At 66.3% G+C, this 115,343-nt stretch carries 105 protein-coding genes and 2 pseudogenes (2 of these 107 only partly in view); 58 read left to right on the top strand and 49 right to left on the bottom strand.

Features of this window, described 5'->3' with window-relative positions; translation table 11 throughout:
• Window positions 1-668: the 3' portion of an ACP S-malonyltransferase gene (locus tag KV110_RS22535; protein WP_218469263.1), read on the top strand. 241 nt of this gene lie to the left of the window's left edge; the window shows 668 of its 909 coding nt (coding positions 242-909); its start codon lies beyond the left edge, outside the window; it ends in the stop codon at window positions 666-668.
• Window positions 669-670: 2 nt separating this feature from the next.
• A complete protein-coding gene (locus tag KV110_RS22530; RefSeq protein ID WP_218469262.1) occupies window positions 671-1,120 on the top strand; it encodes an acyl-CoA thioesterase in 450 nt (149 codons plus the stop codon).
• Here the strand turns inward: KV110_RS22530 and KV110_RS22525 are convergent.
• From KV110_RS22525 to KV110_RS22515, 3 genes are read right to left on the bottom strand one after another with little or no spacing between them, the layout of a single operon-like run.
• On the bottom strand, window positions 1,089-1,871 hold the full coding sequence (locus tag KV110_RS22525) for a MaoC family dehydratase (protein WP_218469261.1): 783 nt from the start codon (window positions 1,869-1,871) through the stop codon (window positions 1,089-1,091). The two genes, KV110_RS22530 and KV110_RS22525, sit on opposite strands and share 32 nt — an antisense overlap.
• On the bottom strand, window positions 1,868-3,034 hold the full coding sequence (locus tag KV110_RS22520; protein WP_218469260.1) for an FAD-dependent oxidoreductase: 1,167 nt from the start codon (window positions 3,032-3,034) through the stop codon (window positions 1,868-1,870). The genes KV110_RS22525 and KV110_RS22520 overlap by 4 nt, the downstream gene beginning before the upstream one ends.
• 22 nt (window positions 3,035-3,056) lie before the next feature.
• Window positions 3,057-4,343 carry a DegT/DnrJ/EryC1/StrS aminotransferase family protein gene (locus KV110_RS22515; RefSeq protein WP_218469259.1) on the bottom strand — a complete coding sequence of 429 codons (1,287 nt, stop codon included), beginning with the start codon at window positions 4,341-4,343 and terminating at the stop codon, window positions 3,057-3,059.
• Between the two features lie 251 nt (window positions 4,344-4,594).
• On the opposite strand from KV110_RS22515, the gene KV110_RS22510 reads away from it, so the two are divergent.
• From KV110_RS22510 to KV110_RS22495, 4 genes are read left to right on the top strand one after another with little or no spacing between them, the layout of a single operon-like run.
• A complete protein-coding gene (locus tag KV110_RS22510; protein WP_218469258.1) occupies window positions 4,595-4,831 on the top strand; it encodes a phosphopantetheine-binding protein in 237 nt (78 codons plus the stop codon).
• Window positions 4,832-4,834: 3 nt separating this feature from the next.
• The gene (locus KV110_RS22505) at window positions 4,835-6,481 is read left to right on the top strand and encodes an AMP-binding protein (protein ID WP_218469257.1); all 1,647 of its coding nucleotides are present in this window, start codon (window positions 4,835-4,837) and stop codon (window positions 6,479-6,481) included.
• A 17-nt stretch (window positions 6,482-6,498) separates the two neighbouring features.
• Window positions 6,499-7,686: a beta-ketoacyl-[acyl-carrier-protein] synthase family protein gene (locus KV110_RS22500; RefSeq protein ID WP_218469256.1), complete on the top strand. Its 1,188-nt coding sequence runs from the start codon at window positions 6,499-6,501 to the stop codon at window positions 7,684-7,686.
• A 43-nt stretch (window positions 7,687-7,729) separates the two neighbouring features.
• Window positions 7,730-8,818: a beta-ketoacyl synthase N-terminal-like domain-containing protein gene (locus tag KV110_RS22495; protein ID WP_218469255.1), complete on the top strand. Its 1,089-nt coding sequence runs from the start codon at window positions 7,730-7,732 to the stop codon at window positions 8,816-8,818.
• A 48-nt stretch (window positions 8,819-8,866) separates the two neighbouring features.
• Here the strand turns inward: KV110_RS22495 and KV110_RS22490 are convergent, their stop codons facing one another.
• Window positions 8,867-10,012: a serine hydrolase domain-containing protein gene (locus KV110_RS22490; RefSeq protein WP_246633917.1), complete on the bottom strand. Its 1,146-nt coding sequence runs from the start codon at window positions 10,010-10,012 to the stop codon at window positions 8,867-8,869.
• A 134-nt stretch (window positions 10,013-10,146) separates the two neighbouring features.
• A complete protein-coding gene (locus tag KV110_RS22485) occupies window positions 10,147-10,698 on the bottom strand; it encodes a TetR/AcrR family transcriptional regulator (protein WP_218469254.1) in 552 nt (183 codons plus the stop codon).
• 94 nt (window positions 10,699-10,792) lie between these two features.
• Between KV110_RS22485 and KV110_RS22480 the strand changes: the two genes are divergently transcribed.
• The 8 genes from KV110_RS22480 to KV110_RS22445 all read left to right on the top strand — a co-directional run bounded on the left by KV110_RS22480 (window position 10,793) and on the right by KV110_RS22445 (window position 19,811).
• A complete protein-coding gene (locus KV110_RS22480) occupies window positions 10,793-11,977 on the top strand; it encodes a cytochrome P450 (RefSeq protein WP_218469253.1) in 1,185 nt (394 codons plus the stop codon).
• 87 nt (window positions 11,978-12,064) lie between these two features.
• Entirely contained in the window at window positions 12,065-12,928 is an 864-nt protein-coding gene (locus KV110_RS22475) for a class I SAM-dependent methyltransferase (RefSeq protein ID WP_218469252.1), read from the top strand.
• A 227-nt stretch (window positions 12,929-13,155) separates the two neighbouring features.
• Window positions 13,156-14,040, top strand: a complete 885-nt coding sequence (locus KV110_RS22470) for a ParB/RepB/Spo0J family partition protein (RefSeq protein ID WP_218469251.1) — start codon at window positions 13,156-13,158, stop codon at window positions 14,038-14,040.
• Between the two features lie 105 nt (window positions 14,041-14,145).
• Window positions 14,146-15,300, top strand: coding sequence for an acyl-CoA dehydrogenase family protein (locus tag KV110_RS22465; RefSeq protein WP_218469250.1), 1,155 nt, complete (start codon window positions 14,146-14,148; stop codon window positions 15,298-15,300).
• Window positions 15,301-15,306: 6 nt separating this feature from the next.
• On the top strand, window positions 15,307-16,305 hold the full coding sequence (locus tag KV110_RS22460) for an SDR family oxidoreductase (RefSeq protein WP_218469249.1): 999 nt from the start codon (window positions 15,307-15,309) through the stop codon (window positions 16,303-16,305).
• A gap of 11 nt (window positions 16,306-16,316) precedes the next feature.
• Window positions 16,317-17,582 carry an aspartate aminotransferase family protein gene (locus KV110_RS22455; protein ID WP_218469248.1) on the top strand — a complete coding sequence of 422 codons (1,266 nt, stop codon included), beginning with the start codon at window positions 16,317-16,319 and terminating at the stop codon, window positions 17,580-17,582.
• Window positions 17,583-17,608: 26 nt separating this feature from the next.
• The gene (locus KV110_RS22450; RefSeq protein WP_218469247.1) at window positions 17,609-18,088 is read left to right on the top strand and encodes a type II toxin-antitoxin system RatA family toxin; all 480 of its coding nucleotides are present in this window, start codon (window positions 17,609-17,611) and stop codon (window positions 18,086-18,088) included.
• Window positions 18,089-18,134: 46 nt separating this feature from the next.
• Entirely contained in the window at window positions 18,135-19,811 is a 1,677-nt protein-coding gene (locus KV110_RS22445) for an AMP-binding protein (RefSeq protein WP_246633916.1), read from the top strand.
• 9 nt (window positions 19,812-19,820) lie between these two features.
• On the opposite strand, the gene KV110_RS22440 is transcribed toward KV110_RS22445, so the two are convergent.
• Window positions 19,821-20,381, bottom strand: a complete 561-nt coding sequence (locus KV110_RS22440) for a chorismate--pyruvate lyase family protein (protein ID WP_218469245.1) — start codon at window positions 20,379-20,381, stop codon at window positions 19,821-19,823.
• 319 nt (window positions 20,382-20,700) lie between these two features.
• On the opposite strand from KV110_RS22440, the gene KV110_RS22435 reads away from it, so the two are divergent.
• Entirely contained in the window at window positions 20,701-22,782 is a 2,082-nt protein-coding gene (locus KV110_RS22435) for a LuxR family transcriptional regulator (RefSeq protein WP_218469244.1), read from the top strand.
• Window positions 22,783-22,856: 74 nt separating this feature from the next.
• Window positions 22,857-24,203, top strand: a complete 1,347-nt coding sequence (locus tag KV110_RS22430) for a protoporphyrinogen/coproporphyrinogen oxidase (RefSeq protein ID WP_218469243.1) — start codon at window positions 22,857-22,859, stop codon at window positions 24,201-24,203.
• Here the strand turns inward: KV110_RS22430 and KV110_RS22425 are convergent.
• Window positions 24,156-25,709 (bottom strand): succinic semialdehyde dehydrogenase, encoded by a 1,554-nt coding sequence (locus tag KV110_RS22425; protein WP_218469242.1) that lies wholly within the window; start codon window positions 25,707-25,709, stop codon window positions 24,156-24,158. The two genes, KV110_RS22430 and KV110_RS22425, sit on opposite strands and share 48 nt — an antisense overlap.
• A gap of 192 nt (window positions 25,710-25,901) precedes the next feature.
• On the opposite strand from KV110_RS22425, the gene KV110_RS22420 reads away from it, so the two are divergent.
• The 5 genes and pseudogenes from KV110_RS22420 to KV110_RS22405 all read left to right on the top strand — a co-directional run bounded on the left by KV110_RS22420 (window position 25,902) and on the right by KV110_RS22405 (window position 38,198).
• The gene (locus KV110_RS22420; protein WP_246633915.1) at window positions 25,902-32,681 is read left to right on the top strand and encodes a type I polyketide synthase; all 6,780 of its coding nucleotides are present in this window, start codon (window positions 25,902-25,904) and stop codon (window positions 32,679-32,681) included.
• A 138-nt stretch (window positions 32,682-32,819) separates the two neighbouring features.
• A pseudogene (locus tag KV110_RS22415) lies at window positions 32,820-35,300 on the top strand (type I polyketide synthase); the annotation flags it as partial.
• Window positions 35,292-35,918 carry a phosphopantetheine-binding protein gene (locus KV110_RS42100; protein ID WP_425518169.1) on the top strand — a complete coding sequence of 209 codons (627 nt, stop codon included), beginning with the start codon at window positions 35,292-35,294 and terminating at the stop codon, window positions 35,916-35,918. The pseudogene KV110_RS22415 and the gene KV110_RS42100, both read left to right, overlap by 9 nt.
• Window positions 35,915-36,874 carry an AfsA-related hotdog domain-containing protein gene (locus KV110_RS22410; RefSeq protein WP_218469240.1) on the top strand — a complete coding sequence of 320 codons (960 nt, stop codon included), beginning with the start codon at window positions 35,915-35,917 and terminating at the stop codon, window positions 36,872-36,874. The genes KV110_RS42100 and KV110_RS22410 overlap by 4 nt, the downstream gene beginning before the upstream one ends.
• Window positions 36,875-36,890: 16 nt before the next feature.
• Window positions 36,891-38,198, top strand: a complete 1,308-nt coding sequence (locus KV110_RS22405; protein WP_218469239.1) for a protoporphyrinogen/coproporphyrinogen oxidase — start codon at window positions 36,891-36,893, stop codon at window positions 38,196-38,198.
• 10 nt (window positions 38,199-38,208) lie between these two features.
• Here the strand turns inward: KV110_RS22405 and KV110_RS22400 are convergent, their stop codons facing one another.
• From KV110_RS22400 to KV110_RS22390, 3 genes are all read right to left on the bottom strand, one after another.
• Window positions 38,209-38,994 carry an AfsR/SARP family transcriptional regulator gene (locus KV110_RS22400; RefSeq protein ID WP_218469238.1) on the bottom strand — a complete coding sequence of 262 codons (786 nt, stop codon included), beginning with the start codon at window positions 38,992-38,994 and terminating at the stop codon, window positions 38,209-38,211.
• An 84-nt stretch (window positions 38,995-39,078) separates the two neighbouring features.
• Window positions 39,079-40,671 (bottom strand): long-chain-fatty-acid--CoA ligase, encoded by a 1,593-nt coding sequence (locus KV110_RS22395; protein ID WP_218469237.1) that lies wholly within the window; start codon window positions 40,669-40,671, stop codon window positions 39,079-39,081.
• Between the two features lie 82 nt (window positions 40,672-40,753).
• On the bottom strand, window positions 40,754-41,188 hold the full coding sequence (locus tag KV110_RS22390; RefSeq protein WP_218469236.1) for a hypothetical protein: 435 nt from the start codon (window positions 41,186-41,188) through the stop codon (window positions 40,754-40,756).
• Window positions 41,189-41,362: 174 nt separating this feature from the next.
• Between KV110_RS22390 and KV110_RS22385 the strand changes: the two genes are divergently transcribed.
• From KV110_RS22385 to KV110_RS22370, 4 genes are read left to right on the top strand one after another with little or no spacing between them, the layout of a single operon-like run.
• On the top strand, window positions 41,363-42,751 hold the full coding sequence (locus tag KV110_RS22385) for an extracellular solute-binding protein (RefSeq protein ID WP_246633914.1): 1,389 nt from the start codon (window positions 41,363-41,365) through the stop codon (window positions 42,749-42,751).
• Complete coding sequence (locus KV110_RS22380; protein ID WP_246633913.1) at window positions 42,744-43,676, top strand: carbohydrate ABC transporter permease; 933 nt, start codon at window positions 42,744-42,746, stop codon at window positions 43,674-43,676. Before KV110_RS22385 ends, KV110_RS22380 begins: the two co-directional genes overlap by 8 nt.
• Window positions 43,673-44,497: a carbohydrate ABC transporter permease gene (locus tag KV110_RS22375; RefSeq protein WP_218469235.1), complete on the top strand. Its 825-nt coding sequence runs from the start codon at window positions 43,673-43,675 to the stop codon at window positions 44,495-44,497. The genes KV110_RS22380 and KV110_RS22375 overlap by 4 nt, the downstream gene beginning before the upstream one ends.
• The gene (locus KV110_RS22370; protein ID WP_218469234.1) at window positions 44,498-45,508 is read left to right on the top strand and encodes an ABC transporter ATP-binding protein; all 1,011 of its coding nucleotides are present in this window, start codon (window positions 44,498-44,500) and stop codon (window positions 45,506-45,508) included.
• Between the two features lie 60 nt (window positions 45,509-45,568).
• On the opposite strand, the gene KV110_RS22365 is transcribed toward KV110_RS22370, so the two are convergent.
• From KV110_RS22365 to KV110_RS22350, 4 genes are all read right to left on the bottom strand, one after another.
• A complete protein-coding gene (locus tag KV110_RS22365; RefSeq protein WP_218469233.1) occupies window positions 45,569-46,399 on the bottom strand; it encodes a class I SAM-dependent methyltransferase in 831 nt (276 codons plus the stop codon).
• Between the two features lie 141 nt (window positions 46,400-46,540).
• On the bottom strand, window positions 46,541-46,690 hold the full coding sequence (locus tag KV110_RS22360; protein ID WP_218469232.1) for a hypothetical protein: 150 nt from the start codon (window positions 46,688-46,690) through the stop codon (window positions 46,541-46,543).
• Window positions 46,691-47,007: 317 nt separating this feature from the next.
• Window positions 47,008-48,039: a helix-turn-helix transcriptional regulator gene (locus KV110_RS22355; protein WP_218469231.1), complete on the bottom strand. Its 1,032-nt coding sequence runs from the start codon at window positions 48,037-48,039 to the stop codon at window positions 47,008-47,010.
• A gap of 380 nt (window positions 48,040-48,419) precedes the next feature.
• Entirely contained in the window at window positions 48,420-49,460 is a 1,041-nt protein-coding gene (locus KV110_RS22350; protein WP_246633912.1) for a PQQ-dependent sugar dehydrogenase, read from the bottom strand.
• Between the two features lie 170 nt (window positions 49,461-49,630).
• Here KV110_RS22350 and pqqA point away from each other — a divergent pair, with 170 nt between their 5' ends.
• The 5 genes from pqqA to pqqB are packed head-to-tail and all read left to right on the top strand — an operon-like array spanning window position 49,631 to window position 52,739.
• Window positions 49,631-49,747, top strand: a complete 117-nt coding sequence (gene pqqA / locus KV110_RS22345; protein ID WP_218469229.1) for a pyrroloquinoline quinone precursor peptide PqqA — start codon at window positions 49,631-49,633, stop codon at window positions 49,745-49,747.
• A 41-nt stretch (window positions 49,748-49,788) separates the two neighbouring features.
• Window positions 49,789-50,502, top strand: a complete 714-nt coding sequence (gene pqqC, locus KV110_RS22340; RefSeq protein ID WP_218469228.1) for a pyrroloquinoline-quinone synthase PqqC — start codon at window positions 49,789-49,791, stop codon at window positions 50,500-50,502.
• Entirely contained in the window at window positions 50,502-50,762 is a 261-nt protein-coding gene (gene pqqD / locus KV110_RS22335) for a pyrroloquinoline quinone biosynthesis peptide chaperone PqqD (RefSeq protein ID WP_218469227.1), read from the top strand. The genes pqqC and pqqD overlap by 1 nt, the downstream gene beginning before the upstream one ends.
• A complete protein-coding gene (gene pqqE / locus KV110_RS22330; RefSeq protein ID WP_218469226.1) occupies window positions 50,755-51,840 on the top strand; it encodes a pyrroloquinoline quinone biosynthesis protein PqqE in 1,086 nt (361 codons plus the stop codon). Before pqqD ends, pqqE begins: the two co-directional genes overlap by 8 nt.
• Window positions 51,837-52,739 (top strand): pyrroloquinoline quinone biosynthesis protein PqqB, encoded by a 903-nt coding sequence (pqqB, locus tag KV110_RS22325; RefSeq protein ID WP_218469225.1) that lies wholly within the window; start codon window positions 51,837-51,839, stop codon window positions 52,737-52,739. Before pqqE ends, pqqB begins: the two co-directional genes overlap by 4 nt.
• A gap of 24 nt (window positions 52,740-52,763) precedes the next feature.
• On the opposite strand, the gene KV110_RS22320 is transcribed toward pqqB, so the two are convergent.
• From KV110_RS22320 to KV110_RS22295, 6 genes are all read right to left on the bottom strand, one after another.
• On the bottom strand, window positions 52,764-54,884 hold the full coding sequence (locus KV110_RS22320; RefSeq protein ID WP_218469224.1) for an acyltransferase family protein: 2,121 nt from the start codon (window positions 54,882-54,884) through the stop codon (window positions 52,764-52,766).
• Between the two features lie 49 nt (window positions 54,885-54,933).
• Window positions 54,934-56,223 carry an ArsB/NhaD family transporter gene (locus KV110_RS22315; RefSeq protein WP_218469223.1) on the bottom strand — a complete coding sequence of 430 codons (1,290 nt, stop codon included), beginning with the start codon at window positions 56,221-56,223 and terminating at the stop codon, window positions 54,934-54,936.
• Window positions 56,224-56,251: 28 nt separating this feature from the next.
• Window positions 56,252-56,710, bottom strand: a complete 459-nt coding sequence (locus tag KV110_RS22310; protein WP_218469222.1) for a CBS domain-containing protein — start codon at window positions 56,708-56,710, stop codon at window positions 56,252-56,254.
• A gap of 241 nt (window positions 56,711-56,951) precedes the next feature.
• Window positions 56,952-57,545, bottom strand: a complete 594-nt coding sequence (locus tag KV110_RS22305) for a PepSY domain-containing protein (protein WP_218469221.1) — start codon at window positions 57,543-57,545, stop codon at window positions 56,952-56,954.
• 312 nt (window positions 57,546-57,857) lie between these two features.
• Window positions 57,858-58,286, bottom strand: coding sequence for an acyl-CoA thioesterase (locus KV110_RS22300; RefSeq protein WP_218469220.1), 429 nt, complete (start codon window positions 58,284-58,286; stop codon window positions 57,858-57,860).
• Window positions 58,287-58,352: 66 nt separating this feature from the next.
• A complete protein-coding gene (locus KV110_RS22295; protein WP_218469219.1) occupies window positions 58,353-60,152 on the bottom strand; it encodes an AMP-dependent synthetase/ligase in 1,800 nt (599 codons plus the stop codon).
• A 142-nt stretch (window positions 60,153-60,294) separates the two neighbouring features.
• Between KV110_RS22295 and KV110_RS22290 the strand changes: the two genes are divergently transcribed.
• Window positions 60,295-61,155, top strand: coding sequence for a helix-turn-helix transcriptional regulator (locus tag KV110_RS22290; protein ID WP_218469218.1), 861 nt, complete (start codon window positions 60,295-60,297; stop codon window positions 61,153-61,155).
• 99 nt (window positions 61,156-61,254) lie between these two features.
• On the opposite strand, the gene KV110_RS22285 is transcribed toward KV110_RS22290, so the two are convergent.
• Window positions 61,255-62,298, bottom strand: a complete 1,044-nt coding sequence (locus KV110_RS22285; RefSeq protein ID WP_218469217.1) for a S66 peptidase family protein — start codon at window positions 62,296-62,298, stop codon at window positions 61,255-61,257.
• Window positions 62,299-62,435: 137 nt separating this feature from the next.
• Here KV110_RS22285 and KV110_RS22280 point away from each other — a divergent pair, with 137 nt between their 5' ends.
• The 3 genes from KV110_RS22280 (at window position 62,436) to KV110_RS22270 (ending at window position 65,559) form a co-directional block, all read left to right on the top strand.
• Window positions 62,436-63,581, top strand: a complete 1,146-nt coding sequence (locus tag KV110_RS22280) for a serine hydrolase domain-containing protein (protein ID WP_218469216.1) — start codon at window positions 62,436-62,438, stop codon at window positions 63,579-63,581.
• Between the two features lie 113 nt (window positions 63,582-63,694).
• Window positions 63,695-64,108, top strand: coding sequence for a hypothetical protein (locus KV110_RS22275; RefSeq protein WP_218469215.1), 414 nt, complete (start codon window positions 63,695-63,697; stop codon window positions 64,106-64,108).
• Window positions 64,109-64,197: 89 nt separating this feature from the next.
• Window positions 64,198-65,559: an alpha-hydroxy-acid oxidizing protein gene (locus KV110_RS22270; RefSeq protein ID WP_246633911.1), complete on the top strand. Its 1,362-nt coding sequence runs from the start codon at window positions 64,198-64,200 to the stop codon at window positions 65,557-65,559.
• Window positions 65,560-65,610: 51 nt separating this feature from the next.
• On the opposite strand, the gene KV110_RS22265 is transcribed toward KV110_RS22270, so the two are convergent.
• Window positions 65,611-66,657 carry a DUF3558 domain-containing protein gene (locus KV110_RS22265; RefSeq protein ID WP_218469214.1) on the bottom strand — a complete coding sequence of 349 codons (1,047 nt, stop codon included), beginning with the start codon at window positions 66,655-66,657 and terminating at the stop codon, window positions 65,611-65,613.
• A gap of 624 nt (window positions 66,658-67,281) precedes the next feature.
• Window positions 67,282-67,818: pseudogene (locus KV110_RS22255) on the bottom strand (YbhB/YbcL family Raf kinase inhibitor-like protein); the annotation flags it as partial.
• A 132-nt stretch (window positions 67,819-67,950) separates the two neighbouring features.
• Here KV110_RS22255 and KV110_RS22250 point away from each other — a divergent pair.
• Window positions 67,951-68,655, top strand: a complete 705-nt coding sequence (locus KV110_RS22250) for a GntR family transcriptional regulator (protein WP_218469213.1) — start codon at window positions 67,951-67,953, stop codon at window positions 68,653-68,655.
• Window positions 68,656-68,722: 67 nt separating this feature from the next.
• Here the strand turns inward: KV110_RS22250 and KV110_RS22245 are convergent, their stop codons facing one another.
• Window positions 68,723-69,286 carry a putative immunity protein gene (locus KV110_RS22245; protein WP_218469212.1) on the bottom strand — a complete coding sequence of 188 codons (564 nt, stop codon included), beginning with the start codon at window positions 69,284-69,286 and terminating at the stop codon, window positions 68,723-68,725.
• A 129-nt stretch (window positions 69,287-69,415) separates the two neighbouring features.
• On the opposite strand from KV110_RS22245, the gene KV110_RS22240 reads away from it, so the two are divergent.
• A complete protein-coding gene (locus KV110_RS22240; protein ID WP_218469211.1) occupies window positions 69,416-70,285 on the top strand; it encodes an AraC family transcriptional regulator in 870 nt (289 codons plus the stop codon).
• A 77-nt stretch (window positions 70,286-70,362) separates the two neighbouring features.
• On the top strand, window positions 70,363-71,475 hold the full coding sequence (locus KV110_RS22235; RefSeq protein ID WP_246633910.1) for a serine hydrolase domain-containing protein: 1,113 nt from the start codon (window positions 70,363-70,365) through the stop codon (window positions 71,473-71,475).
• Between the two features lie 56 nt (window positions 71,476-71,531).
• Here the strand turns inward: KV110_RS22235 and KV110_RS22230 are convergent, their stop codons facing one another.
• Complete coding sequence (locus KV110_RS22230; RefSeq protein WP_218469209.1) at window positions 71,532-71,900, bottom strand: VOC family protein; 369 nt, start codon at window positions 71,898-71,900, stop codon at window positions 71,532-71,534.
• Window positions 71,900-72,298 carry a VOC family protein gene (locus KV110_RS22225; protein ID WP_218469208.1) on the bottom strand — a complete coding sequence of 133 codons (399 nt, stop codon included), beginning with the start codon at window positions 72,296-72,298 and terminating at the stop codon, window positions 71,900-71,902. The genes KV110_RS22230 and KV110_RS22225 overlap by 1 nt, the downstream gene beginning before the upstream one ends.
• A gap of 129 nt (window positions 72,299-72,427) precedes the next feature.
• Here KV110_RS22225 and KV110_RS22220 point away from each other — a divergent pair, with 129 nt between their 5' ends.
• From KV110_RS22220 to KV110_RS22200, 5 genes are all read left to right on the top strand, one after another.
• Window positions 72,428-73,117, top strand: coding sequence for a DUF1361 domain-containing protein (locus KV110_RS22220; RefSeq protein WP_218469207.1), 690 nt, complete (start codon window positions 72,428-72,430; stop codon window positions 73,115-73,117).
• An 84-nt stretch (window positions 73,118-73,201) separates the two neighbouring features.
• Entirely contained in the window at window positions 73,202-74,416 is a 1,215-nt protein-coding gene (gene thrS, locus KV110_RS22215; protein ID WP_218469206.1) for a threonine--tRNA ligase, read from the top strand.
• 92 nt (window positions 74,417-74,508) lie between these two features.
• A complete protein-coding gene (locus KV110_RS22210; RefSeq protein ID WP_218469205.1) occupies window positions 74,509-75,096 on the top strand; it encodes a TetR/AcrR family transcriptional regulator in 588 nt (195 codons plus the stop codon).
• A gap of 48 nt (window positions 75,097-75,144) precedes the next feature.
• The gene (locus tag KV110_RS22205; RefSeq protein WP_218469204.1) at window positions 75,145-76,386 is read left to right on the top strand and encodes an FAD-dependent oxidoreductase; all 1,242 of its coding nucleotides are present in this window, start codon (window positions 75,145-75,147) and stop codon (window positions 76,384-76,386) included.
• Between the two features lie 84 nt (window positions 76,387-76,470).
• A complete protein-coding gene (locus KV110_RS22200; protein ID WP_218469203.1) occupies window positions 76,471-77,652 on the top strand; it encodes a CaiB/BaiF CoA transferase family protein in 1,182 nt (393 codons plus the stop codon).
• 23 nt (window positions 77,653-77,675) lie between these two features.
• Here the strand turns inward: KV110_RS22200 and KV110_RS22195 are convergent, their stop codons facing one another.
• The gene (locus KV110_RS22195) at window positions 77,676-78,332 is read right to left on the bottom strand and encodes a hypothetical protein (protein WP_218469202.1); all 657 of its coding nucleotides are present in this window, start codon (window positions 78,330-78,332) and stop codon (window positions 77,676-77,678) included.
• 19 nt (window positions 78,333-78,351) lie between these two features.
• Entirely contained in the window at window positions 78,352-79,050 is a 699-nt protein-coding gene (locus KV110_RS22190; RefSeq protein ID WP_218469201.1) for a hypothetical protein, read from the bottom strand.
• A 253-nt stretch (window positions 79,051-79,303) separates the two neighbouring features.
• Here KV110_RS22190 and KV110_RS22185 point away from each other — a divergent pair, with 253 nt between their 5' ends.
• Together KV110_RS22185 and KV110_RS22180 are read left to right on the top strand one after the other, a co-directional pair.
• The gene (locus KV110_RS22185; RefSeq protein WP_218469200.1) at window positions 79,304-80,800 is read left to right on the top strand and encodes an endoglycoceramidase I; all 1,497 of its coding nucleotides are present in this window, start codon (window positions 79,304-79,306) and stop codon (window positions 80,798-80,800) included.
• Between the two features lie 228 nt (window positions 80,801-81,028).
• The gene (locus KV110_RS22180; RefSeq protein WP_218469199.1) at window positions 81,029-83,455 is read left to right on the top strand and encodes a tetratricopeptide repeat protein; all 2,427 of its coding nucleotides are present in this window, start codon (window positions 81,029-81,031) and stop codon (window positions 83,453-83,455) included.
• 6 nt (window positions 83,456-83,461) lie between these two features.
• Here KV110_RS22180 and KV110_RS22175 read toward each other — a convergent pair whose 3' ends face one another.
• The 12 genes from KV110_RS22175 to KV110_RS22120 all read right to left on the bottom strand — a co-directional run bounded on the left by KV110_RS22175 (window position 83,462) and on the right by KV110_RS22120 (window position 95,964).
• Window positions 83,462-84,301, bottom strand: coding sequence for a radical SAM protein (locus tag KV110_RS22175; RefSeq protein ID WP_218469198.1), 840 nt, complete (start codon window positions 84,299-84,301; stop codon window positions 83,462-83,464).
• 61 nt (window positions 84,302-84,362) lie between these two features.
• Window positions 84,363-85,643, bottom strand: a complete 1,281-nt coding sequence (locus tag KV110_RS22170; protein WP_218469197.1) for an MFS transporter — start codon at window positions 85,641-85,643, stop codon at window positions 84,363-84,365.
• Window positions 85,644-86,615 carry a TIGR03621 family F420-dependent LLM class oxidoreductase gene (locus tag KV110_RS22165; protein WP_218469196.1) on the bottom strand — a complete coding sequence of 324 codons (972 nt, stop codon included), beginning with the start codon at window positions 86,613-86,615 and terminating at the stop codon, window positions 85,644-85,646. It abuts the gene before it with no gap.
• Complete coding sequence (locus KV110_RS22160) at window positions 86,612-88,081, bottom strand: amidase (protein ID WP_218469195.1); 1,470 nt, start codon at window positions 88,079-88,081, stop codon at window positions 86,612-86,614. Before KV110_RS22160 ends, KV110_RS22165 begins: the two co-directional genes overlap by 4 nt.
• Window positions 88,074-88,346: a hypothetical protein gene (locus KV110_RS22155; RefSeq protein WP_218469194.1), complete on the bottom strand. Its 273-nt coding sequence runs from the start codon at window positions 88,344-88,346 to the stop codon at window positions 88,074-88,076. The genes KV110_RS22160 and KV110_RS22155 overlap by 8 nt, the downstream gene beginning before the upstream one ends.
• A 14-nt stretch (window positions 88,347-88,360) precedes the next feature.
• Window positions 88,361-89,272, bottom strand: coding sequence for an ornithine cyclodeaminase family protein (locus KV110_RS22150; protein WP_218469193.1), 912 nt, complete (start codon window positions 89,270-89,272; stop codon window positions 88,361-88,363).
• Between the two features lie 20 nt (window positions 89,273-89,292).
• On the bottom strand, window positions 89,293-90,504 hold the full coding sequence (locus KV110_RS22145) for an aminotransferase class I/II-fold pyridoxal phosphate-dependent enzyme (protein WP_218469192.1): 1,212 nt from the start codon (window positions 90,502-90,504) through the stop codon (window positions 89,293-89,295).
• Between the two features lie 158 nt (window positions 90,505-90,662).
• Window positions 90,663-91,574: a hypothetical protein gene (locus KV110_RS22140; RefSeq protein WP_218469191.1), complete on the bottom strand. Its 912-nt coding sequence runs from the start codon at window positions 91,572-91,574 to the stop codon at window positions 90,663-90,665.
• A gap of 58 nt (window positions 91,575-91,632) precedes the next feature.
• Window positions 91,633-92,481, bottom strand: a complete 849-nt coding sequence (locus tag KV110_RS22135; RefSeq protein WP_218469190.1) for an HpcH/HpaI aldolase/citrate lyase family protein — start codon at window positions 92,479-92,481, stop codon at window positions 91,633-91,635.
• Window positions 92,478-93,038 carry a MaoC family dehydratase gene (locus KV110_RS22130; protein ID WP_218469189.1) on the bottom strand — a complete coding sequence of 187 codons (561 nt, stop codon included), beginning with the start codon at window positions 93,036-93,038 and terminating at the stop codon, window positions 92,478-92,480. The genes KV110_RS22135 and KV110_RS22130 overlap by 4 nt, the downstream gene beginning before the upstream one ends.
• A gap of 628 nt (window positions 93,039-93,666) precedes the next feature.
• Window positions 93,667-93,978 (bottom strand): hypothetical protein, encoded by a 312-nt coding sequence (locus tag KV110_RS22125; RefSeq protein ID WP_218469188.1) that lies wholly within the window; start codon window positions 93,976-93,978, stop codon window positions 93,667-93,669.
• A gap of 426 nt (window positions 93,979-94,404) precedes the next feature.
• Window positions 94,405-95,964, bottom strand: coding sequence for a sugar porter family MFS transporter (locus KV110_RS22120; RefSeq protein WP_218469187.1), 1,560 nt, complete (start codon window positions 95,962-95,964; stop codon window positions 94,405-94,407).
• Between the two features lie 212 nt (window positions 95,965-96,176).
• On the opposite strand from KV110_RS22120, the gene msrB reads away from it, so the two are divergent.
• Complete coding sequence (msrB, locus tag KV110_RS22115; RefSeq protein ID WP_218469186.1) at window positions 96,177-96,632, top strand: peptide-methionine (R)-S-oxide reductase MsrB; 456 nt, start codon at window positions 96,177-96,179, stop codon at window positions 96,630-96,632.
• A complete protein-coding gene (gene msrA / locus KV110_RS22110; protein ID WP_218469185.1) occupies window positions 96,629-97,141 on the top strand; it encodes a peptide-methionine (S)-S-oxide reductase MsrA in 513 nt (170 codons plus the stop codon). The genes msrB and msrA overlap by 4 nt, the downstream gene beginning before the upstream one ends.
• Before the next feature lie 44 nt (window positions 97,142-97,185).
• Here the strand turns inward: msrA and KV110_RS22105 are convergent, their stop codons facing one another.
• The 5 genes from KV110_RS22105 to speD all read right to left on the bottom strand — a co-directional run bounded on the left by KV110_RS22105 (window position 97,186) and on the right by speD (window position 100,583).
• Entirely contained in the window at window positions 97,186-97,491 is a 306-nt protein-coding gene (locus tag KV110_RS22105; RefSeq protein ID WP_218469184.1) for a hypothetical protein, read from the bottom strand.
• Window positions 97,492-97,627: 136 nt separating this feature from the next.
• Window positions 97,628-98,305, bottom strand: a complete 678-nt coding sequence (locus tag KV110_RS22100) for a hypothetical protein (RefSeq protein WP_218469183.1) — start codon at window positions 98,303-98,305, stop codon at window positions 97,628-97,630.
• A gap of 12 nt (window positions 98,306-98,317) precedes the next feature.
• The gene (locus KV110_RS22095) at window positions 98,318-99,046 is read right to left on the bottom strand and encodes a class I SAM-dependent methyltransferase (protein ID WP_218469182.1); all 729 of its coding nucleotides are present in this window, start codon (window positions 99,044-99,046) and stop codon (window positions 98,318-98,320) included.
• Complete coding sequence (locus KV110_RS22090; RefSeq protein WP_218469181.1) at window positions 99,043-100,167, bottom strand: NAD(P)-dependent oxidoreductase; 1,125 nt, start codon at window positions 100,165-100,167, stop codon at window positions 99,043-99,045. Before KV110_RS22090 ends, KV110_RS22095 begins: the two co-directional genes overlap by 4 nt.
• The gene (gene speD, locus KV110_RS22085) at window positions 100,164-100,583 is read right to left on the bottom strand and encodes an adenosylmethionine decarboxylase (protein WP_218469180.1); all 420 of its coding nucleotides are present in this window, start codon (window positions 100,581-100,583) and stop codon (window positions 100,164-100,166) included. The genes KV110_RS22090 and speD overlap by 4 nt, the downstream gene beginning before the upstream one ends.
• Window positions 100,584-101,159: 576 nt before the next feature.
• Here speD and KV110_RS22080 point away from each other — a divergent pair.
• From KV110_RS22080 to KV110_RS22065, 4 genes are all read left to right on the top strand, one after another.
• Complete coding sequence (locus tag KV110_RS22080) at window positions 101,160-102,452, top strand: MFS transporter (protein WP_218469179.1); 1,293 nt, start codon at window positions 101,160-101,162, stop codon at window positions 102,450-102,452.
• Complete coding sequence (locus KV110_RS22075; RefSeq protein WP_218469178.1) at window positions 102,449-103,087, top strand: CGNR zinc finger domain-containing protein; 639 nt, start codon at window positions 102,449-102,451, stop codon at window positions 103,085-103,087. The genes KV110_RS22080 and KV110_RS22075 overlap by 4 nt, the downstream gene beginning before the upstream one ends.
• 57 nt (window positions 103,088-103,144) lie before the next feature.
• On the top strand, window positions 103,145-104,632 hold the full coding sequence (asnB, locus tag KV110_RS22070; protein WP_218469177.1) for an asparagine synthase B: 1,488 nt from the start codon (window positions 103,145-103,147) through the stop codon (window positions 104,630-104,632).
• Window positions 104,633-104,735: 103 nt separating this feature from the next.
• A complete protein-coding gene (locus KV110_RS22065) occupies window positions 104,736-104,891 on the top strand; it encodes a hypothetical protein (protein ID WP_218469176.1) in 156 nt (51 codons plus the stop codon).
• A gap of 23 nt (window positions 104,892-104,914) precedes the next feature.
• On the opposite strand, the gene KV110_RS22060 is transcribed toward KV110_RS22065, so the two are convergent.
• From KV110_RS22060 to KV110_RS22045, 4 genes are all read right to left on the bottom strand, one after another.
• Window positions 104,915-105,745, bottom strand: coding sequence for an endo alpha-1,4 polygalactosaminidase (locus KV110_RS22060; protein WP_218469175.1), 831 nt, complete (start codon window positions 105,743-105,745; stop codon window positions 104,915-104,917).
• Between the two features lie 188 nt (window positions 105,746-105,933).
• Complete coding sequence (locus tag KV110_RS22055) at window positions 105,934-106,551, bottom strand: DUF4360 domain-containing protein (RefSeq protein WP_246633909.1); 618 nt, start codon at window positions 106,549-106,551, stop codon at window positions 105,934-105,936.
• Between the two features lie 150 nt (window positions 106,552-106,701).
• Entirely contained in the window at window positions 106,702-107,202 is a 501-nt protein-coding gene (locus tag KV110_RS22050; protein WP_218469173.1) for a DUF1203 domain-containing protein, read from the bottom strand.
• A 76-nt stretch (window positions 107,203-107,278) separates the two neighbouring features.
• Window positions 107,279-107,821: a YaeQ family protein gene (locus tag KV110_RS22045; RefSeq protein ID WP_218469172.1), complete on the bottom strand. Its 543-nt coding sequence runs from the start codon at window positions 107,819-107,821 to the stop codon at window positions 107,279-107,281.
• Between the two features lie 267 nt (window positions 107,822-108,088).
• Here KV110_RS22045 and KV110_RS22040 point away from each other — a divergent pair, with 267 nt between their 5' ends.
• The 8 genes in view from KV110_RS22040 to KV110_RS22005 are tightly spaced (at most 49 nt apart) and all read left to right on the top strand, a layout consistent with a single transcriptional unit that may run on beyond the window.
• Complete coding sequence (locus KV110_RS22040; protein ID WP_218469171.1) at window positions 108,089-108,907, top strand: hypothetical protein; 819 nt, start codon at window positions 108,089-108,091, stop codon at window positions 108,905-108,907.
• Window positions 108,908-108,939: 32 nt separating this feature from the next.
• Window positions 108,940-109,089 carry a hypothetical protein gene (locus KV110_RS22035; RefSeq protein ID WP_218469170.1) on the top strand — a complete coding sequence of 50 codons (150 nt, stop codon included), beginning with the start codon at window positions 108,940-108,942 and terminating at the stop codon, window positions 109,087-109,089.
• Between the two features lie 49 nt (window positions 109,090-109,138).
• Window positions 109,139-110,272: a hypothetical protein gene (locus KV110_RS22030; RefSeq protein ID WP_218469169.1), complete on the top strand. Its 1,134-nt coding sequence runs from the start codon at window positions 109,139-109,141 to the stop codon at window positions 110,270-110,272.
• A gap of 31 nt (window positions 110,273-110,303) precedes the next feature.
• Window positions 110,304-110,693: a hypothetical protein gene (locus KV110_RS22025; RefSeq protein ID WP_218469168.1), complete on the top strand. Its 390-nt coding sequence runs from the start codon at window positions 110,304-110,306 to the stop codon at window positions 110,691-110,693.
• A 3-nt stretch (window positions 110,694-110,696) separates the two neighbouring features.
• Window positions 110,697-110,867 (top strand): hypothetical protein, encoded by a 171-nt coding sequence (locus tag KV110_RS22020; protein ID WP_218469167.1) that lies wholly within the window; start codon window positions 110,697-110,699, stop codon window positions 110,865-110,867.
• 45 nt (window positions 110,868-110,912) lie between these two features.
• Window positions 110,913-112,172, top strand: coding sequence for a hypothetical protein (locus KV110_RS22015; RefSeq protein ID WP_218469166.1), 1,260 nt, complete (start codon window positions 110,913-110,915; stop codon window positions 112,170-112,172).
• Window positions 112,169-115,066, top strand: a complete 2,898-nt coding sequence (locus KV110_RS22010) for a polymorphic toxin type 5 domain-containing protein (RefSeq protein ID WP_218469165.1) — start codon at window positions 112,169-112,171, stop codon at window positions 115,064-115,066. Before KV110_RS22015 ends, KV110_RS22010 begins: the two co-directional genes overlap by 4 nt.
• Window positions 115,063-115,343: the 5' portion of a hypothetical protein gene (locus tag KV110_RS22005; protein ID WP_218469164.1), read on the top strand. 220 nt of this gene lie beyond the right edge of the window; the window shows 281 of its 501 coding nt (coding positions 1-281); its start codon is at window positions 115,063-115,065; the stop codon falls past the right edge of the window. The genes KV110_RS22010 and KV110_RS22005 overlap by 4 nt, the downstream gene beginning before the upstream one ends.

Here is a 115,343-nt window from a genome sequence, read left to right as displayed (position 1 = left end):
GGCACAGTTTCGGCGAAATCACCGCACTGGCCTTCGCGGGGGCGATCTCGGAGGACGACGCTGTTCGGCTCGCTCGTACGCGCGGCGAGCTGTGCCAGCGAACGAGCGCGGAACGGCCGGGTGCGATGGTCGCCGTGATGGGGTTGGACGCGACCGAGGTCGAATGGATGCGGCGACGGATCTCGTTCACCCAGCCGTCCGCACACCTGGAGGTCGCGGCGATCAATGGGCCCAAACAGATTGTGCTGTCCGGTGATCCGGACGCGGTGCGGCAAGTGGCCGAGGACGCGGCGGCGGTCGACGCGGAAGCACAGGTCCTCCCGATCGGTGGCGCGTTCCACTGTCAGCACATGGCCGGTGCGCTGCCGGAATGGACCGCTGCCCTGGACGCGATCGAGATTCGGCCGCCGAACTGCACGTTCGTCTCGTCGACCGAGGCGCGGCCGTTGACCACCGCGCGAGGTGTCCGGCGCGCCCTCGCCAGGGCGCTGGTGCTGCCGGTGCGGTGGGTCGAAACCCTGTCGGTGGCGCACGAACTCGGCGTGCGCCGGATGGTTGACGCCGGGCCGGGGCAGGTGCTGCACAAACTCGGTAAGCGCTTGGGACGACTGGATTTCGTCGAATACCACACAGTGATCGAGCAGACCGCGACGAGCAAGGGAGCATGATCATGCATGACATCACCAGGGAGATCTTGGACATGCCGCTGCGGGTGCGGTATCACGAATGCGACCCGCAGGGCGTGGTGTTCAACGCGCATTACCTCGCCTACGCCGACATGGCCTGCCTGGAGTCGATGAAGCGGCTGTTCGGCTCCTACGACCAGGTGGCCGAGCACGGCGTCGAACTCGTCCTGGCCGAATCACAGGTGCGATACCTGCAGCCGTGTCGGTTCGACGAAGAACTCACCGTGACCGTAGGTGTGGGCAAAGTCGGCCGGACTTCGCTGACCTTGATCTATCTGATGCGCCGCGCCGAGGCGACGGTAACGGTGGTGTCGAACCGGTACGTGTGGGTCGACGCCACCGATTTCCGGCCGGTGCCGCCGCCGACGAGTGTGCGCAACGCCTTCACCGGGGACGAGATGCTCACTCCCGCAAGCGGAACCAGCACCGTTTGAGTGCGGGCCCGGCGGCGGTGTCTGCCGCGATACGGAAGGTTCGCGCGTCCGCGGTGCGCTGCACCCGATATGACACATCCGTGGGCAACACCACGGGGTGGCCGAACCGAGTGCGGATCTCCGCCAGCTGTTGATACGGGCAGACATCGAGTTCGCGTGCCACCGATACCCCTGCCGCGAGGACGTGCAGCCCGTGCGCGATCGGGCCGGGGAAACCCGCGTCCTGGGCGGCCTTGGCGTGCCGATGGATCGGGTTGGCATCACGGGAGACCCGGGCGTAATCCCGCGCGCTGCCCAGATCGAAATGCCGCCGTCGCAGGCCGATGGTGTCGGTGCCCGCCGCCGCGCGATGCGCTCGCCACGGCGGTAACTCGGCCGCCTCATCAGGTTGCCCGTCGATCAGCAGCGCCACGTCGAACTGGGCAACCCGCGCACCGGTCGGCTCGGTGAACGAGACCCGCAACGTATAGACGGCGTCATCGCCAAGACTTTGCACCGCGTGCACATCGCACCGGCCGATGAGCTGTTCGGTGGGGCGCACCGCCCGTGCGAAGAGCGCCGACTGGGCAAGGTGGATCACCGGACGCTGCCGGTGCGCGGACCGGATCTCGGTCACCGTTGGCTCCCAGAGCGGCGCCGCGGCGCGCACCAGGGCCAGTGGGTGGACCCGCCCGGACGGGTCGGCGCTGTCGACCAGTTGGGTATAGCGGTGGATGTCGTCGGCGCCGAGCGTGCAGTGCGTTTTCGTCACGAGACCGAAAGGCGTTGCACATCAACGTCTGTCTTGCCGGTGCAGGCCCAGTCGGCGAGCACTCGGCCGAGGATAGGGACGAACTTGAATCCCCAACCCGCGGCGAAGGTGGCGATCCGCGCTGTGCCCGCCCCGGGTGCGGTCACCGGTCCGAAATAGAACTGCCGCGCGGGGTCTCGGGGCAGCACGGCCAAACAGGTAGTGGCGGAAACGGCGCGGGCTTCGAGCATGGGCATATGGGTACGCACCCAGTCGTGGACGCGGTCGACGTCATATGCCTTGGGGCGCAGCGTCGGCACGGTCTCCGCGGTTATCTCGTCGATCTCGAACATCGGGGCCACCCGGCAGGCACTGTCGGTGGCCCACGGCCGAGGGCCGAAACCGTAGAACAGATTCGTATCGCGCTCGGTGGGCTGCTGGAACGCGAACCAGAACGGCAGTTCGACCCGGCCGTTGCTGGGTACGAACGAGAGGTTGGCCATTTCGAAGACGCGGTAGTCCATGTCGACGCCGAACGGCCGGAGCAGGCGCGCGGTCGCCGGACCGGCCGCGACCACCAGCGACGAGGTGCGGTAGGTGCCCGAATCGGTGACGACGCGAACAGTGTCCGTTTCCGGCTCGATCGACCGCACCGGCGCGTTGGGCGTGACATGGACTCCCGACCGGATCGAGAGCTCGTACAGTGCCAGCAGGGTGGCCTTTACGTCGACGATGCCGCCGTCGGGTTGTAGGAAGCCCGCGTAGTCGGCGGGGAGGTCGCGGAAGCCGAAACGGTCGGTGATTTCGCGCGCGGTCAACCACTCGTAGGGGATGTCGAGTTTGTCCATAACCCGTGCGGCGGAGGTGATCTGGCCTTCATTGGTGTCGACGTCGACGTCGCCGAACCACAAACTACCGACGCGATGCCGCAGCCTGCGTCCGGACTCGCTCTCCAGGCGATCCCACTCGGCGGCGGTTTCCAAGGCGAGCCGGGACAGGTCTTCCTGCGAATACTGGACCCGGGAATGCCGTTCGGTACCAGCGGAACTGGCGTGGTCGTGGAACAGCGGTCCCGCCTCGAGCACCAGCGTATGGATGCCGCGTCGGCCCAGTTCCCGTGCGGCACTGAGCCCGACGGCACCGCCACCGACGACGATCGCGGCGTAGGTCTGGATTTCGGTCATGACAGTCGATGCTCCTTGCGGTTTACAAATGGACGGCGGCGCGAGGTCTCGTGATGAGCACGTCGGACAGGGCGTTCACCAAATGGTCGACCTGGCGATCGGTCAGGCGGGGATGGCATGGCAGGTTGACCTGGGTGTGGAACCATTGCTGCTCGGTATTCGGGCAGTCGCCCGCTCGAGACCCGCGCATCCGCCATTCGGGGCGCAGATGCAGGGGGAAGTATCGCAACTGAACCTCGACGCCGGCCCGATCGAGCGCCTCGATGATCTCATCGCGGTGCCGCCCCACCGACTTGTCGGCAAAGAAGGTGTAGAAGTGGTACGCGTGGCCGATATTGGGATTGTCGCTGCGCTGCACCGTGATTCCGGCGGCGTCAGCGAGGACCTCGTCCAGTCGTGCGGCAATGGCACGGCGGCGGGCAACCATGCGGTCGAGCTTGCGTAGCTGAACCAGGCCGACCGCGGCGGCCACCTCGCTCATCGCGGCATTGGTGCCCGATCGGCGGATATCGTGGCAGTCCATGGTGTAGGCATCGCCGACATCGCGCATCCATGCCAGGCTGCGTGGCGGCGTGGCCAGCCGGTCGGCGCCGCGTTGCCGCGGCGCGAAGATCGCGTCGACTTCGTTGGAGCGCAGGCGATCCAGCCGCTGCCACCAGTCGTCGCGGTCGAAGGTGATCATCCCGCCTTCGCCGAGTGTGGTGATGTTCTTCGCCGAGTGGAAGCTGAAGCAGCCGAGATCGGCAAGGCTGCCGGGGCGTTTGCCGAAGTAGTCACCGCCGAGCGCATGTGCGGCGTCCTCGATGACGAGGATGTCGTTGCGGCGGGCGAGGTCTCGGATCCGCCGCATATCGGCGGTCAGTCCGCCGTAGTGCACCAGAACGATGGCCCGGGTCTTCGGGCCGATGAGCCGTTCGACCGCCGCGGGATCGGCATTGAGGGTGATCGGGTCCACATCACAGAATTTCACCTCGACGTCGTAGTCGAGCAGCGGTTGAATCGAGGCCTGGTAGGTCTGCGGCGTGGCGATGACCTCGTCGCCCGGCCGCAGGTCGAGCAGGTGGATGGCCAGCGCCAGCGCGACGGTCCCGCTGGTGACGGTGACGGCGTATCGCACACCGATATAGTCCGCGAGCGCGGCCTCGAATCGGGCTCGCCACTCGCCCTGGGTCAGGGTCGTGCCGTTGTCGAGCACCGCGGCGATCGCCTCGTGTTCGTCCGCTCCGAGCACCGATCCGATGCGGGCGTAGGGCACGGCATACTGTCGGGGAGCTGTCTGCTGTCCTTCATCTACTGCGTGCGAAGCCATGAATGGATCCTCCACCCGGCGGCCGAATGAGTAAATACGGCCGTTGGTTCCAAGTGGTACTAATTCTATGGGGCGATGGTATCGGTGTGATACCCCCATTCGGGCGATATCTCCGGTGCTGCTCCGCTGTTACGCTCGGTTGTCAAAGGTATGTTCGGCAAGTTGTTTCATCCTGTGAGACAAGCTGTTTCGCGGTCAGGTCGGCGGGCTGGTCGCGGGGACAAGATTACTCCGACAGCATGGGAGATGTTGTGACAACCGAGGGAATCATCGAAATTCTGACCGACATGGGCGTTGATACCGACGATATCGATGACAGCTCATCTATGCGCGAAACACTCGGCCTCGACTCGACCGAGATGGTCGAATTGCGGCTGGAAATCAAAGAAAAGTACGGTGTGGTGCTCGATTTCGCCGCGCAGCCGGATTTCACCGTCGGTGAGCTGGCCGCCCTGGTCAGCGGTGGACATACCGTACGGGCGGAGTAGGTCGTGACGGCGGACCTGAGCAGTTCGGTCGAAGCCGCACCGAACAGCTACCGGCGGCTGCCCCTGGACCGGATCGCGCACTACCGCTCCCAGGGGTGGTGGATGGACGGCAGGCTGGAGGAACACATCGCCCGGGTGGCCGCGCAGGCAGGCACGAAAACCGCTGTGGTCGCACCGAATCAGCGGCTGACCTACCGTCAGCTGTGGCATGCGGTGGAACGCCTGGCCGCCGAACTGGCCGCCGCCGCGATCGTGCCGGGCGACCGAATCGCGGTGCAGATGAACAACTGCGCCGAACTCGCCGTCGCGCTGCTCGGTGTGCTGCGGGTGGGCGCGATCCCGGTTCCGGTCATGCCGAGCCTCGGCGTCCGGGAGACCAGCCACGTCGTGGCCACCGCGCAAGCCGCGCTGATGATCATCGCGCCCGCTCGCGATCTCGGCGCGCGCCGGGCGCTACGGCGGCTCGGTGATGTGGCCGAGCGGATCGCCGCGCCGGTCGCCGTACTGGGGCTACCCGAGGCTTCCGACAGTGCCGCGCCGGTGCTGACCCCGATGACCGAGGGTCGTAGCCGGGCAATCGGCGCACCGGCGCGCGATCTCGACAAGGTCGCGGTGATGCTGCTGTCCAGCGGTACCACCGGCCTGCCGAAGTTGATCCCGCGGGAGCACGGGCCATTCGGGTACATGATCACGCGGGCTGCCGCGGCATCCGAATTCGATGCGGAATCGGTGTATCTGGCGGTGCTGCCCGCGACCCACGGCTTCACCCTCGATTGCCCAGGGGTGCTCGGCACTCTGCTGGTCGGGGGCACCGTCGTGTTCGGTGACCATCGCAATCCGGCCGCCGCGCTCGCCATGGCGGCTGGGGAAGGGGTCACCCATACCACCGTCGTGCCCGCTGTCGCGCGGCAATGGCTCGCCGAAGCGGAAGGGTTGGCACGGTGCGCGGCGACGATGCGGGTTATCCAGATCGGCGGCGCCCGGCCGTCGGAAGTGCTCATGCGGTCGCTCGAGGAAGGGTCCGGCGCGTTCGTGCAGCAGTGCTATGGGATGAGCGAGGGCTTGCTGTGCTTCACCGACCGGTCCGACCCGGACTCGGTGCGTTACCGCACCCAGGGCAGGCCCGCCTCGCCGGGCGATGAGCTGCGACTGGTTGCCGACAATGGCGAAATGGCGTACGGCACAGGTGAACTGTGGACCCGTGGCCCCTACACCGTGGCCGGATACTTCGACGACGCCGCGGCCGATCGGCGCGGGTTCGCCGCGGACGGTTTCTATCGGACCGGGGATGTGGCCAGGATCGCCGCGGACGGTTCGGTGACGATCCTCGGGCGGACCGGGGACGTGATCAGTCGGGGCGGGGAGAACATTTCCCCGGACGAGATCGAGGACGCGCTGCGCGGTCATCCAGAGATCGAGGATGTCGCGGTGGTCGGCCGTCCCGACGAGATCTACGGCGAGCTGATCTCGGTGTTCGTCGTGACACCCGACTGGGCTGGACCGCCGCTGGCGGCTCTGCGAGATCACCTGCGCACGCAGGGATTCGCCGAATTCAAGTTGCCGGACGACGTGAAATACGTGGGGGAGATCCCGAAGATCGGCATCGGCAAGGTCGACCGCAAACGGCTGCGCGCACTGCTGGTCGAATAGCTGGAGGTGATCGAAGCATGGCTGATTCATCACGGGTCGCAATCACCGGACGGGGCGTGGTGTCGCCGCTCGGACCGGATCTCACGTCGTTCTGGGCTGGGCTGGTCGCTGGCCATTCGAAGCTCCAGGTGGACCCGTGGATGCGCGAATCCGGTTTCCGGAGCACGGTTTCCGGTCGGATCAGCGATTTCCGGGACCAGGCCTGGGTACCGAGGGTTACCGCGTTGGCGCTCGATGCCGCCGAGCAGTGCATGAAAGACGGGCTGCCCGCCGCCATCGCGCCCGAGCGTCTCGGTGTCGTCTTCACCTCGGTCAATGGCGGCATGAGTGAGATCACCGCTGCGCAGGCGGAATCGGGCGACCTACGGACCGCATTGCCGGACTACACGACGGGGCTGCTGCGTGAGCTGGTCGGCGCGGGCGCGGGCGCGCTCACGCTGTCCAATGGTTGCTCCTCCGGCCTCGACGCCGTGACAGTTGGGACCGACTGGCTGCGTGCGGGGGAACTGGATGCCGTCTTGGTGGTCGGTGCCGAATCGCCCTTCAACACGCTGAGCGTCGGAATGCTCGACAACATCGGTGCGCTCGCGCGACCGACCGCTGAGCTCGACCCGGCCCAGTGCTGCCCGTTCGATCGGCGGCGCAACGGAATGGTGCTGGCCGAGGCCGCTGCGGCGGTTCTGCTGGAGCGCCTCGACCATGCCCGAGCGCGTGGCTGTCCGATTTATGGTGAGATCACCGGCACGGCAAGTGGTAACAATGCCTGGCACATGAGCGATCTGCCGCCGGACGGCGTCGCCCTGTCCCGAGTGATCCGGCGAGCCATGCGCGCGGCAGCCGTCGAACCTACGGCCATCGACCTGATCTGCGCCCACGGCTCCGGCACGCCACAGAACGATCTGTTCGAAACCAATGCCGTCAAAGACGCTTTCGGCCCGCATGCCGCCCACGTTCCGATCACCGCGGGAAAGGCGGTGCACGGCCATGCCCTAGGTGCTGCCGGTCTGCTCGGTACGCTCGCGGCGCTCGGCGCGCTCGAGCACGCCACCATCCCGCCCACCGCGAATTACGCGGTGCCGGACCCGGAATGCGACCTCGACTACGTCACCACGGGGCCGCGTGCCGCACCCGTCCGGACCGCCCTGGTTCTCGCGACCGGACTCGGCGGCGTGCATACCGCCGTGACGATCAGCGGCGCTCGGTGACTGTCCGCACTGAAATCGACATGTTGAGGAAGAGAGGTGGGAGATGGACCTCGGGGTGGCCGGTACAGGAATCCTCACTGGAGTCGGAACCGGAGTCGAGGAAGTATGGACTCGGCTGGCCAGCCCGGCAGACGACGGTGCGGAGCCGCGCCATCGGGTGTCCGCCGAGCTAGCGGTGCCACGGCGGATCGCGAAGAAAACTGATCGCTTCGCCCACTTGGCTTTCGCCTCGGTGCGCGAGGCGATGGGTGTCGCGGGCCGTCTCGGTGCGGAAGCCGCTGACGCGGGTGTGTGGTGGGGAACTTCGGGCGGGGGTACCGCCACCCTCGCGCGGGCGTTCGAATCGTCCACGGCCGCAGGGCCTGAGGCGATGAGTCCCTGGGTGGCGACCGCCTGGTTCCCCGCGTCGGCGCAAGGGTGGCTGAGCATCGAACACCAATTGCTGGGCGCGAGTCGCACATTCGCGGCGGGGCGGGTCAGCGGCGCGATCGCTTGTCATATGGGGGCGCTGGCCGTTCGTGCCGAGCGCAACGACTGGGCGCTGGTCGGGGGAGCGGACGCGGCGCCACCAGCGGCGCACCCGAATCCCTTCCGCCCCTTCGATATCGAGCGTGCTGGACATCAGGTCGGCGAGGGTGCGGCCGCGCTGGTGCTGGAACGGCCGGGCGGCCGTGCACTCGGTTACCTGCTCAGCAGTGCGGTGGTCGCTGGTCCGCCGGCGGATCCCCAGCCGGTGGAGCGGGCCATCCGCACCGCACTGCGCAGCGCGGACCTGGTCCCGGACGACATCGCTTTCGTTGTTGCCGAAGGCGCCGGAACCCGGGCGGGGGACCGAGCCGAAGCGGTCGGCATAGCGCGCGTCCTCGGCCGCGAAACCCCGGTCACCTCAACGAAAGCCGCTTATGGACATCTCTACGGCGCATCGTTTCCTGCGGAAGTCGTGCTCGCCGTCGAGTCGATGCGCCGGGGCTTCCTGCCCCCGCTACAGGGAGTTCGCCGCCCCGACCGCGATGGCTGTCCCGTGAACGTGACAGTGGCAGGTTTCGACGCGGATCTGCCGTATGCCGTCGTCCTCTCTACTGGCGACAACGGAACCGCGGTTGCCGCGGTCCTGGCACGGGATCCGCGCTGATCCACGCCCGGTCGGTCGGAGTGGGTCGGCCGGTGCCGAGCGGGCGGGTCAGGTGGTTGCGCAGAGGGCGGCGTCGACGACCTTCATGACGTCGGCGGTCGCTTCCGCTGCTTCGGGAATCTGGTTGACGCTCACGGTGACCGCGCGGCCGTCCCCGGTGACGCCGCCGCGGGTTTCGAAACCGTCGATATCGCCGCCGTGGCCCCAGAACTCCTTGCCGCAAGACAGCGGGCGTTGCATCAGACCCAACCCGTAGCTGAGCGGCGGCCCCGGAACTTCCATCGGAACAGTACGTTTCATCTCGGCCAGCTGCGCGGGTGGCAGTAGTTGACCGGCCAGCAAGGCCGTGAAGAACCGATTCAGATCCGCGCCGGTGCCAACCATCGCACCGGCCGCTCCGCCCGCGGAGGGGTCCAGTTTCGTGATGTCGACGCGCTTACCGTCGATAATGGCGTAGCCGCTCGGATGCGGATCGCGAAGGACGGCATCGCCATCCGCCGGATAGTAGGTGTCGCGGAGGCCCAGTGGCTCGATGATCCTGCGGGTGATCTCGGCCTCGACCGAACTGCCCGTTATCCGCTCGATCACCGCACCGGCCACCAAGTAGTTGGTATTGCAGTAGTTCCACTTCGCGCCGGGCTGGAATTGGGCGGGCAGCGTCAAGGCTCGACGCACGAGTTCGTCCGCTCCGTAATGGGTCAGGGGGTTCGCCGTGAACTCCGGTATCAGGTCCGCGTAGTCGGGCAGACCGCTGGTGTGCTGCAACAGATTTCGAATGGTGATGCGTTCGGCATCGATGCCGTCACCGCGCACGACGCCGGGCAGGTAGCGCTCCACCGGAGCATCGAGTTCCACCTTCCCCTCGGCTACCAGCTGCAACATGACAGTCGCGGTAAAAGTCTTGGTGTTGCTACCGATCCGTACTCGGGCGGCCTCCGGGAACGGCGTGCGGTGCTCGAGGTCGCCGACTCCCGCGGCGGCGGTCCAGTTCCGCCCCCGATCGGTCACCACGGCTTGGGCCCCTGGCAATCCGATCTCGATCAAACGGTCCAAGGCACGGGTGACCTCCGGACGGCCCACGTCGACCGGGGCAGGCTCGGTGGTACCGGCACCTTCGGAAGTGCATGCCGCCGTCGCCATGATGGACACCAACGCCACGCCGGTCAGTAATCGACGGAATTCCCTTGTCCGCAAGGCGGTTCCCCCTTCTGCTCCGACCGCGGCAAGCGCGCCGCGGTCCGGTAAACCACTCTAGAAGCGCCGAATCACCACTCCAATGCAGCGGCCACCTCTGTTGGTGGTAGCGCCAGCACCACTGCGGTCCCGCGTCAGGAGCGTGGCCGCGCGGCCTGGATGACACCGGCGACCGCATCGCCGATACGGGTGGCGGCTTGGTCGGGGTCCGGTCTACCGGCGTCCAGCCACGCCATGATCGCCTCGATGGCCGTGGTTGTGCCGAGCTGTGCCGCCCAGTCCGCCCATGCTCTGTCGGGGATCAGTTCGGTCAAGTTGCGGCGGACGGCGATCACCATCTCCGCTCGCAGCTGATCTGCCTCGGCGCGGAAATCGGGTTCCCGGGCCGCATGGTGGAACAACAGCCGGAAACCTGCGGGGTTCGCCTCCGCCCAGCGGAGCAGCTCGGTGACGGCGGGCCCGCCGAACTCGCTTTCGCTTGCGGTGGCGAGTTGTTCGGCTGCCCGGGCCAGCGCCGTGCGGTACAGGTCGGCCTTGGACTCGAAGTGGCGGTACAGGATTACCCGGCTCACGCCCGCCTCGGTAGCGACGTCGTCGAGGCTGGTCGCGGCGAAGCCGGAACGAGCGAACGCCCGGGTGGCGGCGTCGAGCAGCTGCTCGCGTCGCTCGGATCGCGCCAGTCGCATCGCGCACACCTCATTCCGCTTGTTTACACGGGAGTATACAAACTGAGCTATATTTACTTTGGAATGTACACTTGAGAGTAAACAAGGAGTGGTCATGAGCCTTCCGACCCTTCCGTTCGATCAACCGGACCCCTTCGCCCCGGCCCCGCTGCTGCGCCGCTTGCAGGCCGAGCGGCCAATTGCTCAAGTACGCACCGCTGTTGGCAACCCGGCTTGGTTGGTGACCAGGCACGCCGAGGTGAAACGCCTGTTCCTGGACGACCGGCTGGGCCGTTCGCACCCCGATCCGGACAACGCGCCGCGGGTCGGCGCGGCCCCGTTGCTCGGACCGACGCAGGACTACGCGACCGAGCCGACCGACCATGCCAAGCTGCGCGCCTTGTTCACGCCGTTCTTCTCCGCCAGGCGGATGCGGGCCATCCGCCCGCGAGTGACCGAACACGTGGACCGGGCGCTTGCCGCGATGGCCGCCGCCACGCGACCGGCGGATCTGCGCCAGGCACTGTCGGTCCCGATTCCGTCGGCGGTGCTCTGCGAACTGCTCGGCATTCCCACCGGCCAGCGCGCACGATTCCAGGCAGCGGTCGATACGATCATGGGCTTCGATGGGCGGCAGGCCGCCGATGCCGGTCTCGCCGAACTGATTTCGCTCACCCGGGAGTTGATCGGCGGCAAGCGCGCCGATCCGCGCGATGACGTGCTCTCGTCGCTCTGCGCACCGGAACACGAACTGTCCGATGACGACATCGCCCACCTGGCTGCCTTTCTGCTCACCGCAGGTCTCGCCAGTACGTCCTCGGAAATCGACGTCGGCGTCGTGCTGCTGCTGAGCCGACCAGGTCAATGGCAGGTCCTTCGGAACAACCCCGATCTGGTGCCGTCGGCGGTGGAAGAGATCTTGCGCGTAGCGATCAGTGCGGGCGGTGGCGATGCGCCGATGCTGCCCCGGTACGCACGGGCCGACATCGAACTCGGCGATGTCACCATCCGCGCGGGCGAGCTGGTGTTGCTCGACATCACCGCGGCCAACATCGATCCGCGAGCCTTCACCGAGCCGGACCACTTCGACCTGACGCGGGCGCCCAACCACCATCTCGCTTTCGGACACGGCCCGTGGCACTGCCTCGGCGCGCCGCTGGCGCGAATGCAATTACAGGTGGTGTTCGCCGGGCTCGTCACTCGCTTTCCCACGCTGCGGCTGGCTGTCCCGGTCTCGCGAATTCCGGTCACCGCCAGCGTGCTCGACCGCGGTATCGCCGAGCTACCCGTCACCTGGTGAACGCCGCCTTCGAGCCGGGAAATACCGGTCCCGATGTGCAAGATGGACGGTAGCCGGTCGCGCGGTGGCGGTGCGAAACTCCACCCTATGGATGAGCACGAAACATTGGTTGCCCATGTTTCCGACACCGCACGGTGGGCTGCCGCGTGTAGAGCGCTCGAATCCGCCCGGCAGGACCCGGTTTTCACCGACCCGCTGGCGGATCGGCTGGCCGGCGAGCGCGGGTACGCGATTGTCGCCGGCGGTCCGCGGTTCGGCCGCACCGGGTGGTGGCACTCGGTGCGCGCGAAGCTGTTCGACGAGCTGATCATGATGGCGTTGCGCAGCGGTTGTGACATGGTGCTGAATCTCGGTGCCGGCTTCGACACCCGGCCGTATCGGCTCGACCTACCCGCTGATCTGGTGTGGGTGGAGGCCGATCTCCCGGAATTGCTCGCCGAAAAGGAACTGTTGCTCGGTGGCGAGACGGCCCGCTGCCTGCTGACCCGACGACCGGTCGATCTGGCCGACCCGGACGCGCGGTCGGCGTTCCTCGACGCGGAGTTGGCCGACGCGTCGAAGGCGCTGGTGCTGACCGAGGGATTTGTGTACTTCCTGTCCGACACTGCCGTGCGAGCACTGGCGCTCGACCTGAAACGTCCGGAAATCGCCTGGTGGGGAGTCGATTTCTGGAACGCGGCGATGCACCGGATCATGGCGGCCTCGACCAACGACCTGTTGCGGTCGGCACCCATTGTCTTCGCGCCGCGGGCGGGGATCGCGCACTTCGAGGCGCTCGGCTGGACCCCGCTCGAGATCCACTCCATCTTCGAAAGTGCCCATCGACTCCGGCGGCTGCCACCCGCGCTGCGGCCCATTGCCTATCTCCCGCAACCGAATCCGCGTAAACCCAGTACGCGGCCGCTGTCGGTGGTTGCCCGGCTGGCATGCACCGACACCACCCGGCGGTGAGGGTGTGCAACCGGGGAAATTCCGCTGTCGCACAGCACATTTCCTGACCATCGGTCGGTAATTCGGGAACCATTCGGCGCGAATTCAGCACGAGGGCAGCTGGATCGAGTTGATAGCATCGGCCCACCGAATTGCGGCATGAAGGGATGGTCATGTCGAGGGCCGTGGAACTGTTACCCCGCACTGGCGCAGGCGATTCCGTCGCTGTACCGATTGCCTCGCTCGTCGTGCCGGAGCATTCGCTGCGGCGCGACGGTGAGAATTTCGACCACACCCTGCTCTTGGCCGAGACCGAAACGCCATTACCCCCGATTGTCGTGCACCGCACCACCAGGTGTGTCATCGACGGAATTCATCGGCTACGCGCGGCGATATCGCGCGGGGCGACCGTTATCGAGGTGGTGTATTTCGACGGCTCCGCGGACGAGGCGTTCGTGTTCGCGGTACGGGCCAATATCGAACACGGTCTGCCGTTGTCGATCACCGATCGGCGGGCCGCCGCGGCACGCATCCTCGCGAGTCACCCGCACTGGTCCGATCGGATGATCGCGGGCACGACCGGGCTCGCGGCGAAGACGGTCGCCGCGCTGCGCGCGGGCGCGCCGCCGAATTCGCACCCGCGTCATCGACTCGGCAGCGATGGCCGGGTCCGGCCGTTGACCACCGCTACCGGACGCCTGATGGCGGCCGAAATCATCAGCACGCGGCCAAGCGCGTCGCTGCGCGAGATAGCCAAGGCGGCGGGCATCTCACCGGGAACTGTGCGCGATGTCCGGGATCGGATGCGGCGTGGCGAGGATCCGGTGGCCAAGCGCTGCGGTACCACCGGCCGCGGACAGCTGGACGTGCGGTGTCCGGAACAGCGCGCGAACCTGGACGTCGCAGCGGTACTGCAACGGCTGGGCCGGGATCCATCGTTGCGTCACAACGAGATCGGTCGCCGACTCTTGCGCTGGCTGTACCTGCACACCATCGACTCGCAGGACTGTGCGCGCGTCGTCGAATCCGTGCCTGCCCACAACGCGCGATTGATAGCCGAGCTGGCCGCGGAATGCGCCGAGCAATGGTCGAGAATTTCCGTAACGCTCCGGAATCAGGGTTCGGATCGATAGTCGCGGAAGAGGTTTCGTCCATCGGTCGGCGTGCAAATCTGCACGCTATACGTTTCCCGGTCGACCCGGCCACCATGGTGTCGAATCGAGCGACCGGGAGTGACCATGAGATTCCTGCAAACCGAGCGCCGCGTCGTCGACGAGGTATTTCCCGGCCTGGCCAAGAATATCGATGAGATCCCCTGGGCGGAGCGGGAGAAAGTCGGAAATCCATGCCTAGGGCTGTTTCGTGACGCGGGCGGTCCCGGTTTGCTCATTCCGGAACAGTACGGTGGCCGCGGGGTGGATCCGGTGGATGCGGTACGCGCCCACCGGGCCGTCGGCATGCTGTCGCCATCGCTCGGTATCGCCACCACGATGCATCATTTCTCGCTGGTGCCGGTGCTCGCCGTCGCGGCCATCGGCGACGGCGCGGAATTGGCGTTCATCTCGGAGGTCGCACGCAACGGACTGCTGGTGGCGTCGGGGTTCGCGGAGGGCCGCTCCGGGCAGGGCATCATGCATCCCACGCTCGTCGCGAAGCCGTGCGATGGCGGGTTCCTCGTGTCGGGCCACAAGCGGCCGTGCAGCCTGGCCTCCTCGATGGATTTTCTGACCGCCAGCGCGATCATTCCCGGTCAGGATGCGGACGAACTGGCCTTTGTGCTCGTCCCGGCGGGCTGCCCGGGTGTGATCGTCGAAAAGTTCTGGCGCGCCGATGCATTGGGCGGAGCGGAAAGTGACTCGGTCGAGCTGGCCGAGGTATTCATCCCGACCGAGTTGGTGGTGCGGGCCGGGGCCGGGCCGGATTCGCCGCTGGACACCGTCCAATCCGTCGGATTCCTGTGGTTCGAGCTGCTCGTCTCGGCCAACTATCTCGGCGTGGCGAGCCGACTGGCCGAGCAGGTGCTGGAGAAGACGAGTCTGTCTGCCGGTCTCCGCGTCGAACCCGCATTGGCGTTGGAGGGGGCAATGAGCGGGCTGGAGAATGTGGCGCGCCGCATCCCCCCGGTCGAGCAGTCGGCCGCGACGACTCCCGACGTGCTGGAAGAATTACTAGGGCAGGCGCTGGCGGCCCGCTACGCCGCGCAGGAGGTGGCGCGCCGAGTCGCCGATTCCTGCTTCGAACTGCTCGGCGGCATCGCCTTCGCGACCGAACCGGAGATCGCGCAGCGAGTTATCGCGTGTCACGCCTTGGCTTTTCATCCGCCGTCCCGGGCACGCAATGCCGAAAACCTGGTCGACTACCTGACCGGCGCCGCACCACTGCGGCTGGTTTGAGCTGTCGTGTCGCCCGCGAAACCACGACTGTTGCTCACCGGCGCCGCCGGAGTTCTCGGCTCCGATCTGGTGCGGCGGCTCGCGGCCGACTATCGCCTGGTGGTGCTGGTCAACCGCACCCCGGTCGGCGCGCGCACCGCGGCGACGGTGCGTGGCAACGTATCCGAGGAACGGCTCGGGTTGCCGCGCGGCATCTACGGCGATCTCGTCGGCGAGCTCGATGCCATCGTGCACGCCGCCGCGGCAACGGATTTCAGCACCGACCGCGACACGGTGTTCGAAACGAACGTCACCGGTACCGCCCGAATACTCGACCTCGCCGAACGCAGCAAAGCCAAGCTGGTGCACGTCAGCACCGCTTTCGTGGAGTGCCGCGGCCACGGGGTAGCGGATGCGGTGTCACCGGACACCTATCTGGAGAGCAAGCTCCGTGCCGAACAGTTGATCGCCGAGCGTGGCTACCCCACCGTCGTCGCGCGCCCCTCGGTGATCGCCGGTGATTCCGAGACCGGTGCGGTGGCCCGTCTCCAGGGCCTACATGTCACCGGGGCCGCGGTCGCGCACGGGGAACTTCCATTGCTTCCGGTCGAGGCCGACGCGGTGGTCGATTTCGTGCCCACCGACGTCGTCGCCGAGGCGATCCGAATTCTATTGCGCACCAGCGAGCCCCGGGTCTACTGGCTGACGGCTGGAGAGCACGCGGTGGCCGCGGCGGACCTGGTCCGGATCGCGGTCGCGGCGGGCGAACGGGTGCGGGGCGAGCCGGTGCTCCCGCCGCGACTGATGCCGCAGGACGTGCTGCGCCGGCTGGTGCTGCCGCTGCTGACCGACGTCGGACCGGAGCACCTGCGCGCCAGGCTGAAGCAGTTCTTGGCGCACTCCTACTTGTTCGAGTCCGGGCGGATCTTTCCCAGCGACCTCGCGGCCCTCGGCCTCGCCGAGCGGGTGACCCACGCGAAGTTGCTCGCGGGTTTGGAAACCGGAATGGCGTACGTGCTGAAATGAGGTCAACCGGAATGCAATTACCCCAGGTCGACACCGGCATCGAGCTCGTCATCGACCGGTATCGACGGCACATCAGTTCCGGGCTCGCCACCGTGGCCCAGCTCTCGGGCGGCACCTTCGAGCAAGAGGCACAGGGCTGCTGGGTGCTCGGCGGCGATGGTTGCCGGTATCTCGACGTCGGCGGATTCGGTGTGTTCCTGCTCGGCCATTCGCACCCTGCCGTGGTCGAGGCGGTGTGCACGCAGGTGCGCCGCCGGGCATTGGCGACCAGGATGTTGCTCGATCCCGTGCTGGCCCAAGCCGCGGAAACGGTCGCCAGGTCGGCGCCCGCGGGACTGGACTACGTCCACTTCGTCAACAGCGGCGCCGAGGCGGTCGAGACGGCCATCAAGATCGCGCGCTTGCACGGCTGCCGCGGGATCATTTCGGCCCACGGTGGATTCCACGGCAAGACCATGGGTGCGCTGAGCGTCACCTCGAACGACAAACTGCGTGAGCCGTTCCGGCCGCTGCTGCCGGAGGTGACCGCCGTGCCCTTCGGTGACGCCGCGGCACTGGCGACGGCGCTCGAGGCCGCGCCGCAATCGTGTTGCGTCATCGTCGAACCCGTACAGGGGGAGGGCGGTGTGCGGATCCCGCCACCGGGCTATCTGACCCAGGTCCGGGACCTGTGCACGGCCAGCGACGCGGTATTCGTACTCGATGAGGTGCAGACCGGTCTCGGGCGGCTCGGCCGCTGGTGGGGTGCGGAATTCGATGCCGTGGTGCCGGATATTCTGCTGGTTGGGAAGGGGCTTTCCGGGGGAGTCGTCCCGGTAGCCGCGGCAATCTGTTCCGCGCCGGTCTACGCCCCGCTGAGCGCCGATCCATTCCTGCATCCGGGTACCTTCGCCGGAAATCCGCTGGCCGCCATGGCGGCGCACACCGTGGTGCAGGTCATCGAGCAGGAGGGCATCGTCGACGCGGCCGCGGCTTTGGGGGAGCGACTGCTCGCCCGATTGACCGAGGTGCTGATGGGTGAATGCCCCGAACTGGTCACCGAGGTCAGGGGGCGGGGATTGATGATCGGCATCGACTGCGTCTCGCCGCCCGTGGCCACCGAGCTGACGCTGGGCTTGCGGCAGCGTGCCGTGCTGACCAATCCGTCGATCAACGCGGGCACCGTCGTCCGGCTGACGCCCGCCGCGGTAATGAGTCCGGCCGACGAGGAGTTCCTTTTCCACGCGTTGGCCGAAACCGCCGCCGACATCAACAAGTTCGGGCACCGCTACCGCTGAGCACGCACCGAGAAGGAGACAGCGCAATGGGTTACGTATCGCTGGTGGTGCAGGTTCCCGGGTGTGGGCCCGACGAGGCGTTCGCCCGAATCCGCGACTTCCAGAGCTGGATTCGCTACACCGACACGGTGAAACAGGTGACGGTGCGCCCGGCCACCGCCGAGCCGCCCGGCGACCAGGTGGTGCGCGCCCAGTCCGAGTGGGAAGTGGTGTTCCGGGCGGGGTTGATGCGGTGGACCGAGACCGACACGATCGACCCCGCCGCACGGACCATCCACTTCCAGCAGACCACGGGGGATTTCGCGGCCTTCGCCGGACATTGGCGGGTCGACGATGCCGACGGCGGGGCGCGCATCGAGTTCGAAGGAAAGTTCGACTTCGGCATGCCGAGCATCGGCGATTGGCTGGAGCCGGTCGCGGAAGTGACGATGCAGGACAACCTGGTGCAGATCCTCACCGGCCTGCTCGGCGAGCTGGAACCGGTCGCGGCGCGCGATTCGGCGTGAGCAGTACCGCGCGACGAGCCGGTACGGACAACAGGTGGTGGTAACGATGAAAAACGCTGGACCAGAGTTCTTTTCCAGCCTTACACCGAGCCGAGGCTTGCCCCGGCTGACGCGATTTTCCCGAAAACCGGCAACCGGAAAATATGGTGAGGCGTGGTCCGTGGCGGCCGCTCGGTTTCCGGACCAGCGAATAGTTCTGCAACGCCCCGCCGATATCGCGCCGGAAGGTGGTGTGGAGTATACGTTTTCACGCTGGGCCGGTTTGGTCGACGAGGCGGCGGCCGCGCTGCGTGCGGCGGGCGTCCGGGCCTGGGACCGGGTCGCGATCATGAAGGCCAATCATCCCGACGTGCAGGTGATCGGCTGCGCGGCAGCGAAATTGGGCGCGATTCCGTTCCAGCTGGCGTGGAACCACGGCACCGAGGTCGCCGAAACACTGTTACGCAGGCTGGATCGACCGTTTCTGGTCACCGACCCCGGCAGGCTGGAGTTGGCCTGGCCCGGCGGGGCTCGCGCCGCGCTCGCCGCATTGACCAAGAGCACCGTGCTGATCGGCGGGCGCGGCGACGGCGTGGTGAGCTATGCGGATCTGCGCGGATCCGCGCCCGCGCCGACCATGTTGCGCGACTGGACCGAGCCCATGGTCGCCACCCACACCTCGGGCACCACCGGCTTCCCGAAGTTCGCGCTGCACTCGGCCGAATCGATGCACGCGCTCACCCACGTCGAGACGGAGAACTGGTTCCTACAGGGTTTCCGGAGCAGTGACGTGTGGGCCTATCTGGATCCGTACTTCCATCAGCGCACCGTGACCGCCCTGATGGCGCTGGCGACGACCGGCCCGAAGCTCGTCGCGATCAGTGACATCCCCGATCCGGGCATCGCCGAGCTGTTCGTCGCGCACAAACCGACCGTCGTCGACATGCTGCCCAACATCTACCTCGCGCTGGAGCCCATGGCTCGGGACCAGCCCGGTCTGTTCGAGAACGTGCGGTTCTACATCAACTCGTTCGACGCGATCCACACGCGCACGATGCGCGCGTTTCTGGCGGCGTCGAAGGCACCGATGCCGTTCTGGATCCAATCGTGGAGCCAAACCGAGAACGGGGTACTCGTGTTCCGGCCGTATGTGCGGCCGATGGTGCGGCGAGTCGGCAAATACCCGCCACCGACCCAGCAACTCGGCTGGCCGCTGCCCACCGTGGCGAAGGTGCGGGCGGTGGACCCGCACACCGGAAAGCAGGTGCCCCGTGGCCAGGTCGGCCTGATCGAGATCAACCAGCCGGGCCGCTGCCTGGACTATGTCGGGGAGTCCGACCGGCACCGCAACAAGGTCGACGGATGGTGGTGGAACACCGGCGATCTCGGGATCATCTCCCGGTGGGGTTCGGTGCGGCTGGTCGACCGGGAGATCGACCGCATCCGCGGCGCCAGCGGTATAGCCATGGAAGACGTTCTACTGGACCGCCTTCCGGAAACCAGCGAGGTCGTCGTGCTGGCCCGGCCCAATACCTTGCCCGTGCCGGTGTATTCGACCTATGACGGTGCGGCGATCGCACCCGACCGATGGTCGGCGGCCGCCGCGGGACTGCCGCCGCTGGGCGAGCCGATCCACCTCGACTGGGCGAAGATTCCGCGGACCGCGACCTGGAAGGTGCGCCGGGTCGAGTTGCGTCACCAGTTGTTCGGCGAACCCGCCCTCGGTTTGGGCAACTGGACCTGACCTCGTGGTTCAGCGCAGAAACCACTCGCTGATGACCAGCGCGGGCCTGGCGCCGACGATGATCCGATAGCAACGGGCGCACACCGAATCCGGTGTGCGCCCGTAGAACAGCAATTGCCGGTGCGACTCGGCGTGTGCCGCCTGCAGCGCGGCACCGATGCCCGCCGGTTCCGCCTCGAGCGCCGCCCGGAAGCCGATCGGCAGGCGGTCGACGGCGATCATCGATTCCGCGCGTGCGTAACGGATTCGCGAGCACTGCCCGACGAGTTCGGCGTGCCGGACCAGCACCCGGTCGTCGGGTCCGGCGGCGAGCCAGTCGCTGTGCTGCTCGTCCCCGGTCACCTCGTGCTGGTCAACGCAGCGTGCTTCGATCCGTTCGAGGGTGTGCGCCTCCAGCGTCCGAGTGACGGTGCCGTCGCAGACGAGAACGGCTCGGTGATAAGGACTCAACGCCGCGGCGGACACGTCGTGCCAGTCGGCCGGTCGTGCGGACTGCGCGCAGAAGTGTCGCCGCACGATCGCGTCGATACCGGTCTCGGTCCGCAGCGCGGCACCCAGTTGCTTGGACACGGAGTCTCCCAACGCGAGCGTCGATGTCGGCGGCCACCGGCACGCCAACTTTCGCAATCGGGCGACCGGGACAAAACCCCTATGTGCCCCTATATTTTGTGGCCCCAATGGAATTCCGGGTACCTTGACAACCGCGCGCGCGGTGCGGTTTGCTGGGTCCGGTAGAACTAGTCGATGCGTGCCACTTATGCGGCCACTGCTCGGGTATCGGCATTCCTGCAACGCCGCAGGGCAATCCTTGGACAAATCCACATGGGACGAATTGTGGAATGCACGACGTCGACAGGGAAACAACAGAAGGCCGACCATCATGAAGCGCGTGTCCGCCGGCAACGCACCACCCGGTCCGGTGGTCATTTTCGATGCTGACGCCATCGACCTCTACGATCCGCCGCGGACACCACCCGCCGTAGTCGATCGCGAGTCGTGCGCCGTCGCCGACCTGGTCGGACAGACGCGGATCGCGGAAGTCATGTCGATCATCGATGCCGAGGCAACGCCCGAGCTGATCGCCCGGATCCTGGATGCCGACCCACAGCAGGTGCTGTCCGCCCTCGCGTGGATGACACAGGCCGGAGTGGTCGACGGCGGCCGGATCCGCGACCCGGAGCTCCGGCGGCGCCTCGGCCATCAGATGTCGATAGACACCCGGAAACGGTTGCACGGTAAAGCGGCCGTCGCCCTGCACGAGTCGGGCGCGCCCGCGACGACCGTCGCCGGGCACCTGTCCGCAGCCGGCTCGTTCGGATATCCCTGGGCGGCAACGGTATTGCGGAACGCGGCCGACGACTTGCTCGCCATGGATCAGATCGGCCGGGCCGTCGAATATCTCGAGGCGGCCTACCGTGCCACCACCGAGGCGGGCGAGCGCGCCGAGATCTCGGCCAAATTGGTCTCCGTCGAGTGGCGGGTGAACCCATCCCCGGCGACCAGGAATTTCGCTCGACTGAACACGGCGTTGCAGACCGGGCGATTGTCCGCGTCCACGCTGCCCGCGGTCGTTCGATATCTGTTGTGGCACGGCCGCGTCGACGAGGCGCGCGCGGTGCTGGATCTGGTGGAACGGGATCGCGCGATGTCGCGGGGCGTGCCCACCGCCGAACTCGCGTTCCTGCGGTCCTGGATCGCCTACTCCTACCCCGAGTTGCCGAAGCCCCGCACCACCACCCAACCGGCCGCCACCGTCCCCGAGGCGTCGTGCGTGCAGGTCATCGCGGCGAACCTGCTGACCGGCGTGCTCACCGACTGCGCGGGCGAGACCACGGTCGCGGCCGCGCACCGGGTGTTGTCGCGCCACCGGCTCGATTCATCGACCCTCGACGCGCTGACCACCGCACTGGAATGCCTGATCTACTCGGGGCAACTGGAGATCGCCGCGGCCTGGTGCGACACGCTACTGGCCGAGGCGGCGGCGCGCTGCTCACCGACCTGGCAGTCGATCTTCGCCGGGCTGCGTTCCGAAATCGCCCTCCGACAAGGCGATCTGGCCGCCGCGGTGCGCCTGGCCATGGCGGCGTTGAACTATGTGCCCGCGGCCAACCTCGGTACCAGCATCGGGCGCGCGCTGTCGAGCTGTGTGCTGGCGCTGACCGCCGCGGGCAGATACGACGAGGCGCGCGCCCAACTGGACCGGGAGGTGCCGCTGACGCTGTTCGACTCGCGCTTCGCGCTGCCGTATCTGCGTGCCCGCGGACACTATTCGCTCGCGATGTCGAAATTCGACGACGCGCTGCTCGACTTCCAGGTCTGCGGCTCGATGATGCGGCGCTGGCGGATGGACATTCCCGGGCTGTTGCCGTGGCGCAACGATGTCGCCAAGGCCTATCTGCTGGCCGGTGATCAGCGTCGGGCCCGTGCCTTCGTCACGATGCATCTCGATCTGCTCGGCGACCCGGGCCGGCACGAAAGCGGGGCGGTCTCACTGCGGTTGCTGGCAGCCATGGAAGCCGATCCGCGCGCCGAACTGCGGTTGTTGCGACGGGCCGAAACCATCGCGCGGTCCGGCCACGACCGACATGAGCTCGCCGTCGTGCTCGCCGACCTCGCCAGGGCGCACGAGTCCATCGGCGAACGGGATCGAGCCCGGTCGGTGGAGCAGACGGCACTGCGCCTCGCGGGCGAGTGCGGCGCGGGCCCCGTGCGGGATCGTTTGATCGGTGATCGGACTGCCCCGTCCGGGACGCCGAGCGAGAACACCGGTGCCCCACCTGATGTCGGGTCATTGAGCGCGGCCGAGCGCAGGGTGGCCGAACTGGCCGCCGGCGGGAGTGGCAATCGCGAGATCGCCCGGCGGCTCGGCATCACCACGAGCACCGTCGAGCAGCATCTGACCCGGGTGTACCGGAAGCTGCGGGTGCGCAGACGAACCGAGTTACGCTTTCTGTTGCGCAAGCCGCTGTGATAGGGGGCACGGTAGGGGTTATATCGATGCACCCGCCGGGGCAGGGTGGAAATCCCGGTTGTGAGGAGTGCATCATGGAACACCGATCGGGATGTGCGGACCGGCGGTTCGCCGTCATCGGCGGCGGGGTGTCCGGCATGGCCGCCGCCTACCAGCTGCGCCGGGCAGGCGCGCAGGTGGAGCTGATCGAGCGCGACACCGTGCTCGGCGGGCGGCTCGGACTCGATCGGCTCGGCGACCGGCCCGTCACGATGGGTGCCCAGCTGATCGGCGAAAAGTACTTCGGCTTCCGCGAATTCCTTGCCGACCTCGGGGTCGACTCCTACGAGCGATACTCGATCGCGTTGGCACGCACCGTCGGCGACAAACTGATCATGGTCGATCCGACCAGATACCACGCCGTCATGCGGTATCTGTCCAGTGTCGGTTCGGCACGGGAGGTCGCCAAGTTCGCGTATCTGGTCGGCAAGGTGCGCGGTGATGGCAGGTTCCTCGGCTCGCGTTACTTCGCCACGCTCGGCGCCCGCAGCGACCACAAGCCGTTGAGCGAGCATTTCGGCCCCGGCCTGAGCACTGTGGTGCGGCCGATGATTCGCTGGATGAACGGCGCCGAGCCGGATGAGGTGTACCTCGGCACATTCGGGACCAACCTCGGATGGTTTGTCGAACGGTTCTACCGAATGCCCGGCGGCGTGCAGCTTGCGGTCGACGAATTCGCCCGGCGCGTCACGGTGCGGACGGATGCGCGGGTGGAGGGGATCGTCGTGCGCGGCGGCCAGGTGAGTGGCCTCGCGATCTCGGAGAACGGCTGGCCGACTCGCGAATACGACTACGACGGCGTGATCCTGGCGACCTCGGCGCACGATGCGGCAGACCTGGTGAAACCGGAGTTTCCCGAGCTGAGCGAGTTGCTGGCGCAGGTCCGGTATTTTCCTGGCGCTGTCGCGATGGTCGAGTACGACCGAGAACTGTTCGGGCCCGGCGCCTACGGTTTCTCGGTGGAGGACGACTCGCCGTGCAGCTTGGCGGTCGCCGAGGGCCGCACCGACCGGCACATCGGCCGTTACATGTTTCACGGCCGACGGGCCAGGCCCGCGCCCTCGGACGCGGAGTTCGAGCGCTGGCTCGATGAGGCCGAGCAACGGGCGCTGGACCATTATGGTGGCGGCCCGGTGCACCGAGTCCATACGCTGCGGCGGAGTTGGCAGGCGGGGTACTGCGCCTACCTCCCGTACTACGGCGATTTCCTTTCCGCGCTCGACACCGCGTTGTCCGAATGTCCTGGCTTGACGCTGGCCGGTGACTATCTCCGCGGCGGCGCCCTGGAAGGGTGCTACCGCGCCGGTGTCGAAGCGGCCCGGCGCGCTTGCGCCCTATCGACCGGGCAGCCGACTGATCAGTTGGGCAAGGGGAGCCTCTAGTCCCCGCCAGCGCGCGCTGGCGATCGCCGGTGGCGCATCGAGATCGATGACCCTGGTGGTGGCCACCGTCTGCGGCTCGGTGTATTTCAGCAACCCGGCCGGTCCGTGCCTGCGGCCGATGCCGGAACTGCCCATCCCACCCATCGGTGCGCCCGGGCTGGCGGCGGCGGGCAAATAGCCCTCGTCGACATTGACCGCGCCCGAACGCAGGCGCACGGCGATGGTTTCGCCGTACGCCGGGCTCTCGGCGAAAACACTGGCGCTGAGACCGTATTCGGTGTCATTGGCGCGGGCCACCGCCTCGTCGACGTCGGCGACCGGGTAGATCGACACCAGGGGGCCGAACGTTTCGTTCCTGGCGCATTCCATCTGGTCGGTCACCCCGGTCAGCACCGTCGGCTCGAAGAAGAGCGGGCCGATATCCGGCCGCGGATTCCCGCCGGTGCGTACCTCGGCTCCCTTGGATTTCGCGTCGGCCAGATGTTTGGTCACCGTCTCGAGCTGGTCGGTCGAGGCCAGGCTGCCCATGTCGGCGCGGAAGTCGTAACCGGCCGCGAGAACCATGCTTTCGGTCGCCGCGACGAACTTTGCGGTGAACGCCTCGGCGACCCCACATTCGACATAGATGCGTTCGACCGAAAGGCAGAGCTGGCCGGCATTACCGAAACAGGCGCGCCGCGCGACCTTGGCGGCTTTGGCCAGATTCGCGCCCTCGGTGACGATCATCGGGTTCTTGCCGCCCAGCTCGGCGGAGAACGCGACAAGTCGCTGTCCGCACTGCTGCGCCAGCTGCCTGCCGGTGGCGGCCGAACCGGTGAACATGAGGTAATCGCAGGTGTCGACGAGAGCGGCGCCGACCACCTCGCCGGAACCGGGAACGACCGCGAACAGCTCGCGCGGCAACCCGGCGCAGTACAGCAGTTCGGCATTGGCGAGCGCGGAGAACGGCGTGCGCCCAGCGGGTTTCAGGACGACCGCATTGCCGGCGACCAATGCGGGCAGCGCGTCGCCGATAGCGAGGAACATCGGGTAGTTCCACGGCGCGATCACGCCGACGACACCACACGGTTGATGGTGCACCACCGACTTCGTCACCAACGGCAGCGGGCCCCGAACGCGATACGGTCGCAGTATTTTCGGCGCATGGCGGGCGTAATAGCGCGCGACCGCGATGATTCCGAGGCACTCCTCCTGCGCGGTCCAGCGGGCCTTTCCGGTCTCGGCCTGCACGACGTCCATCAGGAAATCGCGGTGGTCCAGCACCATATTTCGGTAGCGCTCGATGACGGCCGCGCGTTCGTGCACCGGCCGCGCCGCCCAATCCGCCTGGGCGGCGCGCGCTTCGGCGACCGCGGCGCGCACGTCATCGGCGGTGCCGATCGGCGCGACGCCAAGCGGTCGCCCGGTGAACACCTCGCTGATCGTGCTCGCCGACCGTGCCGCGGCATCGGAAATGGCGACGAGGTCGCTGAGGTGATCGAAGTCCGCGGGTGTCGGCACCGGCATCGTGTGCTCCTGACATCGAATTGTCTTTGCTTTTCTCAAAATACCGAGCTCGAATTCGAATCAGCAGTGCCGATGGATCGATGGTTACCGGGCGATGGGCGGAGGTAAACCGTGCCCTGATTACGCTTGGTTCAATTCGGAGCGGCCTGGCCATTTCGATTCGGCGGCATACCGATACGAGGAGCCCGGAAAATGTCACAAACACTCGGTTCCGATATTCGTGCCGCGCTGCGCCGCCGATCCATCGATGAGCAGCGGCGCATGCTCCGCGACATCGTGCTGCGCGAAGTGGCCGCGGTGCTCGGCGACAGCGGCCCGGACCTGGTCGATCCGGCGGAGTCGTTCCAGCAGCTCGGATTCGACTCGCGGTCCGCGGTCGAGTTGCGCGACCGCTTGCGGACCGCGACCGGGGTCGAGCTCACCGCGGTGGTCGCGTTCGACTACCCGTCGGTGGACCGATTGGTCGAATTTCTCCGGGAGCAGTTGGTGCGCGCCGAGGTCGCGGGCGATGTCGGGGTCGTGCGGGCCGGGCCCGCCGAGCACGGTGGCCGCAACGAACCGATCGCGATCGTGGGCATGGCGTGCCGATTCCCGGGCGGCGTCGAGTCGCCGCAGGACCTCTGGCGGTTGCTCGTCGAGGGACGCGATGCGATATCGGAGTTCCCCACCGACCGTGGCTGGCCGGAAGATCTGTACGACCCGGAGCCGGGAAAGATGGGCAAATCCTACGTGCGTCACGGCGGGTTCCTCACCGGTGCAGCGGATTTCGACGCCGCGTTCTTCGGCGTCTCGCCTCGGGAAGCATTGACCATGGATCCGCAGCAGCGGCTGCTGATGGAGACGACCTGGGAGGCGCTGGAAACCGCGAGGATCGTGCCGGATTCGTTGCGGGGCAGCCGCACCGGCGTCTATGTCGGAATGTTCGGCAGCGACTACGTGAACGAGCAGGTGCCGCCGGAACTCGCCGGTTTCATGTTGACCGCCATGGCGGGCAGCGTCGCCTCGGGTCGGGTGTCTTATCAGCTCGGCCTGCAGGGGCCCGCGTTGACGGTGGACACGGCATGCTCGTCGTCGCTGGTCACCATGCATCTCGCGAGCGAAGCGCTGCGGGCGGGCAAGTGTGATCTGGCGCTGGCCGGCGGCGCGGCCGTGGTCGGCAGGCCGGGTCGGTACCTGGCGTTCTGTATCCAGCGGGGGCTGTCCGCCGACGGGCGCTGTAAGTCCTATGCCGCCGACGCGGACGGCACCTCGTGGTCGGAGGGGTCGGGCGTCGTTGTGTTGGAACGGCTCTCGGACGCGCGCCGCAACGGTCGGCGCATCCTCGCGGTGATCAGGGGTTCCGCGGTCAACCAGGACGGCGCTTCCAACGGGCTCGCCGCACCGAACGGCCCCGCGCAGCAACAACTCATCCATGACGCCCTCGCCGATGCCGAGCTGAGCGCGGCCGAGATCGACGCGGTGGAGGGGCACGGCACCGGCACGGTGCTCGGCGATCCGATCGAAATACAGGCGCTGCTGCGAACCTATGGTGCGCGCCGCCGCGCGGGGGAGCCGCTGTGGCTCGGCTCGGTCAAGTCGAACCTCGGACACACGCAGGCCGCGGCGGGGGTGGCCGGAGTCATCAAGATGGTCATGGCGATGCGGCACGGGCTGCTGCCGCGCACCGTGAACATCGAGCGGCCGACCGACCACGTGGACTGGTCCGGCGGCGATGTCCGGTTGCTCATCGAGGCCGAACCGTGGCCGGGGCACGGTCGTCCGCGGCGGGCCGCGGTGTCGACGTTCGGCATCAGCGGTACGAACGCGCACCTGATTCTGGAGGAGCCGCCGCACGATCCGGCCGCCGCGCCCGAGCGGCGGTCCGACCCGCCGGTAGTGCCGTGGGTAGTGACCGGGGCGAGCGCGAAAGCGCTACCGGCACAGGCCGATCGATTGCTGACCCAGCTGACGGAATCCGGTCCGGGATCGACCGCGCACCCGGTGGACGTGGGTTACTCGCTGGCGGCGACCAGGACAACCTTCGATCACCGCGCTATCCTGCTCGGCCGTGACCACGGCGCCTTGCTGTCGGCGCTACGCGCGCTGGCAACCGGCGAATCGCGGGCCGCCGGTTCCGATTCGGCGGTGCTGCTGCGTGGTGTGGCCCGGCCGAACGCCAAGACGGCGGTGCTGTTTCCGGGGCAGGGCGCCCAGCGGATCGGGATGGGCCGGCGACTGTATGAGACCTATCCGGTGTTCGCCGCGGCGTTCGACGAGGTGTGCGCACAGTTCGACGGGGCATTCGATGTCCCACTGCGCGCGGTCGTCTTCGCCGAGCCGAGCTCCGGGCCGACCCTGCTGGATCAGACCGCCTACACCCAGGCGGCGCTGTTCACGGTGGAGGTCGCGATTTTTCGGCTGTTGCGTTCGTGGGGTCTGCAGCCGGATTACTTGATCGGGCATTCGATCGGCGAGCTCACCGCGGCGTACGTGGCGGGCGTGTGGTCGCTGGCCGATGCGTGCGCCGTGGTCGCCGCGCGCGGGCGCCTGATGCAGGAATTGCCCGAGGGCGGCGCGATGGTGTCGATCACGGCCACCGAAGAACAGGTTTCAGAGGTGCTGCGCGACCACACCGGCGCGGTCGGCATCGCCGCGGTGAACGGGCCGCGCTCGATCGTCGTCTCGGGTGACGAGGCGGCGGTCAGCGAGGTGGCGGCGGTGCTGAAAGACCGTGGCGCCACCACGAAACGGCTCGCGGTCAGTCACGCGTTCCACTCACCGCGGATGGAACCGATGCTGGCCGCGTTCGAGCAAGTCTGCCTCGGCCTCACCTATAACCAGCCGAACGTGACGATCGTATCGACGCTCACCGGGAAACCGGCGAGTGCCGATGAGCTGTGTTCGCCCTGGTATTGGGCCGCCCAGGTCAGGCGGCAGGTGCGGTTCATGGCCGGGGCGCGGTGGCTGTTGGAGCGGGAGCGGGTGACCGTCTTCCTGGAGGCCGGGCCGGGTGCCGCGCTGGGTGCGATGGTCGCCGAGACCGCGGTCGAGGTCGAGACCGGGGCCATCACGCTGGCGCCGACGATGCGGGCCCGCCGGGATGACGACGAAGTGCTCGGCATACTCACCGGTCTGGCAACGGCGCATTGCGCGGGCGCCGTAGTCGACTGGACCACTCTGTTCGCCGCGACCGGTGCGCGTGCGATCGAGCTGCCGACCTACGCCTTCCAGCGTGAACGGTACTGGCTCGAACTCGGCGAACTCGGCGGCCGGGTCGATCTGCGCCAATCTGGTCTTCTGGATGCCGATCACCCGTTGCTGGCGGCAATTGTCAGCGTGCCGGATTCGCCGGAGCTGGTGTGCACCGGCCGGTTGTCGCTGCGCAGCCACGCGTGGCTGGCCGATCACGCGATCGGCGACGTGGTGCTGCTGCCGGGGACCGCGCTCGTCGACATGGCGCTGTATGTCGGTGCGCTGGTGGATTGTCCGAGGCTGGGCGAGTTGGTGCTCCGAGCGCCGCTGGCGTTGCCTGCCGACGGCGCGGTGGAACTGCGTGTGATAGCCGGAGCACCGCAGGAAACGGGTGTGCGGTCGTTGACTGTGTACGCCCGGCCACAGGGGGCGGCGGATGCCGTGCCCGAGGAGCTGACCAGCTGGACAAAGCACGCGGTCGGCGTCGTGACACCGGCCGCGGACGAGCGACCGGTGGTCGACTCGGCCTGGCCACCGCCGGGCGCGGTGCCGGTGGATATCGGCGACGCCTATCCGGCATTCGACGACCTCGGCTATCGGTACGGCCCGATGTTTCGCGGCCTCACCGCTGTATGGCGCAGTGAGAGCGAGGTATTCGCCGAGGTAGCGTTGCCGGACCTGGCGCGGGAAGCAGCCGGAGGGTTCGGACTGCATCCGGCCCTGCTGGATTCGGCGCTGCACGCCATCGCGGTCGGCGGGCTGCTGCCCGGCGCCGATGCGGGCGAGGTGAGTGTGCCATTCTCCTGGGAGGGGTTGTCGCTGTACACCGCAGGGGCTGCCGCGTTGCGAGTAAGGCTGACAGCACAGGGATCCGACCGCATCGCGCTGACCGCGACCGACGACACCGGCGCGCTCGTCGCGACTCTGGACACACTGTCGATGCGGTCGGTCGCGCCGGAGTCGTTCGGCGCGTTGCTCGCCAAGACCGCCGAGCCCCTGCTCGAATCGGCATGGATCAGTACAGTTCGCCAGGAAAACGTTGCTGCCGAGGCCAATTGGTCGGCGGCACCGACCGCGGGCCTCGACATTGTCTCGATGGCGGGACACCAGGCCGTGGTCATGCCCTTCGCCGACCCGCCCGCGCCCGCCGACGAATCGCCCACGACATGGCCGCAGGCGGTGCGCGCACGGATTGCCGAATTGCTCTCCCGCACACAGGAGCTGGTCTCCTCGGAGGAGTGGGCAACCGCATCCGTAGTGCTGGTGACCCGCCGATCGGTCGCGGTACACCGCGGCGAGACGGTCGACGCGGCAGACGCGACCGCATGGGGCCTGCTGCGCAGCGCTCAGCACGAACATCCCGGCCGCCTGGTCCTCGTCGACGTGGACGAGTCGGCCGACTATCGTGACGCGGTCGAGCAGGCATTGGCCACGACGGACGAGCCGCAAGTGGCCGTGCGCCGTGGAGTGCCGCATGTTGCCCGATTGCGCAGGGCCACCGCGGATTCGGTCGGTTCGGTTGACCTGCTCGCGGGCTGCGCATGGCGGTTGACGCAGCACGGCAAGGGCACGCTGACCGGCGACAACCTGGCGTTGGTCGCGGCTGAGCGGACAGCGGAACCGTTGGCGCCCGGTCAAGTACGGATCGGCCTGCGCGCGGCAGGTGTGAACTTCCGTGATGTGCTGATCGTGCTCGGCATGTATCCGGATCCGGAAGCGGCGATCGGTGGCGAGGGCGCGGGGGTCGTGCTGGAGGTCGCCGCCGACGTCACCGAATTCGCGGTCGGTGACCGTGTCATGGGATTCGTGTCCGGCATCGGCGCGACCGCGGTGACCGATCGGCGGCTGCTCGCCCGTATGCCGCGGGGTTGGTCCTTCGCACAGGCGGCCGCGGTGCCCGTCGTCTTCGCCACCGCCTACTACGCGTTGGTCGACCTGGCGGGTGCGCGGGCCGGCGAATCGCTGCTGCTGCACGCGGCGACCGGTGGGGTCGGCATGGCGGCCATCCAGCTGGCCAGGCACCTCGGTCTGGAACTCTTCGTCACCGCGAGCACACCGAAATGGGATGTGCTGCGCGGCATGGGGTTCGACGATCAGCGCATCGGCGACTCCCGAACGCTCGACTTCGAACAGAAGTTCTCCGCCGCCACCGGCGGGCGCGGCGTCGACGTCGTACTCGATTCGCTGGCGGGCGATTTCGTCGACGCCTCGCTGCGATTGCTCGGCGAAGGTGGCCGCTTCCTGGAAATGGGAATGACCGACCGGCGCGATCCCGCGGCAGTGGCCGCGCGTCATCCCGGACTGACGTACCGCAGCTTCTTCCTGATGGAGGCCGGTCCGGATCGACTCGGCCAGATCCTGGCAACTCTGGTGGGGCTGTTCGAATCCGGTGCGCTCGACCCGATCCCGACAACGGCCTGGGACATCAGGCACACACCCGAAGCCTTCCGCTTCCTCGGCCAGGCCCGCCACATCGGCAAGAATGTGCTCACCCTGCCCGTACCGTGGCACCCGCATGGCACGGTGCTGATCACCGGCGGAACCGGTGGGCTCGGTGCGGTGCTCGCGCGGCATCTGGTCGGTGTCCGCGGCGTGCGGCACCTCGTGCTGGCCAGTCGGCGCGGCCCGAATGCCGCGGGCGTCGCGGAGTTGGTCACCGAACTGGGCGCTGCCGGTGCGAATGTCGACGTCGTGGCGTGCGACGTCGCGGATCCGGACGCGGTGGCCGCACTGCTCGCGGCCATCGCGCCGGATCATCCGCTGACCGCCGTGATCCACGCCGCGGGTGTGCTCGCCGACGGACTGTTCGATTCGATGACCGAGACGGCAGTGGCCACCGTATTCCGGCCCAAAGTGGACGCGGCATGGCACCTGCACGCGGCGACCAAGGGCCTGGACTTGGCCGAGTTCGTGCTCTGTTCCTCGATGGCAGGTGTGCTCGGCGCGCCGGGGCAGGCGAACTACGCCGCCGCCAACACGTTCCTGGACGCACTGGCACAGTCGCGCCGGGTCGCCGGACTGCCCGCCACCTCGGTGGCATGGGGCGCCTGGCAAGGCATCGGCGGCATGACAGGTCAGCTGACCGAACAGGATTGGGCCCGGCTGCGTCGGGAAGGATTCGTCCCGCTCGACGCGGTGGTGGGCACGGCCCTCTTCGATGCCGCGTTGGCGTCGGGGCAGACCTGCCCGGTGGCCGCACGGATCGACAAGTCCGTACTCTCGAGGATCGGCCCGGAGCAGCTGCCGCCGATGTTGCGTGGTCTGGTGCGCGTCCCGCGGCTCGCCGCCGACAGCGGGTCGGGCCGACCGGACAAGCTGACGGCCCGGCTGTCCGGCCTGTCACCCGCCGATCAGCGCCGAGTCGTGGTCGAGGTGATCCGTTCGCAGGCCGCGGCGGTCCTCGGTCACTCGTCACCGGACGCGATCAGCGCCGATATCCCGTTCCAGGACATCGGTTTCGATTCGCTCGCGGCGATGGAGTTCCGTAATCGACTCGAAGCGGCGACCGGCACCAAGTTGGCGACGACGATCGTCTTCGACTACCCGACACCCGAGGCATTGGCCGAATATCTCCGCGCCGAAGTAGCGCCGGACGCACGGGCGCAGGTCATCGCCGATATCGAAACGGTCGAGCGGGACTGTGCCGCCGCACAACTCACCGACACCGAACGCGCGACGATCGCCGCCCGGCTGGCGGCACTGGCCCGTGCCCTGGACAGCCGCGAAACCACCAAGGCCATCAGCGATCTCGACGACGCCGAGGACAGCGAGCTCTTCGAATTCGTCGAACGGCTGAGCTGATCGCGCCGACCTGTCCGGGCGCAGAGGAGGAAACGACCGATGGCAACCGACGAGGAGTTGCGCAGATACCTCAAGCGAACCGCGCGGGAACTGTACGAGACCAAGCAGCGGTTACACGAGGTACAGCAACGGACCGGCGAGCCGATCGCGATCATCGGCATGGCCTGCCGGTTCCCCGGGGACATCCGCTCACCGGAAGACCTGTGGCAGTTGGTTTTCGAAGGACGCGAAGTGGTCATGGGCTTCCCGCCCGACCGGGGTTGGCCGCCCGCCGCCGCATACGACAGCGACCCGGATGTGCCGACGGTGGACGCCGGGGCGTTCCTCGAGGACGTCGCCGAGTTCGACGCGGGATTCTTCGGCATCACCGATCGCGAGGCGCTGGCGATCGATCCGCAACAGCGACTGTTGCTCGAGGTCGCCTGGGAGGCGATAGAGCGGTCACGGATCAATCCGATGACGTTGCGTGGCACCGACACCGGTGTCTTCGCTGCCTGCATGGACCAGGCCTACTGGGAGTGGTCGCGCGAATGGGACGGGTACGAGACGTATTACGTGCTGGGAAACACGCCCAGCGTCCTGGCCGGACGGGTCGCCTACGCGCTGGGGCTGGAGGGTCCCGCCGTCACGGTCGACACGGCGTGCTCCGGCTCATTGGTCGCGCTGCATCAGGCGGTGCTCGCGCTACGGGCAGGCGACTGTTCGGTCGCCCTGGCGGGTGGGGCCACCGTGATGGCGCAGCCGCGGCAACTGGTGGTCTTCTCCCGGCAGCGCGCGGCGGCGCCGGACGGCCGGTGCAAGTCCTATGCCGCGGCGGCCGATGGCACCGCGTGGTCGGAGGGCGTCGCGGTGCTTGTGCTGGAACGCCTCTCGGACGCCAGGCGCAATCGGCATCGGGTGCTCGCGGTGGTCCGCGGTTCCGCGGTCAATTCCGACGGCGCCTCCAATGGTCTGACCGCACCGAACGGGCTGTCCCAGCAGCGGGTGATCCGCCGTGCGCTGGCCACCGCGGGGCTCTCGGCGGCCGCCGTGGACGTGGTGGAGGGCCACGGCACCGGCACCGTGCTCGGCGATCCGATCGAGGCGCAGGCATTGCTGGCCACCTACGGGCGCGAACACCCGCCGGGACAGCCGTTGTGGCTCGGGTCGATCAAGTCGAACTTCGGGCACACCCAGTCCGCCTCCGGTGCCGCCGGGCTCATCAAGATGGTCTTGGCCATGCGGCACGGCATCGCGCCCGCGACACTGCATGTGGATGCGCCGTCGACGCACGTCGACTGGTCGGCCGGTCAGATCCGGCTGCTGACCGAACGGCAGGCCTGGCCGGGCAGCGGGCGGCCGCGCCGGGCCGGGGTGTCCTCGTTCGGGTTCAGCGGCACCAACGCGCACGTGATCGTCGAATACGACCCAGCCGAAGAGTCTGCTGCCGTGGGAAGCCCGGAAGTGGCTGTGCCGCCATTGGTGTGGCCATGCGTGCTGTCGGGGAAGTCGGTGCGGGCGTTGCGCGATCAGGCGGCGCGGTTGCGTGAAACCTGCACCGCCGAGCCGGGGCAGCGGATCGCCGATATCGGAGCGGCGCTGGCGACAACGCGTGCCGTGTTCCCTCATCGCGCGGTGCTGCTCGCGGATACGCGGACCGAGCTGCTTGCGGGTGCGTCGGCACTGGCCGAGGGCGCGCTGCACCGGTCCGTCGCGGCGGGAATCGCGCCGAGCACCCGCAACGGCACCGTGGCCGTGCTGTTGCCAGGTCAGGGCAGCCAGCGGATCGGCATGGGTCGCGAACTTTATCAACGGTTTCCGCGGTTCAAGGAGGTTGTCGATGAGTTGTGTGCTTGCTTCGATCCACATCTCGACCGCCCGCTGCGTCCGGTGCTGTTCGGATCCGACAACGGCTCCGCCGCTCTGCCCGACAACGGCTCCGCCGCGCTGCCTGACAACGGCTCCGCCGCCCTGCTCGACCGCACCGACTTCACCCAGCCCGCGCTGTTCACGATCGAGGTAGCGCTGTTCCGATTGCTCGAATCATGGGGTTTCCGCGCTGATTTCGTGCTCGGTCACTCGATAGGGGAGCTGGCGGCCGCCCACCTCGCCGGTGTCTTCTCGGTGTCCGATGCGGCGGCGGTGGTCGCCGCCCGAGGACGGCTCATGCAGCGGCTCGGTCCAGGGGCAATGGTTTCGATCCGCGCCACCCACGAGGAGGTGGTGGCCTCGCTCGTCGGATCGGATCGCCGCGTGTCGGTCGCCGCCAGCAACGGCCCCAACGCCACCGTCATTTCCGGGGACGGCGACGCCGTGCAGGCGGTCGCCAAACAGTGGCGCGAACGGGGCAGGCGCGTCAAACAACTCCGGGTGGACCGCGCCTTCCATTCATCGCATCTCGATGACCTGCTCGACGACTACCGAGCCGTTGTGGCGAAGGCCGAGCTGCGACCCCCGGCGATGACGGTGGTCTCGAACGTGACCGGCGCTCCGGCTACGCAATTGTGCATCCCCGACTACTGGGTGGATCAGGCCCGAAAACCGGTGCTGTTCTATGACTCCGTCCGGTTCCTGCTCGGTGCGGGCGTCGGGACGTTCGTCGAGCTCGGGCCCGGCGACGTCCTGTCCGGTATGAGCCAAGAGTGCATTGCCGACGGTCGCGTCGTGTCGATTCCGACATTGCGCGCCGGTGAGCCCGAGGACGCCGGTCTGCTCCGGGCGGCCGCCGGTACCTGGATTCGGGGCGCGGCCATGGACTGGCCCGCGGTGTTCGCGGACAGCGGTGCAGCGCTCGTCGACCTGCCGACCTACGCTTTCCAGCATCGGCGGTACTGGCGGACGGGAGCGCATTACTGGTGCGATTCCGAACACCGTGTCGTCTCGATGCCGGACGATCTCGGCCGAGCCGAGCCCGCCGACTCGGCCACAGGGCCGGACCCGGCCGTTGAATTCCGCGCCGGATGGTCCGAGCTGGATCCCGCGCGGCGACTCGACTATGTGCTCGGCGTGGTGCGCGCGCAGCTCAGTGCGATCCTGATCGACTGCCCGGTTGATGACATCGACACCGAGACAGGCATTCTCGGGTCCGGCCTCACTTCGCTGTCCGTGCTCGAGCTGCGCGCGCGACTGAACACTGTTGCGGGAACGGCACTCCCGTTGGAGAACTTCTTCGCCGATCCGACACCACGTGCGCTGGCCGAATTGATCTGCGCCGGATTGACAGTGCCCGAGCTCGCCTCCTCGAGGACGACACCATGACCGTAGAAACACTGAGCTTCGAGCAGACCGTGCCGCGCACCCTGGCCCATCGCCGTTGTCTCGGTGAAGTGTTCGTGGCCGACACCACTGCGCTCGGGCCGGCGGAATTTCTCGCCGCCATCCAGATACCGAGGGCGCACTCGCACTGGTCCGACCGTATCGCTGCCTATCACGACCCGTTGGCCGCGGTCGAGGCGATCCGGCAGGCGATGACCGTTATCGGGCATCGATATCTGCGGGTGCCGCTCGGTACGCCGATGAGCCTGCAGCGGATGGAAACTGACGTCGAGGACCACAGCGCCCTGCGCGAGGACGGGAGTGCGCCGCTGGAGGGCATCGTCCGTATTCACGCGCCGCAGACGGGCGGCACCGGCGGCTACTTCGCGGACAACACCTTTACCGCGAGCCTGACGATCGGTGCCGCCCTGGCGATGGTCGTGCGCGGCAGTGGGATCGCGTTTCCCCGCGAGGCATACGAGCAATTCCGGCGACATCAGCAGCAGACACGCCCGGCTGATCCGGATGCGGAAATCGCTGCCCGCGGACCGGTCCAGCCCGCACGGATCGGTCGCCGGAACCCGCGCAACGTAGTGGTCGGCCGCCCCGATACGAGACAGGGTTCGGCGCTGGTGCTGCCGTTGGTGGTGGATCAGCGACACCCGTCGTTCTTCGACCACACCTACGACCACCTGCCGGGCCCACTCATCCTGGAGGGCTTCCGGCAGGCCGCCGTGCTGGCGGCCTGCGAAATCGGTGCGCTCGCAACGCCGGTCGCGGCCGTCGCGGCCATCCACGCGACGTTCACCGGGTTCGCCGAACTGAACGTCGACGCCGACTTCGTGGCCACCGTGCTGCCGGACGGAGGTGGTGGCGCCGTCGTCGAGCTCGATCTGTCCCAGTTCGGCACCACGATCGCCACTTGCACCGTCGAACTCGCCCCGTACCCACCGGACTGAGCAAGGAGGACAAGCGATGGACACAGCAACGAGTAAGCCGCCCCGACACGTGGCGGTAGTCGGTTCGGGGATCGCCGGAATGGCCGCGGCATTCCGATTGCACACCGCGGGCCACGAGGTCGACCTGATCGAGCGGTCGAGCGTACTCGGCGGCCGATTCGGCATCGACCGCCTCGGAGACCGCCCGGTGATGATGGGCGGGAAGAATCTCGGGCGAACCTACACCGCGATGCGCGCGCTGCTCGCCGAGCTGGGCGCTATCGGTTACGAGCCGTTCGGGATCAACACCTCGCGGGTCGTCGACGGGCGCCTGGTCACCTTCGACAGCAGCAATGGTCCGCTCGAAAAACTGAACTGGCTCAGGAAACTCGGCCCGCCGAGCGATTTGGCTAAGCTGCTCTACCTGCTGTCCCGGGTCCGTCGCAATGCCGAGAACAAATTTCTCGGCTCGGCCACCTTCACCGATATCGCCGCCGCGAGCGACGATCGGCCGCTGAGCGCGCATTTCGGTCCGCGCATCGCGCACAACATGTTCCGCGCGCTGACGGTGCGGCTCAACGGTGCCGAACCCGATGAGGTGTATCTGGGCACGTTCGGTACCAACCTCGGCATGTTCCTCGACACCTACGACCAACTCACCGACGGCGTCGAACCCGCGATCACCGCACTGACCGAACGGGTTGCGGCACAGACGGACACGCGGGTCGAACGATTGCTCCTCGACGACGGCCACATCGCCGGTGTCGGCGTTGTGCGAAACGGCGGGCCGCTGCGCGAGCGGCAGTATGACGGTGTGGTGCTGGCGACCCCGGCCCACGCCGCGGCCGACATCGTCAAGTCCGACCTACCGGCGCTGAGCAGTCTGCTGATGGATGTCAGATACTTTCCTTCGACGGTTGTGCTGGTGGAATACGAGCAGCCGGTCTTCCACCAGGGCGTGCGCGCCATCGTGCTCGATGACGGACCGTGCAGCAATGCGGGCGTCTACGGAATCAACGACCTCAATATCGTTCGATACACCTTCAGCGGCCGGGCGGCCAGGCCGACGCCGTCGCCGGACGTGCTAGAGACGTGGTTGAACGAGGCGGAGCAGCGGGTCACCTCGCTGCTCGGGACGGGGCCGGTCCGTCGGGTCCGCAAGGTCGAACGGATATGGGACGCCGCCTATTGCGCCTATCTGCCCTATCACGGTGAATTCCTGTCGAAGGTGCGGGCCGAGGTCGAGGCGGTACCCGGACTCGCACTGGCAGGGGACTATCTGCGTGGCGCGCAGCTCGAAGCGTGCTGCCGTTCCGGCATGGAAGCGGCACGCCGTTTCGGGTGACCGTGGCACATCACGCGGGCGGCCGAAACTTCCTGGTCTGCAACGATGCATCCTGTGTCAAGATCATTTGATGCAGTCGTTGCAGATCCCGGCCGGGTTCGATGCCGAGGCCGTCGACCAGATTCGCCCGTGACCGCTGGTAGACACCGAGTGCGTCGACCTGCCTGCCGGACCGGTACAGGGCAAGCATGTATTGGCGGCACAGACCCTCGCGCAAGGGGGCTGCCGCGGTGAGTATTTCCAGCTCCGGGGTGATCTCGCGGTGTCTGCCGCAGGCGAGCTCGGCGTCGAAGCAGTCTTCGTAGGCGTTGAGCCGCTCGTCCGCCAGGGCGGTCAGCTCGCGCCAGAGTATTCCGGCCTCCGCCAGATCGGCCAGCGCGTTGCCGTGCCACAGTTGCAGCGCACGCCGCAACGACAGCTGCGCCGCGGCGGGCGATCCCGCGGCCGATTCGGCCCGTCCCTGTTCGACCAGTCGACGGAAGCGGCACAGGTCGACCGCGTCCGGGTCGACCTCGAGCAGGTAACCGGGCACCTTCGTCAGCAAGACCGTCGCGGGGTCGGCCTGCGCGCGGTCCGCGATGATCTTGCGGATCGCGGAGATGGCGTTCTGCACGATCTTTCGCGCCGTTGGCGGCGGATCGCCGTGCCACAGGGCGTCTCTCAGTTGACTGGCCGGCACCACCTGGTTCGGATGTAAGAGCAGGTACCCCAGCACAGCGCGGCGGGTGAGGCCGCCGAGATCGACCTGCACGCCGTGCGCAGTGACATCCAATGCACCGAGTATCCGGAATTCCATCTGTGCCTCCATCCCCAGAGAACCAGGTGTAGCAGGCACTTTCCGGCGCACAGAACCCCTATGCGACCGACCCCTAACCGGGGCTCAGTTGACGGCGCGGTCCCGGTCCGCCCAAAACCGCTCGCGCAGCTTACGGCGCAGGATCTTGCCGCTCGCGTTGCGGGGCAGATAGTCGACGAATTCGACGTGGCGTGGGTGCTTGAAGGACGCGAGTTTGTCGCGCAGGAACAGCACGAGTTCGCGCTGGGTAACCGTTCGCCCCGGCACCAGCGCGACGAAGGCGTGCACGGTTTCGCCCCAACGGTCGTCGGGAACCCCTACGACCGCGGCTTCGCGGACAGCCGGATGGCCGACGATGGCGTTCTCCACCTCGGCCGGATAGATGTTCTCGCCACCGATGATGATCATGTCCTTGATCCGGTCGCAGATGTAGACGTAGCCGTCCTGGTCGATCCATCCGGCATCACCGGTGTGGATCCAGCCGTCGGCGCTGATGATGTCGGCCGTGGCTTCGGGCCGATTCCAGTAGCCGAGCATGGGGGCCGGTCCGTGCGCCATGATCTCGCCGATCTCCCCGGGCGGCAGTCGATTACCGGCGGGGTCCACCACGGCCATAGCGCAGCCGGGATAGGGGAATCCCGCCGACCGCAGCCTAGGGCTGCCCACCTTGTGGTCCGTCGGTGGCAGAAAGGTCAGTGGGGTAGCGGTTTCGGTCATGCCGTAGAACTGGACGAACTCGCAGCCGAAACTGGTCATGCACTCGACGAGCATGTCCTCGGGTATCGGCGATCCGCTGTAGGCGATCTGCCGCAGACCGGCGAAGTCCGCCCTGGATATTCCGGGCTCGGCGAGAATGAGCGCGAGCATCACCGGCACACCGCACATGACGGTGATCGAATGCGACCGAATGATGTCCAGCGCTCGGCCGGGAGTGAATTCCGGCAGGATGAACAGCGGAGCGCCCGCGATGAGGCCCTGGACGACCCAGCCGAGGCCCGCGATATGGAATCCAGGAATGGCCACGAAACAGCGGTCGTCGTCTGCCATCTGTAGCCATTCGAAACCCTGCTGGTGCAGGATGTCCCACACGACGAACAAGCTCCGCTGCGCGATGACGACCCCTTTCGACGCGCCCGTCGTTCCGCTGGTGTACATCTGGAGCAGCGGGTCGATCTGCGTAGTTCGCGCTGCTGGCGGCGTATCGGGTTGTGCGGCAATCCAATCGGTGAATGCCGCGCCCGGTATGCCGTCACGGTCCATCCTGATCAGCCGGGCGAGGTTCCATCCGGCCGGTGGCAGATTCGCGGCGAGTTCTTCGGCGGCCGAGTCCAGGAATACTATTTCGCAGTCCGCATCGGTGATTATGTGGGTCACCTCGGCGCTGGTCAGCCGCCAATTGATCGGAACGAGCACCGTTCCGATGATCGAGCAGCCGATCAGCAGCTGATACAGCCGGGCGGAATCGCGGCCGAGATAGGCGATGCGATCGCCACGTTCCAGACCGGCCGCGAGTAGGGCATGCGCTACCTGATGCGACACCCGATGCATCGTCGCGTAATCGGTGACGTCATCGCCGCAGACGATGGCGGTACTGTCCGGCCGCGCCATCGCATGTTCGCCGATAACCGCCGCCAGATTGTCCGCTCGATGGTGTGTTTTCACGAACGATTGCGACATGACCGCGCTCCGAAAAATATTGCCGGGCAATTATTGTGGATTCACGATAACGCGCGGCGGTAATCGTCGAGTAACCGAGAATTCAGTCGGTAACGTCCAACTCCGCCTTACCGGGCTGGTGCGGCAGATCGGAGACGAGGTCGGCGGTGATCCGGCCCGGGCCGGTGGCCGCCCGGTAGGCGATGCAGATCGGGATGTCACAGCCGACCGACCCGAAGGCGATGTCGAACGAGTCGGCGCCGGTGACACCGGTGGTGGTGTTCCGCCAGCGCAGCGTGAGCCGAGCCGAACAGCCGAGCGGAAGACCGAGCAGCAGCGTCGGCTGGTGCCATGCGAATGTCACCGTGCCGCTGGCGGATCGGGCCGCGGTGACGTCCTGGCGTCCGATGCACGGACCGGTGGTGAGCGTTGTCACCGACAGCTTCGTTTCGGCCGCTTGCGCGGGCGCGGCCAAGCCGACCACCACGGCGGTGGCGGCCGTGAGCGGGAATGCGAGTCGAGTGAACAGTCGGCGCATGATCGGACCATACGGCGCTGACGACGTGTTCGATAGCCCCGAAAAGTAGGCGTGGGATGACGCCCCTGTCGGTTCGGCGCAACACCTTTCGGCCCTATTCCGGGGAATGACCGTCGGTGTGGGCCGTCTTGTGACACCGTCAGAAATGACAACGGAAGTGTGCTGGAGGTACCCATGGCACCGAACAGGGGGATGCTCGCGGCGTTGGCGAGCGTCGGCGTGCTCTTGGCCGCAACGGTGGGTTGCGGGTCGGACAGCGGCGGGCAGAACGCACTGACCATCACGGCGAACGCGATCAACTCGGCCGGTGGGAAGAACGCGGACGAGGCGAAGTGGATCGAAGAGTGGGTCATCCCCCGGTTCGTCGAGGAGCAGCAGGCCAAGGGCCGCACCGTGCGGGTGAAGTTCCAGGCGACCGGGGTGCCGGATGAGGACTACAAGAACCGGATCGCCAAGGACCTGAAGACCGGCACCGGCGCCGATGTCGTCTCGCTGGACGGGATCTGGGTCGGCGAGTTCGCCGAGGGACAACAGATCGCGCCGCTGGACGAGCTGGTCGGAGCCGACAAGGTCCAGGCGTGGGACGGATGGCAGCACATGCCGGAGACGGTGCAGCGGCTGATGTCCTACGGCGGCAAGCAGTTCGGCATCCCGCAGGGCACCGATGGACGGGTGCTGTTCTTCAACCGCAATCTGTTCGAGCAGGCTGGTCTGCCCGCGAACTGGCAGCCGACCAGTTGGGATCAGGTGCTCGACGCGGGCCGGAAGCTGAAGGCGGTGCCCGGCGTGATTCCGGTGCAGCTGAACGCGGGCACCAGCTTCGGCGAAGCGACGACCATGCAGGGGATTCTGCCGCTGCTGGCGGGCGCGGGCAGCGCCATGCACGACGGCGCCAAGTGGGTCGGGAACACCGCGAACTTCCGTGAGGTGTTGGAGTTCTACCGCACGTTGTACGGCGAGGAACTGGGCGATGCCGAGTTGCAGCAGGACGCCAAGGGCCGGGAAAAAAGCTTCGAGAAGTTCGCCAAGGGCCAGGTCGGCATCCTGTTGGAGGGCGACTTCCTATGGCGTGGCGTGCTGAACCCCACCGGTGGCAGCTTCCCGATGGCGGATCGGGACACCGGGGTCGGCTGGGCGAAGATCCCGGCGGCCGCGCCCCGCGCCGGGGTGAACGGGCAGGACTACGTGAGCATGTCCGGCGGCAGCGGGCGGGTGGTCAGCCCGAAGAGCAAGAACGTCGAACTGGCGTGGGAACTGCTGCAATTCATGAATTCGCCAGCGGCATACGAACAGTGGATCAGCATGGGCGGCGCGCGGATCACGCCGCGACAAGATGTGAACGCCGAGGTGCTCGGTGGTGATCCGATGCTGACCTTCGTGTCCGAGCAGATCCTGCCGATCACCTCGTTGCGACCCGCGCTACCGGAGTACTCCACGGTGTCCAAGGCCATGCAGCAGGCGACGCTGGATGTGGTCACCGGCACGAGCCCGGCCGATGCCGCCGCCGCGTACGGCAAGGCCGTCGAGGAGGCGGTGGGCAAGGACAAGGTAGCCAGTGACTGACCCGGCGACCCCCGGCCCGGCCGGCATCGCCGATGTCCGACCGGCCGGATCCGACAGCGATGTCGCGGGATTGGGACGCGGTAAGGCGAGCGCGTTCGTCACGCCCGCACTGCTGCTGATCGCGGCGTTCCTGGTGTTTCCCGCGCTGTGGCTACTGTGGATCGGGCTGACCGACCTCACCGTATCCGGGCGCACCTCGGTCGACGTGTCCTTTGTGGGGCTGGACAACTACGCCAACGCGCTGGACGACCCGCTGTTCCGGAACAGCCTGTGGATCACGCTGCTGTTCGTCTTCGGCTCGGCCGTCATCGGGCAGAACTTCCTGGGTTTCACCCTGGCCTGGTCGCTGCGCGACGCCGCCCGCTGGCTGCGCGCGGTGGTGGAAAGCTTGGTGCTGCTGGCCTGGATTTTGCCGTCCAGTGTGGTGGCGGTGCTGTGGATCGCGATGCTGGACCGTGATGCGGGCACCATCAACCAGCTGCTGGACAACCCCGGCTATGCCTGGATGATCCGGCATCCGCTGGCCGTGATCATCGTGTTCAACATTTGGCGCGGCACCGCCTTTTCCATGCTGCTGTACTCGGCTGCGCTGTCCACGGTGCCGCCTTCGCATCTGGAAACCGCGCGACTGGCCGGTGCTTCCGGGCCGCAAACATTACGGGATGTGGTGTTTCCGCACGTGCGCGCGCACGTGCTGACCAACACGCTGCTGATCAGCTTGTGGACCTTCAACGACTTCACGCCATATCTGCTGACCCGTGGCGAGCCGAACCATGGCAGCGAGACATTGCCGATCTTCCTGTACCGGCAGGGGATCGACGACGGCGCACTCGGGTACGGCGCGGCCGCTTCGGTGCTGATGCTACTGATCAACCTGGTGCTCGCCCTGTTCTACCTGCGGCTGCTGCGGCGGAGGCCCAAATGAATCCCAGACAGATTGTCGCCCGGATCGGGTTCTACACCTTCATCGCGGTGCTGACCGGGTTCTTCGTGCTACCGATGCTGTGGCTGGCCTCGGCGCCGTTCGACAGCAACCCCGGGTACGCGCCGCGCGTGCCGGAAAAGCCGACCCTGCAGCACTTTTCGGCGCTGTTCGAGAACGACCTGACCATGGGCTCGCTGTGGAACTCGGTGGTCATGTCCTTCTCCTGCATGGTGCTGGTGGTTGCCAGCGCGGCGCTTGCGGCGTACGCGTTGTCCCGAGTCCGGATTCCGGGCCGGGATGCGCTGCTCTACCTGCTCTTGCTGCTGTCGAGTGTGGTCACCGGTACGGCGGCGATGGTGCCGATCTTCCTGATGGTCTGGAAGTTGGGGCTGCTGGACCGGCAGTTGGGTGTGGTGCTCGTGCTGTCCGGCGGGTTGCTGCCTGCGGCCATTTTCATCCTCAAGGACTTCATGGACGCGGTGCCCAAATCCTATGAGGAGTCGGCGCGGGTGTTCGGGGCCGGACCGCTGCGGATCCTGCGCGAGATCGTGGTGCCGGTGGCTCGACCCGGGCTGGCGACCATCGCGGTGTGGACCGTGGTGAACGTGTGGGGGACCTACCTGGTGCCGTTCCTGCTGCTGCGCGACCAGGAGAAGCAGCCCGCCGCGGTGGTGGTGCGCACCTTCTACGACGAGGGCGGTGGGGCACTGCTGGGGCCGATCTCGGCGTTCTCGCTGCTGTACTCGATTCCGGTCGTGCTGATGTACCTGTTCGTCAACCGGCGCTACGGCTTCCGGTTCCATGGAGGGATCAAGTCTTAGGTGGCGCAGATCGATGTGGTGGAGCTGACCAAGGTCTTTCCCGGCGACGTAACAGCCTTGGACGGACTGACTTTCACCATCCAGGATGGTGAGTTCTTCGCGCTGCTCGGGCCGTCCGGGTGCGGCAAATCCACGCTGCTGCGCACCATTGCCGGGCTGGAAACCCCGACCGGCGGGCAGATCCGGATCGGTGAGAAGGACGTGACCCGGTTGTCGCCCGGCCGCCGCGATGTCGCGATGGTGTTCCAGGACTACGCGCTGTTCCCGCACATGTCGGTGGTGGACAACATCGCCTACCCGTTGAAGGTCCGCGGCACCGACCGGCGGACCCGCGCGGCGAAGGCGACCGAGACCGGGGATCAGTTGTCGCTGCAGGGGTTGATGGCGCGCAGACCGGCCGAACTGTCCGGCGGGCAGCAGCAGCGGGTCGCGCTGGCGCGGGCGATGGCCTGCCGCCCCAAGGTGTTCCTGTTCGACGAGCCACTGTCCAACCTGGACGCTCGGCTGCGCCTGGAAGCCCGCACTTTCCTGAAGAAGCTCCAGCTCGAGCTCGGCGTGACCACGGTCTTCGTCACCCACGACCAGGCCGAGGCGCTGGCCTTGGCCGATCGGATCGCGGTGATGTCGGACGGACGGATCCGCCAGCTCGACACCGCGCGCGAGGTATTCCGCAGGCCCGCCGACACTTTCGTCGCCAACTTCATCGGCTCCACCCCGATGAACCTGATCCCCGGCGAGCTGGTCGGGCTCGAGCCATCGGTGATCTGGGGCGCACGACCGGAGTACCTGGGCTATTCCGCCGAGGCGGTGGACGGTGGGCTGCACGGGGTCGTGTCCACGGTGGAGCACCTGGGCGCGACTTCCCTGGTCACGGTGGAAGCGGACGGATTCAACCTGAGTGTCACTGTGCCGGAGGCAGATGAGCCGTCGGTGGGCAGCGATGGTTGGGTGATCCCGCAACCCGGCCGGGTCCTGTTGTACGACGCCGAGTCGGGCAGACTGCTCCCGTAATGCACAGGGCGGCAAGGCCATTCGTTACCGGAGAGCTCGCCTCCAGGGAGGTATGGGCGTTCAGTGGGTGGCGAAGCCGAGTTCGGCGATGAAGTGTCGCTGATTTCCGAGGATTGGTGTCTTGCGGATCATCTGGGTAAATTTCGGGTTCCACCAGAAGCCGCGTCCCGGGGCGGTCGGCAATTCGGTGTATGTCGCTAGGCGCGGGACCTTTTCGGGGAGTCGGCGGGCCTGCGCTGCCGTGATCGCCCACGGCAGCGGTGGTAGTTGGAAGGTGGCGTTCCGGGCGGGCTTCGCACCCTTTCGGCTGAGCCAGGCCAGCAACGGCGGGATGATGTCGAAGACGATGCTGCCGCCGGGGAACCGCTTTGCCAGATCGCCGAGCAGGGCCATCACGTCTGCCCGCGGCAGGTAGAACAGCAGACCTTCGGCGGTGATGATCACATCGGTGGTGGTGACGAGATCGAACCACGATCGATCCAACGCCGAGGTTGCCACGTGGTGTATCCAGAATTCGGCGGGCAGCAGCCCTTCCCGCAGGGCGATCATTTCCGGCAGATCCACCGACAGCCAGGGCACGTCCGGGCGTCCGAGTCGCCAATAGCTCGTCTGCAAGCCCTCGCCCAACGCCACGACGGTGCAGTTGTCCGAGTGCGCCAGCTTGTCGCGGATCGCGGCATCGAAGGTCTGTGCGCGCCGGGCATGCGACTGGCTGGGTTCGCCGAAGATCTCATACGGGTAGCTGATCGACCGGTACAGGTGCTCGGCCAGCGGATCGCTGAAGTCGGAATCCGATCGAGCCGACTCGATCGCCCGATTCCGCAGTGTCCACAGCGCGGTCGCCGGAACACCCTCGAGCGCTGTGCCGTCGACCTCGCCGGATGTCGCCATGCCGAACGGACACCTCCCCGTCGGTGCAGGGTGCGGATCGGGACCGAGTCGGCACCGCGACTCGTCTGCGAGATTACCCCTGAGCGGGCCGGAACGACATCAGCGGCGGAATCGGGCAAGTCCCAACGAAGCTGATGCTGGTCACAACAGGACGAGCGCGATGCTCAGGCATGCCATGACGATCACCCACACGGCGATCAGCAGACGACCGGATCTCGGATTGCCGAATCGCGGGTGGGTGCGGCGCGGGCGAATGTGTCGGGCCGATAGGGCGGGATAGGAAGTAGTCACAGTGCACTCTTTCCGTTGTCGGTAGGAGCCTGTCGTAATCCGGGTACCCACTATGGCGGCATTGCATCACCCGGTGGCAGTGGCGCTGAACACTCGAACTGCCGTGCAGTAGAACGGAACTCGCTTCGATGGCGACCAACGACAGTCTGCGGTTGTTCACCCCGGCTCACTCGTTCCGGTCCTCGACATCGGCGGCTACCGCCCCGATCGAGGCCGGGAGTCCCGACCACCGTGAGCTTTTCGTGGGCGCGAGCCAGCGCACGCTGCACTGGCCCACCGGCAAACGTGAGCACGTCGACGCCGTCTTCCGGCGGGATTCAGGCGGTGATGCCTGCGATGAGCTGGTCGCGGCTGTTCACGCCGGTCTTGCGGTAGATGGATTTGAAGTGGTCGTTCACGGTGTGCGGGGACAGTTGGAGGCGACGGGCGATCTGATTGATCGGCAGGCCGTCGAGGGCTTGTTCGACGATGGAGTGTTCTCGGGCGGTGAGGCCGTACCAGGTTGCGACGGCGGGCAGCAGTAGCGCCGTCGGCGCCGGTTGAATGGTGACCGCGATGTTCGTGGTGGGCGTGGTGTCGGCGGGTTGGGCGTGTACGGCGACCCAGCCGTTGGGCGTGGGAACGCGGCTCAATGCCGGTCCGGCTCGGCGTCGGGCCAGGTAGGTGATGTTCCAGATGATGCCGTGCAATTCCCCGCCGTCGACTTGGGCGCAATGTCGAGTCAGCTCGGCCAACCAGTCGTGCGCGGAGGGGGTGGCCATGGTGATCGAATCGTTGGCGTCGACGAGTAGGACCCCGGGCGGGAACTCGGTACGGGACGGTCGCAGTTCTTTCGCCCGGACGAACCGCTCGATCGCGGCGGCAACGGCAGGCACGAGACGCTGTGCGCACGTTTCCTCCGCGACCGAGAACGACCGACGGCCGAGTTCCCGAACCAGGACCAGCGCGCCCCAGGCGATTCCCCGGGCGGTCAGTGCGATCCGCATCTCGCTGCAGAAGCCCTCGGGAACCATGACTTCGTGCACCCGGATGCTGTGCCGGGATTCGGCTGAGTCGACGCTGGTGACCCCGACCTGCGACGGGCCGGTCACCAACTGTGCGAACGGCTGAACATCCAGGCCGAAGGTGTCGGCTCGTTCGAGCAGGCGCGCGACCTCGGTGCGGTACCCGTGTTCCTTCGCGTGCAGACAGCCCGCTCCGGACAGTGGATCCAGCCCGACGAGCATGTAGCCGTCGTGGGGTACCACCCGGCTCAGGTGACGCGAGATCTCGGTACCCAATTCGGCGACGGTCAGCGCCTCCGCACCGACCTCGGGCAACGTGCGACACAACGACTCCACCCCGGTCACCGAACCAGTATTGCGCGAAACGCGGATGTGCCGTTGGGCAATCCCTTGATCTGGGGATGTCGGTGGCCCGGTCGCCCGGCCGACGATGAAAACGGTCGAACGCGAAAAAGCGGCGAAGTTCCAGAGCGCCTCGACCGGGGGAGTGATCGGGCGGAAAGCAAGGAGTTGACATGGCAGGCAGCCGCGCGGGTGCCTACAAAAAGCTGGGTGGCGCCACCACGAGATCTGACGTGAGACATCCCGGTGACAAGGGACGATCCGATGACCGCGGAAACCGAGTTGCCGCATCGGAACTGGCCAGGAGATGACTTGGTAAGCCCTGGCGCGGCGACCCATCGGCGGAGTAATCCACCGATGGGGTCGGTTGCGGGGGCGGCAGCTCAGCGTGCCGGGAAGCGAATGATCCGATCGTCGCCGGTGCGGACGTTGCCGCGGCCGTCGGTGTTGGATGTCGTGACCCACAGTGCACCGTCCGGAGCTACTTCCGCGGTGCGCAGTCGGCCGTATCGGTTGAGTAGCTTGGCTTCTGGCCTGCCGAGGGTGCCGTCGTCGCGCTGGGGAATCGTCCACAGTCGCTCGCCCCGCAATGCCGCGACGTAGAGCGTGTTCGCGGTGATGGCGAGGCCGGACGGGGACGCCTCCCTGGTCGACCAGGTGACCAGCGGGTTGGTGAAGCGGCCGTTCTGGGTGTCACCCTTGCCTTCGACAATGGGCCAGCCGTAATTGCGTTTGGGTTCGATCAGATTGATCTCGTCGTAGGTGTTCTGGCCGAATTCGGTCGCGTAGAGGCGTCCCATCCGATCCCATGCCAGGCCCTGCACATTGCGGTGGCCGAGGCTGTAGACCGGCGAATTGGCGGTGGGATTGCCAGGCGCGGGCTTGCCGTCGGGGGTCAATCGGAGAATCTTGCCGTTGGGACTTGCCGGGTCCTGCGACCGGTTCGACTGCGCCGCGTCGCCGGTGCCGACATACAGCATGCCGTCGGGCCCGAATGCGATTCTGCCGCCATTGTGAATGTTGGCCTTCGCGATTCCTCGGAAAATCACTTCCGGCTGTCCGTCGAGCCGGAAGCGCACGATCCGATTGTCGCTGCTACTGGTGAAATAGGCGTAGACGTAACCGTTTTCGGCGTACTTCGGCGACACCGCGACCCCGAGCAGTCCGCCTTCACCCCGTGCGACCACGCCCGGCACGCGATACGCCTGCTCGGGTTTGGCGCCGGGTGCGACCCGCAAGATCACGCCGGTATCGCGCTGGGCTACCAGCGCACCACCAGTCGGTAGGTAGGCCAGGCCCCACGGCACATCTATATCGCGCGCAACCTCTTCCGGGGCATTGAGGTCGGGCACGCCGGCCGCCGCGATCTGCTCCGCGAAGGAACTGGGTAGGGCGGTGAAAAATGTTGCTACTAAAGCGATCACAACCGTGCTGGCGTAGCGTACAGCACTTCGAAGTGTCGAAGTCATGCCCAAGTAGAACCACAACAGCATGGTCATCTCGACTGGCGAACAACTGGGGACAGTAATGGCCGTGCGGAGTCTTACGCTCGTGAAGCCCCCTCCCAATCCGAGCAGCAATCGGAGGCATTCGCATGCAGATCATCGGAATGATTCGGACTGTCGAAAAGGCCAAGAAGACCTGGCGCCGACCTGATTTCGTCTTCTTCGACACCGCCTTCGAAGTCACCGCCTACGCCGGCCGCGGCTGACTCGTGCCGACGGCGAAGGACCTACGCGGATAGGACAATTCATGGTCCGTGACACCGAGACGCCTTGGAGCGCAGCTGAATTCCAGGAAGCGCTCCGGGCGCTCGAGCCCAGGTACTGGGATCGGCATCCGTTCCACGAGCGGCTGCACGACGGGCGGCTCGACAAGGAGGAACTGCGGTTGTGGGCGGCCAACCGCTGGTACTACCAGCGCAGCCTGCCACAGAAGGACGCCGCGATCATCGCCAACTGCCCACTACCGGAGGTGCGCCGTCAGTGGCTGCCGCGGATCGTGTATCACGATGGAGCGGACGGCTTCTCGGGCGGTGCGGAGAAGTGGCTGCGCTTGGCCGAGGCGGTCGGCCTCGGGCGGGCCGAGGTGGTTTCGGAGCGTCTCGTCTTGCCCGGGGTCCGGTTCGCCGTGGATGCCTACCTCGATTTCGCTCGGCGTCGCCCGTGGCTGGAGGCGGCGGCGTCCGGGCTGACCGAGCTCTTCTCACCGGACCTGTTGGCCTATCGGCTCGGCCGGATGCGCCAGCACTATCCGTGGATCGCGGAGGAGGGTTTCGCGTACTTCACCGCGCGCATCGATGTTGTGCAGGCGGAGGGCCGCTCACTGCTGGATCTGGTGGTCCGGCACGCCACCACGGGCGCGCAGCAGCAGGCCTGCGTCGCGGCGCTCGCCTTCAAATGCGAGGTGCTACGCGCCGTGCTGGATGCCCTCGACTATCACACGGGTGCGGGGAGGAACGGCTGATGGCCGGGCCGGTGCCGCGGTTACGCCCCGGAGTCCGGTTGGCCCGCGATCCGGCGCACGGCGAGCTGGCCCTGTTACCCGAAGGAGTGGTCGTCCTCAACGACACCGCCGCCGCGGTGCTGGCACTCTGCGACGGCTCGTCGAGCATCGATACCATCGCGGCGCGGCTCGGCGAGACGTACGAGGGCGTCCGCGCTCAGGACATCGCCGAGTTGCTGGACCGGCTCGCCCAGCGGCGGGTGGTGGCTCTAGGTGACTGAAACACCTGTCGAGGCACCGCTGGGAATGTTGATCGAGCTGACCCATCGTTGCCCGCTGCACTGTCCCTACTGCTCCAACCCCGTTGAACTCGTCTCGCGCGCAAGGGAACTGACCGGTGCGCAGTGGATCGACGTGCTCACTCAGGCTCGCGAACTCGGGGTGGTGCAGATGCACTTCTCCGGCGGCGAGCCGCTGGCCCGTTCGGATCTGCCCGAGTTGATCGCGCACGCCCGGCAATTGGGTGCCTACGTCAACCTGGTGACCAGCGGCGTCGGTCTGACCGTCGAGCGGGCTCGACTGCTTGCGGAGCGCGGCGTCGACCACATTCAGCTCTCCATGCAGGACGCGGATTCGCGAAACGCGGACCTGATCGCGGGGGCGCGCGTGCACGCCGTCAAACTGCGTGCGGCCGAGGCGATTACGGCTGCGGGCTTGCCGCTCACCGTGAACGTTGTGCTACATCGGACCAACATCGATCGGGTCGAGCGGATCGTCGATCTCGCCGTCGGTCTCGGCGCTGATCGAGTCGAGCTGGCCAACACCCAGTACTACGGCTGGGGACTGCGCAACCGCGCCGCGCTGCTGCCCACCGCGGTACAGCTCGACGCCGCACGGGAGGCTGTGCAGCGTGCCAGGGTGAAATACGCGGACGGCCCCGAGTTGGTCTATGTGGTGGCGGATTACTTCGCCGATCGGCCGAAACCATGCATGGACGGCTGGGGCAGGCTCCAACTGACGGTCACCCCCGAGGGAAATGTCCTGCCCTGCCCGGCGGCATCGGCCATCACCACGCTGCCGGTGGAGAACGTGCTGCTTCGCCCGCTGGCCGAGATCTGGTATTTGTCAAAGACATTCAACGCCTACCGGGGCACCGCCTGGATGCGCGAACCGTGCCGCTCCTGCCCCGAACGCTTCACCGACTTCGGCGGCTGCCGTTGCCAGGCATTCCAATTCACCGGAGACGCCGCGGCCACCGACCCGGCGTGCGGTCTCTCCCCGCACCGGCCGCTGGTGGACGCCGCGCTGACCGAGACAGCGGAACCGGCCTTCACCATGCGGGCGCAGGCGGCTCCGTGAAGCTGATTTTGCTCGGTACCGCCGCCGGAGGTGGTTTCCCGCAATGGAACTGTGCCTGCGCACTCTGTCTCGGCGCCCGCCGCGGCGCATTGCCGCCGCGCAGCCAGGAATGCGTCGCCATCAGCGGCAATTCGCGCGACTGGTGGCTGCTCAACGCCTCACCGGACATTCGTGCGCAGCTGCTCGCCACGCCGGATCTGCGGCCCGGTCCAGGACCGCGGGACACGCCCGTGCGCGGCGTGCTGCTCACCGATGGCGAGGTGGACCACACGCTCGGCCTCACCACCATGCGCGGGGCCCGCGGTCTGACTGTCTACGCTCCGCCGCCGGTGCTGGGCGCGCTCGGCGCGGGCCTGCCGTTACGCGGACTGCTCGACCGCTACGGACCGTGGACCTGGCGCGACAGCACCGTGCCGGGCGGCTTCGAACTGGCCGGTGGGCTCCGCGTCGTCGCGCAACCGGTGAGCGCCAAGGCACCGAAGTACGTCACCGCGGCATCGATCGACGACCACTGGGTGACCGCCTTCCGGATCGAGGACCTGGCCACCGGCAGTGCGCTGGTGTACGCCCCTTGCTTGGCAAGTTGGCCGAACGGCCTGGACGAGTTACTGGGCTCAGCAGGTTGCGCGCTGGTGGATGGCACTTTCTTCAGCGCGAAAGAACTGGGCTCGGCCGTGCGATCACCGGATTCGGACGCGGGGCAATCCCTCATGGGCCACCTGCCCGTGGCCGGGCCAGGCGGCACGCTCGCTGCCCTAGCTCGCCACCCTGGACTGCGCCGAATCTATACCCACCTCAACAACACCAACCCGCTGCTCGACCCGTCGTCGAGCGCGCGGGCGCTGGTTGCGCAAGCAGGTGTAGAGATTCTGGCCGATGGCACCGAATTCACCGTCTGAGGGAGATTCGGGCGGCACTCGTCTTCACCACCACGGTGTGAGCGCACCGATTTGACGTCCGAGTTCGGGGGCGAGGGTGCGGGCGTAGCTGGCGGTGAGGTGGTGTTCGTCGCGGTAGATGAGGACGTTGCCTTCGGCGACTCGGCAGCGGTCGGGACGACACACGGCGTCGGACAGGTCGAGCGGAAAGACGTTGGGGTAGACCGCCGCTGGTTGTTCGGCGGGATTGTGCGGGTCGAGTGCGGTGGCCCGGTCGATACCGCAGCTCTCGGGACTTCCGCGCTGGGCAAGGCAGTCCACCGCGCGGTAGAGCACACCGTCGCGGCGCAGCCGTGGGGTGTCGCGCAGCGCGAGGACGTTGAGGCCGCGGTCGGACAGTGCGGTCCAGATGTCGAGATATTCCGGCGGCACCTCGTCGCCGTCGTCGTGCACCCGATTGCGGGTCGCGATGGTGAATACCCAGTCCGGACGCGATTCGGTGAGGCGGTCCAGGACTTGCACCGACCATTCCGAGCATTCCGGGAACGGCGTTTCGGCGTAGGAGGGTTGCTCGACCAGGGTCAGCGGGCAGCCTTCTTTGAGGAAGGTGACGATGCGGAAATTGTGTTCGCGGGCAAGAAGTTCGAAGGCGGGGATCCAGTGCTCGGAGTGGGAGCCGCCGACCAGCGCGATGGCGTGCGGAGCCGTCGGATCGCCATAGGTGCAGGTGCGTATCTCTCGGTTCGGGGTGATGCAGCCATCGGTCGTCGGCGGCGGTGAATCGGTCGGTCCTTCGAGGACGGTGGGCCGCATCGGTGCCGAGGGTGTGAAGGCTTGGTCGACAAGCGCCGCCGCCCCCGGGTATCGAACCGGATCGAGACCCTGCGGGTGCTGTGGTGGACCGACTTTCAGCACCGCTTGCCAGCCGAGCGCCGATACCAGCACGCCGACGCCGAGCGTCACAACCACGCCCGTAGCTCCGCGGTGCGGTAGCGGCGTCGGGACCGGAGTCGATGTCGAGCGCCGACGCAGCGGGGTTTCGATGAAACGCTGGGTGATCAACGCAAGGGCGAGCGAGACGCCGAGGACCAGGAGGCCGCCACCGATGCCGGGTGTCGGTTTGCCGTACTCGGCCAGGTAGAAGATCAGGACCGGCCAATGCCAGAGGTAGAGGGCATATCCCAGTGCGCCGAGTTCGGTGAACACGCGGGTGGCGAGCAGACGGTTGGCCCACGGCCGTTGCGGGACCGGGGTATTCATACCCGCCACGATCAACGCCACCGCCGCCGCGACGGGGTACAGCGCGGCCGGACCGGGGAATCGGGTTGCGCCGTCGATGAGCAGTCCGCAGGTGAGCACTCCGGTGAGTCCGAGGATCGCCAGTACCGTGCGCAGTGGCTTCGCGACCGCGATCCACGGCGCGGCGACCGCGAGGGCCGCGCCGATCAACAGTTCCCATGCCCGGGCGAAGCTGTCGTAGTAGGTCCACGTCTGGTGCTGGCCGGTTCCGTCGGCGGCGTACCAGAACGACACCGCCGTCAGTCCGGCCAGCACGGCGACCAGTCCGGGCCGGTGCAACGCCCGGCGCCCGATGCGCTGCGAGATCCAGGCGGCGATCGCGAGCAGGACCAGCATCGCGAGGTAGAACTGGCCTTGTACGGCCATCGACCACAGGTGTTGCAGCGGGCTGACCGACGGATCGGGCGCGAGATAGTCCAGCTCGGCGTAGGCCAGATGCCAATTCTGGTAGTAGAACGCGGCTGCCAGGGTCTGGTCCGCGATGTCGGCCCACTGGGTGTAGGGACGCAGTATCACCGTCGCGACGGCGACAGTAGCGAGTACCACCACCAGCGCGGGCAGCAGTCTGCGCGCGGTTCGCCGCACCACCTGCCATCCATCCACCCCACCGATGTCGGTGCGGCGCAACACCATTCCGGTGAAGAAGAACCCGGACAGCACCAAGAACACATCGACACCGCCGGACACCCGGCCCATCCAGATGTGGAATACGACTACCAGCGCGATCGCGATGCCGCGCAACCCGTCCAGATCGTGGCGGTATTCCGATACCGCCGGGAGCGGCGACAGGGGCGTGTCGTGCCGGTGCGGTGCGTCGGGGGTGCCACGCAACTGTTGGTCGACGGCATCCGGTGGCGGCACAGGCATGCCCCTCTCACGATCGGCTGGTACGGCATAAGCGGGGAGTAGCGGTGTATCAGCTGAACACGAAATAGCGCAGCCACAGATACGGCGCGGCAACCGCGATGGTGATCACGGTGACCACCGCGCCTTTGCGGGTGAACTCCCAGAATGACACCGGAGTGCCGGCTCGCGCGGCGATTCCGAGCATCACGACGTTGGCGCTGGCGCCGACGGCGGTGAGGTTGCCACCGAAGTCCGCGCCCAGCGTGAGCGACCACCACAGCGCGTCGGCGTGCACCGGGTTGTCGATGGTCTTGGTGAGATCGGCGACCAGCGGGCTCATCGTCGCCACATAGGGGATGTTGTCGATGATGCCCGACAGCAGCGCCGACACCACAAGGATCAGCATCACCGCGAGCAGTGCGTTTCCGTCGGTGGCGTCGGTGGCCCACTGCGCCATCGTCTTGACCACACCCGTTTTGACCAGGGCGCCGACCATGACGAACAGTCCGGCGAAGAACAGCAACGTCTCCCATTCGACTCCGGAGAGATAGTCCTCGGACTCGGTACCGGAGATGAGGATCAGCACACCGGCGCCGAGCAGGGCGACCACCGCCGGATCGACATGCAGTACCGAATGCCCGATGAACCCGGTGAACACCGCGAAAAGCACGACACCGCATTTGATCAGCAGTCGCGCATCCTGGATCGCCTCCCGTTCGTTGAGGGCCATCACATCGGCGACCCGCGCGGGGTCAGAATCGAACGAGCCACGGAACAGGATCGGCAGGATCAGGGTGAACACCGCGAGCTCGACCACCACGATCGGCGCCATGTGCACGAGGAAGTCGTTGAACGTCAACCCGCTTCGGCTGGCCACGATGATATTCGGCGGATCGCCGATCAGTGTTGCCGCGCCGCCGATGTTGGAGGCCAGCACCTCGGCGATGAGAAACGGCACCGGCCGGATCCCCAGCCGATCGCACACCAGTAAGGTGACCGGCGCGATCAACAGCACCGTGGTGACATTGTCGAGGAATGCCGAGGCGACGGCGGTGATCAGCGTCAGCAGGATCATGATCCGGACCGGAGATCCCTTGGCGCGCTTGGCCGCCCAGATCGCGGTGTATTCGAATACGCCGGTCTGGCGGAGTACCCCGACGATGATCATCATGCCGAACAGCAGCAGGATGACGTCCCAGTCGACGCCGGTGTCGTGGGAGAAGAACGCCTCCCCGGAGTCGAGCACACCGGCAGCCAGGACGATCGCGGCACCACCCAGGGCGGCCTTGGTCTTGTGAATCCGTTCGGTGGCGATCAACACATACGCGACCACGAACGAGATCAAGGCGATCGCGGTCATCGTCGGCCTCCCGCGAGGCCGTCGCCGGTCACATGTCGGCGAGCGCCACCTGCAACAGCCGAGACGCGGTGATCACGCCGACCATCTTCGTCCCGTCGACCACCGCGATCAGCGGCGAGCGGCTGCGGGCCATCAATGCGGCGACCTCCACGACGGTGTCGTCCGCGCGAGCGACCGGAAGTACCGACTTGGACTTCGGCGCCGGTTCCGGCAGTAGTTCGCCAACGGTCTTGCCGCGCAACGCATCCGCGATCCGGTCGGCCACCGACTCGGACAGCACGCCCGCCAGCGCGGGATCGTCCTGCACATACCGCGGTACCAGGAACCGCACCACCTGCGACGCGGGCAGCACCGCCCGCGGTGCCGAGCTGCCGTCGGTGACCACGATGCCGGGGAGCCGATGCTCGGCCAGCAACTTCGCCGCGGCCAGCGCATCGGACTCCATGGTGACCGACGGGTAGTCCTCGGCTATCTGTTTTGCCTGCACAACAGAACGATACGGCTCCCGAGACCCCCGACGCCGCACATCCACCCCGGTAGACGTCGACTGCCCGTATAGACATTGTCAAGGACACGCGCAGGCGCAAAATGGGCTCCCTATGCCGGACGGCCCGACCCGCACTCGCGGGCCGGGTTGCCGACCAGACTTCCCGGCGCACCACCCGTAAAGATGCCGTAAAGGGCGCACCGAAGGCAAACCCGGTAGCTCGGCGCAGCGCGCCCCGCCGCTACCCCGCCGTTTTGAGCTGGCCGGAGTAAGCGTCTACCTGCACCTCGTAGTCTTCGTCATTGGTGCCGGGGCTCTCGATATCGAACTCGTACTGCGCCGTGTTGTTCTTGCCCTCGATCTTCCACTTCTCGATACGGCCGGGACGGGCCTTCGAGGCGGTATCCATCGCCTGGCTCAACGGCACCGCGGAGTCGAGGTTGACGGCCTCCTTGGTGCGCTCGGTGCCCTGCTCGTCCGCATCCAAGGGCTCCTTTTTCTCGGCGACGATCGCGCCGGAGTCGGCGGAGACCTGTGCGGCATATTTCTCCGTATCCGACATCAGTTCGACCTTGTAGACGTAGATATTTTGGGCGTTGACACCCTCGCGCTCCAGTTCGATTTTCGTCACCGTGCCGTCGAAATTCTTTCGAGCGGTGCCGAGTGCGTCCTGAGCGCTCACCGGGAACGTATGGTGCGCGAGGTCGATCTGCGCGACGTTCGCACCGGTCGTCGGGGTGCTGTTTATCGTCGTTATGCCTGCGGTTGTGCTGGTCGTGCTCGTGTCCGTCGAGTCGTTGCCGCAGGACGCCGTTACTACCGCCGCCGCAACCACGAATGGCGTGATCATTGCCGCTCTCATCGCGTCTTCCTTTCCGTCCGAAATGGATTCAGCATGAACGTGAGGTGCAGGTGCAGCCTACTTTCGGCACGCCGCAACAGCGTGGCTATGCCCGGCGCGCGTGTCGGTAAACCACGCGTGCTGTTCGGGCGATGACCGCGGCCGAGCAGCGGTCGATTGCGATACCGGGGAGCCAGGGCGTTCAGCGGCCCGCAGTGGCAGCACGAGGACTATGTCCTGATCGCGATTCCGGCTCTCGGCGGGAACTTGCTCCTGCCCGGTTGGCAACGGGCAGGAGTGGGCAACTCAGGCGAGGCCGAGCAGGCCGGGTTCGGTAGCACGAGCACGCAGCGCCGCTGCCGGATCGCTGACCAGGCGTCGGGTGCGTAGGTCGAGCAGCCCGCTGACGCTGTTGACCTCGGCGACCAGGGTTCCGTCCGGCTTGCGCAGGACGTGTTCGACGCGGTGAGTTTTGCCGGTGCCCCAAATGAAGGCGCACGACACATCGACGTCGTCGTCGCCGCGCAGTTCGCTGTGGTAGCGCAGGGTGGTTTCGAGATTTATCGGACCGAGGCCGTCAGCCAGCAGCCGGGCGGGGGACAGCCCGGCCGCTTTGGCGCAGGCGAAGCGGGACTGGTCGGCGTATTGCATGTAGACGGTGTGGGCGACGTGGTGCTGGGTGTCGAGTTCGTAGCTGCGGACAGCAAATCGGATGGTGAACGGTTCGGTGCTCATCGTGCCTCCTGGGCATGGTGTCGTTGGGATTGGTTGGGGGATAGGTGAATTGGTGAGAATCGGCCGTCAGGCGGAGTACATGGCGTCGAATGTGTCGGCGTATTTGGCGTGTACGACCTGTCGCTTGAGCTTGCCGGTGGACGTCAGTTCTCCGCTCTGCGCGGCCCACCGCGCCGACAGCAACGACCAGGCCCTGACCTGCTGGAATGGGGCGAGCCGGGCATTGGCCGCCGCGACGGCCGACTCGACCTCGGCCAATACCGTCGGATGTTGGGCGAGCTCAACCGGGTCCGCACCGATCCCGCGGGCCGCCGCCCACGCTTGGGCTACCTCGATTTCCAGGGTGAGTATGGCGACAAGGTTCGGGCGTCGGTCGCCGAAGACCAGGGCGTGGCCGATCAGCGGGTGTGCCTTCAGCAGGTTCTCCACCAGCGCTGGTGCGATGTTCTTTCCATTGGCGGTGATGATGATTTCCTTCTTCCGGCCGACCAGGGACAGGAAGCCGTCGGCGTCGAATACGCCGATGTCGCCGGTATGCAACCAGCCGTCGTCGTCGATCAGTTCGGCTGTGGCCGTGGGCAATCCGAGATATCCGGGGGTGCACGCGGCACCCCGGACCTGGATCTCGCCATCTGCGGCGAGGCGCAGTTCGATGCCGGGCAGTGGTCGGCCGACCGTCCCCAGTTTGTAGGCGAGAGGGTTGTTTCCGGCGACCGCGCCGGTCATCTCGGTCATGCCGTAGACGTCGAGGATGAGCAGTCCCAAACCGGCGAAGAAACGGGATACCTCGATCGGCAGCGGGGCACCGGCGCTCATCGTGTACAGCACCCGGTCCAGCCCGATCTGGGCGCGCAGTTCCGCGAGTACCGATGCATCGGCGGCCGCGAACTCGTCGGCTAGTTCTGGTGCGGACGGATGGCCGTACTGGTGACTTTCCACGTAGGCCCGCCCCACTCGCATCGCGGCGGCGACCGCTTCGCTCTCCAGGCCGAGTCCGGCCTGGATGGTGGCCATCATCTGTTCCCAGTCCCGGGGCACGCCGCGGAAAATGTGCGGACGGGCCTCCCGCAGTACCGCGGGCAATTGTGCGAGGTCGGCGCAGAAATGCGTGTGGGAGCCGCGCACCACCGGCATGTAGAGGTTGAACATTCGGGCGGAGACGGCTGTGAACGGGATGTGGCAGACCTCGGTGCCGCGCGTAGCGGAGGCGGCCGCTGACGAGACGGCCTCCTGATACAGCGCCATCCGATGGGTGATGATCACGCCCTTCGGGTTTCCCGTGGTTCCCGAGGTGTAGAGGATGGTGAGCGTGTCGTCGGGGGCGAGCGCCTGCCAGCGGTCGTCGATCGCGGCGGTGCGCCGGTCCCGGCCTATTCGCAGCAACTCGTGCCAGCTGATGAACCGTTCCCCGGTGGGACATGCCGTTTCGTCGACCACCACGATCTTGCGAAGTCCTGGTAGTTCGGACAGCACCGGCAGCCATCGGTCGAGCTGTTCCTGACCGTCCAGGACGGCGAACTTCGCGGCGCAATCGCTTGCGACATAGGCGATCTGGTCGGCGGCGAGGGTGTCGTGGACCGTGCTGGGGACCCCACCCGCGTGCACTACCCCTAGATCGGCGATGACGTGTTCGGTGCGGATGCCCATGGCCAGGACCACCACGTCACCGGGCTCCATACCCAGCTCGGCAAACCCCGCGGCCACCTCGAGCACCTGCTGCCGGGTCTCACCCCACGTCATGGCCGACCCGTTCTGGGTGAATGCCGGAAGTTCGGGATGGTGCCGGGCCGTGTCGGCCAGCGCCTGGCAGATCGTCCTGCCCGCGATCGACCGCTCGAACCGTGCCCGCTCCGTTGCCGCACTCATGCTCGCGCCGCCGACTATCGATTGATTCCGCAACCTCATGGATGAGCAGCCTGCGGAGGTCGGGCGACGGATACCAAGTGCCTCGCGACACTGGTGTTGGCAACACCTGGCAACCGGTTCCGGGATGGTGGATCATGGGCGCGTGCCTGTGACCGTGTCTTCCTCCCGTCGGACCGAGCTCGCCTCGTTTCTGCGCAGCCGCAGGGACCGCATCACGCCCGCCGACGTCGGCATGCCGCCGGGGTTGCGGCGCCGGACGCCGGGTTTGCGGCGCGAGGAGGTCGCGTTGCTCTCCGGAATCGGTGTCACCTGGTACACGTGGCTGGAGCAAGGGCGGCCGATCAACGTCAGCGGGCGAGTCCTCGACGCCATCGCCGACACCTTGCAGCTCAGCGGCCCCGAACGCGACCACCTCTACCACCTGGCCGACGTACTGATCCCCGGGGTGGCGACCATCGCGGCCGGAATCACGCCCACTGTGCAGGCCATCCTCGACAGCATTTCCGGGTTTCCTGCCGCGGCGCTCAACAGTCGCTGGGATGTACTCGGCTGGAACACACCGTGCGCGGCGTTGTGGCCGCGGCTGACCGCGCCGGACAGCTCCCGTAACGTCCTATGGGAACTGTTCGTCACCCCCGAGTGCTGTCGGCGGTTCGTGAATCGGGATACCGGACTGCCGCACATGGTGGCTTCGTTCCGCGCGGCATTCGGCCAGCATCTCGACGACCCCGCGTGGACCGAACTGATCCGCCGACTCTCCGCCGCCAGCCCCGAGTTCGCCCAGATGTGGGCCACCCACGACGTGGCAACGCCACCGAGCTCGGTCATGACCTACCGGCACGCCGGGATCGGCGAACTCTCGTTCTCGCTCACCACCCTCGACCTCACCGCAACCCCCGAAACCCGCCTCACCATCTGGACCCCGGCCGATGACGAAAGCAAGCGCCGAATGGACTGGCTGCTAGCCAACCCAGACGCTCCCTCCGTGGACCACACGCACTAGTCCGGCACCCGGAAGGTCAACACTCACAGAGGTTCTGTGCACCTCACAGGGGCTAGCTGCGCTGTGCGCCGGGGAAGGCTCTGTGAGTGCTTCGGCGGACTAGTACTGGACGGTAATTCGGCGGGCGGGGCCGTCTATCCGGATCCGCCCACCGATGGGGAGGACGACTTGGGGGTCGGTGTGGCCGAAGTCGACGTCGAAGACGATCGTTGCGTGGGGCGCGTATTCGGCGAATGCGCGTAGCACCGCAGCCCGTTGGTCGGCGGTGTAGCGGGCTCGCTCCGCGTCGGACAATGGTTGCTCGAACGACCAGTTCTTCGCTCGCCCGATAAGCGCTGCGGAGAATTGGGCAAGTAGTCCCCGTTCGCCCATATTGCGCAGGACCCGGTAAACCTCGGTGGCACTGGGCATTTCCTCCGAGGTCTCGGCGACGAGCACGCAACCCGCGTAGGTCTCGGGCGGGCGTACCTCGCGGTCGGCCATCAACAGCCAGGACAGGATCTCCAGGCAGCCGCCCCAGGCCACGCCTTCGATTACGCCGGTGGGGTGGTGCCAGTGCCAGTCCTGCGCTGGTTCCATCTGCGGCACGGTGTCCAGTGCGCCGGGTTCGTCCCAGCGCCGCTGCTTGTGCCCGGTCTCGGCGCACGCGGTGAGTTCGTGTTCGCCCGAGGTGAACAGCGCTGCCCGCAGCGACGCGGCGGTCAGTGCGTGCATGGCGCCGGGGCGGCCGAACTCGACCATGATCGAGCCGCCGTGATAGCCGACGAGTCCGGTATTCCACAGGTAGGCAAGCAGATTCGTGTTGTCGCTGTAGCCGAAGAACGGTTTCGGGTTGGTCCGGATCAGCTCGCGGTCCAGGTGCGGGAGCACGGTGATCTGGTCCTCGCCGCCGATGCTCGCGATCACCGCGGCAATGTCCGGATCGGCGAATGCCGCGTGCAGGTCGGCCGCGCGTTGCGCGGGCGCGGTGTGCAATCGGCGGGTGGTCGGGTACTCGACGGGCTCGAGCTCGAATTCGCTACGCAGCCGCCGTAGGCCCAGTTCATAGGGTTCGGGAAAGACCTCGGCCAGCCCGCCGGACGGGGACACGATCGCCACCCGATCACCGGGAACCAACTTGCGCGGATAGAACCGTTCCTCCATGCTCCGATCATGTCGGACGCCGCTCCGGGTGCAACTGTCGAGGTGGTCGCGGGCCGAGTCAGAGTAGTGCCAGCACGACCATTCTTTGGGGCGGTAGCAGGCTGCTTGCCGCACAGCATTTTCCGTAGCTTGATGCCGTGTGGTTGAAACTTGGGGTGCTCGGAGTGGCGTTTTTGGCGGCGACGGCTTGCGGCGTGGACGATCCGGCCGATACGCGGGAAATGGGTCGGGAGCAGGTCACTGCGGCCTTGAACGATGCTGTGCGGCTGGGGTTTCCGGGCGCACAGGCGGTGGTCGCCGATAAAGGTCACAACTGGACGGTCGCCGCGGGTGCCGGTGATCTGGTCACCGGCGAGCCGTTCGCCGACGATGCCCGGGTCCGGATCGGTAGCAACACCAAGACATTCGTGGCGACGGTCATGCTGCAGTTGGTGGCCGAGGGCAAGGTCGAATTGGATGCGCCGGTGGAGCGGTATCTGCCGGGGGTCGTGCACGGTCCGGGTATCGACGGGAACCGGATCACGATCCGAAATCTATTGCAGCACACCAGCGGACTGCCCGAATACGCGGCGGAGTTCGGGGCCGTTCCCAAGCCGGGCCAAATCGGCTTCATGACCGAACAGGTGCGGTGGCAGACCGCGGATATGGCCGCGATCCTGCGGAATGCCCTGACCGCGCCCGCTGATTTCGAGCCCGGCGCGAGATGGGAGTACTCCAACACCAATTACGCCGTCGCCGGGATGGTGATCGAGGAGATCACCGGCGATTCGGTCGGCGCGGAGATCACTCATCGCATCATCGAGCCGCTCGGTTTGCGCGACACCTACTACCCGGCGCCTGACGAAATCGATATCCGCGGACCGCATCCCGTCGGTTACACCGAGATCGGCGGACAGCGGGTCGACTACACGAGCCAGAATGTGTCGGCGGCCGGTGCGGCGGGAGCGATGGTCGCTACCGGCGCGGACCTCAACCGGTTCTTCACCGCACTCCTGGACGGAAAACTGATTGCGCCCGCGCAGTTGGCGGAAATGAAGAGTGTCAGGTCGATCGCCGAGAACAGCGCAGTGGCATACGGACTCGGGTTGATGCGGATCGCGATGCCCTGCGGAACAGAAGTCTGGGGGCATACCGGTGGCATACCTGGGTCACTCACCAATGTCGGTGTGGTTCCGGCTACTGGGCGGGCCGTGACCATCGCGCTCAATCAAGACTTCACCGACAAGGAGCGTTCCCCCGCTGGAATGAATGCGCTCAGTGCCGCGGTCTGCCCGGCGCCCTAGGTCCACGCGAGCACGCCCAGGCGCGCATCTTGCTGTTGACAAGTTATATTCCACTGTGGAATGTTGTGAGCAGTCGGCGGTTCGCCGTCACCCTCCTGATCGAAAGAGTGGCCATGCCCACGATTCCCTGGACGACAGTCGCCACGCCCACTACGCCCGAGGTCACATGCATGGCGTCGCGGCTCGAGGTCAAGTCGCTGCCCCACGCGCCCGGCTTCCTGATCGCTGCACTGACGCTGTGGCGGCAGGCCCGTCGGTCGCCGGGAGTGCTGGGCGTCTCCTTGAAAGCAGAAATGTGGAAGGGCACATTCTGGACCTACTCGGCATGGACCGACAAGGCAGCCATCTACGCCTACGCAGGTGCTGAGCCGCATAGGTCAACTGTCGAGCGCAAGCGAAAGGTCATGCGGGAAGCCACTTTTGTCTTCTTCGACGCGCCCGTCGACGAGTTGCCCATGCCCTGGGACGAGATCCGTCGCCGGATCTCCCGGCAGCGTGCCTCAGCGCAATCGATACACAAGCCGTGACCGGCTTCGCGGCGGGACGAGGACATGTCAGCCGCGCCTCGACCGTGTCGATTGCCGTAAAGTTGCCGGGCGAGCTGTAGTTTGACGGCATGATGTCGCATGCCACCGGCACCGAGGTCACCGGCCGGGCCGGGGATCGGTCCGGTGACCACCATGGGCATGCCCGGCAAGAGGCGATCTATCGGCCCGGCGCCTTCGGCCGCAAACCCGCCGTACCGACCGACTTCACCGACCTCGAACGCGCCGCGATCCGACGCATGTCGAAGCGAGCCGTGGCCTACCTGGCCGGTGGCGCCGGCAACAGTGCCACCGTGGACAACAACCGGCGGGCATTGGATCGTTGGGCGATCGTGCCGCGCATGCTGCGCGACACCTCGCAGCGCAGCCTGAGAACCGAGCTGTTCGGCCGCGTGTTGCCCGCTCCGGTGTTGGTGGCTCCGGTCGGTGCGGGAGCGCTGGTGCACCGCAAGGCCGATGTGCATATCGGCGCTGCCGCCGCAGCCCTGGGAATCCCCTACATCTTTTCCAACCAGGGTTCGGCGCCAATGGAGCAGACCGCCGCCGAGATGGACCGGGTCGCGGCGAAAAACGGCGGTGTCAGCGCGCCGCGCTGGTTCCAGCTCTACTACTCCACCGATGAAGCGCTCGTCTACAGCTTGATCGGCCGGGCCGAAGCCATTGGTGCCGAAGCACTGGTCGTGACCCTTGACACCACCCAATTGGGTTGGCGGCCCCAGGATCTCAATATCGGGAGTCTGCCGTTCAGCCAGGCGGTGGGCATCGACCAGTACACCTCCGATCCTCGATTCGCCGAGATGGTGGACGAACATCTAGCCGCAGCGAAACGTAGCGGCGAACGGCCGAAGACCGAGGTGACCCTCGGCGGATTGCGCACGCTGCTGGCGATGTCGCGCAACATGCCGGGAAAGTTCTTGCGCAACCTCGTCTCACCGATACCACGGGCCGCCGTGGAAACCTTCCTGGCAACTTACTCGCGTCCGTCCCTGAATTGGCAAGACGTCACCGCCTTGCGTACGCGAACCAAGCTGCCGATCCTGGTCAAAGGAATCCAGCACCCCGACGATGCCCGCAAGGCGGTCGATCTTGGCATCGACGGCATCGTGGTCTCCAACCACGGTGGCCGCCAGGTCGACGGGGGAATCGGGGCGGCTGATGCGCTGGTCGATGTCGTTGGCGCGGTCGGCGACCGAACGAAAATCGTCTTCGACTCGGGAATCCGGGGTGGCGCAGACATTTTCAAAGCGCTGTCGCTCGGTGCGGACGCGGTAGCTATCGGCCGCCCACACATGTACGGCTTGGCTCTGGCGGGCCGCCGCGGCGTCCAGGAGGTGCTGGAGAACTTCGTTGCCGAACTCGACCTGACATTGGGCCTGTCCGGCTTCAATTCTCCCGCCGAGCTCTCGCCGGAGGCGTTGCAGCGAATCCGATAACTCGGTTTCCCCGACGACCGGCCCGGGCTACAGAATGCAATCTCTGCACGATCAGCCGGGGAGCTGACGGTAGAGCCGGGCGAGTTCTTCGGCCGTGGTGCGGGCCGGGGCGCACCCGTTGAGGGCTCGGATCGTGATGATCTCGGAGTATCCGGCGTCCGCGCGCCCGGTAGGTGCGCCGGGTTCGATGACAGGTGGCTGCGGAGCGGTCGAGAGGCTGATCTCGCAGGTTCCCGCGGCCAAGTGGTCCCCGGGGGTGGGGTCCTCGGTGGCGCGGAGCCCGCCGATCGTGGTCTCCTTGCGGGTGCCCTTCGCCGTCATGTGTGCGGCGTCGGATTCGAACATGTAGCGGACAATCTGGGCCGTGGAGCCGTCGTCGGGGTTGAGCAGAAATTCGCATTTCCACGGGTCCACATAGGGGTCGGCGTCCGGGGATGCCAGAGCTGGTCGGTGCCCTTGTGCGATGGTGCCGAGTACGGAACACGGGTCGAGCGTGGCCAGGCGTGAGTTGATGTGTGCGCGTTGAGATGTCGCCCGTAGTGGGCGTTCGAGACGGTGCGGAACAGTCGCCCTGGCGAGGTCCAGCGCCGTCGCGCACAGGTCGCCTTTCGGTTCGTCTGCCCTGGCGTCGGGATCGGCGTAAGCGCTCAAAACGATGTCCGAGCGGTCGTCGACGGGAATGCCCGCCCTGCAGAACTCTCCCGGCTTCGCAGAAGGGATGGTCCATGCCTTGACCTCCCCGACCTGGTGTGTCGCGTCCGCTGACCCCGATCGCATCATGGCGGCGCTGATCGAGCCGATACCCGGTACCGCGCTCGGGGATGCGAAGCGCACTGTGCACCAGCTGAAAATGGATTCCGCGCCGATGTAGGTCGGTGTCCCGATCCGGCGTATCGCCGCATCGTCGAGATAGCCGCATGGATCCAGTGTGCGCAGGGTGTCGCGGTAGGCGATCGTCGCTTTGTCCTCCGCCGACAGGAACTCCGGATACGCAGGTTGTTCAGCCTGCGTAGTCGAGTTCGGCTGGGTGGACGAACAGGACGACGCGGCGACGACAACCGAAAACAGAACCGCGGCAGCGGCGCTCACCTTCTTCACATCGGCGGATCATACGGTCCCTTCGCCGCATTCGCCCGTTCTGGTAATCACAAACCGATCATCGGCTGATCACTCCGAGACGTAACCGCCCGCGCAGCCGCTCCGGGACCACACCTCGGTCTCGGAGCGGCTGCCTGATGGAGGGAGCTAGGGCTTGGCGGTGGCTCTCCGGCGGACGGTGCGCTCGAGGATTCCGAGCGTGGCCTTGAGGGCGGACGCGGGGACCACGGGGAAGGTGATGCGCTTCTTCCACTCCTCGTCCACTTCCGACCAGTCGTAGTAAGACGTGACGAGGGTGCCGTCTTCGGTCGGCTCCAGTCGATAGCCGTAGATGTGGCGGGCATGCGGCCGGATTCGGCCCTCGACGGTCCAGGCGATTTCCTTGTCCGGGATGAGTTCGGTGATGACAACCTCGACGTCGTACTTGCCAAGGGGAACATCCCCGAGGGCTTCCCGGTCCATGTGGACCAGGAACCGGTCGCCGGGCCGCCCGACGGGTTCTCCTTCTGCGTCGATGAGCATTCCCGACGCGTCGATGTCCACGTGGCCCTTCGGGTCGATCAGTACCGCGAAAATGGCATCGGCGGGGGCGGGGATGAGTCGGGAAACCTCGATCCGTTCGGGGTCCTCGCGCGGCGTTTCCGCCGTGGCGGTGAGCACCGCGCGGCCGAGGATGTGACCGGCCATGGTGAAACCGAGAACGGCCGGCGTGGCGTCGGCCGGGACGCCGATGGACTCGACATCGAGGGCGTGCACCACGACGAAGTAGCGGTGCGAGCCGTGCCCGGCCGGCGGTGCCGCACCGAGGAAGCGGGCTGCGCGGGCGTCGTTGGGCAGTTGGAAGGCGCCTTCGGGCAGGCCCGAGCCGGTGTCGTCGCCCGCGCCCTCGGGAAGTTCGGTGACGGTGGCGGGGATGTCGGCGACCGCCCAATGCCAGAACCCGGACCCGGTGGGGGCGTCGGGATCGTAGACGGTGACGGCGTAGCTCTTGGTGCCTTCCGGGGCGCCGCTCCAGGACAGCTGCGGGGAGACGTCCTTCCCGCCGGGGACGCTGGCGGAGAACTGTTCGGGCGGCCAGGCGGCGCCGTCGGTGACGGTGGCGCTGGTGACAGTGAAGGTTGCCGCCTCGGGAAGGCGGGCGAAGGGGTCATTGGCGCTCATCGCGTCGTTCCTTTCAGGCCGTGCTGTGCAGTGGCGGTGCGGCCCAGGGCCCGCTTCGGGCGACGCCCTCACCGCTGAATCGACCATAACACAGATAATCGATTATTGGATGGATCGTCTATGATGGCCACCATGACCCGGACGGCCCCCGCCTCGACCTCGTCGGAGAAGCAGATGCTCACCGAGCAGATCTACACACATCTGAGGAACGCGATCATGCGCGGCGACTACGCCCCCGGTGACGCGCTCAAGCCCCAGGACCTCGCGAAGGAACAGGGCGTGAGCTTGGCCGTCGTACGCGAGGCGCTGGTGCGCGTGGTCGGCGAGGGCTTGGCCGACCGGCTGCCCAACCGCGGCTTCGCCGTTCCGGCTTATTCCGCTCGCCGCTGGCAGGAGATCGCGGAGGCGCGCCGGACCGTCGAACCGGTCCTGCTGCGCATGTCGATCGAGCGCGGTGACGTCGAATGGGAGGCCCGGGTACGAGCGGCCCACCACCGGCTGGCCCGCACCCCGGCGTTCGTGCCGGGGGAGGGCGAGTACTACAGCGACGCATGGTCCGAGGCGCACCGTGTCTTCCACCGCACCCTGCTGGAGGGCTGTGGCAACCCGTTCCTGCTGGAGACCTTCGACCGGATGTGGACCGCGAGCGAGCTGGCGCGCCGCTGGTCGGCAGTCCGCAATCCCGACCGGGACGGTGCCGACGAGCACCGCAGGCTGGAGGAGGCCGCGCTGGCTCGCGACGCCGATACCGCGGCGGAGACCTTGACTCGGCACCTCACCCTGACGGCGGCCGCACTGGCCGACCGGGTTCCGCACGAACCCGCGCGAGAAGCCTGATCTGTCCGGAGAATTCGGTCGGAGTGCTGGCGACCGGGGCGCTAGAGCTGATCGGGACGACTATCGGTCAACGATCGGTCGGCGGCTGTCGTAACGATGCGTCGAGATTCCGCATCAGCTCTCCCACCCGGCCGCGACCACCCGGCGCGTTGGGGTAACGCGTCAGGACGCTCAACACGGATGGGCTGGCCAAACCCTTTGCCCTTTCGAGGTATTCGACGCCGATGTCGGGGTCGTCGTCGTCATCGAGCTCGAATGCGCGAGCCGTATAGGCGGCCGGTCCCAGGATGTGCAAGACCTGAGTCGCTTTCGCCAGCGGGTGCAGGAACGCCGCACTGGCCGCGGCAACGGACGCGCGCGCAGCATCGCTCGCCGCGGCCTGTCCGCTATCGCGTGCGTCCTGATACGCCCGCTGCGCCGCCCACGCGCTGTCCCGGATCGCCTTGGTCCGCTTGCCTCCCTCCGCGAACACCCGCGCGGCGTCGATCGCGGCTCGTGGCCGCTGATCGTCTGGACGTGCACGTTCGAAGATCTCCAAGGCGGGCTCCGCGCAGGCCACGGCATAGCGCGCGATCTCGCGCAGCTCGTCCATGCTGAGTTCGATTGTCGGATCCCCGTCTGCCGCATTCATAAACTTCGACAGTATCGTTGAATAATCGGTTGGCACTTTTCAGCGAGAATGGCAAGGGAGTGCGGCGAAACCTTCAAACTCTGCGGAGCTATTGTGCTGGCCCGCCCCGAAGCTGGTTAGCCTGGACGGGTGGGAGCTGTGGACTTCGGCCGCGAGCCTGATGTGGCTTGGGATTTCGCAGGTGCGGCGGGGCCCGCGCCGCGGGGTGCCGCGATCATCGGTTACCGCGATGTGGGTGGCACCGGGTTGGATCTTCGGGTTGCCGGGGCAGCGGCGATCACCGCGGTGATCGGCTTCGGGGATCGCGAGCTGATCGTCGACGATGCTGTCGGGCGGCGGTCCCTCGGCGGCTTCGTTGCCGGGCTTCCCATCGAGGCCATGCGCGTTCGTAGCGAGCGGGCAGAATGCATCGAGGTTCGCTTGTCGCCGATCCAGGCGTATTCGCTATTGGGTGTTTCCCCAACGGATTTGGGCCGTGGCGTTGTCGCTCTGGAGGACCTGTGGGGATTGCGCGCTCGGCGACTGCGTGAGCAACCCGCGTCCACCCGGACCTGGGACGAGCGTTTCGCATTGACGAAATCGTTTCTGGCACAGTGCGACAGGCCGATGCGGACGCCCGACCCGGAGGTGCTCGCCGGCTGGCATCGCATACTCAGCTCCCGTGGCCAGGTGAAGATCGGTGAGCTCGCCGAATCCCTCGGCTGGAGCCATAAACGGCTGTGGGCGCGCTTCGAGTCCCAGATCGGCCTGACACCCAAGCGGGCTGCGATGCTGGTCCGATTCCGGCACGCGGTCGACGGTCTGCTGGCGGGTCGGCCCGCTGCCGATGTCGCGATCGCCTGCGGGTACACCGATCAAGCTCATCTGTGCCGAGACGTGTCGATGTTCGCGGACCACACGCCGGGGGCACTGACGGCGCACTATTTGCCCGACATCGCCCGGCACCGGTACCGGGCGTGGGGAAGATTTTTCCAAGACCGTACGGGACCGGTCGGTTGATAGTGGTGTTCACCTCGGGCGCGGTCGACGACTGCGACTCGAGACACCACCCATCGACAGCGAGAGGACACATGTCCGTGACCAACCCCCTCGACCCCGCGAAGCTACAGACCGCCCTGGAGACCGTCCATCGCGCGGGCATGCCCGGCCTTTTCGCCGAGGTGCGCGACGGCGACGAAACCTGGCGCGGCGCAGCCGGAGTCGCCGATGTCGCCACCGGCCGCCCCGTCACGGCAGATATGCGACACCGCGTCGGCAGCATCACCAAGACATTCACCGCCGCCGCTGTGCTGCAGCAGGTCGACGAGGGCGAAATAGGGCTCGACACACCGATCGGCCACTACCTGCCACGGCTGGTTCCCGGCGAACGAGGTGCGGCGATCACGGTCCGGATGTTGATCAACCACACCAGCGGCCTCGCCGAATACCTCCCGCATGCTTACCCGTCCCTCGCGGCCTTCCCCGCCGTGGCGAAAACGACACCGGACAGCCTGGATGACCACCGGTTCACCCGGTTCGACCCGACCGAGCTGATCGCGATGGGCGTCGCGGCGCCTGCTACCGGGACTCCCGGCGGCACACCGGGGGTGTACTCGAACACCAATTACCTTCTCCTGTGCCAACTTCTGGAGTTGACAACCGGGACTTCGGCGGAGAAATGCATCACCCGCAACGTCATCGAGCGCGCCGGGCTGCGCGATACCGAACTACCGGACGGACCGTATATCAACGGGCCGCATTCCCTGCACTACGAGGCGTGGTTCGGCATGATCGAGCCGCCGCGCGACTACAGCGTCTTCGACATGTCATGGGTGGGCCCGTCGGCTTCGCTGATATCGACCGTCGCGGACCTGAACCGCTTCTTCGGTTTGCTGCTGGCGGGCGAAATCATCAGCCGATCGTCGCTGGCGCAGATGCAACGGACCGTCCCGGTCATCTCGTTCGAGGGAAAGACCCTCGATTACGGTCTCGGCCTGCAAAAGACGGCGGTGCCCGGTCACGGCACCTACTGGGGCCATGAGGGTTCCGTCTGGGGCGGCGGCGCGATCTCCATGATCAGTGCTGACGGCAAACGACAAGTGTCCATCGCGGTGAACCTGCAGCGATGGAACCAACTCGGCTCCGCGCAGCAACCCCACCCCATCGACGACGCACTTCGGGCTCTCACCCAGCTGGCATTGGGTGGTTGATACACCGCAACGTGGCCCGCCCGAGGTCAGGCGGGCCACGTACTCCGTTCGAAGTGTTACTGCTGCAAGACGGACAGGACGTTCCCCGCGGGGTCGGTGAACCAGGCGATCAGGGGACCGCCGCCGCGGTGGATGCCTTTCTCGTCCTGTTCGGCGAATTCGTAGTGCTCGAAACGCACATCGCGTTTGGTGAGTTCGTCGACGGCCGCCTCGATGTCGGCGACCGGGAAGTTCAAGATGGTGAAGGACGCGGGGGTGTGATCCGGTTTCGGATACACCAGGACCGTTCCCCCGCCACCGAGGTGCAGGTTGAGCATCCCGTTCTCCGCTGAGACCCGGATGCCAAGGGTCTCGGCGTAGAACTTCTCGGCTGCGTCGATGTCGTCTACCGAGAATCCACTGAATGCGTTGCTGTCGGCGAGCATCACTTGTCCCCTTCGGTCATAGCAGCGCGATGCTGCGGGCTCAACTGAACGAGTTGGATGTAATTTCCATCGGGGTCGATCGCGGTGGCGAACAGGCTTCCGTCGCGGTCGTCGAGTTCGGCCAGCCACTGCCCGCCGAGGTCATCGATGCGAGCGGCGACCGCTCTGGCATCGTCCACATCGACGTTCAAGATCATCCGGCCCGGCTCCGGGTTGGTGGTTCCGACGTCGTCGCGGCTGTCGATCATCAAGTAGAAGCCGCCGAAGTCGAGCACATCGTAGCCGGGATCGCCGGGCGTATGGTCGACCTTCAGCGCGAATGCCGTTGCGTACCAGTCACGCAGACGGGCGGGCTCGGTGCTGGACAACAACAGGCTGCCGATCGTGGGTGTAGTCATGTAGGTAAGACGACACGAGCCGGATAAATTCATCGGTGCTGTGGAGATCGTGTGTTGGATTTGTAGGGATGTGGTGGTCTTCGGGGCTGGGCGGGGTGGTCGGGCACGTTCGGTCGGCATGATGACGAGATGGATGTACTCGATCGGGTGGGGCCGGGCCTGTTGGATGTGGTTCGGCGAGACTTCATGTGGCTGAGTTGGAACACGCTGTTGGCCTGGGTGCCGGTGGTGTTGGCGCTGTTGGTATTTCGGATGCGGCGCGGTGATCGAAGGGTATCCCGCTCACCGGTGTGGTGGGCGGGCGTCGCGCTGTTCGTGCTGTTCTTGCCCAATGCGCCGTACGTGGTCACCGATCTGGTGCATCTGCGCGACGACATTCGATTCGTCGGTGACGGTCCGGTGGTCACCACGGTGCTGCCTGTCTACGGGGCGTTCATCGTGTCCGGCTTCCTCGCGTACTACCTCGCGCTGGCCGAACTCGGGCGGTACCTCGACTACGTCGGTCTCACCAGGTGGCGCACGCCGGTCACGCTCGGTCTGCACTTGCTCTGTGCGGTGGGCGTTTTCCTCGGCCGCTGGACCCGCCTCAACAGCTGGGAGCCGGTGGTGCAACCGCGCGGGACCTTCGAGCGCATGCTGCTCGCGCTGACATGGTCGTGGGCACCCGTGCTCATCATGGCGATGTTACTGGCGACGGCCGTCGGACATTTCGTGACAAGAGCTGTAGTCGAAGCGGCGGTGGCCGGTGTACGTAGTATCGTGGCCGGTATGAAGCGCGCTGCTGTGACGACGACGCCGGACGATGTCCCGGCGCGCTGATTGATGTTCTGATCCGAAGCCCCGGGCAAGTGCCCGGGGCTTTTGTCTTGTGGTCGCTTGCCCTCTGTCTGCGAGGGAGACGTTGTGTACGACCATCGGAAACTGGGCCGGGAACTCGGCCTGTTCGACACCGACCCGCTTATCGGTGCGGGACTGCCGTACTGGCTGCCCGATGGCGCGACCGTGCGGCACACCCTGGAGGAATACATCCGCACCGCGGAGCGGCGGGCGGGCTACCAGCACGTGTACTCACCCGTGCTGGGCAAACGTCAGCTGTACGAGATCTCCGGGCATTGGTCGCATTATCGCGACGACATGTTCCCGCCGATGGATTCGGGCGGCGAACAGGTCGTGCTGCGGCCGAGCCTGTGTCCGCACCACGCGGTGATATTCCGCTCCCGCTCGCACAGCTACCGCGAGCTGCCGCTGCGGATGGCCGAGCTGGGCGGGATGTACCGCTCCGAACTCTCCGGCGTGCTCGGCGGATTGACCAGGGTGCGGGCGATTCAGCTCAACGACGCACACATTTTCTGCACCATGGACCAGGTCACCGAGGAGGCGCAGGCCGCATTGCAGTTGATCCGCCGCGCGTATGGCGCGCTCGGCATCAGCCCGACCCGCTATCGGTTGTCATTGCCGGGGTCGAGCGGGAAATATGTTGCGGCTCAGGAGATGTGGCAGCGCGCGATCGCCCTGCTGACCGAGGCTCTGGACCGCTCCGGCCTGCTGTACGAGGCCGTCGAGGGGGAGGCCGCCTTCTACGGCCCGAAGATCGACGTGCAGTTCACCGACAAGAACGGCCATGAATTCACCCTGTCCACCGTCCAGGTCGACTTCCATCAGCCCGAGCAGTTCGACCTGCATTACGTCGGTGCCGATGGCGCGAAGCATCGGCCGGTCATGGTGCACCGCAGCATTGTCGGCAGTGTGGAACGCGCCGTCGCCCATCTGATCGAACAGCACGGCGGTGCGTTCCCCGCGTGGCTCGCTCCCACCCAAGTCGCGATACTCCCGATCTCCGATGCTGAATCACCCGACGCCGCAGCATTGTTCGAGCGATGCCTGGACCTCGGCGTACGAGCGAAGATAGTCCGACCGGACCAGGGCAGTTTGGGTGCCCGCATCCGTGGAGTCCGACTCGTGCCTTACCAAGCCGTTATCGGCCCGAAGGAATCAGCCAACGGCCATGTCGCACTACGACTGCGAGACGGACGTCGGATAAACCCGCAGCCCGTGGGCGATGTCCTCACCCGCATCGACGCACTTATCGCAACTCACAGCCTCGAGCTCTGGGACTGAGTCCGAATCCTGCGGATGCGGCGGCACCGCGCTACAATTTGTACGAACGCCCAATGCGGTCGTACAGTGCGATCGACCAAAAAGGAGGTGCCATGTCGCAAACCGCGGTGGAGCGAGGTCGCGAAGCGCGCGAGAAGCTGCTGGCCGCCGCGGCCGAGCTCATTCCTGAGCTCGGCTGGGGTGCGGTCAGTACCCGGGCGATCGCTGCTCGCGCGGGGGTCACCGTCGGCGTGGTGCACTACCATTTCCCGTCCGTGCAAGCGCTGCTGCGCCAGGCTGTCGTCGGTGTGCTGCGTGATCTGCTCAGCGGGGTGGAACCCATTGTGGCGCAAGCCGACTCGACGGAGGCGGTGATCGCGGCGATGCTCGGCCCGCTGGCCGAGACCGACGCGGACGATCCCGCATCGCTGTTGTTCATCGAGGCATGTCTGGCCTCGGCGCGCGATGAAGAGCTACGTGCGCAACTCGCCGCCGCGGCCGCCGAGTTCCGCGCCATCATTACCCGCTGGCTCGACCAGGCGGGCCACCCATACACCGACGACACCGCGTCCGTGCTCGCGGCGGCCATGGACGGTGTACTGCTGCACCGGCTACTGAACCCGCGCCTCCATCCGGCCGCCGCGGTGCCGGTGCTGGCGAGGCTGATCGATGGACCGTCCGCGAGCGCAACCGATGCCTGAGCGGGAACGTCCGACGGTCTGTCCCAATGTGATTCGAAGAGGTACAGGATGCTGACATCAGCGGATATCACCAGTCAGTACACGGATGCGAGCGAGGACGAACTGCGCGTGCTGATCGTCGGCGCGGGCATAGCGGGAGTCACCGCCGCGCAACTGCTGCGGCGTGCCGGGCGGCATCCGGTACTGATCGAGCGCGCCCACGACGACTCGCACGTCGGATACATGCTGGCGTTGATGCCGATGATCGATCCGGTGCTCGACGAGCTCGAGGTGCGGCCCGGTTATCGTGACCGTAGTGTTCCGTTGCGCCGCTTCGGTTTACGCGCGCATAGCGGCCGCATCCTGCGCGCGGACTCGGTGGATCGGATCCTCGCGCGATTCGGCGACTATCGCGGTATCGCCCGAGGCGAGCTGATCGATGCCCTGACGCCCGACGGTTGCCCAGTCGGCTTCGGCACCACCGTCACCGCGCTCACCGAGACCCCCGGCGCGATCGTTGCCACACTGTCCCGCGCGGGCACTCACACCGAGCTCGAATTCGATCTGGTGGTCATCGCCGACGGCCTGAACTCGACCACACGCCACTTGGTACTCGCCGGGCGCGAAGTCGACACGCTCGACACCGGATGGGGCGGCTGGGTCGTCTGGACGCCAGCCGACAGCGCGCCCGATCTCGGCGAAGAACTCTGGGGCGCAGGGTTTTTCCTGGGAACCTATCCCGTCCTGGACCGACTGGGCGTATTCCTCGGCGGCCCTCGCGCAGACACCGACGCAGGACCCGGCCCCTTCGTGGATCAGGTGCGCCGCGGGCTCACCACCATCGATCCCCGCGTCGAACGCGCGCTGCAGGCGGTGCTCGACGACCCCGGCCGTTACTACTGGCCGCTGACCGATTGCCGGGCACCCGCCTGGACCACCGGACGCAGCGTGCTCCTCGGCGACGCGGCAGCGGGCTTCCTGCCCACCGCCGGTCTCGGAGCCGGGATGGCGCTGGAATCGGCGTGGGTGCTGACCCGAATGCTGCGCCGAGCGCGGCCGGACACCCTCGAACCTCTGCTGCGCGTCTACGAGAACACCCAGCGCCCCCGAGTCGAGGCCGCGCAGAACACCTCCCGCCGCCTCGCTCGAATCATGTTCCGCCGCAGCAGAACAATCGCTCTTCTTCGCGATGTCGCCTTGCGGGCGACCAGCGTCGAGGCAGCGCTGAAACCGATCCAGCGCCTCATCGACGACCGCCCCGACCCCGAGGCAGCGGCAGCCCGATTCGCTCCGGCGGGACGTCAGCGCTGACGAGGCGGCACCGGGCTACCACGTGAGACGGGTGCGGCAGAGTCGCTGGTCCTGCCGCGCGGCGCCTATGGTGGAGTGGCGGGTATGACCGACGAGAATCGAACGCTAGGCGTCCTGTCCGGGATTGTGGTCGCGGACTTCGGCAGGATCCTCGCCGCGCCCTACCTGACAATGCTGCTGGCCGACCTAGGCGCCGAGGTGATCAAGGTGGAACGGCCCGGCGTCGGTGACGACACCCGCGGCTGGGGGCCGCCGTTCGTGGACGGTCAGTCCACCTACTTCCAATCGGTGAATCGGAACAAGACGTCGGTAGCGCTCGACCTGCGCAGCGAGGAAGGGCAGCGCTATGCCAGGGAACTGGTGCGCCGAGCCGACATCGTGGTCGAGAACTTCCGGCCAGGCACCATGGCGAAGTTCGGACTGGCCTACGAACAGGCTCGCGCGCTCAATCCGCGGCTCGTCTACTGCTCGTTGTCCGCGTTCGGTGGCGGCAAGGGCGCTGAGCTGCCGGGCTACGACCTGTTGATCCAAGCCGCGGGCGGTCTGATGAGTATCACCGGGCCGCGGGCGGGGGAGCCGACCAAGACGGGTGTGGCGGTGGTCGACGTTCTCGCGGGTCTGCATGCGACGGTGGGAGTTCTTGCCGCACTTCGCCATCGCGACGCCACCGGCGAAGGACAGCTCGTCGAGGTCAATCTGCTGTCCAGTCTGCTGGCGGGCATGGTGAATCAAAGCGCGGCGTACTCGCTGGCGGGTGTCGTGCCCACCATCCTCGGCAACCGGCACCCTTCCATCGCCCCCTACGAAGTATTTCCCACCGCGGACCTACCCCTGGCGTTGGCCGTCGGCAGCGACGGACAATTCACGACGCTGTGCGAGGCGATCGGAGCCGAACAACTGGCCGTGGACCCGCGATTCATCGACAACGCCACGCGGGTCGCGCATGTCGAGGTGCTGGCCGAGCAGCTGGGCGAGATCTTGTCGACCCGTCCTGCCGCCGACTGGGAGGCGCTGCTCACCCCGCTCGGCGTCCCGTGTGGACCCGTCAACGATATGGCGGGAGCTTTCACACTCGCCGACCGGCTCGGTCTGCAACCCCGCATCTCGTCGGGCACTGCCGACATGCCACCGTTGGTCGCCAACCCGATCACCCTGTCTCGCAATCCAGTTCGCTACACAAACCCGCCGCCCGCGCTCGGTTCCGGAACCGACCGCATCCGCTCCTGGTTGGACAGCGACACCGAACCGAGGGAAGACGCGCGATAAGACGGTGGCGGCTGGACCGGAAACTACCGGTCGACAGTGAACATTGTGCTTCGACGCGCCGTCGCGATCAGCCCGGCGTCGAAGACGAGTTCACCGGTGTTGCCCAGCACCGGAACCGACGTCGACAGTCCCGCGACCGCGGCCATGACGAACGCGGGAACGGCAAGACCGGCGAACGAATGCCGTTGCCACAGAAAGATTCCGACGATCAGCACGGTGAGCCCGGAAACCAGCACCGGTGCGGTGGCGGCAAACGTGGCGGCGGTATCGGAGTAGCGCAAGGTTCCCGCCCACCATGTCGGTTGCGCCGACAGCTGGAAATAGAAATGGCCGACGCCGGTCACTATGAGGATGGCGGCGAGCAGCCAGGCGCCCACGCGAGCACGCAAGCTTCGGGCAGCTGCCAGGCCCGCGCGGGCAACGACGTCTCGCGACCACGGAATCAGCAGCGGGGTGAGCATCGCGTGCATGACAAAGCGTGGCGCACTGAGTGTTTCGAGCATCGGTCCCGGACCCAGCGTGCTGCCCATCGCGATCACCGTGTTGTCGTACACCAGCGCCAGGCACAGCACCGTCGGGAGCGCCGCGAATCGACCACCGTCTGCCCGCCAGCGCCGCAGCCCTTGCCAGCCGAGCAATAGCTGCCCGGCGGCGAGGGCGGCGAAGATTGCCGAGACCATCACTTGATTCGCAGTGGCGTCATGGCTGAACGCGGCCGAGCATCAAGCGTTTCACGTAGGAATGCGCTGCGAGAGTGCAGTAGTGCTGGCCTTTGAAGGCGTCCGGAATGCCGGGGGTATTGAGCGGGACGTACAGCGATTTCGAGGGCAGATGGATCTTTCCGTGCGCGTCTTTTGTCGCCGCCGGGAACTCGGTGAACCAGTCCTGTCCGGTGACGGCCGGGGTATCCGGGTCGATCACGATGTCGTCGGGTCGATGCACGAGCTCTCTGCGTTCAGCAGGGGTGAGCATCAGTGCCGCCTCCACCACGGTCTGCCGGTTCACCTTCGCGCAGTTGTCTTCGGCTCCGGCGACGCCCGCGCCGTAGACGGCGGCGATGTGGTCGGCCGATTTCCCCTTGCAGCGCACCTGCTCGAGCAGTGTTCCCGCGTTGTCCTCGTAGGTGTTGTACCGGGTGGTGGTGAGCGGTTGCACCTGCGGCTTGGATGCGGCGAAACCAGCGAGATCCGGATAGACGACGTTGTCGAATGTGCCACCGGCGCGCCGGAATTCGACTACCCGCAGGTTTGCGGTCTGGGTCTGCGCCCGCAGGCACAGGTCGCCGAGGATTGTCGGTTCGGGCTGGTCCGCGGCCGCGGGTGCGCAGGTGAGGCCACCCAGCACTGTGATTGCGGCAAATGCCGACACCATGGTCAACCGTCGTTGAGGTCTATGCACCTGAGTCTCCACTTCGCGAGTCGTTCACCATAAGGAAACTCTGTTTCTTCAAACGAAACAACCCACACATTTCAATCATGGTGTCGCCGTGACGATCGTCGTAGTCTGCGACGTTGCGCATTCGATCGAGAAGTCACCGATCGACCGCTGGGTTCTGCGTCCCCAGTCGGCGACTGGGGGATGTCGTGGCTATGCCCGCCCGAACTGGACGTGTGACCATGAAGCCCTGTGGACCAACCGATCGGGGAAGCCGATGCGCAGAATCATGATGACCGCGATGGCCGCGACGCGGGGGCGGGGGCGACGATGGGTGGCCGGCGCCGCTGCGGCCGCGATCGGATGTGCGACGCTGGTCACGCTGCCGGAACCGGCGCTGGCCGCCCCGGTGGCAGCGCCGATCAGCCGAATCCAGGCCGAAGGCACCTATCTCGTCGATGACCACGGCCGCAAGGTGCTGCTGCACGGAGTCAACAATGTCGACAAGGAAGCGCCCTACGTCGAACCCGGCGACGGCTTCACGGTGACCGACGAAGACGCGGCACGCCTTGCGGGGCACGGCTTCAACACCGTTCGGCTCGGCGTCAGCTTCGACGGTTTGATGCCGACCCGCGGTGTCATCGACACCGCCTACCTCGACCGCATCGCCACGACGGTCGACACGCTGGCGGCACGCGGCATCTACACCCTGCTCGACAACCACCAGGACGGATTGTCGAAGATATGGGGCGGCAACGGTTTTCCGGAATGGTCGCTGCGATCGCGGCCCGGCGCCCTGGAACCGAATCCCGGGTTCCCCCTGTACTACTTGATGCCCAGCATGAACCGGGGCTGGGATGAAGTGTGGGACAACAGCAATGGGGTGCTCGACTATCTCGGCCAGGCCTTGGCTGCACTGGCCGCCAAGATGAACGGACGCACCGGCGTGCTCGGCATCGAGCTGATGAACGAGCCGTGGCCGGGATCGCCGTTCCTCACCTGCTTCCCCAATGGGTGTCCGCGCTTCGACGCCAAATATCAAGCGGCGCTGCAAAAACTGACCGACGCGGTGCGCGCCCGCAACGCCGATATCCCGGTCTTCTGGGAACCGAATGTGACCTGGAACGAGACCATGCCGTCGAATCTGGGTAAGAATCCGCCGATCACCTCGAACGATATCGTCTTCGCCCCGCACGACTACTGCATCCCCAGCCAGCTGGCGATCTACCTCGGTCTGCCCGAACAACTGCGCGGGCTGTGCCCGGTGCAGCAGGACAAGACCTGGGGCAACATCGACTCGTTCACCCGGCGAACCGGCATTCCCACGCTGATCACCGAATTCGGCGACGGCGACGCCACGGTGCTGCGCAACACCCTCGTGCGCGCCGATGAACGATTCATCGGCTGGCAGTACTGGCACTACGCGTCGGGCTTCGACCCGGGCGGCAGCAAACCGGACCCGTTCCTCGGCGACATCGGGCGCGACCTCGTGCGCACCTACCCACGGGCGACCGCGGGCACACCGGGTCGGCTGATCTTCGATCCCGCCAATGGCGATTTCGCCTACCGGTACACGCCACGCGCGCTGTCCGTGCCGACCGAGATCTACGTCTCCGATCTGCACTACCCGAACGGTTACGAGATCCGCGTCGAAGGCGGCACCGTCACCTCGACGCCGGGGGCTCGGGTTGTCACCGTGGTAGGAAATGCCTCCTCAGCGGTCACGGTGTATATCAACCGACCGGGATCGAAGGGGGCCACGGTGCCGAACTGACGGTCCGAGCGCGACCGCCGACGGCACTACTCTCATCGCCACGTGCGGCCGTCGGGTCCGCACTCTGCCTCTGGCCGAAGCATTCTCGTAGAACACCGAGAGAAACGCGCCAGCCTGTGTGAGGATTGTGGTTCCCCGCGTATCCGTCGACCCCGAATGTGACGGCCGTGACCGCGTCGCATCGACCCGGTCGGACGGTGCGCACACCGTCCGAATGGTGGGGTTCGCATGTGGCTTCCGGCGTTTCGGCGGGCCCGGCTCGGTCGGGGTACTGGCAAGGTAGTGCGGCTCACCGCGATTGCGTTGATCGCCGGAGCCGGGGCCTATCTGTCGTTGTTCGCGGGTGCGAGCGGGCTGTCACCCGAGGTGCGCGTTGTCGTGGGGGTGGTCGCGGCACTGGTGGTGGGGCTGCTGACCTCGATTCAGATCGCGTTGTCCCTAGACGTTCGTGGTGCGGCCTCGGGCCTGGCCGAGCAGGGACCGCCGCCGAACCAGTTGCCGAGGGACCTGTTGGATTTCGCGGGACGCAGTCAGGAGGTGCGGCTGCTGGTGCGGGCGCTGGTCAAAGCGCCGAAGAGTCGGAATGCCGTGCTGATAACCGCGATTTCGGGTCGCGGCGGAGTCGGCAAGACGGTACTCGCGGTGCACGTGGCGCATTTGGTGGCGGATGCGTTTCCGGACGGGCAGATCTACGTCAACCTTCGAGGGCCGGAAGCCCAGGCACTCGATCCTTATGAAGTGCTCGGTGCGTTGCTGCGGGAGTTGGGAGTGGCGCCGGATGCCGCTCCGGTCTCGCTCGACGACCGGTCCCGGCTGTTCCGATCCATTCTGGGCCGTCGTCGCATACTGATGCTGCTGGACAACGCCCAGTCCGAGGCGCAGGTGCAGCCATTGCTGCCCGGCGAGTCGACCAGCGTCGTGCTGATCACCAGTCGTGCCCGGCTGGCGACACTCGACGGGATCACGCGGCTGCGCCTGGACGTGATGGCGCCGGGGGAGGCGATCGATCTGTTGCGCGAGATCGTCGGCCGCGAGCGTGCCGACCGGGAAATCGAGGCGACCAGGAAGTTGGTCGAACTCGCGGCCTACCTCCCGCTCGCGATCAGGATTCTGGGTGCCCGGCTGGCGGTCAATCCGCACTGGTCCATCCAGGAACTGGTGCAGCGTCTGCTCAGCCAGCAGGCACTCCTGCCGTCGCTCACCGATGGGCAACGAGCGGTGCGGTCGACGCTGGAAATCAGCTATGTCGCGATCTCATCGCAGGCGGGTCTGCTGTTCTCTTCCCTTGGCGCATTGAGCATCACGACGTTTCCCGACTGGGTCTTCGAGTTGCTCGACACGCAGGATTCCACCCGCTCGAGCCGCGACGAACTGGTCGAAGAGGAATTGCTCGACTTCCTCGGACCTGATCCGCTGGGGAACAGCCGGTACGGCTACCACGACCTGGTCCGCGAGTTCTCCAGGGAGAAGCTGGCCGCACTGCCCGACAGCGCCGCGGTAACCGCTTCCACCTTGCAAACGGTTGGCGGTGCGTATGCCGCCACGGCGCGCGCCGCCGACCTCTGGATACGTCGTGGTGCGCCGCGGCACAACATATTTCCCGTGCTCGAACTGCCCACCGAGCCGCGCCCATCTACCGTTCACCTCGATTCACCTCAGACGGCGGCGCTGTGGTGTGAAACCGAACTGCCGAGTTTGCTGCTGCTCGCCAACCAGCTGCTGCTCGACGAATGCATGCCGCCGGTCATCGAATTGGCGTTCTCGCTCAGCGCCTTCTGCGAGCAGTGCACCTACTGGCGGGAGTGGGAGTCGCTCGCGAAATGCGGGCTCTCGGCGGCGGTCGCAGTGCACGACGACGCCGCGCGCAGTCTGTTCCTGTTCCAGCTCGGCCGGGTGCACCATCTGCTCGGTTCGTGGACGGACGCGCTGCCGGAGTTGGCGCAGGCCAGGACGCTCGCGATCGAGCATGGCATCCGGCCGATCGAGGCGGCCTGCGTCTGCGCGATCGGCAAGGTCCACCAGAACGGCGACGTCGACGCTGCCCTTCGCCTCTTCGAAGAGGCGCGTGACATCTATGACGAGGCCTCGCACGATCATGCGTGGGGATATGTCACGGCGAACATCGCCGATATCTATCACCAGAAATCGCAGTACGAGAGGTCACTTCGGGAATTCGACGTGTGCATGCCGGTCTTTCGGCGGCACGGGGACGACTGGTGGGAGGCGAACGCCGGTATCTGGATCGGCGACGTCTATCGAGGTCGCGGCGCATACGCGGCGGCCATCGAGCGACTCGATGCCAGCCTGGCCGTGCTGCGCCGCCTCGGCGACGAACGCCGGGCCGCCGTCGCACAGGTGCACCGTGCCCGCACCTACGTCGACTCCGGTGACGGCCGGCGGGCGATGACCGCGCTGGGCGCCGCGATACCGGTGCTCGAACGAGCCGCGGACCGGTGGTGGAATGCCATGGCGATGATCGAGATGGGCAAGGCGCAATCGCTGCTGCAGAAGCCGACCGAAGCGCTGAAGGCATGGAACGAAGCGTTGCCCGTTGTCACGGAACGGAACAACCGAATTGTCCTCGACGATCTCTCCCGCCGCATGGACGAGGCGACTGCGGTGCTCAGCAGTTCTCGCGGGAACCGCAGAAGCTGAATCCGGTCACCAGGTCTCGGCGACAGAGCAGAAATTGTTCGAGTCCGGATCGCGCAGCAAGACGTCCATATGCGAGTAGTCGATCTCGCCGCGGGTGCTCAACTCGACCCAGGTCTTTCGAGAGGCCATCGCATGCGGCAGTCGCGACCCCACGGTGCCGAGGCAATTGTGGCACTTGGCCAATGGGTCCTTGCGGTTGAGGAAGGCGCTGAGTCGGTGTTCGAGGGTGTCGTGGGGTTCGATGCGGCAGGACGGACCGTCGTGCCGGGCAATGGTGGCGGGCGCCGACATCGGGCACAGATAGACATGCCCGTCCTGGACGATGTGCGCGCTCTTCGCGTGCGCCATCTGGCAGGTCTGGAATACCTGGCGTGCTTCGGTGGCGGTCAGCTGGCGGGTCGGGCGGCTGGCGCGGAAAGCGAAGAATCGTTCTACCAGCAGGGTGGTATTTGCCGTGGCGCATTCGGCGGCCAGATGGCGCAGTGTCGAATCGGGAACGGCTGCTCTGGGATACACCGAGACAAGCAACTCATCGAGGGCGGCGAGCCACGGTGACGTTCCCTTATCGATACGAGTGCCGTTGGTGTACAGCCGGATAATCGCATGCGGCATCGCCGACCTGATGGCCCCGATGATCTGGTCCAACTCCGGATGCAGCAGCGGTTCGCCGCCGACGAGCCGCACATAGACCGGCTCGACGACATCGGCCAGCGCCGAGAAATCCCGGCCGACCGTGGCAACGTCGGCGAAGCCTTCCGCCGCCGCCGGACTCGAATGGCTGCATCCCACGCAGGAAAGATTGCAGTGCGTCACGACATTGATCTCCAGCGCCAACAGATGGAGCATGACGGGCACCTCCGGTGCTGTGAGCATACCGACGCGGTTATGCTGACCGTCGCCAAATGTGCTACCTGCCAACAGTCACCGAGGTCGCTTTACGGGTCGGACCATGGGGCGCGGAGTTCCGCAGGCGCTGCACCCGCATGACCGAGAACGCCAAAGCCGCGCCGAGTACGCCAAGTCCCGCGGCAATCGCGGCGAACGCGCCGCCGCCGATCGGGACACTGCCGAGAATGGTGTTGCCCGAAGCGTTTCCGAAGCTCATGACGGTGCTGTGCCAAGCAACCAGGGTGGTTCGGGTATCGGAGCGCATATTCGCCAGATATGCCTGTTGCGCCGAATAGAACACGCTGCCCGCCAGACACCAGAGCACCAGTGCGACGAGGAAGAGCCATAGCGCTCCGCTGAGCACCGCTATTGCCACGGCCGCCGCGAAGATGAGCGAACTCGCCACCATCACCCAGGCTTCGCTTCGGCCGCTCCGGCGTTGGATGTCTATCAGCGATCCGCTCAGCAGCGAACCCGCGATGACGGTGACGCCGACCAGGACACCGACCAGCCCACTTGCGACCACGTCGAATCCGAACCGCATCTCCAGCAGTGCGCCGAGATAGGTGAAAGCGCCCAGCCGTCCCGCCATTACCGCGAACGTGGCGGCCAACGCCAGACACACCACGGGAGACAGCAAGGGCCGGAACAGATTCGACCAGCGCATGACGGTATCGCGCGGGTGGATCGTGTCGACCGTCCGCCACGCGCACAGCAGCACGAGCAGGAAGCCGACGCCGATGACGATGTAGGGCAGGCGCCACCCGACGGCGAGCGTGCCGAAGGCCCCCAGCGGGACACCGATCACTTGGCCGAGCCCGTACGCCGCGAAACCGCGGGCGACCGCACGTCCACGCCGCCCAGGGGGACAGACCTCGGACAGGTGCGCCCACGCCGCCGGGGTGGCGACTGCCGCGCTGACTCCCATCAGCACTCGGGCGACGACCAGCTGGGGGAGGTTCTGCGCCAAGCCGACGCAGATATTGGTGACCGCGAACAGCGCCATCCCGACAAGGATCGGCCCCCGCTTGGGGAGAACGTCCGACAGCACACCGAGCGGCGGCCCGAACACCGCGTACGCCACCACGAACGCGGTGGCCGCCGCGGCGGCCAGTGGTACCGATACCTTCAGGTCCGCGGCGATTGTCGGCAGGATCGGCGGCATCAAGTAGCCCTCGGTGCCCATCACGAAAAACAGGAAATACAACACCGCGCACTGCACGCCCGCGCTCGACCTCTTGCGGTCTACGCGTGAGCGCGTCTTCCGCTCGAATTTCTCGGCATATCGAACGATGCTCATCTACTGTCCGGCCAACCGCTCGACCAGTTCGGCGCAGACCCGCGGCGGTCCCAGCATGAAATGACTGATCCCTAGGCGTTCTCGCAATGACAGGCACTTTTCGGTCAATTGGTCGATCGTGCCTATCCATACGTGCGGCGAGTCCAGGTACTCGTCTACGGTCAATTCCGCGCCGGTGCGGGAGCAGATGTCGTCGACGCAGCTCCGCGCGATGGCCAGCGCATTGTCGGTCACCGTGACCGGCAGGGCGGACGGATGAATCGCCGAGGCGTAGGTCGACAACTCCAGCTCGTCGAACCGTTCGCCGGCCGCCTTGCGGATCCAGGCGATTTTCTCGGCCGTCGCCGCGAAGGTGATGCTGGCCGGCTCGAAGAAGACGCCGCCAGGGCGGCTGGGGGGCACTCGCGGCGCCAGCCCGACGATATCGGCCAGCTGTGCCGCTGACGCCAGCATTTTCCGGCCCCCGCCGCCGAGCAGGAACGGCGGACCTGCCGGGTGAAAGGGTTTGGGCTGACCGTCGTGCTCGGTAATCGTGTAATTGTCCCCGGCGTACGAGAAAGGCTTGTCCCCGAAGCAGCCTTTGAGTACCGCGACTGCTTCGCGCACTCGGGTAACGCGCACTCCGACCGGTTCGAATGGAATCCCGGTCGTCAAGTATTCGGGTCGGTTCCAGCCCGCACCCAACCCGATGGTCAGCCTTCCCTCGGATAACAAATCCAGAGTGGCGAGCTCCTGCGCGGCCACGGCCGGATGCCGGAAGTCGACGTTCAGGACATAAGGGCAGACGCGAATGCGTTCGGTGGCCAACGCCGCCGCCGTCAGCAGCGGGATGGGGGCGTATGGCACATCCAGGTGATCCGGAAGGACCAGCGTCCCGAATCCCACCGACTCGGCGAATCGAGCAGTCTCCTGTATCGCCTTCGGGCTCACCACGCCGGAGGCAGCCGGTGTGGCGAAGTGAAACGGCTTCATATCCGACGGTTCCCCTCTGCCGAGGCGACTTCCGAAGGTTCTGGCGGACGTCGATGGCGTTGTCCCAGTGCGGCTTCCAGCGCCGACGCCACGCGGAACACCGTCGCCTCGTCGAACGCGCGTCCGATGATATGCAGGCCGATGGGCAGGCCGTTCGCGGCGAACCCGATGGGCAGCGACAGCGCCGGATGACCGGTGACATTGAACGGAATGGCGAGCATGTCGTTGACCAGCTTTGGTGGCGGCCAGTTCTCGGGGAAATCGCCCCATCGGGCGGCGGTGGTCTGGCCGGATGCCATGACCAGGACGTCGTGCTGACCGAAAACGATCTCGTCGAGTTGCTGGATCAGCCATCGCCGAACGTCATAGGCGCGCAACAGATCCGCCGCCCCGAGTCCGGCTCCTGGCATCATGCGCTGATAGGTGTAGCGCGCGAAAGAGCGTGGGTGCTTGCGCAGATCGTCCTCATAGGTGGCGAACGCCTCCGCACCGAAGATGACGCGGCCGCACCCGTTGAATACGTCGTACGGGGGCAAGGTGACTTGCCCGACCGTCGCACCCAGGCCGTCGAGCACCCCGAGCGCCTCCTCGATTCCGGCGAGGATCTCGGGCATCGTCGAGGGATCTTCGGCGTACCAGCCCGGCGCACTGGCTACGCGCAGCCCGGCGACGCCATGGTTCAGCGTCGCAAGGTAGTTCGGGTCCGGAGTGTCGGCTGTGCGCGGATCGGCCGGATCGGCGCCCGCGAGCACCTGTAACAGTGCGGCCGTGTCGCCGACTGTCCAGCTCAGCGTGCCGAAGTGGTCCAGGGTATGCGAAAGCGGCTGAGCGCCATGCCCGGACACTCGGCCGTAGGTCGGTTTGAGCCCGACCACGCCGCAGTGGAATGCCGGGCCGCGGATCGATCCGCTGGTATCGGAGGCGACGGCGGCACGGACCAGTCCGGCGGCGACCGCGGCACCCGCACCCGACGACGAACCACTCGGCACGTGCTCATCGCTCCACGGGTTGCGTGCGGGCGGGAACGGCAACTCGAAACTCGGGCCGCCGAGCGCGAACTCGAAGGTGGTCAGCTTGCCGAGACCGACCGCACCCCCGGCCCGCAGGCGCCGCTCGACCGTGCTGTCCGCACCGGCCACGTGGTCGACGCAGAGCCATGAGGCATTGGTGGTCGGCACCCCCTCCGCGTCGAAGATGTCCTTCAACGCGTACGGAATCCCGTGCATCGGACCGCGATCGACGCCGGCTCGCAAGTCTCGATCGGCTGCTCGCGCACGTTGCAGCGCGCTCTCCTCCGTCACCAGGATGAAGGCGTGCAGCGCGGAATCGAGCCGGGCGATCCGGTCGAGCGCGTGCCGGGTAAGCTCCACCGAAGTCAGCTCACCCGCGCGTAATAACGCCCCCGCCTCCGGAACCGACAGCTCGTGCAGCGCGGTAGACGGCCGAGCCGCCACTCCGTCAGCCATTGGGCGTTTCCTTTCGCTCTCTCGTCGACTGGACCGGGACGTCGCGCAGTGCCGCGGCCATGTCCCGCAGTCCCCGATAGCCGCGCAGGATGCCGCCCTTGAGATCCGCGGGCACCTCGATGCCGAGTCGCCTTGTGCAGGCGTCGTATTCGGCCTCGATCGCCTCGTCGGAGGGTTGCTCGGCCGGTGCTCCGTTCCCGCGGGTGCCTGTGTTCGAGACCCGGCCTTGTCCGAAGTCGTCCACTGCGTGTTCCTCCTTTGGCATGGTCTGTGTCCTGGTCACAGGGGAAGACTCGCTGTCCAGAAGTCCTCCGCGTCGTGCTGAGCGGCCAGTTGGGCGCAGGTGATCAGGTCCAGATATGCGCACCCGGTGGAGGCGAAAACCGTCCGCCTGTCCCTGAAATCGGCGGGATCCGTTGTCACGAGAGTGTCGAGTTCGATTGCGGTACTGTGACTCTCACCCGCCTCGGCGATCGCGGTGCGCAGGTCCTCGACGATCACGACGCTGGAACGGAGCAGCTCGACCGGTATTTCGCGTGACTCGGTGGTGTGCGCGCCCATGCAGTTGATGTGCACGTGCGCGGGCAGCTCCGCCGAGATCGGCAGGGGAGACATCGAGGTGGTCGCGGTCGACAGGACGTCGACACCGCGGCTGGCGTGCTCGGCCGAGTCACAGACGACCACATTCACTGTCGGGTCGGCCGCCGCGACGTCACCGGCGAACGCTGCGGCGTGGCCCGCGTCGCGGGACCAGATGCGGACCTCGGTGAGGTCGCGTATCGCGGACACCCCGAGGAACTGCTGGCGAGCCTGTACGCCCGACCCGATGATCCCCAGGACCCGGCTTTCCGGCGCTGCGCACCGGTCGGTCACCAAAGCCGTCACGGCAGCGCATTTCAGGTTGGTGACCGCGGCGCCGTCCAAGGTGCCGAGGAATCGTCCGGTGGAAGCGGCGAACATCGGCACCACCGAGGTCACGGTCGTGCCGTGACCCGGCGCGGCGGCGATCGTCGCGACCTTGTTGATGTAGAGGTCGTGGTCGGGCGACACGGCGGGCATCGAGAGGAACTTCGTTCCGGTGGCGTCCTCGATGGTTTCCCGGACCGGGACCAGCATCCGACCGACAGCACCGCTGCGCAGCCCCTCGCGCATCGACTCGGCCAATACCCGGACGAGCCGGACGGACGACATGGCGGGAGAATTTGCCGCAGTCATGCGAACTCGTCCAATACGTCCTCGAGGACAGTGACGAAGTCGTCCGTCATCGTGCTGGTCATGTCGCCGCGCAGCATCATTCGGACGCCGGCCTGCCCGCGCGCCACGATCGGGAAGAACATTGCCGAGCAGTAGTAGCCGCGCCGGTACAGCTCGGTGGACAGCCGCACTGCCCGGTCGTTGTCGCCCACGGTGACGAACTTGATGTGCGATCCGACGCCGCGGACGGCGCGGTCCTTCATCCGACGATCGAAGATGTCGATGTTCTCCGCCAGCTGACGTTGGCGCGCAACGAGTTCGGGGGTGCGATGGACGGCGATGCTGCCTCGGGTAGTCCCGACGGCGGCGGTGCGCAGCCCCTGGGACCAGCCCATCGGACCGGTCCGGTACAGGAAGTCGAACTTTCCGGATGACCCGATCATCGCGATGCCGCCGGTGCTGCCGAAGGCCTTGGCGATCGAGGCGACGATCATTGTCCGGTCGTCGAGTTCATCGAACACTGACCGGGCGTAACCGGCACCGTTCGGGCCTTCGGTCGACAATCCGTGCGAATCGTCCAGGTAGACGTACATTCCGTACCGCTCCTGCAGGGACTTGATGCCCGTCAAGTCGGCACGACCACCGGTGGAATAGACGCCCTCGCAGACATAGGCCACGCGGGGATACTTCTTGCACACGTCCTCGAGGAACGCCATGTCGTTGTGCGGACACGTCAGGACCAGCGCTTCATCCGCCACGATCGGCTTGACGAAGTTCATCGAGAAATGCGCGAACCTGTCGAACACGACAACCAGCGGATCGGTGTCGGTCAGGTGCCCCGACCCCAGCAGAGGCAAGACGGCGGCACTGAGCACCCCGCAGGAGATCGACGGCAACACCCGCGCGCCGAACAGCTCGGAAAGCTCCTCCTCCAGCTGATGCATCACATCCAATCGAATTCGGCACTCCGCCATGGCAAGTCCGGTGATGTTCTGCTCCCGCAGCGCCGCGATGCCGGCCTCGATGACCGTCGGGTGACTGTTCAGCCCCAGGTAGGAACACGACGCGAGGTTGACGAACTCGTGCCCGGTCCGGGCATCGCGCAGTCGGTTCTGGCCGTTGCTGGCGTCGACGCGGATATCGAGCATCCCGTTGTCGGCGACGACCTGCCATGCCGTCTCGCTCGCCGGGACCATCCGCTGGTTGTTCCGGAACCGGTGCGGTCCCATGATTTCTTCTTCGGCTCCCGTGTCGGGCACCCTGTCTCTGACGTGCATCTGTTCCCCTCGTGTCGCGCAGCAGAGCCCCTGCGGCGCCGGGTGGGCAAACAGCTCCACACTTACGGCGCCGCAGGGCTTTCGGCTGACTACGACGGTCGCCCGGTCGGTTACCTGGTTCCGGGGAGCGCGGCGTCCACACCCACGTGGTAGCGATCGTGGTCGGGGGTGTGCTCGTCGGGCACGGTCACCTTCACCTGTGGCATATCGAGGCGGTAGTGGCTGTACCAGTTGCGCAGATTCTGGTCGTCGGCGAACTGCAACTCGATGTGACGCAGTGGGCGCTTGCCGGGCTTGGCCGGGTCGGCGAGCCGCGGCGTGGAACCCGCGTGCGCCAGTCCGCCGGAGACCTCGTTGTTGAGTACGACCATGATCATGTCGTCGATCAGGTCGGCGTCCACGGTGGCCGCGTGTTCGGCGAGGATCTCGTCGGCGTACTCCTGCTTGACCGCGACGTTGTAGCTGTGCGGCATCAGCTCGACCAGGTCGGCCGGATCGAGGCCCTTCCTGCGGCAGTATTCCCGGGTGTCGCAGATGATCGGCAGGCCGCCGGTGATGTTCGTGTTCGGGCCGTAGACATTGCCGATGAACGTGGTAGCGGAGTCGAAGTGGACGCACTTGGTGCTCAGGAATTCCCGCGACTCGGTGTGTTCGGAGTTCACCGTGAAGGCGACGTTTTTGTTGAACCCGTCCAAGTCGACGCCCGATACCTTCTCGTAGTTCATCACGAGCGGGCTGTGCGCCGAGAGGTCGACCGCCGCCACGAACGCGCTGAAGATCGCTTGGAAGTAGTCGCGCATGGCCGTGGCGTCGGCTTCACGGTGTACGTCCATGCCGTGCTTGCCGAGCAGCGCGCTCGCGCCACAGCACACGCCGAGGCCTTCGCCGTCCGCGACCCGCGATACCAGCTGCTTCGTCAATTCTGTTGGCACCGGGCCGAATCGGCCGTCGGTCAGTGCCACGTCGTAGTCGGAGACGTCGACCATCGCCTGCTTGACAATGTCGGTAATCGAGGTGCTCATGATTTCCTCTCAGTTTCCGGTTCGCCCTTGTCGGGTGAGGTTGTCGTGGTTCGGTCGGTCAGCGGATCGGGCGGGCGTTCCCGTCGTAGAGCGCGAGCATGCGCCGGGCCTTCAGGACGAAAGGCGGGGCGAGTACCCGGTCCTTGGTGACGGCGAAGCCCGCGTCGTCGGCTTCGTAGTCCTTGATCGTCTGGCGGTAGCGATCCAGTTGTTCCGGGTCGACGGCGAACGTCTCGACGATCGGTTCGACCTGTCTGGGATGTATGGCCGCCTTGCCGGTGAAACCGCATTGCTTCGCGGCCTCACACTGGGCTCGAATGACGTCGGTGTCCCAGAGTTCGAAGGAGTTCCCGTCGATGGCGGGCAGACCGTAACGGGACGCGGCGATGCACAATCTGGCCCGCGCGTGGGACAGGTAGGACTCGTCCGGTGCCCACATCTCGGCGACCAGGTCGGAGGGCCCGAAAATGAGCCCGTTGCTCGCCGCCGCGATGTCGAAGACGTTCTCGACCGCGTCCAATGTTTCGATGATGCTGCAGATTTCGGGCGGGTCGACCAGTCCGGACAGCAGTGAGCGGTAGATGGCTACGTCGCGGCCGGTGATGATTTTCGGCACCAGGATCGTTTGGATGGGTAGTCCGCCGACCTCCCCGTCGAGCGCCAGGATGGTCTGGATGTCGAGCAGCCCGTCGGGTGTTTCGATGCTGTTGATGCGCAACGTGACGCCGGACAGCCCGGTCCCGGACAAGTCGACGTCGGCGAGCCGCGCGCGGGCGGTGGGTTTCGCGTGTTTCGGGACCGAGTCCTCGAGGTCGAGTACCAGCGCGATCGAGTGCCGCGGAACGTTTTTGAGCAAAGTGTCGACGCGGGATGCAGGCACGAAGAACAGGCACGGGTCGACGTTCATGATCGAGCCTTCCCACCGGACAGTGCGTCTACTTCCTCGGCGGGGTGGCCTGCCGGGTGTCGCATGGACGCGAGCAGGCTGCGGTCGAATTCGATGACCTGGACGCCGTTTTGGTTGCGGCCGGTGGTGTGGACGGTGACGATGCCTTCGCCCGGCCGGGAGGCCGACGGTCGTTTGTCGACGATCCTGGTCTCGGCGTACAGCGTGTCTCCGACGAATACGGGGGCGTTGAGCCGGACCTTGTCCCAGCCGAGGTTTGCGACGGCCTGCTGGCTGATGGTTTTGACCGTCATGCCGTTGACGATCCCGAAGGTCACCAGGCTGGATACCAGCAGTTGGTTGAACTCGGTTTCGGCGGCGTAGACCGCGTCGATGTGGAGCGGGTGCTGGTTGAGGCAGAGCAGCGAGCTCCAGATGTTGTCCGTGGTGGTGATCGTCCGGCCGGGACGGTGTTCGAAGACGTGGCCGACGACGTAGTCCTCGTAGCGCAAGCCCGGGTCTTCGCGAAACCGTCCTGGCTCGACTTCGATGTATGCCAACAGCGTCGGATCGTTCATTGGGCTCCCTCCCTCGGCCCGGTCAGGTGCGCGGGCCCGCTGGTTCGCTGTCCGGGCCGGGTGGGCACAGCGCGGCGCTGGCGCTCCGGGCCGGGAGACAGGCATGCGGAGATTCGATGATGAGCACGTTCCCCGGCAGCGACCGCAGGGGTCGTCGAGGGCGCGTCGTGCTTGTAACCCGATATCGGGATGTTTATTACTGACGCACGAATTACGTGATCGTGCGAATAGCTGAATTAGCGGGCTGCACCTATATCGGAATAACTATAGCGAGCGCACGTCTCATTGTTGCGCATAGCTGAACCCCCGATGCAAAAATAGTCACGTCAGGTGTCTAGAAATGCAGATATCGCAACCTAGGTTGAAGTCCCCATGTGTGCCAATCCTCGAAGTGCTTTTGAGTTGCATTACCTTCGCCGGCTATCGCAAACCCTACCACCGGGCACGTCACGGCAGCAATGGACTTAGTCATGGGATGAGCCCATATTTTTGGGGGCTGGCGCGAATATCGGCCCGAGTGGTCGGTTTCATTCTGTGAAAATGTCAGACCGGAGAATAAGCTCGAACAGTCGTTTTGCAGCAGGAGATACCGACCGGCTTTTCTTATTTGTCGAAGCCGGCGCTTGGGTCACCGCGTACTGACGGCGCACTGCAATCGGGCCGCCATTCGCTTGGCCAACAAGATCACCACGTGTTCCCGCAGCATGCCGAGCCTGCCTGCGCAGTCGTCCGCGAGCGCTAGGGCCACGCCGTCGTGCGCGCTACCGGGTTCGCTGAGCAGTTCGTCGAGTTCCATTCCGGCCCTTGCTTGTTCGAGCGTGAGGAGCCGGTCGGGCAGCCAGCTCAGCCGCCACGCCACTCGTCCGCGCGAGATTGTGCGAGATGCACATTCCGGCGTGGTATCGCTGGTGATCGACAACTCGGTGAAATAAAGCGCCATTTCAACCTCTTCTGGATGTACTGGCAATATTCGTGCCCCGTGCGGCTTTGTTCTTACGGGGCCGCTGTGTGCGTCCAGTTGGTGCCGTATCCACGCTTGTCGAATGCGTCAGCTCGAAGTGTGGGTCCCGTAGGAAGGTGGCCTGACTCGTTGTCACCAACGTAGAACTTGCCGAGGCGAACTACGAGTAGTGTGGCGCATTCTAAAATCGAGTTGAGGTCCGATTAACAGCGATAGCGGTCGATCACGGGCGGATCACGTGCTGGTCACGGTCTATCACGTCGACGTGCGGGTACTCGAAATGTGTTGTGCGGGAAGCTTGATCTCGGCACCCGCGCGGTGCCGCGACGCGTGGTAGGGGATGGGCCCGTCCTGGAGCGGTGCCAGGCGCGCGTCCCCCGGCGGTCGGCGGGGGGCGGTGTGTGGTCAAACAGATCGGGCTGTGGAGGAGACCTCGACTCGGCTGCCGATATTGCCCCGTAAGGGCAGAAATGTCCCCTCGCGCAGGGACTGTTCGATGTCCTCGAGCGAATGTCCCTTGGTTTCGGGAACGAGGAAATACACGAAGACGAACGACAACAGGTTGAACATCGCGTACATGACGAACGCGGGGCCGAGCCCGAGGCTGTCGATAGTGGTGAGCGCGGTCAGCGTGAGCACCAGATTCGAACCCCAGAGTGCGACCGCGTGCAGGCTGGTCGCGCGGTCGCGAATGCTCAGCGGATAGAGCTCGGAGCCGAGCAGCCAGCCCACCGCTTGTAGCCCCGCCGCGTTGCATGCCATGTAAGCGAGCATCAGGGCAAGGGTGAGATAGCGGTTGGGGTGGTCGGTGAGCACGAAGAGCAGGCCGAAGCCGAACAGAAAGATCGTCGCGCCCGGAATGAGCATGAGCATCAACCGGCGGCGCCCGACCACATCGACCAGCCGCTCGCCCACCGCGGTGAAGATCAGATAGACCGCGGCGATGCCGAGGCCCGACCAGACGACCATGCTGGTGCCGAAGCCCGCGGCAGTGCCGAGGATGGTGTGCGAGTAATAGATCATCATCTCCAGCCCGGACAGCTGGGTGAACGCCGCGATGCCGAGGCCGGCCACCAGTGCGGGCCGGGCCCACCGCTGGGTCAGGTTGGCCCAGCCGCCACGGGACTCCTTGTGCTCCTGCTGCGAGATCGCCCAGATCTTCAGCGTTTCGTCGACGGCGGCCGACCTGTTCGGGCGCATCCACCGCAGCACCACCCTGGCCTTGCCGACCGTCCCGTTGTCGATGAGCCAGCGTGGTGTCTCCGGCAGCCGTTGCATTGCCGCGGCCAGTACCAGCGCCGGGACCACGGCGATACCGATCATCCACCGCCAGTCGCCGCTCGCCTCGAAGGTGCCGTCCGCGCCGCCGGAGGCCGCGAGCAGACTGACCAGGTTGGCCAGGAAGATGCCCACACCGATCGCCAGATTGAAGAAGGTCACCATCGCGCCCCTGCGGTGCGGTGGCGCGAGCTCCGCGATATAGGTCGGCACGATCTGTGAACAGCCGCCGACCGCGAGACCGAGGAACAGCCGGCAGACCACCATCATCCAGGCGTTCACCGCCAGCGAGCAGGCCACGACGCCGACGGCGAAGACGCAGGCGATGATCAAGATGACTTTCCGGCGGCCGAGCGCCTTCGACAGCGATCCACCCACCAGCGCGCCGACCACCGCACCGGCCAGGATCGCGGCGGTCACGATCTCCTGCTGCGCGTGGCCGATGCCCCATTGCGCCGACATCTTGGGCAGCGCACCGGAGATGATCCCGGTGTCGTAGCCGTAGAGCATGCCGCCCAACGCGGCGAACAAGGCCACGATCAACACATTGCGGTTGGCGCTCTGCGTTTCATCCGGCGTCGGCTTCTCCGACGCCGCGATAACCATCTCGTAGCCGTCGAGGTTGCGACGACGCAGCCGCGGCAGGAAACCCCTGCGTCTGCTTATCGTCGAACTTTCGCTGGCCATGCGCCCCAGTCGATCAGCGATCGAACAAGCTACGCAAACGGAGGATAGGTAATTGTGAATAGACTTACGTTCGGGTTTAGTTCGCTGACCCTACTGCAGGGGCCGCCGGGCGGACTGTGTGGTCGGAGTCACCGCGAATCGTGCTGCCCGGCTGGATGGGACTTTCCGGGCAGGTGCGTGGGTTGTACGTGGGGCCGATATGAGGAGGTCATGTGGCACAGGAATACAACCGGAATCCCGCGGCCGTCGCCGCCCTGTCGCCGGAGCAGTACCAGGTCACGCAGAAGAACGGGACCGAGCGGGCGTTCACGGGCGAGTACTGGGACAATCACGAGCCGGGTATCTACGTCGATGTGGTGTCCGGTGAGCCGTTGTTCGCCTCGGTCGACAAGTTCGACAGTGGGTCGGGATGGCCGAGCTTCACCAAGCCGATCGATGCCGGAAATGTGGTCGAGAAGCGGGACTTCAGTCATTTGATGATCCGCACCGAGGCGCGGTCGGCGCACGGGGACAGCCATCTCGGACATGTGTTCACCGACGGGCCACGGGAGGCGGGCGGCCTGCGCTACTGCATCAATTCGGCGGCGCTGCGGTTCATCCACCTCGATGACCTCGAGGCACAAGGATATGGGCAGTACCGGACTTTGTTCACGAAGGAGGACGCGTGACCGACACGCGGAAGGCCATTCTGGCGGGCGGATGTTTCTGGGGCATGGAGGATTTGATCCGTAAACAGCCCGGCGTGCTGTCGACCCGGGTCGGCTACATCGGCGGCCGCAATGACCATCCCACCTATCGCAATCACCCGGGCCATGCGGAGGCCGTGGAGATCATCTACGACCCGGCGCGAACGGACTACCGGGCGCTGCTGGAGTTCTTCTTCCAGATCCACGATCCGACCACGAAGGACCGCCAGGGCAACGACATCGGTACCAGCTACCGATCGGAGATCTTCTATCTCGATGACGAGCAGCGGCGCGTCGCACTGGACACCATCGCCGATGTCGACGCCTCCGGCCTGTGGCCGGGCAAGGTGGTCACCGAGGTGACCCCGGCGCCCGAGTTCTGGGAGGCCGAGCCCGAGCACCAGGACTATCTAGAGCGCTACCCCGACGGCTACACCTGCCACTTCCCCCGGCCCGGTTGGAAGCTGCCGAAGCGGCAGACCACCGCGTAATAGGTCAGCGCGTGCCTCTGGCGGGTGTCCGCCAGGGGTCGTGGCTAGGTCCGCGCCTCCATCGATTGCCGCGCGGAGTCGAAACCGGCAGGCTCGACAGCCCACCCGACGATCAGCGCCGCAAGAACAGCCACGGGTACGGCCGCGATTTTCCAGCTCCACCGCTGCTCTCGCCCGACAACGTACAGCGTCTTGATCGCCCATACCGCGAGCGAACCAGTTAGCAGCATCGCGCCGATTACCAGGGTCAGCAGCTGGTCGGGGCCGGTGAGGTCCCCGACGAAGGGGATGCGGTCGAAGTGGACGCAGAGAAACAGCGCAATCCCGATGAGCGCACAGGTGAACACCACGAGCCCAGGCGGACTAGCCGTACGTTCCCCCTGGGCCGAGTTCTGGTCGCGCCTCTTCGACGTCTCGATCAGTTCCTCCCTCGAAGCAGTGGCCCGACAAGATTTTCGCCGAATCCTGGACTACCACCGTGACACACTAGTAGCTGCCGCTCGGGGACGGGCCGCCTCGGCTGTCGCGTTTGCCGCGATACATCCAGACGAACGGATAAGCCGGATCGGTGCTCGCTATCCGTTCGACATGGTCCAGGCGAATGCCGTTGTCCGCGAAGCTGTCCAGGTACAGCTGCTCGTCGAGCTGGATTCGTTCCGGCTTGTCTGCTGCCACCCAGTTCGCTCCCGCTACCCAGCCGTCCGCGGCGAGGAGCGACGCGGAACCTGTTACGGCGGCGCGGAATCGATCCCGCGCTTCGCAGAGCCCGAGCAGGCCGAACTGGGTGACCAACTCGGCGGTGTCCGGGATGGCGGGCTGATCGGTCAGGCAGTCCGCCACGGTGGTCGTCCGCAGCGTCGCGCGTATGTCGTCCCAGCTTCGCCCGGAACCGGCCAGCGCTATCGCGGTGGCGTAGGAACCAGTGGGTTCTGTTGTTTCGGAATGCTTTTCGAGCAGCCGGAGCCGCTCCCCGTCGGAGTCGACGGCGTGCAGGGCACCTGCGCGGATGGCGCAGGCCCACAGCAGCGATTCGGAGCCGCACCCCAGATCTATCCAGGTGGCTACCGGAGGGAGTCCCGCGAGCAGCCGCAGGATGTTCTCGGTGCCCATTCCGTACAAGAAGGGTTGCGAGTAGTAGGTATCCCAGTATTCCAGTGCGTCCATTGGTCTTCCGGTCTATCGCTGGAGTATTACTTCGGTCATGCCGTCACGAATGCCGATGTCGGCCAGGCGGTGTCCCTCGACCTCGGTGAATCGGACGATCTCGGCACAGTCGATGACGACGAGCTCGATGGTGGATGCCGGAAGCTCGGTGCCGTTGTGCGTGCGCGCGAACGTGACGATGATGCGATCGCCACGGCGGCGCTGCCATCTGCTGCGGGTTACCGTGCCGCCGTTACCGTCCGGGCGTTCCCACTCGGGTATCCAACGGTCGTGCGGCGCCTGCGGGTCGTAGCACGCGGTGGGGTCGATGCGCCCGTCCGCATGGCGGAGGACAGCCTGCACCAGCAGATGTCCCTCGGTGGTGGTGAATCGGAGCAGGGATCTGAGCACACCGGCCATTCCGAGCTGTGCGGCAAGGTAATTGAGCGCCGCGTTGGGGCACACCACGACATCGAAGTGTCCAGGTGATCGATCACGGCCGATGAGCACGGGGCTCGTGCGGACGGGGAGTCCGAGTGCCGCGCACCGTCGTTCCGCTTCTGCCAGCATCGCGGGTTCGGCGTCGAGCAGCCAGCAGTCCGCGTGGTGCGCCCGGTACAGCGGCAGGAAATGACCAGTGCCGCAGGGCATCTCGGCGACGCTGACGCCGGGGTGCAGGAGTTCGGGCAGGCTGCTCGGCACCGGCGTCGCGGCGATCTCGATCGCATACAGCGCCGCGCGATCGGCGTAGGAGGTGGTCATCTGACGAGCCCGCTCTCCAGATATCCCATGTGCTCCTCGAGCACCGGATGCCGGACCCGCCCGGCCTCGGTGATGAGCGCCGATTCGATCGCCGGATCCGGCCCGCCGTGCAGCACCGCGCGAGCGAGCCGGAGCAGGTAGGGTGCCGCGTTCGTGGTGTAGGCGAAGGTGGCCGTCAGGGGCACGACCGACGGGAGCACGTCGACCTTGACATGGCCGACGCCGTGGACGATGCGAGCCGGATCGCCGGGGCGCTGGACCGGCCCAGCGGTGGGCAGGTAGCCGTCGCCGTAGCCCGCGGTCGCATCGACGATCACCGCCCCCGGCTTCATCGTCCGCACGTGCTGCTCGGCGATCATGGCGGGCGTGCTGTAGGTCGAGATCAGAATGGCGCCGATGACGGCGTCGGCCTCCCGGATCTCCCGCGCGAGCGTGGCCGCGTCGTTGACCTCCGCACGGATTGTGCCGCCGGTTCTCGCCTGGAAACGCCGCAGGCTCGCCGCCGAGTGGCAGAGGACGACGACGTCGCAGCCCAGGCTGACGGCCGTTTCGGCGGCGGAGGTGCCGACGTTGCCGGAGCCGATGACCAGGACGCGCGGCACGGGGCAGCCCGGCACGTCGGCCAGCAGGACGCCGCGTCCGCCTTCGGAGGTCTGTAGGTAGTGCGCGGCGTAGAGCACCGACTGGATGCCCGCGATGCGGCCGCCCGCCCGCATCATCGGAAATTGATTGTCTTCGTGCAGGAATTCATAGCTGTAGGCGCGGACTCCGGACTCCAGCAGAGCGGAGGTGATGTCGGGGCGTCCCTCGGCGTGGAATACCGCCGCGACTGTCTGGTCGGTGCGCAACATCCGGATCTCCGCCGGCTCGAAGGCCTTGTACTTCATCAGCAGCGGGCACGACCAGACTGTTGCCGCGTCGGCGAAAGATACTCGGTGCGTGGCATATTCGTCATCGGATATGCCGAATCGGGCGCCGATACCCGGCTCGGTGAGCACGGTGAAACCGGCCCCCGTCAGTTGGTCGGCGAGGGCCGGGGTAAGCAGGATCGGGCGGTTATTGTCGGTGCGGTCGATGGGAAAGCCGATGGGCGTGCCCGAGCGGCGCTGGTGTGGGTTCACGACAATGCCCCCTGCACGTCGATCACCGGGCAGGACACGCCTCGTTTCTGCTCGGCGATTTGTAGCCTGCCGGGCGAGAAGGTTTCGTTCAGCACCGGGATCGCCAGATAGGGGTCGCAGCTGCCGCAGGTGAAGATGTCCCAGGCGGCGTAGCCGCGTTCCGGCCAGGCGTGCATGGATATATGTGATTCGGCCAAAAGTGCTACAGCCGTTAGCCCTTGGGGTTCGAAGCGGTGGAGGAACACATCGAGCACGGTGGCACCGCACGCGGTGGCGGCCCGGCGGAGTGTTCGGCTGACGAGGGTCGCGTCGTTGAGCAAGGTGGCATCCCACATGTCAACGGTGATGTGAACGCCCGCGTATTCGATGCCTTGGGCATTGGCTCGGAAAGCCGTTGGTAAATCTTGAATGGTCATGAGAAACCTTCCCCGTGGTAGCTGCACGACCGCTCGACGGCTCGTCGCGCGCCAGTACGCGCGCCGACAACTGATCGAACGAGCCTGCATGGACAGGCCTGGCGAATAGGTTGAGACAGGGCTTTGGTCTAAACCCTCCGGCAATTGCCGTGCGCCCCATGGATGAAATCCAGTCCGGCCCCCGCCGGAACCGGCCCGCTGCGCGACCGTCATTCCAGCTGTGGCCGACGTTACGTGCCCAAGGTAACGACTGTCAACCATCTATTGGCTGATTGGCGGCATTTGGAAATCGGTGTTTTGGCGTGTGCGCCTTGGGTATTCGCAGACACCGATGCCGGTACGGTCCACTGCTGTGTCGACATGCGTTGTGGCACTTCACGGGTGTTGAGAAGTGTTGGCTGACAACGTATCTAGTACTTGACAGAAGCCGCCTTTTGGTGCGATAGCGCATCTTCTGGTGGATTCGATGATGGTGGTCCTTGGTTGCGGTGCGCACACAACCGGTGTTATATGGAAAGCGACCTACCAACAAAGCGCAGATAGCCGGTAAACGGTCAATGCGTTGTAGGGAGAGAGATGGCGAATAGCGACAGCGCTCGCGGTGGCGGGCCGGTGGCCGCGCCCGCCTGCGACACCGCAGCGTCCGACACCGCAGCGTCCGACGAGGTGCGGGCCCGCTGGTCCGGAGCGTTCCGAGTCGGTGTGCCCGGCTTGCTGACCCTCGCGATCGTCTACGGGTACGGCCGTTATGGTTACGGGCTCTTCTTGCCGCAATTGCAACGCGAATTCGGCGGCAGCGCAGGTGTTCTCGGCGCCATATCGAGCGTGGGCTACGTCGCCGAACTCGTCGTCCTGGTCGTCGTCGCGCGACTGTCCGGCCGCTGCAGCCCCCGCGTTCCGGTGGTGATCGGCGGATTGAGTGCGGCCGTCGGAATGGCCATGATGGCCGCGGCGCAGAGCACCGCGGTGCTCGCGATCGGTGTGGCGCTCGCCGGTACGGCGCCGGGCTGGGTCTGGGCCCCGTATTCGGACGCCGTCGCGGCGTCGACCCGGCCCGACGCTCGCGGGCACGCGCTCTCGATGATCAGCACGGGCACGACGTTCGGGGTGATGGTCGCCGGCCCCGCCGTCCTGCTCGTCACCGGCTCGGGCTGGCGAACCATCTGGTTCGGGACCGCCTGCCTTGCATTGCTCGTCACGGCATGGAACTTTCTCGTCCTGCCCAAGGCGGCCCATACCGGCCGGTCGGGCCGCAATCCGCCGAGGCTGCGCTGGTATGCGTTGCTGCAGACCGCACGGCACCGTCGGCTGGTCGCCGCGGCGTTCTCCGTCGGCCTCGTCGGTGCGGTCTACTGGTCGTACGCGGGAATCCTGGTGGCAGGTGGTGACCACGAAAGCAGCTCCGCACCGCTGTTCTGGAGTTTGATCGGTGTTGCGGGGGTGATCGGTACCGCCACCGGTGCGCTCGTCGGCAAGTGGGGCATGCCAACGGTTTTCGTCGTCGCGCAGCTCTGCACCTTGTTGTCCTGCGGGATCCTCGCGATGGGCAGTCCGTCGTCGGTCATGTTCGTCGTGGCAGCCGCACTCTATGGCACGGGTTTCATGGTGTCCGGCACCGTGGTGTCGCTGTGGAGTTCCCGGGTGTTCCCGGACCGGCCGACCGAGGGATTCAGCTGGGTCATCATCGCGTTGACGGTCGGCGCCGCGGCGGGGCCCGCGGTGTTCGGAATCCTCGTCGACGCGTTCGACATCGAGATCGTATTCGCCGTACTGTCGATAGTGGTGGCCGCGACATTCTTGGTGCGGCCCCGCCGAATGGATGTCGACCTCGGACGCGGCCCACCCGATCCGCCGGGGCGATATCAGTGAACGAATTTGGCAGGAGTATTCCAGTGGACTTGGAAAGGGTGGGGGGAGAATTATGTTTGGACTTCGCGAATACCGTAGGACCTAGGTATTCGCGGCCGGACAAGGAATCGGAAGAGTACCTGGAGAACTTCGGCGACTTCCTGCGCTGGTGCGCCGCGTCGGGCATTATCGATCAACGCAGTGTCGCCGCTCTGGAACACGGAGCGACCACGGCGTCAGCCGGACCCGTGACCTATTCCTACTGCATCGGCGTTCGCGAAGCGATCTATCGCACCTTCTCGGCCATCGCCGCGTCGCGCGAGCCGCATCCGGGCGATGTCTCGGCCGTCCTGGCGAGCCATACCGCCTTGCTGGGTGACGCTGTGCTGCGTGTCGATGCCGACCGGGCGGCGCTGACCTGGCCGGGAATCAGTCCAGCGGCGACGCTCGGACCGATCGTGCTGTCCGCGGTAGATCTGTTGCGGGGCGGATCATTCGAGCGTATCCGGCAATGCCCGGGGCACGACGGTTCCTGCGGCTGGCTCTTCTACGATACGTCCAAGAACAACTCACGACGATGGTGCAGCATGTCCATGTGCGGCACCCACAATAAGTCTCATCGGCAGAGTGCGCGGAAACGCGCCGCCAAGAATTAGCCGTCATCCCTTTGGTGCGGATTTCGGGACCACGCGGTTGGATGGAGTTGATGCCGCATGTGCGGAATAGTAGCGATTCACGGTGATCCGGACAGTGCCATGGGTAGGCGGATGCTGGCCCGCTTGGCGCATCGCGGTCCCGACGGAACGGGGGAACTACGGTGCGGGAACAGCTGGCTCGGCCATCAGCGGCTGGCCATCGTCGACGTTCGGCACGGCGGGCAACCGCTTGTCGGGCGGGGTTACGGACTGATCGTGAACGGCGAGATATACAACCATCTTTCGCTACGGGACGGTTTTACCTCGGCCTTCGCCACCGGCTCGGACAGCGAAGTGGTTCTGCATCTCTACGCCGAGTCCGGAACCACCCGCTTCCAAGATCTGGAAGGCATGTTCGCCTTCGCCATCGCGGGGCCGGGTGATGCGTTCTGCGCGGCCCGCGATCGCGTCGGCATCAAACCGCTGTACTGGGCTACCACGACCGACGCCGTGATCTTCGCGTCCGAACTGAAGGCTTTCGACGCCGAGGTTCGCGCTCTGGTCCGTCCATTCCCGCCAGGGCACTATTGGACGCCCGAAGAGGGTCTGGTGCGCTATGCGGCGATACCGGCGGCCGCGCCTTCGGATGTTGCCGAGGAGGGTTACTACATTCAGCGGATAGCGGATGTGCTCACCCGCTCGACCGAGAAGCAAATGATGGGAGACGTTCCCGTCGGTGTACTTCTTTCCGGTGGCCTCGACTCGAGTATCGTTGCCGCGATCGCCGCCCGCTGGTGTAGCGCGCGTGGCACCAGGCTGCCGACGTTCGCGGTCGGTCTCGAAGGTTCGCCGGATCTGGCAGCGGCCAGAACGGTCGCCGAATATCTGGACACCGACCATCACGAGAGCTCGTTCACCGCCGCCGACGTCATCGCGGCGGTACCGAAGGTGATCACCGCCGTCGAGCAGTACGACCCGGCATTGATCCACAGCTCGGTGGCCAATTTTCTCCTCGCCGAATACGTGGCGCGCCACGTCAAAGTCGTGTTGACCGGCGAAGGCGCCGACGAGTTGTTCGCCGGCTACCGCTATATGCGGGCGATGAGCACACCGGACGAACTCCACGAGGAGTTGGTCCGGTCGGTCACCACGCTGCACAGCCTCAACCTCCAACGCTGTGACCGCACCACGATGGCGCACGGACTCGAGGCGCGGGTCCCGTTCCTGGAGACCGAAATGATCGAACTCGGTTTGTCGATACCGGCCGCCATGAAACTGACCAGCGACGGCCAGACGGAGAAGCGACTGCTGCGCCGGGCTTTCGCTCACTGGTTACCGCCGTCGATAGCGTGGCGCAAAAAGGAGCAGTTCGGTGACGGTTCCGGCGTATCGGCCATTCTGCGCCGGGCGTCGCCCACCTTGATCGACGACCGCGAATTCGCCGCCCGCGATCTCGAAGCGCCGCCCATGCGCAACAAGGAGGAGTACGCGTACTACAAACTCTGGGCGGAGCAGTTCGGCGGCGTGAATTCTACTGCCACATTGGACTTCTCCATGACCACGTGACGGGTCGACAGTGTCGTGTGGGTCGTCTCGTGTCCTGCGGGCACCGCGGGATTGAGACGGTCCGGGGTGGGTAAGTCGAGGCGACCGAAGAAAGGGGTTTGCCGTGTCACGTGCGAAAGATACCGACGACGAAAACGCCGACGAGTCGAAGGAGCCCGCCCCGGGCCCGACGGATCAGGGCCGCGAGGGCGGGATGGCGACGAGGGAGCTCGCCCCGGAGCTGACCACGCCCGACGATACCCAGGAACCGCCGGACTGATCAGGTACCGGTAGTTCGCCGGTTCAGCAGGTCTTTCGGACATAGTTGGGGTCGCCGGGGACGGTGACGTCGGTGTCCCGGCGCACGATGCTCATCCGGTCCTTGAAGTCCGCGCACGCCTTGGCCAGGCCCGCGTCGGTGTATTCGATATCCACCACGTGGTCGTCGAACGCCCGCGCGTAGATGCCGCATTCTTCGGTGTCGCCGCATTCCTCGGCCACGGCGAAATCGAGCTGAGCTTCGACTCGGCGGTCGGCCAGCTCCGCGGCGTTCTTCTGGCCGATGGCCAAGCCGCGGGCATGCGCGTGCGCGGCGAGCGCGGTGATGAAGGTGACCGCGTGATCGGCCGTCAGCAGGTCTTGCGATCGGGTGTAGCTGTCGTAGTTGTCCGGCTCGACGGCGTTGAATCCCTTGCCCGCGCAGCCGTCGACCCACTGGTTGATCTTGACCGCGATCCGGTCGCGTTTGGCCTGGGTGCGGATATCGAGCAGGGCTTCGTTCCACACCTCGTCCATGACGACTTCACCGTTCGCGTCGCGCAGCAACAGATCCGGCGGCCAGTCGCCCTGGGCATCCGGCTGAACCTGAAAGGCGTTGACGTAGCAGATGTTGTACATGCCCCGAGCTGGAGCAGCGGTATGGTCGCGGCTGACGATCCCGACGCCCGGTGGCGGGTCGTAGGGTTCGGTGATCTGGTAGTCGAACCCGGCGTGGGCGGGTGGCAGGGTTACCCCCGGTAGCGGCGCGGCGCTTGCGGAATCTGCTTGCTGCACAACGAAACCGGTGGCGGCGATGAGCGCGGCCATGGCGGCTGTCCAGCGGCGGGGGATACGGGCGGTGGAAGTGGGGATCACAAACGCTCTCTTCGCTCCGGATAACGGCGCGGGCCCGAAGCGATCCACTGCTCCGAGACCTCGCCCTGCTGGGGTCGGACGATACCTGCCCGCGCCGGTGGGTGAAACCCCTTCGGGCGCAGGCAGATACAACTGGCTCCGACCCGGCGGTCGGTTACCGGGTCGGCAGTGCCGTCATCGTCGGGTGCTCAGCACTTCTTCCACGCGAAGTGATAAGTGGTCGAGATGTTTCCGTCAACGGAGTCCATCGTGATGAAGCTGGTGGTCTTCTTCGGGTCCGATGTGCCGGCATCTACCCGCAATTGGGTATTGATGTTGAAGTTTCGGAATTCACCGCACGGCTTGTACACGATCGCGCCGACCTCGGTTTTGTCCGTCGCTTGCCAGTCGTCATTCAACGGGCCCTTGTACGTGTGGTCGACGAATTCGGTCGGTGACATGCCCTGGAAGTAGTACCTGGCCCTTTCCAAGGCGGTGGCGCCGGCTTGCAAATGCGCGAATCCACGGTAATCCGCCTGCGCTATCCCGTAGGTGAAGCCCTGCGGGACGTGAACTTTCAGATTGAGCTGACAGTTCTTGCGGAAGTCGGTTGGCTCCGCCCCCACGCCTACCTGCGCGGTGTACTCGCTGTAGGTCACCGTGAAGGCCGTGTTGTCCTGTGAGACCGCGACAGCCGCGGTGCCCTGTGGGCAGCCGGAACCATTGACCGTCACGACATCGATAACAATCTTGTCGGGCGGAACGGGTCCGTTCCAGTCGGGTGCCGGCGCCCCGGCCGCCGGTGCGCCCGACAGGGGGATGGCCAAGGCGAATATGGCAGCGCCGAGGGCGGCGATATTCTTGTACATGAGAATTCCTTACAATGCTCCGGTGGCGGAAATACCTCACTGTAAATCCCCGAAGCTTCGCCGAACCTCCCCAGTGAAGTGGGGACGATTCGCAAACCATACGGCTTCTTAAGCGCGCAGAATTTCCAACATGTAACAACCGAATATGACATTGCGGGCATGCAAGAAAGCAATATCCGTATCGGATAAAAGTTCCCTGGCTGCCGCGTCATAGTCGTCGCCCGGCGTCACGCGTACCCCATCGGCGATCGACCCGTCGGCCCGATAAGCCCGCAACACCTGTGGCCGGACTCGTGCCCAATCCGTGGGATAGCGTCCCTGATCGACATACCCGTCGCACGGATCTTCATGCACGAACACCGGCCCGACCTCGTCATACGCCCCCGCATCGACCGTCACAGCGGCCCGCACCGGCGCATACGAGATCAACACGATCCCTTCACCGGCCAGAGAGTCACGCAGACAGCAACGCAGCGGTGCCCCACCTTCGCGATCCACGCGCCGCACCCACGGATGGCCATGATCGTCGTACCCCTGACTCCGGAGCCGCCGCATCGTTCCCAGCGGAATGGCCTGTATCCGCAAGCCCCCCAAAGCATTAGATGTCATACCGTCATCCTGCCGTCGCGCAACAGCCCAGCTCCGGCGAGAATCGGACGTGGCATTCCGAATGAAGGACGCAGGATTATCCGAGTGAGTGCTCTTCGACGGAGGTGCTCAGGCTGGTGCCGTTGAGATCCAGGTACAGCAGGCGCTCGGTGATCGACAGCGTGGCGGTATTGCGACGTTCGATGGCGGCGACGGCGGAATCGACGAAGTCGCGGTCGAAGCTGTAGAGCGGAATGGCTTCGGCGCGGTGGATCCGCTTGCCTGCGAGTTGGGCCAGCACCTTGGCCGGATCTCGGTGGGTATAGATGGCGGCCCGTCCGGCCAGCTTGCTGCCGCGGTGCAGGCGTTCCGCGTCGGGGGCGCCGACTTCGATCCAGGCGGTCAGGCGGCCGGTGCGATCGCGTACCAGCACCGCGGGCTCGTCGGTGGACGAGACGCCGCCGTCGCTGAAGGCGATGCCTTCCTCGTACTCGAGGCAGTAGGCCAGCAGCCGGGTGAGCATGAACTCGTCGGTTTCGGACGGGTGGCGCGCGATCCGCAACTCCAGGTCCTGGTAGACGTCCCGGTCGACGTCGGCAAGTTGGACGGCGAAGTTGTGCATCGTTGCGCTCAGGGCCATAAGAGCAGAAGCCTAAAGGAGCCCCGCACCCGTGTGACCGGGGCGTGCCCCGAGATGCGGTGGCCCCGCGCTTGGGTGACATCACGGGGGCGGGTCTCGGTTCGCTGAACGGATCGCTCAGTTCGTTGGCCGAAACAAATGCTTACCTCCCGTGCCCGCTGAACGCACGATGGCTCTCGTCGAATCGACACCGATTGGTCTCAGCGCCGACGCGTGCACGAGCGGCGATTGTTTCGGCGATGCCCTCGTGAAATGGGAGGTGTACACATGGGCGTTCAGATCGACAGTATTCTGCTTCGTCTCGCGGACGCGGCGGGTGTGCACGATATTGTCTTTCCACCGGGCGATACCGGACGTACCAGGATCCGGACGTTGCTTTCCGCGGTCTACCAACTGCCTTTCGCGGCGATTCACGACGTGACGGCGGTGGACGTGGTCGCCGTCGACTGCGCGCAGCCGTTGTTTCCGATCGTCCGCAGGACCGGCAATTGGACGCAGACCATGCCGGCGCATATCCGGACAGACGTCGACATCTCCGGCAATGACGGCGCCGCACCGCGCTGGATCGATGTCGCCGCCGAACTGTCCGCGACGGTCGTGCTCGAGATCGATCCCGGCGAACTGGAATCGTTGCGCACCGAGGAGATCGGCGACTTCGCCACGCTGGACGAATTCCGGGCGAAGTTCCGCTACCTCGATCTGGACGCGTTCATGCGGGAGCACCGGCTGACGACGGTCGAGGACCTGCGCCGGGCGTTCCGCTACCTGCGCACCGAGGTGAAGCTGAAGCCGGTACCCGCATTCGACCCCGCCGACCCGGCGAACACCAGACGGCTGGCGTTCCGGGTCGGAATCCTGATCCGCGACAACATCGATCTCACCGGCGCACTACGCGATGTGCGTGAGTTGTCGGCCGCGCACGGTCCTGTCGTCGGGGAGCGCACCGACCGGGATTTCGCCGAAGTCACCTCGGCCATCGCGCCGCTGGTGGTCTTTCCGGAGACGGCAGTGCCGAGCAGCGGATTCACCAAAGAGCAGATCATCGCATTCTTCGGCCGCCAGCGCATCCTCACTGTTTTCGGCTGAGCGGTCGGCGGGGCAAACACAAAGGAGTAAGCATGGCACAGAAGCAAACTCGCGCGGAGGCGGCGGAAAAGGAAGAAACCGAACAGCCACCCGCGGCTCCCGAAGATTCCCGAGTAACTATGTCGCGCGCGGAAATCGAAGCGTTCCGGGCGAAACTCCAGGCCCTCTACCACGAACCGTGACGCGGCCGCGCCACCTATTCAATTCGCCCCCATTCAGGAGGAGATCCGTATGCCACTCCATTACGTCCGGGTGTACCCCGTACTCGACAATTTCTCGCCCGTCGTCCGGCCGACCGGGAACATGGTCGTGATCGGTGACGCGACAGCGGGCGCGCCGAATGTCGCGGTCGAGGTGAGCACCCTCGCCGAGGCGACCGAAAAGTTCAGCGCGCCCAACGGCCCGCCGTCCGCTCTCACGAAGTCGCTCATCACCGCCATGACGCAGAGCCCGAGCCCGAGCAGGCTCTGGGGCATCAAGCAGGGCACGGCCATCGCACCAGCTCTCACCGCCGCCGAGGCGCTGGACGTCCAGTTCGTGGTGATGGCGCAGACGCCGCTGACCACCGACACGGCCAAGCCGGGCGGCGCCATCGCCGCGCTGCGCGAACACGTCAACGCGGTGTCCCGTACCGGTGACGGGAAGGAGCGGATGGGCGTCGCGATGCTGACGAAGGGCGTCGCCGAAACCACCTTGGTCGCAGGAACTTTGGTCGACGACCGGATGGTCTATGTGGCACATCAGAGCGACGAGGACGCGGCGAGCGCGGTGGCGGGCACCATCGCCGGATATCCGCCACACACCTCGATGGTGCTCAAACAGGTTGCCATCAACAATGTTCCGTTCACCAATGCCCAGATCGACACGATCAACGGTGCCGAGGACGAGGGCAGCCCCGAGGCGCCACCACCGGTGCCCGCAGCGATCGCCGGTAAGGGTGTCGTGTGGCTGACCTCTCCGGCCCTCATCCCGGGCAAGGGCACCTACCTCGGTGAGGGCTACACCGGCAACCCGAGCAAGAAGAAGTACATCGATGTGCAGCGCACGATCGACGACGTCACCTTCCGGCTCAAGGCCCGGCTGATCGGTGCGATCGGCAACCTGCGGATCAGCCGCTCCGGGTTGCGGGCACTGATCGTCACGATGGAAGCCGTGCTCAACCCGCTGGTCGCGGGCGGAGTGCTGGAGAGCTACCGGCTCACCATTCCGATCCTCAACCTGCTCGACGCGGATCCGGCGACCCTCACCGACACCCAGGTGCAGGCGATCCACGACGCCTACACCAGCCGGGTCGCCCAGGTGCTCGCCAGTGTCGAGTACGCGGGAGCGATGCACCGCATCCACATCAACCTGAAGTTCAACTAGCGGCCGATCCCACGAATCCGAGGACAGAGCAATGGCCAACTGGAATACCCGACTCGAAGTTCGACTGGGCAGCACGGTGATCAGCCCGATCTCCCAGTTCACCCCTACCTTCAACGTGCCACACACGGTGGTGCACAGCGTCGAAGCCGACAACCTCGGCTATGTCCGCCAACCACAGACCTTCACCTTCACCATGACGGTGCAGGCGTTCGCCGCCGTCGTCGCCGAGTTGACCCAACTTGCCGTGACCGGCAAGGAATTCGAGATCGCCGTCGCCGAAAAGACCGGCACCGACTGGTCTTTCAAGGCGCTCAAGTTCGGCAGGTGCATCATCACCTCCGCCAACCCGAGCAATGTCGTGATCGACGGCGTGCCGCAGGCGACGTTCACCTGCATGTGCCTGCAGCCGGGAATCGAGTAGGCGATGCACCCGGATCCGTCCTGGCCCGCCGAAGCCGCGGACCAGCAAAGCGAACCCGCCTACCACTTCCCGGTGGAAGTGGAGGTGGTCGGCGAGTTGCGCGAAGAGCAGCTGCGCCAGGTCGCCGAGTACGTCTTCGACCAGCTGCACACCACGCTGCGCGGGCGCGGCTGAGCCGAATCCGTGGTCCAGGTCCACGACGACGAAAGGAGGGTAGCCATGCCAACGGAGACGCCGCCACCGAATACGCGGCCGCAACACACTGCGCCGACGACCGCCCAGTTCGCGGTCAAAGTACGGATCATCGGCACCCCAACGGCCGCGGACCTGGACAAGGTGACCGAGTCGGTGGCCAGCGGCGTCGGTCGGCGGCTTCGGGCGTCCCGCGTGACTTCAAGTCCTGCCACCGAGGCCGAGCTGACCCATCTGCGGGCCCAGGCGGAATGGCTGCACGCCGCCGACGCCGAGGCGAAGCTGCGCGCGGAAGGGCCACCGACCATCCTGAACCCGCGGTATAGGTGGCAGCCGCTCGCCGACCTGCTCCGGGGAGTGGCGTCGCGATCGGGGACGGATCCAGCGACCTACGTCGCCGTCGCCGATGCGATCACGAGCCTCTATCGGGCCGCGCGCGACGAAGCAGGCTCCGTCGATTACCGAATCGGCAAGTCCGAGCTGCTCGAAACAGGCATGACCGCCGAAGATATCGCGGAAGTCGACCGGATCTTCACCGCCACCGGATTCGCCCCGGAAGGGACCCCGGTCCGGGATTGGGCCATCGACGACGGCACCGGCACCGGCTGGATTCTGGCGCGGCGCAAGACCGAGCGGGAGGCGAACAACATCGCTCGGGGTCTGCGAGCCCGGCAGCAAGCCACCGTCCGGCAACAGGCCGAGGAGCTGATCTGGGGGCTGCTGTACGCCCTCGGCGGGGCCAAGCGGGGCAGTGCGTCGGCGAATCTGGTCGTGCCGCGCGCGGGCGCGGCGGACGGGCCTGCGCGGACCTACCTTCCCCGCACCGGCGCGAGCAAGGACACGGCCGTGCCGTTCGCGGGCCTGGTACCGGCACCGCTCGGCGAAGTCCGAAGCAATATCGGTTTCCAACGCGAGCTCGCGGTGGCCCGGCTCACCGGCGGTCGACTGGCCAGAAGCGGACGGGTAAGCGAAGGCGGCACGCTGGAGGATCTGAAGCTGCGGTTCCAGCGCGCCAATGGTGAGTCCGGGGCCGTGGATGTCGATGTGATCGGTCCGCAAGGCGAGCTGATCCTCGTCGGCGGGCCGGGTAAGAGCGGCGCCAAGATGTCGCTCACGATCCAGCGCATCGCGGATCTGAAACTCGCCGCGGCGCAACGACGGGTCGGCGCCCTCGCCTACTTCACCAGCGATACGCCGAAAGATGTGCTGGACAAGGCGATCAAGCACCTGGGTGCGGACAACGTCCGGCTGTTCGACGCGCCGCAATACCGGGAGCCGCCACGATGAGCCCCGATTCGCGGAAACCCCAGTCGATTCCGATCACCTTCACCGGTTCGCTGGCGCTCGACGACCCGCACAGCGTGGAGGAGGCGATTCGGCGCGGGATTCGCCAAGCGGTGCGGGAGTTCGAGTACGAGCACCCGACAGTCGATCCGCCAGCGACCCGCGCCAGTGGCGTGGTCCCGCGGGAGCGCGTCTTCCATGTGTTCGGTGACATCCTGCGCGTCGGTGCGACCGCGCACAGCCCGGTGCTCAGCCTCGGTCGAGACTTGCCGCTGTGGATCAAAGCAGGCGGCTATGTCGAAATAGAGACGGACAACCCGGCGCGTGCGGTCAACTGGGGCAACAGGCTGTTCGGTGCACGCGGCTTCGCGGTGCTGGCCAAGCCGCATGAGCAAGGACGATTGCTGGTCCGCCCGCTCGTCAAGGCGTTGCACGTCAACGACTTCGGCGGCTTCGCGCCCGCGGTCAGCCGTGAGCCGGGCCGGGTGGGAACCGTGTCGAGTGCACCTGCCAGCGGCGCCACCTTCCTCACCGATCCGGAGAACAGCCCCCTCATCATCTCGACGGCCGAGGGCGTTCGGCTGTATCGCACGAACGTCTCGGACTCGCCCACCGCGTGGGTCGGCGACAATATCGAGCGGTGGCTGGCCGACCCGGTCAACGCGGCATCGCTGGCCGAATCCGACGTCAGCGCGGTTGTCCAGCTGCTGACCACCGAGCACGCCGACGACCTCGGCATCGCGCATATCCTTGCGGCACTGGACCGTTCGCTGTTCGCCGCGATGGCCCTCGATGATCGCCGCCGCTATCTGCTTGTGCTGATGCGACTGGCGGAGCAGCCGGTGAGCGGTGTGGACACCGATCAACTCGACGCGGCAATGGTCGAGCTGGTGGCGTCGTGCCGGTCCAAGTCCGAGTTGGACGCACTGCTGGCTCCGCTCGCCGCGGACGGCACGCTGCTGAAGTTGTTCAGCCAGTTCGACAAGCCCACATTCCGGTTGCTGATCGCGGTCGGCTCACATCTGGCGATCACGCCGCTCGAGCCAGCGCAGCTACTGGATATCGTTGTCTACCAACTGAAACACCCGATGTCGATGATCGACATCGCCGAATTCGTCGGCACCGCCTACGACTGGCTGCGCGGCACCGTGGCAAGCCTCGGCGATCTTCCCCTGCTGCCCGTCGAGCTCGCCTCGGGCGTGCCCAAACTGTTCGAGCTCTACCTGCTGGTGTCCCGGGCGCTCGGCGAAATGCCGATTCCGATCCCCGGATTCCCGGCCGCGCCATCGCCGCCCGACCCGGCGGCGCAGGCACAGCTGCGCGCGCTGCTCGCGAGCGCGGGCACAACCGCGCGCACGGCGATGCTCGGTCTGCAGCACATCGATCAACTCGCGGGCACGGGAGCTGTCGCCAGTGCACTGGCGCGCCGGATAACGCGGGTGATGATGCTGGAGATCCTCGCCGCGTTCGTCACCGGCCTGCCGGAGGCCAAGGCTGCCTCGGTCGCCGAGAAGATCGCCGCGCAGGCACGGTTGTTCGAGGCACTGGCCACTGCGCTGAAGCTGGCGGACGCGGGCGAGGTGGGCAGGTTGATGTGGCTGTTGCCCAAGTCGTATTCCGACGACGTCCTTCGACTGCTGACGAACGCGCCGAGCCGGGCCAAAACGCTGCCACGGTTCCTTGCCACGAGCCCGCAAGCCAGGGCGGCGGGCAAGCGGCTGACGGCCGGACTGCGGGTCGCCGAGGTGGTCGAGGACGCGGTCGGCCCGGCGAGCGGACTGGCCGAGGACGTGCTTGCGGGCGTGCACCGGATGCTGGATCTCGTCGACGCCGCGCCCGGCTGGTCCGGCGACGCGATGCGTGCACTGCTGAAAGGCATACCGGGACAGGAGATGTCCGCGATGCTGCGGGTTGCGGGCCGCCTCACGACCGAGCAGCTGCGTGATCTCGGCCCGACGGCGTTCAACCAAGTGGCCCGCGCACGGGGTGCGCTGGAGTTCGTCGTCGACGCAGGCGGGCACGCACTGGCACCGACCGCGCGCGCCTTCGGTACCTACCCCGCACGGTATGAGCACTTCCTCGAAAAGGTTGCCGACGCTCGGCAAGGGCTTGGGCCGCAGCAGTATCACCACCTGATGGAGCGGATCGCGGCAGGTGATCTGGCGGACTTCGACGACGCCGACTTCTTGTCCAGGATCACCGAAGCCGCCGCGAAGGCGGTGCGGCCGACCTCGGGCCCGACGGTTCCGGCGTCCTCGCTCGGCAAGATCGGGCGCATCGCAAGCAAGGAAGCCTTCCGCCGCGAGGTGGCCAGGATCCTTCGCGAGAACCCGGCGCACCCGCTGCGAGTCCTGTTGGACGAGAACGGAAATCTCCGGACGACCATTGGGGACGCCGCGCATTGGTTCGAACATCCGGAGATTTCCGAAGCGGGTCACCTCCGCAGCGCGAAATCGCTGACCGAAGCGGGCAGCGATCAACTGGTCGTGATGTCCGCGTACCGGAATCGGCTGGCCAGCAGCACCATCGAGCATCCGTCGAAGGGTGGGTTCATGAGCATCGAGGCTGCGCTCGACATCGAAGGCATACCGATCGACATAGAGACCGCGGTCGATCTGGTCGCCAAGGGTTCCCTCGATCCGGCGGTGGTGGCCCGTGCGCCGCGGATCAGCTATCGGCTGGCCGCCGAAGCACCCTTCGGTTCGGCGGCTGACGCCGCGGCGAAAGGCCTTCGCGTGGCAGCGGAGCCGCCGCGGCTCCGAGTGGAGGTCGAGCAGCCACGCATTCGCGTGGCCGACGAACTGGTCGATGAGCCGCCCGGCATCGCGGACGAACTCGTCGACGAACTCGAACCACCCGCAGTCAAACAGATGATCAAGAAGGAGCCGGAGCAATGACGGCGCAACCAGTACTGATCGGCCCGGTCCCGTTGCTCTACGTGCAGAGCATCTCGATGACCGAGGGATACCAGATCCAGCGGGTCGCGGATAGTTCGTTCTCGCAGGCTATCGCGCCGACCCGCAAGGCCATCGCGATCGAGGCCATGTTGCTGGGACCGGACCGGTTGTTACTGAAGAAGGAGCTGGAAGCGCTCGCGTTGACATCCCGGCTGCTCGTCGCGGCGACCGCGAAAGCCCTTGCCGTGACCGGTATCCCGGTGGTGTGCGGGTTGAC

Source organism: Nocardia iowensis (genome assembly GCF_019222765.1).
GTDB classification, from domain to species: domain Bacteria; phylum Actinomycetota; class Actinomycetes; order Mycobacteriales; family Mycobacteriaceae; genus Nocardia; species Nocardia iowensis.
This window is presented reverse-complemented; position numbering and strand designations above follow the sequence as displayed.

Coding starts and splice junctions, on each gene's coding strand:
- KV110_RS22135 (WP_218469190.1), bottom strand. CDS start 92,481: ATGAACGTCGACCCGTGCCTGTTCTTCGTGCCTGCATCCCGCGTCGAC.
- KV110_RS22095 (WP_218469182.1), bottom strand. CDS start 99,046: ATGACCACCTCCTACGCCGATCGCGCGGCGCTGTATGCGATCGAGATC.
- pqqA (WP_218469229.1), top strand. CDS start 49,631: ATGCAGATCATCGGAATGATTCGGACTGTCGAAAAGGCCAAGAAGACC.
- KV110_RS22420 (WP_246633915.1), top strand. CDS start 25,902: ATGTCACAAACACTCGGTTCCGATATTCGTGCCGCGCTGCGCCGCCGA.
- pqqD (WP_218469227.1), top strand. CDS start 50,502: ATGGCCGGGCCGGTGCCGCGGTTACGCCCCGGAGTCCGGTTGGCCCGC.
- KV110_RS22100 (WP_218469183.1), bottom strand. CDS start 98,305: ATGGACGCACTGGAATACTGGGATACCTACTACTCGCAACCCTTCTTG.
- KV110_RS22225 (WP_218469208.1), bottom strand. CDS start 72,298: ATGACTACACCCACGATCGGCAGCCTGTTGTTGTCCAGCACCGAGCCC.
- KV110_RS22245 (WP_218469212.1), bottom strand. CDS start 69,286: ATGAATGCGGCAGACGGGGATCCGACAATCGAACTCAGCATGGACGAG.
- KV110_RS22520 (WP_218469260.1), bottom strand. CDS start 3,034: ATGACCGAAATCCAGACCTACGCCGCGATCGTCGTCGGTGGCGGTGCC.
- KV110_RS22395 (WP_218469237.1), bottom strand. CDS start 40,671: ATGTCGCAATCGTTCGTGAAAACACACCATCGAGCGGACAATCTGGCG.
- KV110_RS22400 (WP_218469238.1), bottom strand. CDS start 38,994: ATGGAATTCCGGATACTCGGTGCATTGGATGTCACTGCGCACGGCGTG.
- KV110_RS22210 (WP_218469205.1), top strand. CDS start 74,509: ATGTCGCAAACCGCGGTGGAGCGAGGTCGCGAAGCGCGCGAGAAGCTG.
- KV110_RS22375 (WP_218469235.1), top strand. CDS start 43,673: ATGAATCCCAGACAGATTGTCGCCCGGATCGGGTTCTACACCTTCATC.
- KV110_RS42100 (WP_425518169.1), top strand. CDS start 35,292: ATGAGCCAAGAGTGCATTGCCGACGGTCGCGTCGTGTCGATTCCGACA.
- KV110_RS22430 (WP_218469243.1), top strand. CDS start 22,857: ATGGAACACCGATCGGGATGTGCGGACCGGCGGTTCGCCGTCATCGGC.
- KV110_RS22465 (WP_218469250.1), top strand. CDS start 14,146: ATGAGATTCCTGCAAACCGAGCGCCGCGTCGTCGACGAGGTATTTCCC.
- KV110_RS22515 (WP_218469259.1), bottom strand. CDS start 4,343: ATGGCTTCGCACGCAGTAGATGAAGGACAGCAGACAGCTCCCCGACAG.
- KV110_RS22450 (WP_218469247.1), top strand. CDS start 17,609: ATGGGTTACGTATCGCTGGTGGTGCAGGTTCCCGGGTGTGGGCCCGAC.
- KV110_RS22365 (WP_218469233.1), bottom strand. CDS start 46,399: ATGGCGACATCCGGCGAGGTCGACGGCACAGCGCTCGAGGGTGTTCCG.
- KV110_RS22445 (WP_246633916.1), top strand. CDS start 18,135: ATGAAAAACGCTGGACCAGAGTTCTTTTCCAGCCTTACACCGAGCCGA.
- KV110_RS22035 (WP_218469170.1), top strand. CDS start 108,940: ATGGCACAGAAGCAAACTCGCGCGGAGGCGGCGGAAAAGGAAGAAACC.
- KV110_RS22020 (WP_218469167.1), top strand. CDS start 110,697: ATGCACCCGGATCCGTCCTGGCCCGCCGAAGCCGCGGACCAGCAAAGC.
- KV110_RS22125 (WP_218469188.1), bottom strand. CDS start 93,978: ATGGCGCTTTATTTCACCGAGTTGTCGATCACCAGCGATACCACGCCG.
- KV110_RS22045 (WP_218469172.1), bottom strand. CDS start 107,821: ATGGCCCTGAGCGCAACGATGCACAACTTCGCCGTCCAACTTGCCGAC.
- KV110_RS22285 (WP_218469217.1), bottom strand. CDS start 62,298: ATGGAGGAACGGTTCTATCCGCGCAAGTTGGTTCCCGGTGATCGGGTG.
- KV110_RS22385 (WP_246633914.1), top strand. CDS start 41,363: ATGGCACCGAACAGGGGGATGCTCGCGGCGTTGGCGAGCGTCGGCGTG.
- KV110_RS22475 (WP_218469252.1), top strand. CDS start 12,065: ATGGATGAGCACGAAACATTGGTTGCCCATGTTTCCGACACCGCACGG.
- KV110_RS22080 (WP_218469179.1), top strand. CDS start 101,160: ATGGCGAATAGCGACAGCGCTCGCGGTGGCGGGCCGGTGGCCGCGCCC.
- KV110_RS22275 (WP_218469215.1), top strand. CDS start 63,695: ATGCCCACGATTCCCTGGACGACAGTCGCCACGCCCACTACGCCCGAG.
- KV110_RS22200 (WP_218469203.1), top strand. CDS start 76,471: ATGACCGACGAGAATCGAACGCTAGGCGTCCTGTCCGGGATTGTGGTC.
- KV110_RS22160 (WP_218469195.1), bottom strand. CDS start 88,081: ATGGCTGACGGAGTGGCGGCTCGGCCGTCTACCGCGCTGCACGAGCTG.
- KV110_RS22495 (WP_218469255.1), top strand. CDS start 7,730: ATGGACCTCGGGGTGGCCGGTACAGGAATCCTCACTGGAGTCGGAACC.
- KV110_RS22030 (WP_218469169.1), top strand. CDS start 109,139: ATGCCACTCCATTACGTCCGGGTGTACCCCGTACTCGACAATTTCTCG.
- KV110_RS22025 (WP_218469168.1), top strand. CDS start 110,304: ATGGCCAACTGGAATACCCGACTCGAAGTTCGACTGGGCAGCACGGTG.
- KV110_RS22250 (WP_218469213.1), top strand. CDS start 67,951: ATGACCCGGACGGCCCCCGCCTCGACCTCGTCGGAGAAGCAGATGCTC.
- KV110_RS22300 (WP_218469220.1), bottom strand. CDS start 58,286: ATGAGCACCGAACCGTTCACCATCCGATTTGCTGTCCGCAGCTACGAA.
- KV110_RS22140 (WP_218469191.1), bottom strand. CDS start 91,574: ATGAGCACCTCGATTACCGACATTGTCAAGCAGGCGATGGTCGACGTC.
- KV110_RS22295 (WP_218469219.1), bottom strand. CDS start 60,152: ATGAGTGCGGCAACGGAGCGGGCACGGTTCGAGCGGTCGATCGCGGGC.
- KV110_RS22175 (WP_218469198.1), bottom strand. CDS start 84,301: ATGCTCCATCTGTTGGCGCTGGAGATCAATGTCGTGACGCACTGCAAT.
- KV110_RS22410 (WP_218469240.1), top strand. CDS start 35,915: ATGACCGTAGAAACACTGAGCTTCGAGCAGACCGTGCCGCGCACCCTG.
- KV110_RS22170 (WP_218469197.1), bottom strand. CDS start 85,643: ATGAGCATCGTTCGATATGCCGAGAAATTCGAGCGGAAGACGCGCTCA.
- KV110_RS22485 (WP_218469254.1), bottom strand. CDS start 10,698: ATGCGACTGGCGCGATCCGAGCGACGCGAGCAGCTGCTCGACGCCGCC.
- KV110_RS22425 (WP_218469242.1), bottom strand. CDS start 25,709: ATGCCGGTGCCGACACCCGCGGACTTCGATCACCTCAGCGACCTCGTC.
- KV110_RS22530 (WP_218469262.1), top strand. CDS start 671: ATGCATGACATCACCAGGGAGATCTTGGACATGCCGCTGCGGGTGCGG.
- KV110_RS22220 (WP_218469207.1), top strand. CDS start 72,428: ATGGATGTACTCGATCGGGTGGGGCCGGGCCTGTTGGATGTGGTTCGG.
- KV110_RS22480 (WP_218469253.1), top strand. CDS start 10,793: ATGAGCCTTCCGACCCTTCCGTTCGATCAACCGGACCCCTTCGCCCCG.
- KV110_RS22015 (WP_218469166.1), top strand. CDS start 110,913: ATGCCAACGGAGACGCCGCCACCGAATACGCGGCCGCAACACACTGCG.
- KV110_RS22050 (WP_218469173.1), bottom strand. CDS start 107,202: ATGACATCTAATGCTTTGGGGGGCTTGCGGATACAGGCCATTCCGCTG.
- KV110_RS22150 (WP_218469193.1), bottom strand. CDS start 89,272: ATGTCGTCCGTCCGGCTCGTCCGGGTATTGGCCGAGTCGATGCGCGAG.
- KV110_RS22010 (WP_218469165.1), top strand. CDS start 112,169: ATGAGCCCCGATTCGCGGAAACCCCAGTCGATTCCGATCACCTTCACC.
- speD (WP_218469180.1), bottom strand. CDS start 100,583: ATGACCATTCAAGATTTACCAACGGCTTTCCGAGCCAATGCCCAAGGC.
- KV110_RS22405 (WP_218469239.1), top strand. CDS start 36,891: ATGGACACAGCAACGAGTAAGCCGCCCCGACACGTGGCGGTAGTCGGT.
- KV110_RS22120 (WP_218469187.1), bottom strand. CDS start 95,964: ATGGCCAGCGAAAGTTCGACGATAAGCAGACGCAGGGGTTTCCTGCCG.
- KV110_RS22230 (WP_218469209.1), bottom strand. CDS start 71,900: ATGCTCGCCGACAGCAACGCATTCAGTGGATTCTCGGTAGACGACATC.
- KV110_RS22205 (WP_218469204.1), top strand. CDS start 75,145: ATGCTGACATCAGCGGATATCACCAGTCAGTACACGGATGCGAGCGAG.
- KV110_RS22270 (WP_246633911.1), top strand. CDS start 64,198: ATGATGTCGCATGCCACCGGCACCGAGGTCACCGGCCGGGCCGGGGAT.
- KV110_RS22130 (WP_218469189.1), bottom strand. CDS start 93,038: ATGAACGATCCGACGCTGTTGGCATACATCGAAGTCGAGCCAGGACGG.
- KV110_RS22155 (WP_218469194.1), bottom strand. CDS start 88,346: ATGCCAAAGGAGGAACACGCAGTGGACGACTTCGGACAAGGCCGGGTC.
- KV110_RS22165 (WP_218469196.1), bottom strand. CDS start 86,615: ATGAAGCCGTTTCACTTCGCCACACCGGCTGCCTCCGGCGTGGTGAGC.
- KV110_RS22040 (WP_218469171.1), top strand. CDS start 108,089: ATGGGCGTTCAGATCGACAGTATTCTGCTTCGTCTCGCGGACGCGGCG.
- asnB (WP_218469177.1), top strand. CDS start 103,145: ATGTGCGGAATAGTAGCGATTCACGGTGATCCGGACAGTGCCATGGGT.
- KV110_RS22185 (WP_218469200.1), top strand. CDS start 79,304: ATGCGCAGAATCATGATGACCGCGATGGCCGCGACGCGGGGGCGGGGG.
- KV110_RS22180 (WP_218469199.1), top strand. CDS start 81,029: ATGTGGCTTCCGGCGTTTCGGCGGGCCCGGCTCGGTCGGGGTACTGGC.
- KV110_RS22320 (WP_218469224.1), bottom strand. CDS start 54,884: ATGCCTGTGCCGCCACCGGATGCCGTCGACCAACAGTTGCGTGGCACC.
- KV110_RS22315 (WP_218469223.1), bottom strand. CDS start 56,223: ATGACCGCGATCGCCTTGATCTCGTTCGTGGTCGCGTATGTGTTGATC.
- KV110_RS22500 (WP_218469256.1), top strand. CDS start 6,499: ATGGCTGATTCATCACGGGTCGCAATCACCGGACGGGGCGTGGTGTCG.
- KV110_RS22455 (WP_218469248.1), top strand. CDS start 16,317: ATGCAATTACCCCAGGTCGACACCGGCATCGAGCTCGTCATCGACCGG.
- pqqC (WP_218469228.1), top strand. CDS start 49,789: ATGGTCCGTGACACCGAGACGCCTTGGAGCGCAGCTGAATTCCAGGAA.
- KV110_RS22390 (WP_218469236.1), bottom strand. CDS start 41,188: ATGCGCCGACTGTTCACTCGACTCGCATTCCCGCTCACGGCCGCCACC.
- KV110_RS22145 (WP_218469192.1), bottom strand. CDS start 90,504: ATGGGACCGCACCGGTTCCGGAACAACCAGCGGATGGTCCCGGCGAGC.
- KV110_RS22195 (WP_218469202.1), bottom strand. CDS start 78,332: ATGGTCTCGGCAATCTTCGCCGCCCTCGCCGCCGGGCAGCTATTGCTC.